We start from the raw sequence: 115,343 nt of genomic DNA, 5'->3' as shown, positions 1-115,343 counted from the left end.
AAGTTGACTTTTCCCATAGAAAAATGTACGATTAATTTCGGATGTCTTATATTGACAAGGTTTAAAATGGAGTTTATACTATTTCATATAATACATACCAAAAAAGTATGAAATATAGAAGGGACAAAAAATGGATTGGTTATTTATAGAACGAAATATACCTCTCTATATAGAGGCAATGAAACTAACGCTGGGAATCGGAGCCCTGGGCGTCGTGCTGTCAGTGGTGATCGGATTCTTATGTTCTATGGTCCGTTATTATAGAGTTCCTGTGCTGAACAGGATTGTAGGAATTTATATAGAGCTTTCCAGAAATACGCCTCTGCTGATCCAGCTGTTTTTTCTGTACTATGGACTGCCCAAGATCGGAATTAAATTAAATGCGTTTGTTATCGCTGTGATCGGACTGACGTTTCTCGGTGCCAGCTATATGTCAGAAGCTTTCCGCGGAGGGCTGGAGGCAGTCAATAAGATCCAGGAAGAATCCGGTCTGAGCATCGGGCTCACAAAGCCTCAGCTGATGCGTTATATTATACTGCCGCAGGCTTTGGCTATTGCCATGCCGTCGGTGGGGGCCAATGTGATCTTTCTTCTGAAGGAGACCTCGGTGTTCAGTGCGATTGCTCTTGCGGACCTGATGTTTGTAGCCAAAGACTTGATTGGCATGTATTATAAAACAAATGAAGCGCTGTTTATGCTCGTTGTGGCATATTTAATTATTTTGCTTCCAATTTCGGTTATTTTCAGTGTCTTAGAAAGGAAGGCTCGGTATGCTGGCTTCGGGAATTAATATTTTATTTGAAGGACAAAATATGGCACGGCTCATGTCCGGTTTGGCTGTGACCATTAAGATTGCCCTGGTGGCCGTCGTGCTTTCATTGATATTCGGGGTGATATTCGGGATCATCATGACCTCAAAGAATCTAATCGTCAAGGCGGTCTGCCGGCTTTATCTGGAGGCTATCCGCATTATTCCGATTCTGGTGTGGCTGTTCTTATTTTACTTCGGACTTACAAGGGCTATGGGCATCCATCTGGAAGGTGAGTTTATTTCTATTGTAGTGTTCACCATGTGGGGAACTGCGGAGATGGGAGACATTGTGCGGGGAGCCGTGACTTCCATGCCGAGGCATCAGACGGAGAGCGGCCTGTCCCTGGGACTCACGAAGCTGCAGATCTACCGCTACATTTTAGTTCCGCAGACTGTAAGAAGAGTCCTTCCCGGTGCGATTAATCTTGCCACAAGGATGGTAAAAACGACATCGCTTGTCGTGATCATCGGTGTGGTGGAGGTGCTGAAAGTCGGACAGCAGATTATTGAGGGAGGTATTTTAAATACTCCTGCGGCACCGCTCTGGGTCTATGGATTTATATTTTTCTTATACTTCATCCTCTGCTATCCGATTTCCATCGTGGCTAAGAGGCTGGAAGCAAAATGGCAAAGTTAGGAGTTAGCAAATGGGAAATGAGTTATTGAAGATCAGTCATCTGAAAAAAGCATTTGGGGAGACAGAGGTATTAAAAGATATCTCTTTTGATATAAATAAGGGAGAGGTAGTTGTTATTCTGGGGCCTTCCGGATGCGGAAAGAGTACACTGCTTCGCTGTATCAACGGACTGGAAGAATTTCAGGGCGGAGAGATCAGCCTGGACGGGCAGAGCCTTTCGGACGGGAAAGTGCCGTGGCATCTGATCCGCCAGAAGATCGGCATGGTATTTCAAAGTTATGATCTTTTTCCCCACATGACCATTCTGGACAATATCCTTCTCGGTCCTACGAAAGCACAGAAAAGAGACCCGAAAGAGGTAAAAGAGATGGCGGTTGCCCTGCTCAAGAGAGTCGGACTGGAAGAGAAGAAGGATGCCTACCCGAGACAGCTGTCCGGCGGGCAGAAGCAGAGAGTGGCAATCGTCAGATCTCTCTGTATGAATCCGGAGATCATGCTGTTTGACGAGGTGACAGCAGCGTTAGATCCGGAGATGGTAAGGGAAGTCCTCGACGTTATGCTGGAACTGGCAAAACAGGGGATGACCATGGCGATCGTGACCCATGAGATGCAGTTTGCGAAGGCTGTGGCTGACCGGGTGATCTTCATTGACGAGGGACGCATTGTGGAGGAAAATACTCCGAAAGAGTTCTTTGAACATCCGCAGACAGAACGGGCAAAGAAGTTTTTAAACATGTTTAATTTTGAGGAGATGAAAAAAGATGAAGAAATTTAGCAGAATCTTAGTAGTACTGGCAGTTCTCAGCATGGCTATAGGGCTGATGACGGGCTGCGGAAACAAAAAATCAGAAAAAAGTGATAATCAGTCTTCTGTAGAACAGATCAAGAAGAACGGTAAGATCAAGGTCGGTGTATTCAGTGATAAACCTCCGTTCGGATATGTAGATAAAAACGGAAAGAATCAGGGATACGATGTTGTACTTGCCCACCGTCTCGCAAAAGATCTGCTTGGAGATGAAAACAAGGTGGAATTTGTGCTGGTAGAAGCGGCGAGCCGCGTGGAATTCTTACAGAGCAATAAGGTAGATGTGATCCTTGCCAACTTTACGGTCACTGACGAGAGAAAGGAAGTCGTGGATTATGCACTTCCATATATGAAAGTTTCTCTCGGTGTGGTTTCTCCGAACGGAAAAGTTATTACCGATGTAAAACAGTTAAAAGGAAAGAAGCTGATCGTTAATAAGGGAACGACTGCTGAAACTTATTTCACACAGAAGTATCCGGATATTGAACTTTTAAAATATGATCAGAACACAGAAGCTTTCAATGCATTGAAGGACGGCAGAGGAGCTGCTCTGGCACATGACAATACACTGGTATATGCATGGGCAAGGGAGAACAAAGGGTTTACCACTGGGATCAAATCTCTCGGTGAGCATGACTTTATCGCACCGGCTGTCAAAAAGGGAAATGATGACCTGAAAGGCTGGATCGATGATGAGATCACCAAGCTTACAAAGGAAGGATTCTTTGAGAAGGATTATAAGAAGACTCTGCTTCCTGTATATGGAAAGACGGTTGAAGCCGATACGGTGATCATGAACGAAAAAGAATTAAAAGAATATAAGTAAGACAAAAACCGATCAGGGAACTCCAGGGAGTATACCGATCGGTTTTTTTGTATAGCAGCGACAGACTTGAATTGCAGATGTAAAATATTGACAAACAAGTGTTGGAAGGTTATAATAAAATAAAAAACAAGGAGGATGTCATGCTAAAGTTAGAGATCAAATTGGACGAATCCAAAATTAAGTCGGAACATAAATATGATGCAAACAGTATATATCGAACACTGGAGAAAAGTTTTTTAAAACATGATATACCCATGATTCAAGAGTGCGATGGTACACTAGTTTTTCGTGGCAAAGGCCATCCGAGCGACTATGGTGCTTTTGGAGGAATCATCCCTCAGCTGAAAGAAAAAGATTGGTTTATGGATTATGTAATAAAATGGATGTGGTATAACAGTGATGATGGTGCGGATGAAGAAGACTATTCGGTGGAGGATGTACTGTATTTTTATACAAAAAGGGATAGTGTTGCATAATGCCATCTGGAGAAAAGAAATATTATAAAGCAATTTATATTGACCTTAAAATGAAAGCTTTAGAGAAACATTTCTCCGCAAAAAATCCACAAAAAGCCTACCAAAAAATTCTGATGGAGGTATTTGCGGAAGAGGCGATGGAACTAAAGGTTACTCAATAAATTTCAAAAAACCAGTTGACGTTTTCGGCACCGTATGATATATTACTACAAGTATCACTGCCGAAGACAGCAGGCGCCGTATGGCGTAACGTAGAACGGCCTGCCGAGGATGATGATTAGTATTGAGCTAATTGTGCCCTTTGTCTTTGCGGACAAAGGGCTTTTCTTATTCTTATAGAAAATTCTGCGGAATTTGGATCCAAGCGGCGGTACACTAAAATAAATCAAGGAGGTGCACCATTCATTATGGCAAAAGTAGAATTAAAACAACCTATCGTTAACGAAATCAAAGAATTGCTTACAGATGCTCAGTCAGCAGTTTTAGTTTCTTACCGTGGTATCTCTGTAGAAGAAGATACAGCAATGCGTAAGGAATTAAGAGAAGCAGGTGTAGAGTACAAGGTATACAAAAATACAATGATTCGTTTTGCGGTAAAAGATACGGAATTTGAACCGTTGTCTGCTGACCTTACCGGACCGACTGCGATCGCTGTTTCCAAAACAGACGCAACTGCACCGGCAAGGATCTTAGCAAAATACGCAAAGAACATTGAAGTATTCAGCCTGAAATCTGCGGTTGTAGAAGGAACTTTCTACGACAAAGACGGCGTACAGGTTATCGCAAGCATTCCGTCAAGAGACGAATTACTTGCAAAATTCCTCGGAAGCATTCAATCTCCGATTACCAACTTTGCTCGTGTTATTAAACAGATCGCAGAGAAAGACGGAGAAGCTCCGGCGGAAGAAGCAACAGAAGCTGCTGAATAATCGGCGGTTTACATTAAATTAATTATTAGGAGGAAATAAAAATGACAACTCAGGAAATTATTGAAGTTATTAAAGGTTTATCAGTATTAGAATTAAATGATTTAGTAAAAGCATGCGAAGAAGAATTCGGTGTATCTGCAGCAGCAGGTGTTGTTGTAGCAGCAGGCGGAGCAGCAGACGGTGCAGCAGCTGAAGAAAAAGATGAGTTCGACGTAGAGCTTACAGAGATCGGCGGAGCTAAGGTTAAAGTTATCAAAGTCGTTCGTGAAGTAACTGGCTTAGGCTTAAAGGAAGCAAAAGAATTAGTTGACGGAGCTCCTAAAGTGATCAAAGAAGCTGCATCTAAAGCAGAAGCAGAAGACATCAAAGCTAAGTTAGAAGGCGAAGGAGCAAAAGTAACTTTAAAATAGTTCTTTGTTTCATATCTAATGTAAGAAAACTTCATGAAAGAATCGGCTGGCCATGCCAGTCCGATTCTTTTTGCGTCTATTGAAATTTGTGCTTGACACGGCATAGACACTGTGGTATTATTAGGCGATGCTTTAATATGGGATTGTATGCCCATAGCCGAGCCTTTTTTTCGTTATATAAATTGTGAGAGATTCGCACAATCAGAAGTAGTATATAAACCATGTAGAAATCAAGAGGTGAACACGTCCATGGAAAAAAACAGAATTCAACCAATGAAATCGGGTACGAGCATAAGGATGAGTTATGCGAGACAAGATGACGTCTTGGAAGTACCGAACCTTATTGAAATTCAAAAGGACTCTTACAACTGGTTCTTGGGGGAAGGACTCAAAGAGGTATTTGAGGATATTTCTCCAATTGGGGATTACAGCGATCAGCTTAGCCTGGAATTCATCGATTTTAAGCTGTGCAGGGATGATATCAAGTATTCCATCGAAGAGTGTAAGGAGAGGGATGCCACATATGCCGCTCCGATGAAGGTGAAAGTAAGACTTCATAATAAGGAAACGGATGAAATCAAACAGCACGACATTTTCATGGGCGACCTACCTTTGATGACAGATACGGGGACATTTGTGATCAACGGAGCGGAACGTGTTATTGTCAGTCAGCTGGTGCGTTCTCCTGGTATCTACTATGGAATTGCCCATGATAAAATTGGTAAAAAATTGTACTCTGCGACCGTGATCCCAAACCGCGGTGCATGGCTTGAGTACGAGACAGACTCCAATGACATTTTCAATGTGCGTGTGGACCGTACAAGGAAAGTGCCGATTACCGTATTGATCCGTGCTCTCGGAATCGGAACCAATGCGGAGATCAAAGAATTATTCGGAGAAGAGCCGAAGATTCTTGCAAGTATGGAGAAAGATCCGTCTGATAACTATGAGGACGGTTTATTAGAGTTATACAAAAAGATCCGTCCGGGTGAGCCTCTGTCCGTGGACAGCGCGGAGAGCCTGATCAACAGCATGTTCTTTGACCCGAGACGCTATGATCTGGCAAAAGTCGGACGCTACAAGTTCAATAAAAAGCTGGCATTCAGAAACCGCATTACCGGCCATATGCTTGCAGAGGACGTGATTGATACTTCCACGGGAGAGATCCTGGCGGAAGCAGGAACCGAAGTTACACTGGAACTGGCAGATAAGATCCAGAATGCTGCGGTTCAGAGTGTGCTGATCCAGACTGAATTCGGCAATACAAAAGTATTATCTAATATGACCGTAAACCTGGCCGAATATGTAGATTTTGATCCGGAAGAACTTGGCATCCATGAGAATGTATTTTACCCTGTGCTGGAAAAGATTCTGGCAGAAGGTTTAAGCGGTGATGAATTAAAAGCGGCAGTGAAAAAGAACATTCACGACCTGATTCCGAAACACATTACAAAGGAAGATATTTTAGCGTCTATTAACTATAATATGCATCTGGAATATAATATCGGAAACCATGATGATATTGACCATTTAGGTAACCGCCGTATCAGAGCGGTGGGAGAATTGTTACAGAATCAGTACCGGATTGGTCTTTCCAGACTGGAAAGAGTTGTCCGCGAGAGAATGACGACTCAGGATATCGAGACGATCACACCACAGTCTCTGATCAATATTAAGCCGGTGACCGCAGCAGTGAAGGAATTCTTCGGAAGTTCCCAGCTTTCTCAGTTCATGGATCACAACAATCCGCTGTCTGAGCTGACACACAAGCGCCGTCTGTCTGCATTGGGACCTGGAGGATTGTCCAGAGACCGTGCGGGATTCGAGGTGCGTGACGTACACTACTCTCATTATGGAAGAATGTGTCCGATCGAGACCCCGGAAGGTCCGAACATCGGTCTGATCAACTCTCTGGCGACTTATGCAAGGATCAACGAGTATGGATTCATCGAAGCTCCGTACCGTGTATTGGATAAGACAGATCCTGAAAATCCAGTTGTTACGGACAATGTTGTATATCTTACCGCAGATGAAGAAGATAATTTTGTCGTAGCACAGGCGAATGAGCCTTTGGATGAGGACGGACATTTTGTTCACGCCCATGTATCCGGCCGTTTCCGCGAAGATACTTCAGAGTTTGATAAGGCAAATCTGGATCTGATGGATGTATCTCCTAAGATGGTATTCTCAGTGGCTACGTCAATGATCCCGTTCCTTGAAAATGACGATGCGAACCGTGCACTGATGGGGTCCAACATGCAGCGTCAGGCCGTTCCGCTGCTTTCCACAGAGGCACCTGTGGTGGGAACCGGTATGGAATCCAAGGCAGCCTTTGACTCCGGTGTATGTATCGTTGCGAAAAACGACGGAGTGGTGGAGAAATCTACCAGCACAAAAATCGTTGTGCGCAGAGACTCTGACGGCGGCAAAGACATTTACAATGTAATTAAATTTGCAAGGAGCAACCAGGGGAACTGTATGAACCAGCGTCCGATTGTTTTCGAGGGGGACCGTGTGAAAAAGGATGATATCCTTGCAGACGGAGCTTCCACAAAGAGCGGAGAGATGGCACTTGGTAAAAATCCTCTGATCGGATTTATGACCTGGGAAGGTTATAATTACGAGGATGCTGTCCTGCTGAGCGAGCGTCTGGTACAGGAAGATGTGTACACCTCTGTTCACATCGAAGAGTACGAGGCAGAGGCCCGTGATACGAAACTTGGACAAGAAGAGATCACAAGGGACCTGGCAGGGTTAAGTGAAGACGTATTAAAAGACCTGGATGAAAACGGTATTATCCGTATCGGAGCAGAAGTCCGTGCGGGTGACATCTTGGTCGGAAAAGTAACACCGAAGGGAGAGACAGAGCTTACAGCGGAAGAACGCCTGCTCCGTGCTATTTTCGGTGAAAAAGCCAGAGAAGTCCGCGATACCTCATTGAGAGTTCCTCACGGAGCTTACGGTGTCGTTATGGATACGAAGATCTTTACAAGAGAGAACGGAGACGAACTGCCTCCTGGAGTAAATAAAACAGTCCGTGTCTACATCGCCCAGAAGAGAAAGATCTCTGTGGGAGATAAGATGGCCGGACGTCACGGTAACAAGGGTGTTATTTCCCGTATCCTTCCGGTGGAGGATATGCCGTACCTTCCGAATGGCCGTCCTCTGGACATCGTGCTGAACCCGCTGGGTGTGCCGTCACGTATGAATATCGGGCAGGTGCTGGAGATTCATCTGTCCCTTGCGGCAAAAGTATTAGGATTTAACGTGGCAACTCCGGTATTCAACGGAGCTGATGAGGACGATATCGCTGTGACACTGGAAATGGCCAATGATTTTGCCAACACCAGCTGGGAAGATTTTGAGGCGAAATGGAAAGACCGTGTTGACGGTAATGTAATTGAATTTTTGAGAGAAAATCAGGATCACAAAAAGGATTGGGAAGGCGTGCCGATCGACAGTACCGGAAAAGTAAGACTGAGAGACGGGCGAACCGGAGAAGAGTTTGACAGCCCGGTTACGATCGGATTCATGCATTACCTGAAACTGCACCATTTGGTTGATGATAAAATCCATGCACGTTCAACAGGACCATATTCTCTGGTTACCCAGCAGCCGCTGGGAGGTAAGGCGCAGTTCGGCGGACAGCGCTTCGGAGAGATGGAAGTTTGGGCCCTGGAAGCATATGGGGCATCCTATACACTGCAGGAAATTCTGACAGTGAAATCCGATGATGTTATCGGTCGTGTGAAAACATACGAGGCTATCATCAAAGGCGACAACATTCCTGAGCCGGGTATTCCGGAATCCTTCAAGGTACTGCTGAAAGAATTCCAGTCTCTGGCATTAGATGTTAAGGTACTCGATGAAAATGCGGAGGAAGTCGAGATCAAGGAAAATGTAGACCTGGCTGACACCAACCAGGACCTGAAACCGATGATCGAAGGCGACAGCGTATTTAATAATTATGAAGAAAACGAAAATTCCCTGGGAGCTTTAGGGTTTAAAGAGGGGAACTTTGAAGATGGCGAAGACACTACTATTTCATAGAAGTGCAGATAGAAGGAAGGAGCAACCTTAATGATAGGATCAAGCAACGAATATTCAAATCATAAAATTGCCTTTGATGCAATTAAGATCGGGTTGGCTTCCCCGGAAAAGATCCGAGAGTGGTCCAGGGGAGAAGTAAAAAAACCTGAAACCATCAATTATCGTACCTTGAAGCCTGAAAAAGACGGTCTTTTCTGTGAGAAGATATTCGGGCCAAGCAAAGACTGGGAGTGTCACTGCGGTAAATATAAAAAAATCAGATATAAAGGTGTTGTCTGTGACCGATGCGGAGTTGAGGTGACAAAAGCCAACGTCCGCCGTGAGCGTATGGGACACATCGAACTGGCAGCTCCGGTTTCCCATATCTGGTACTTCAAAGGGATTCCGAGCCGTATGGGACTGATCCTGGATATTTCTCCGAGAAGTCTCGAAAAAGTATTGTATTTCGCCTGCTATATTGTGCTGGACGCAGGAGAGACGGATCTGGCTTACAAACAAGTATTGACAGAAAAAGAATACAGAGATGCCTATGATAAATACGGCAGTTCTTTCCGCGTGGGAATGGGAGCCGAATCTATCAAGGAACTGCTGGAGGCCATCGACCTTCCGGCAGAGGCAAAATCTTTAAAAGACGAATTTAAGACGGCCACAGGACAGAAAAGGGCAAGAATCGTAAAACGCCTGGAAGTCGTAGAAGCCTTCTTAAACTCTGAAAATAATCCTGAGTGGATGATCCTTGATGTAGTACCGGTCATTCCTCCGGATATCCGTCCGATGGTACAGCTGGACGGAGGACGTTTTGCTACTTCTGACCTGAATGACCTTTACAGAAGGATCATCAACAGAAATAACCGTCTGAAACGTCTGCTGGAACTCGGGGCTCCGGATATCATTGTGAGAAATGAGAAACGTATGCTCCAGGAAGCGGTAGATGCTCTGATTGATAACGGCCGCCGCGGACGTCCGGTTACAGGACCGGGTAACCGTGCGCTGAAATCCCTTTCCGATATGCTGAAAGGTAAACAGGGACGTTTCCGCCAGAACCTGCTCGGAAAACGTGTTGACTACTCAGGACGTTCTGTTATTGTCGTAGGACCGGAACTGAAGATTTACCAGTGTGGTCTTCCGAAAGAGATGGCAATCGAGCTGTTTAAACCATTTGTTATGAAAGAACTGGTGGAAAGAAAACTTTCCCATAATATAAAATCTGCCAAGAAGATGGTAGAGAAGCTCCAGCCGGAAGTATGGGATGTGCTGGAAGATGTCATCAAAGAACATCCGGTTATGTTAAACCGTGCACCGACACTGCACAGACTTGGCATCCAGGCATTTGAGCCGATCCTCGTAGAAGGTAAAGCGATCAAGCTGCATCCGCTGGTATGTACTGCTTACAACGCCGATTTCGACGGTGACCAGATGGCTGTCCATCTGCCTCTGTCCGTGGAAGCCCAGGCTGAGTGCCGCTTCCTTCTGCTGTCACCGAACAACCTGCTGAAACCTTCCGATGGTGGTCCGGTAGCCGTTCCTTCACAGGATATGGTTCTCGGTATTTACTATCTGACTCTGGAAAAAGAGGGAGATAAGGGAGAAGGCAAGTACTTTAAGTCAGAAAATGAGGCGTTTCTTGCCTACGAAAATAAAGCGATCACCCTGCACGCAAGGATCAATGTAAGGCGTACAAAGATTGATAAAGACGGAAATAAGATTTCCAAGGTCGTACAGTGCACTCTCGGAAGAATTTTATTCAATGAGATCATTATGCAGGATCTGGGATTTGTAGACAGATCCAATCCGGAAAACGCACTGGACTTAGAGATTGATTTCCACGTAGGAAAGAAACAGTTAAAGCAGATCCTTGACAAATGTATCAATATCCACGGCGCTACAAAGACGGCCGAAGTACTTGATGATATCAAGGCACTGGGATACAAATATTCTACAAGAGGAGCCCTGACCGTTTCTATTTCAGATATGACAGTGCCGGAAGAGAAAAAGGAAATTCTTGCAGGAGCACAGGATCAGGCCGAGTTCATCAACAATCAGTTCAAACGCGGTCTCATGACAGAAGAAGAGCGCTACAAAGCCGTTGTCAAAACATGGTTTGACGCCGATGACGTTTTGACTGACAAACTGATCACAGGATTAGATAAATATAATAACATCTTTATGATGGCCGATTCCGGAGCCCGTGGTTCTAATCAGCAGATCAAACAGCTGGCAGGAATGCGTGGACTGATGGCCGATACGTCAGGACGTACCATTGAGCTGCCGATCAAGTCCAATTTCCGTGAAGGTCTGGACGTACTGGAGTACTTTATCTCTGCCCACGGTGCGAGAAAGGGACTTTCCGATACGGCCTTGAGAACTGCCGATTCAGGTTACCTGACAAGACGTCTTGTAGACGTTTCTCAGGATCTGATCATTCGGGAAGCAGACTGCGGACTGGATGCGGACGGACAGATTCCTGGCATGTATGTGGAAGCGTTCATGGACGGACAGGAAGTTATCGAAAGTCTTCAGGACCGTATCACAGGACGCTATGCTGCAGAAGAGATCAAACATCCTGAAACAGGAGAAGTTCTTGTAAAGTCAAACCACATGATCACTCCAAGAAGGGCTAAGACGGTCATCGATGCAGGCCTTACAAAGGTCAAGATCAGAACGATGCTGACCTGCCAGTCACAGGTGGGATGCTGTGCAAAATGCTACGGCTCCAACATGGCTACCGGTCAGGCAGTACAGGTGGGTGAGGCAGTCGGTATCATCGCGGCACAGTCCATCGGTGAGCCTGGTACTCAGCTGACCATGCGTACGTTCCATGCCGGAGGAGTTGCCGGTGACGATATCACACAGGGTCTTCCGCGTATCGAGGAGCTTTTTGAGGCGAGAAAGCCGAAAGGTCTTGCCATCATCTCTGAGTTTGCAGGAAAAGTGCAGATCAAAGATACGAAGAAGAAACGGGAAGTTGTCATCACCAATAAAGAAACCGGAGACATGAAGGCTTATCTGATTCCTTACGGTTCCAGGCTGAAAGTCATGGAAGGACAGGAAGTGGAAGCCGGAGACGAGCTGACCGAAGGTTCCGTCAATCCGCATGACATCTTAAAGATCAAAGGTATCCGCGCCGTTCAGGACTACATGATCCGCGAAGTGCAGAGAGTATACCGTCTTCAGGGTGTAGATATCAACGACAAGCACGTAGAGGTTATTGTCCGCCAGATGCTCAAGAAAGTCCGCATCGAAGAAGGCGGAGACAGCGATTACCTGCCTGGCGCCATGATCGACGTGCTGGAATTTGAAAAGACAAACAGAGAGCTGGAAGAAAGAAACTTAGAGACTGCCAAGGCAGAACAGATTATTCTCGGTATTACCAAGGCATCTCTTGCCACAGACTCTTTCTTGTCCGCAGCATCTTTCCAGGAGACGACAAAAGTTCTTACCGACGCGGCCATCAAAGGAAAGGTCGATCCGTTGGTTGGATTGAAGGAAAACGTTATCCTCGGAAAACTGATCCCGGCAGGAACCGGAATGAAACGGTACCGCAATGTAAAAATCAACACAGAGGAAGAAGAACTGACACTCGAAGACGAAATCGATTTCGAATAGAGTCAAGGTTTTAACAGGTCCCGTCCCTGCATCCGCAGGGGCGGGATCTTTCCTGATTTATTGGGAAATCCCCTTGACAAACGATTTTGCCGCATTTATAATTAAAAAATGCGCGTAGATATCTATGTGCAACAACTGATCATAAGTAACTACAGCAGAAAACATGCATGGAGGTGAAAATTAATGCCAACTTTTAACCAATTAGTTAGAAAAGGGAGAAAGACATCTACAAAGAAGTCTACCGCACCGGCTCTTCAGAAAAGTTTTAACTCTTTAAAGAAGAGATCAGTAAACGCAAGCTCTCCTCAGAAGAGAGGGGTTTGTACAGCTGTTAAGACTGCGACTCCTAAAAAGCCTAACTCTGCTCTTCGTAAGATCGCCAGAGTACGTCTTTCTAACGGTATCGAAGTAACAAGCTATATCCCGGGTGAGGGACATAACTTACAGGAACATAGTGTTGTTCTGATTCGTGGTGGTCGTGTTAAGGACTTACCAGGTACCCGTTACCATATCGTTCGTGGAACACTTGATACAGCAGGTGTTGCAAACAGAATGCAGGCTCGTTCCAAATACGGAGCTAAGAGACCGAAGAAATAATCAAACGAAACTAAATTGGTACAAAGCAGCGTAACATTACGCTACCTTGTATAGTTGTGCCGGAAATGAATGTTTTCCCTGTAGAACAGGAGATAGATATAAATTCTGGCACGATCAGGCATTGAGCGCTTGAAGGCCGGCGGAAAGCCGGTAGCTGCGCAAGGATGAATGAGTACCGATGAATTAAGGCCGGCGGCATGCCAGAAAAAGGTATAAAATTTCTGCCGTTGGCAATTATTAAGGAGGGAAGAAACGTGCCACGTAAAGGACATATTGCGAAAAGAGATGTTTTGGCGGATCCTATTTACAATAACAAAGTTGTGACAAAACTGATCAACAACATCATGTTAGACGGTAAAAAGGGAGTTGCCCAGAAGATCGTATACGGTGCATTCAACCGTATTGAAGAGAAAGCCGGAAAGCCTGCCCTCGAAGTATTCGAAGAGGCAATGAACAACATTATGCCTGTGCTGGAAGTAAAGGCCAGACGTATCGGCGGAGCTACCTATCAGGTACCAATCGATGTACGTCCGGACAGAAGACAGGCCCTTGCACTTCGCTGGTTGACTTTATACTCTCGCAAAAGAGGGGAAAAGACCATGGAAGAAAGGCTTGCAAATGAAATCTTTGATGCATCCAACAACACCGGAGCATCTGTAAAGAAAAAAGAAGACATGCACAAAATGGCAGAAGCAAACAAAGCATTCGCACACTACAGATTCTAATCTGGTGTGCGGGGCCTACCGCTTTATCCGAAAAACAATAGGAGGAAAAGATCTTGGCTGGAAGAGAATATCCATTAGAGAGAACCAGAAATATTGGAATCATGGCTCATATCGATGCTGGAAAAACCACTTTGACAGAGCGTATCCTCTATTATACTGGTGTAAATTATAAGATCGGTGATACTCATGAGGGAACTGCTACCATGGACTGGATGGAGCAGGAACAGGAAAGAGGAATCACGATCACTTCTGCAGCGACCACATGTCACTGGACTCTCCAGGAAAACTGCAAACCGAAAGACGGAGCATTAGAACACCGTATCAACATCATTGATACACCGGGACACGTTGACTTTACAGTAGAAGTAGAACGTTCCCTGCGTGTACTCGACGGTGCCATCGGTGTATTTGATGCAAAGGGCGGAGTAGAGCCGCAGTCTGAGAATGTATGGCGTCAGGCAGACACTTATGATGTACCGAGAATGGCATTCATCAACAAGATGGATATCTTAGGTGCAGACTTCTACGGTTCTGTAGAGCAGATCAAAGACCGTCTCGGTGCCAATGCAGTTATGATTCAGCTGCCAATCGGCAAAGAAGACGATTTCCAGGGAATCATCGACTTGTTTGAAATGAAAGCCTACATCTATAATGATGATAAGGGAGAAGACATTTCAATCACAGATATCCCTGATGATATGAAAGATGATGCAGAAATGTATCACACTCAGTTAGTAGAGCAGATCTGTGAGTTAGACGACGATCTGATGATGGAATACCTGGAAGGGGAAGAGCCATCAGTGGAAGCATTAAAAGCAGCACTGAGAAAAGGAACATGCGAATGTACAGCAGTTCCGATCTGCTGTGGTACTGCTTACCGCAACAAAGGTGTTCAGAAGTTACTGGACGCTGTTCTTGAGTTCATGCCGGCACCGACGGATATCGCTGCCATCAAGGGTGTGGATGAAGACGGAAACGAAATCGAAAGACATTCATCTGATGATGAACCTTTCGCAGCACTTGCATTTAAGATCATGACAGACCCATTCGTTGGAAAGCTTGCTTTCTTCCGTGTTTACTCCGGAACAATGAATTCAGGTTCCTATGTATTAAATGCTACAAAACAGAAAAAAGAGCGTGTTGGACGTATCCTTCAGATGCATGCCAACAAGCGTGAAGAGTTAGACAAAGTTTATGCAGGTGATATCGCAGCTGCCGTAGGTTTCAAGATCACAGCAACAGGTGATACGATCTGTGACGAGAAGAGTCCGGTAATCCTGGAATCCATGGAATTCCCAGAGCCGGTTATCGACGTAGCGATCGAGCCTAAGACAAAAGCAGGTCAGGGCAAGATGTCAGAAGCACTTGCAAAACTTGCAGAAGAAGATCCGACCTTCAAAGCTCATACTGATGAAGAGACAGGACAGACTATCATTTCCGGAATGGGTGAGCTTCACCTGGAAATCATCGTAGACCGTCTGCTTCGTGAGTTCAAAGTAGAAGCAAACGTAGGTGCTCCTCAGGTTGCTTACAAAGAGTCCTTCACAAAAGAAGTGGATGTGGACAGCAAGTATGCAAAACAGTCTGGTGGACGCGGTCAGTATGGACACTGTAAAGTACACTTTGAGCCAATGGATGCCAATGGTGAAGAACTGTTCAAGTTTGAATCCACTGTTGTCGGCGGTAACATTCCGAAGGAATATATCCCGGCAGTCGGAGCTGGTATCGAAGAAGCTGCTCAGTGCGGTATCCTTGGAGGATTCCCGGTACTTGGTGTAAAAGCTACTGTATACGATGGATCTTACCATGATGTCGATTCCTCAGAGATGGCCTTTAAGATCGCCGGTTCTATGGCATTCAAAGAAGCGATGCAGAAAGCCGGAGCTATCATCTTAGAGCCGATCATGAGAGTCGAAGTTACAACTCCTGAAGATTACATGGGAGATGTTATCGGTGATATCAACTCACGCCGCGGACGTATCGAAGGTATGGACGATGTCGGAGGCGGAAAGATCATCAGAGCTTTCGTTCCTCTTGCAGAAATGTTCGGATACTCAACCGACTTACGTTCCAGAACACAGGGTCGTGGAAACTACTCTATGTTCTTCAACAGCTACGAGCCGGTACCGAAGAGTGTACAGGAAAAAATCATCGCTGATAAAACAAAATAAGCAGGTTTTTTTGATAAAAAAATATGCTTGAATTCTTCAAAGAAATGAAATATAATCAAGGGTAGGACGGCCTTTGGTAAGGTGATTCGTCGACCCGGTAGTAAATAATAATTTATCTATTTGCCCAAAGGGCTAATAAGGAGGACATTTAAAATGGCTAAAGAAAAGTTTGAGAGAACCAAACCTCATTGCAACATTGGTACCATTGGTCACGTCGATCATGGTAAAACTACTTTAACAGCTGCTATCACAAAGACATTAAGTGCCAGAGTAGATGGAAACGCAGCCGTTGATTTCGAAAACATCGATAAAGCTCCGGAAGAAAGAGAACGTGGTATCACTATCTCCACAGCTCACGTAGAATATGAAACAGATAACCGTCACTACGCACACGTTGACTGCCCAGGCCATGCCGATTATGTAAAGAACATGATCACTGGTGCTGCTCAGATGGACGGAGCTATCCTTGTAGTAGCTGCAACTGACGGTGTTATGGCTCAGACAAAAGAGCACATCCTTCTTTCCCGTCAGGTAGGCGTACCTTACATCGTAGTATTCATGAACAAATGTGACATGGTAGACGATGAAGAGTTATTAGAATTAGTAGAAATGGAAATCCGTGAGTTATTAAGCGAGTACGAATTCCCAGGTGATGACACTCCAGTTATCCAGGGATCTGCTTTAAAAGCTCTTGAAGATCCTAACAGCGAGTGGGGAGATAAGATCATGGAACTTATGGCTGCAGTTGACAGCTGGATTCCAGACCCACAGCGCGATACAGACAAACCATTCCTTATGCCTGTAGAGGATGTATTCTCTATCACAGGACGTGGTACTGTTGCAACAGGTAGAGTTGAAAGTGGTGTGCTTCACGTATCTGAAGAAGTTGAAATCGTTGGTATCAAAGAAGAGACAAGAAAAGTTGTCGTAACTGGTATCGAAATGTTCCGTAAACTTCTTGATGAAGCTCAGGCTGGTGACAACATCGGTGCTCTTCTCCGTGGTGTTCAGAGAGAAGAAATCGAAAGAGGACAGGTTCTTTGTAAACCAGGTTCTATCACATGTCACACAAAATTTACAGCTCAGGTATACGTTTTAACAAAAGATGAAGGTGGACGTCATACTCCTTTCTTCAACAAATACCGTCCTCAGTTCTACTTCAGAACAACTGACGTAACAGGTGTTGTTGAATTACCAGAAGGTGTTGAAATGTGCATGCCTGGTGACAACGTAGAAATGACAATCGAACTGATTCACCCAATCGCTATGGCTCAGGGATTATCTTTCGCTATCCGTGAAGGTGGACGTACAGTTGGATCAGGACGTGTTGCTACAATTATTGAGTAATCAGTAATTTTTGTATTAGTACGAAATGTAAAACTGCAGTCTCTATAAAAGAGACTGCAGTTTTTTGTATAAAATATTAAAAATGTGTTTATTACTAAAAAATAGAAAAAAAGAATATAAATAGATAAAAATTACATTTGAATATTGAAAAGCAAATTGCAGAATGCTATAATTAATATTACAAACAAAAGCAATGAATAGTTGCACCGAGTAGAGAAAATGTTCAGAGAATTTAAAAGATTAAAAGATCTAATATATGGATATAATAGTGTGCCGGCTCAATATATGAATTATTGATACAGCCAGTTTTTAAAGATTGCGGAGAATAATTCAAACAAGTTATTCTTCGCTTTATTCGTCAGCTGCACATTATACGTTATTTATGTCATAAGATTGATACAGTTGATAAGAAATTGTTTCTTCGGAAGGCCAAAGAAAAAGATAGAGACACTTTCTTTTACCTATTTTACAAACCCGGTTTGGAAAATAAAAATGATCTTGATAGTCAAGAATTGTATAAAATTTCGGTTAAACTATCAATATATTGTTGGAGGTGTGTAAATGGAATTATTTCATGGAAGCAATGTAATTGTTCAACATCCAAAGATTTTGACCAACGGATTCTATAAGGATTTTGGTTATGGATATTATTGTACCAATATAGAAAAGCAAGCCAAACGATGGGCACTTACAAAAAAAAATCAACATATTGTCAATGTATATTCATATGAGCCAAAAGAGATTTTGAAGATAAAAAAATTTTCAGATTTGTCAGAAGAATGGCTTGATTTTATAGTAGACTGCCGCAGCGGTTTAGAACACAAATACGATATTGTAGAGGGGCCTATGGCAGATGATACAATATGGGATTACATCGAAGATTTTATAGAAGGAAATATTTCTCGTGAGGCTTTTTGGGTGTTGGTAAAGTTTAAATATCCAACGCATCAGGTAGTGTTCTGCACACAGGAAGCGTTAAGTACATTGACTTTTGAAAGGAGCTATATATTATGAAAAATATATTCTTTCCAGAGGAAGAAATAACGAAGAATGATCTATATTTTATTTGTTATATGGTAGAATGTGTGGCAAGAAAACTCCATCAAAGCAATTTATATGTAGTTAATCGTATAGGAAAGAAAGAACTAATGCGTTTGCTCAGTCTGGCCAATGTTCTACATTGTGAAAATCCGCTAAAAGTTGAAGAAGAATGGATTAAAGAATATCAGATGACGCAGGGAAGTGTAGATGTATTAGATGTGAATACAGAGTTAGACGTACAAATTCCAAGAGAAACCCAGATGGGGAAAGTATATACACGTTTGATTTTAGATACTATGCAGCCTGAGGAAGACTATGCGGAAGCAATCACAAGAGTATATAACAATCCGATATGTAAAGTGATTGATAACTATAATGCCAGTGCGTTTTATGAGCCTTCCTATGTAATTGCAAGGGCATATAATGAGGGTGGTTTTTAAAATATATGCTTCTATGGGATCAAATTTGCTTGCTATGACAGACTATTCCTTACCAAGAGTGGAAGAGGCCGCTTTGTCGTAATGGATAGATTCCAGGATATTGCGAGGATTTTTGACTAAAGTTCAAGCAATAAGAACCTATAATCATCAGCTGATTTATCAAATCCGGAAAATCAAAACTAAGATTTTCCGGATTTTTTTCATGGCTGACGGTTGATCCTGAGATTTTTTACAAAGCCGAGGATCATTTAACTCTCCCCGCTCCCCAAGGTACTCACCATCATATACCGATCGGCCCTATTAATCGTAATACAGTACTCCACAATTTTTTCTTCGTCATATGTAGTGGATTTAATGCAGAATCCAATCTCATTTTCTTCAGCATTCAGGTAATGACTTTCTTCATCAGTCAACGTAGTGATCGTGATCGTCTCGTCAATTCTCTTCAAGTTCAGCTTATATGTACGAATCAAAGTATCATATAAAGATTCAGCAGCAAAATTATATCGTTCCAGGCCGGGACAGTATTTTTCAGGGATAAAGGAAGTCTCCACTAGAAAAGGTTCATCCTCCAAATAGCGTACCCGCATCAAACAGTAAACCGGTTCACCCAGAGTGATTCCAAGATGGCTGCTGACAGACAAAGAAGCTTCCCGTTTATCAAAGGAAAGAACCCTGCTGGAAGTCTTAAACCCGTCTGCACCCCATCCGTCGGTAAAAGAACTGAATTTTTCCGTATCATCATCTATTTTTGGAGGTGCAATAAAATTGCCTTTTCCATGCCGTGTGAAAATATGATGTTCATAGCGCAGCCTTTTCAGTGCAGAGCGGACCGTCAGCCTGTTTACCTGAAATGCTTCCGCCAGTTTACGCTCGGAAGGCAGAGGATCATAAGGCTTCAGATCATTTTCAATGATATATGCTTCAATCTTATCTTTTACTTCTTCACTCAAAAGATTGATATATTTGCTCATATAGGTCTCCTTACGTTAAAGTGGATGTAAAGGTAATCGTCCGTTCACTGTAATAGGAGCGGGTATATTCAATGGTTTTACCGGAAGAATTGGTAACTGTGTTATGGAGCATGAACACGGCAGAGCCTTCTTCCACATTCAGCAGAGCCGCCTGCGGATTCATGACTCTTACGATTTCCAGTCTCTGAGTATCCTGCGTAAGTTTGATCCGATTCGTCTCAAGCAGGTCATAAAAAGAGCACTGTTCAAAATCATAGCTGTCCAAGTCCGGGACAATGTGATATGGAGTATATGTATATTCTAAGGCGAATGGTTTTCCGTTTGCCAGTCGCAGCCGGAACAGAAGGAAAATGTCATCTTCCGGATCTATGTCAAATATTTTAGAGTATTTTGCTCCTGCTTTTGCTTTTTTGGTAAGCAGAACTTTATTGGATGGCAGCAAACCTGAATCCTGAATGAACTTTCCCATAGACTGAATGCTGTCGAGAGGAGAATGGACAGCGGCCTGGCTGACATAGGTGCCTTTGCCATGCTGCCGGGTTAAAAGGCCTTTTTCAATTAATACTTCTATTGCTTTTCGGACGGTCATGCGGCTGATCCCAAAAGCGTCTATCAATTCTCTCTCGGAAGGAATTTTACTTCCCAATGGATATTCATTTTTATTTATTTTTCTTTCGATCAAATCAGCAAGCTGTAAATAAACGGGATATTTTTTCGGCATTTTGCACCTCCTGCCAATAAAGACTGGTATTCTCTCAGCCTCTTTCTAAAAAAAACAGAAAAATCAGTGGTATCTGAATCAGTGTTTCAAGACTGCCAAAAGACAGAGATTTTAATAACTGGTTTGCTCATCTGGTATATAGAAAGAATATACCAGTTAGGAAAAAAAGTCAAGTGGTATGGAATTAAACGAAAAAACCAAATCTGTAAAAAATCCAAAAAAAGCAGTAAAATTATATAAAGTGCACAAAAATACAAGATGCATAGCGATAATAAATGGGAGTATTGACATGTAGAAATTAAAATGGTATGCTAAAAGCACCAAGACGTATACGTGGTATATAACAAGAAGTGATGGAGTTGAAAGGAGATTATAAAATGACATACAAAAATTATGACAGAGAAACTTACTTAAATAGCTTTAAAGAGATCATGAAATTAAAACCCCAGGTTGAAAAATATATTGACGATGCATTTGAAAAAGGTGTGGATAATCTGGTTATGGCCGGAGTGGGAGGCAGTATTTCCATCATGATGCCGATGGAATATTTCGCAAAGAAAAGAACGGCGATGCCGGTTTATATGGAAAATGCGGCAGAATTAGTGTTGGGAATTAATAAAGCAATTACAGAAAAATCACTGGTTGTCCTTTACAGCGAATCCGGAACTACAAAAGAAGCCATTGCGGCGGCAGAGTACTGCAGAGAAAAAGGGATTCCGACCATTGGAGTCAGCGGAAATGAGGAAGCGCCGTTACAGAAACTGCTCACATATCCGATCGTCTGCGGTGCGGGAGATGAACTTTCCTGTGACGGAGACCATATGAAACTCTTTCTGATCGTCAGCGCAATTTTACATAAGAACGGCGACATGGATGACTACGATGAATTCATGGAGAACCTTGCAAAACTGCCGGAAGCTTTAGCTAATATAAAAGAAGAAGTAGACGAAGAGGCAAAGGCATATGCATATCAGATTAAAGATGAACCATATCACATGCTGGTGGGTTCCGGAAACTTGTGGGGATCAACTTACTGCTTTGCAATGTGCTATCTGGAAGAAATGCAGTGGATTCGCACAAAATCCATTGAATCACCGGAATTCTTCCATGGCACGCTGGAGCTTTTAGAAGAAGACACAAGCATCATGATCTTCAAGGGAGAAGATGAGACCAGAATGCTGACTGAGAGGGTAGAGAACTTTGCAAAGAAGATTTCCAAGAAAGTAAAAGTCATCGATACCAAAGAATATGAGGCAGAAGGAATCGCAGAAAAATACAGAGGAGATTTGTCACCGGCATTCTTAGAAGCTTATCTCGGACGGCTGACGGCACATTTGGAAGATGCAACCGGACATTCCCTTGACATCAGAAGATATTACAGAGTGATGGATTACTAAGAAATTTTCAGCAAACTTTTCTATGACAGAAAGGAGAACAGGCAGTGGGCAAACAGATGGAAGACTATATACAGGAGACATCCTCTGTGATGGTCCGAAACATTGAACAGAGAAAGGAACTGACAAAACCCCTGATTGGCTGGCTTTTAAAGGAAGGGATCAGACAGGGGAAGACACTCGTGATCGTGGCATCCGGATCTTCTTATCATGCGGCACAAAGTGCGCTTGCGTTTATGGAAACGTACATGAAAAGGCCGGTCCGCCTGATAACGCCGTTTGCTTTTACTTACTATGAAGAACTGAAAGAAAACAATCTTTATCTCTTTGTTTCCCAGAGCGGAAGCAGCACCAATGTGGTAGAAGCGATCGAGCGGTATCAGAGGGCAGGATACCACGCAATGGCAGTCCTTGGGAAACCGGGGTCTGCGATTGCAGAGCTTTCCGACTCCTACGTGGAATACGGCGCAGGGGAAGAACGTGTCGGATATGTTACAAAAGGAATGAGCACACTGACTTGTTTCTTCATGCTGGTATCTCTGGAGTTGTCCACAGAGGATATAGAGAAAGAAGTTTATGAAAAGGCAGTCAGGGAGCTGACATGTGCATGTGAAAACCACCATCGGGTTTATTTGCAGGCAAAAGAATTTTGTTTGGCAAACAAAGAGACATTATTGACGATGAAACATGCATTTTTCATCGGCTGCGGAGCAAATATGGGAACCGTGAAAGAAGGTTCCCTGAAGCTCTCCGAGTTAGTACACATACCAACGGCATCATTTGAAACAGAAGAGTTTATCCACGGACCGGACCTTCAGCTGACACCGGACTATACATTATTTTTCGTCAGTTCTGGAGACCCGGCAGGGAAACGGACAGAAGAGATCTGCGGCGCAGCCAGGGAGGTTACCGAGAATTCATTTTTAATAAAGGCAGATCTTAGAGAAGAAAACGGAACAGACGAGATTGTTTCACCATTATATCTGACTGCATTTTTTCAATATCTGGCTTACTGGACGGCAAAAAACAGGAACATAACGACGGAACATCCGCTGTACATAAAATTTGAAGAAAGAATACACTGCAAAACAAGCGACTATGAAGAAGATCTGCCATTTTAGGGAAAGGAGATGATACGGTGCGCCATATCATTTTGACGGGACATTCCCGCATATCAGAGGGGATTGCAACTGCCATTGAATTTGTTTTAGGAAATAAAATACCATACTTTAATGCTTATATGGAAGGAGAGGAGCTGTATTCCAAGAAACTTCGGGAGAAGATTTCGGAATACCCGCCGCAGGATGATATTATCATACTCACTGATATTCTGGGAGGGAGCGTCAACAATGATATGATGAAGTTCCTGGACCGGCCGAATCTCCATTTAGTGTGCGGGATGAATCTGCCGCTGGCAGTACATCTGATCTTATCAGAGGAAGAAAATACAGAACAGTTAATCAGGCAGGGCATTCAGGCGGCAAAAGACGGAATCCAGTATTGCAATGACATTCAGGTTTCAGCCAATATGGATGATCTGGGGGACTTTTAAATAGGAAAGGAGAAGATACAAATGATTAAAAAGGTGAGAGTTGATTATCGTCTGCTGCATGGACAAGTAGCATTTTCATGGACTTCCAAGCTGAGTGCCGACTGTATTCTGCTTGTCACAGACACGCTTCAGGATGATCCTGTGAGGGTTACTTCTGTGAAACTGGCAAAACCGCCGGGAGTCAAAGTTGTAGTAAAGACCATTGAGGAAAGCATCAAAGCGATCAAAAGCGGCATTACAGATAAATATCATTTATTTGTTGTGTGCGAGAACATCGAGGGTGCCTACCGCCTGGTCAAGGAGCTTGGGATCAAGGAACTGAACCTTGGAGGGACAACACCGGGAGATGATAAAAGGTCTCTGGCACCGGTTGTTTATGTAAATCAGAAAGAAGAAGAGATGTTAAAGGAACTGATAGAGGACGGAGTGCATGTCTACCAGCAGGGTGTGCCGGAAAAGGCAGAGCAGACGATACGTCTTTAGAATATGAAAAGGAGGAACAGCTATGAGTACAGGAGTACAGGCAGTTCTCCTGGGAATCTTAGGGTTTTGTACAAACTTTGAATGGTTTCTGGGGACTTGTATGATCCAAAGACCCATTGTCATAGGCCCTTTTGTCGGACTCATTATGGGAGACTTCCAGGCCGGAATTATCATGGGAGCAACGATGGAATTGGCATTTGCCGGCGCGGCATCGATCGGGGCATATGACCCGCCGGATATGGTCAGCGGAACGATTCTCGGCGTGGCGCTTGCCATCAAAGCAGGGGCAGGACCGGAGATGGCGCTGACCCTTGGGCTTCCGGTAGCGAGCATCGTACTGGCGATCAGCAACGTGACAGGATATCCGATTCTGAACTTTTTTGCCCATCTGATGGATAAGAATATTGCCGACGGCAATGACCGGGCATTTCAGAGAAACTTTATTTTAAGCGGCTTTGTGGCGTGGGGAGTGACAACGCCGATCGTGCCGATTGCGTTTTATCTTGGATCAGACAAAATTTCCGCACTGATGAAATTAATTCCGGAGTTTGTGCAGACAGGTATGGAGATTGCAGGAGGACTTCTGCCGGCGATGGGATTTGCCCTTCTGGCACAGATGATTATGAAAAAGAGCATCGCTCCGTTTTTCTTTATCGGCTATTTTATCGTCGCCTATTCAGGGGTATCAACAACCGGTGTTGCTTTATTTGCAATACTGATTCTGGCAGCACTGTTTGGAATCTCCAGCACCGGATTGTTCGGATCAGGCCGGGTGCCGGCTGTCGCTGATGAAACGGAAGGGGGAGATTTCGATGAGTTTTAACATACATGCCGACTATAATGGGAAGATTACAAAAAGTGATCTGAGGAAAGTGTGGCTCCGGTCGATCCCGATGGAGCATTCTTGGAACTATGAACGTATGATGCACTCCGGTTACTGCTTTGCCATACTGCCGATTCTAAAAAAACTGTATCCAAACAAAGAAGACTACATCAAGGCTTTGCAGCGGCATATGGAATTATACAATGTGACCATGTACATTTCTACGCTGCCGCTTGGAATCACAGCAGCCATGGAAGAAAAAAATGCGGAAGATCCAAATTTTGATACCACATCTATTTCTGCGGTAAAGACGGCTTTTATGGGGCCGCTGTCAGGAATCGGAGATGCGATGTATCACGGAACTCTCCGGATTATCGCAATGGGAATCGGTGTTTCTCTGGCTATGAAAGGCAACATACTGGGCCCGATCCTGTTTTGGCTGATTTTTAACATACCGAACTTCGGACTGCGCTATCCGCTGACATTTCTCGGATATAAACTGGGCGTGGAGGCCATGGATAAATTAGAGAAATCCGGAATCATGGATAAAGTCATGCAGGCAGCCAGTATCCTAGGACTCACTGTCGCCGGCGCCATGACCGCAGAAAATGTGTATCTGTCGATACCGATTAAGTTCGGAATAGGAAAGGATGCCACAACGGTGCAGTCAATCTTAGACGGAATTATGCCCGGAATTCTTCCATTGGCTTTGTTCGGTGTGATCTATTACATCTTTAAGAAGGATAAGTGCAACCCGATCGTGATGATGTTACTGCTCATGGTACTTGGTGTTGTAGGAGCATTTTTTGGATTCCTTGGGTAAGAAATCATGTATGAAGCAATCATATTTGATATGGACGGGGTTATCATAGACAGCGAGATCGTCTATTATAACTGGCTTAAAGAACTGTTAATTGAAAAGGAATGTATGATTCCGGAAAATGAACTGAAAAAGATTGTCGGTTTATCAAATTCCCAGAGCCGCCAGATGATGATGGAATGGTTCGGCAGGGAAAAGGGCAGCAGGCTTTGGGAAACTTATTGTGAGGAGGAAGAGGGATATGAGCTTTCTTACAGGGACATCATTAATCCTGGTACAGAAGAGATACTCATGCTTTTGAGAAGACATCATATCAAGACGGCACTTGCTTCCTCCAGCTCTATGGAAGAAATATCAGAGGTGCTGGATGAAATCGGGTTCAGAAAATATTTCCCGGTGATTTTAAGCGGAGAAATGTTTCAGGAGAGCAAGCCAAACCCGGAGATTTATACAGAGACGATGAAGTGCCTTCGTGTGGAACCGGAGAGGTGTATTGTTCTTGAGGATTCTGATTATGGCATCTGTGCGGCAAAAAGTGCAGGTGCCCATGTGATCGCTCACAGGGAGGACAGATTCGGGTTCACCCAGGAGATGGCAGATCATGTGGTCCGTGATATGTATCATGCAAAAGAGATGATCAGAACAAAATTTAATTTGTAAAGTCGGTGATAAAATTGTAAGCGATCGTTATAACAAAAAATATAATAGTAATGAGCCGGATATTAACTGGAAAAGTTTCTATAAAGGGGTCATGGCCCTCGTAATTCCGATGGCCTTGCAGAACCTGATCAATACAGGCGTCAGCGCCTGCGATGTGTTTATGCTGGGAAAGGTGGGAGAGACTGCGTTGTCTGCGTCCTCACTTGCCAGACAGGTGCAGTATATTATGTCCCTGTTCCTTTTTGGTTTAACCTCCGGGGCAACTGTACTTACTGCCCAGTACTGGGGGAAAGGTGATAAAAAAACCATCGAGAGGATACTCGCTATGGGAATGTGCATGGCAGTCGCAGTGACTGCCATATTCACGCTGGTATCCCTTCTGATGCCTGAAACGCTGATCAGGATTTTTACCAATGAATCCGAAGTGATCAGAGAAGGAGTCAAGTATCTGCGGATTTTGGCGTTTTCTTATATAGCCATCGGAATTACTGATGTGTATCTGTATATTATGCGGAGTGTGGAGCGCATTAAAGTTGCGACGGCAGTATACTTAAGCTCTTTGATCTGCAATGTAATCTTAAATGCGGTTTTTATTTTTGGAATGTTCGGCTGCCCTGCAATGGGGATAAGGGGAGCCGCCTTAGCAACGCTTCTGGCAAGAATTCTGGAACTGATCCTCGTAATCGGATATGCAAAAATCTATAACAGGGAAATTCTTTTTCGCATGAAATACTTTTTCCATATGGACTCCGGGCTGCTGAAAGATTTCCTTGTGTGTGCAGTCCCTGTGATCTTAAATGAAGTCTTGTGGGGAATTGCCAACTCTGCGAGTACAGCGATCCTTGGGCACATGGGGAGTGCGGCGGTAGCTGCAAATTCAGTGGCTCAGGTCACAAAAGAGATGTCTATGGTCGTGAGTTTCGGAATCTCTAATGCGGCAGCAATTTATCTGGGGAAAACCATCGGGGAGAAGAAGTATCAGCATGCCAGAGCCTATGCGGAGCGTTTTGTAAAACTCAGCATTCTTCTGGGAATCGGAAGCGCTGTGATCATTCTCTTATCCTCTCAGATGATCATAATGGTAATGGCTATGACGCCGTTAACCAAGGATTACCTGCGGTTTATGATGTGTGTAATGGCTTACTATGCGGTTGCCCAGACCCTGGATGAAACTGTGATCGTGGGGATTTTCCGTTCCGGCGGAGATACCAGATTCGGACTGATCATAGACCTGACGGCTATGTGGGGATGTTCTGTTTTGCTTGGAGCGGCAGCAGCTTTTGTATTCCACTGCAGTGTACCGGTTGTGTACGCACTCCTGATGAGCGATGAGCTGGTGAAAATTCCGATCATCTGGGGCAGATATAAAAACTGCAGCTGGATCAGAAATATCACGAGAGAAATAGAATAGGTTTTATCTTATCATTGCACGTTCTGTTTCTATCGGTAATTTTTTAGTGAATAGATGAATATAGTGTAAGAACAGAGTCAGACGTTCGGGAGGCAGCGGAATGGAAAAGAGGTTTATGCAGCCGGCAGCGCTGGGGCTGGCTGTAGTATTTGTTTCCACTGCTTTATACGCTTATTGGGGAAGGCCGGGACATATGCATGAACTGACCTTTCTCAGTAATTTTTCTGCCGGTATTTTTCTGTTCGGAACCCTTCTTTTAAGATTTGCAGGAAAGAATGTTCCGCAGATTCTGTATTTTGACTGCACGATGCTGTTATTTCTGGTCCTCATGGTGTGCACGGCATTTACCGGTCAATTTAAATTTAACGGCTTATTTATGTTCCTGCATTTTCTCAATCCTGTTTTCATGGTATTTTATTTTTTTCTCTTCTGCAATATGAACTTTGTACAAAAAAGCAGACAGATTTTCTCTGTTATGATCGCTCCGCTGCTCTATCTGTTATTTGCGGCGGCATATGGAAATGTAACGGGAGATTATATCTACTTTTTTCTGGATATAAAAGAACATGGTTATGTTTACTGTGTATCGTTTGTGCTGCTGCTTTCCGCTGCTGTGGTGATGATAGGCTGTGCCATGTTTTATCTGAACAAAATAATTTTCAAAAACAGGAAGAGTATTTAGAAATATTGTGCTGCTGCATGTAGAGATAAATGAAACTTAGAAGATGAGAGCAGAGAGGTATAAAAAATCACCACGGATTGTAAGGCAGAATACATAAGTAAACAGCTGTATATTCTAAAAGTTCAGGTCCAGAATAATTGATTCATGGATACCTATTTGAGTTTATTCAATGTAAAAAAAAGAATGGAATGTATAGATGAAAGATAGTTATACAGAAAGCCGGCTTACGCCGGCCTTTCTGTTATTTGGTTCCCGAAAAAAATCTCTCTTGTATAGAACTCCAAGACACTCTTTTTGTCTGTTCCGTGGACTGTAAATAAATATCCAGGCCGCAGGACTTCATTTCTGTCAGCATCCCGGCCTCTGCTTCACTGACGCAGACAGGTCCCACCAGATTAATTCTCCCAGGCCCTCCGCCAATACATCCAATTTGCAGTTCCTGATACCGAAATCCATTCATGAAGGCTGTATATGCTCTCTCCACATCTTTGAATAAAACAAGAGTGGACGTCTTGATACCAAGTTTGTCATCTTTCCATTTTTGTGCAGCTTCTTCGGCCGAGAGAATTTCCAGAGTAGTTCCCGGGGGCTTTGCCATGTCAAAAATCTGTTTCATAAACGAATCATTTTTAGTTGCGTCATCCACAATAATGATTCTCTTTACTCCATTTTTCTTCACCCAGCCTGTCACTACCTGACCGTGAATTAATTTATTATCAATTCTTACTAACGATGGATACATATTTGTCACCCCCTCTTTTTATACGTCTTGGCAGTCTACAGTTACACGGTAAGCATCAGGTGCGGATGCTGCTTCAAAAGCTTTCTGGATATCTTTTAATCCGATTGTTATCCCTTCCAGGCATCCGCTGACATCGATGGTCCCATTACTTAAAAGTTTTGCTGCCTCCTCAAAGTCGCCGATCCCTCCGCCCATGGTCCCGATGATTTGGATCTGGCGGTAATGAATGTCATTTGGACTTATGTGCAGTTCGGGTTCCGGATATCCTGCTGCAAATACAAGGAATTTTCCTCTGTGTTCTCTGAGCATTTGAAGACATTGGTCATACGCTTTTGTTGCTCCCACTGCACCGATCACAATGTCGGCGCCTTTTCCTTTTGTCAGATCAAATACTGCGTCAGCTGGTTCCGTCTCCTTTGCATGTATAGTTTCAAATCCCATAGATTCTGCACGTTTCAGTTTCTTTTCTGTCAATTCACTGACAATAACTCTTGCCCCATATGCTCTGGCGGTCAATGCATTAAGAAGACCCATGGTACCCGCCCCGACAACAACAACGTCTTCTTGTGGCTGGATGTGCAGCTTTTTAATTCCGTGGATTACGGTTCCCAATGGTTCTACGAAGCCGGCCTGGGCAGGTTCCAGTTGATTAGATACTTTGATTGTATATTTTGCATCTGCCAATTTATAAGTTGCGATTCCCATATCACCTTTATATCCGTCCGGTGATACGGCATCAAAATCAATATTTGTACACTCAAATGTATTTCCTGCCCGGCAGGCAGGGCAGTCTCCGCAGAAAATGTAACCGAAAGCCACCCTGTCTCCCACAACTATGTTTTTAACATCTTTCCCAGCAGCTGTAACAATTCCTGAATTTTCGTGGCCTCCGGCCATAGGGTAGCCCTGTTTTTCCCTAAGGCCCATCCACTGCTGATAATCAGTAGTGCAAAGATTGCATGTGTCCAATTTTACCAGAACTTGATGATCTCCGATCTCTCCCAGCTCCCTTTCATGTACTTCTGCCGTATGGTCTTTTATAAGGACTGCTGTTTTTGCTTTCATTATTTAAGAACACTCCTCTCCGTTCCTTCTTCCAAAGGGGCAATCTCTCTGTATTTTTTTGCCTTGCCGGCGGAGCCGAACAAATTTAAGTAATATTTTAACTTATCTTTGTAAGCAAAATAGGCAATGTCATCAATTTCAGGCAGATATTTTCCTTCAAAGCCTGCTTCTATCATGGCATCTTTTGCGGCATCGTGCAGATCAGTAAACACATTTATTTTACAAATATGTGTTTTGGCCGCTTTTCCAAGATTTTCGTCACCTCCGCCGGAACCTCCGTGGAGTACCAAAGGGATACTTACCTTTTCTTCGATAGCTCTCAGACGATCAAAATCAATCTTTGGCACAATTCCCTTATTATATTTTCCGTGAGCAGTCCCAATAGCCACAGCCAGACAGTCAACTCCAGTCCTATCCACATATTCTGCCGCTTGATCGGGATCTGTATAAAGAGCTGTATTTAGATTGTCCTCCTGATCTGCCTCTCCAACATGTCCCAGTTCACCCTCTACAGTAACTCCGCAGGCATGGGCTGCCTTTACAATCTCAGTTACCTGACGGATATTCTCCTCAAAGGGCAAGTCTGAACGGTCTGCCATAACAGAGGTGAAGCCTGCGTGAATACAATGCATTGCCTCTTCGAATGTGGCCCCGTGATCATGGTTAATGGCGACAGGTACACTAACCTTTTCTGCCCACCGTTTGGCATAATCCATAAATCTGTAAACATTAGGCATATAATTATAGTTCAAAATCAGAGGGCTTCCGCTTTCCTCTGCAGCATCTAAAGCAGCCTGAGTGGACCACTCATACCAAACATTTGAAGCGCATACTGCATAACCTTCTTCCATTGCATCTTTTAATAATTCTTTCATTGTCACTAACATTATGATTCCTCCTTTATGAAATTACTGCCAGTATACCAAGGCTCCCCAAAACCAGGCCCACAGCAAGTACCATGACGGCGGTTTTTAAAAAGCTTTTATATTTTCGTGTAAATAGATAGGTTCCAGTCAATATTGCCAGAGGAACCAATCCGGGTGCCAATCCGTCCAGAATTTTCTGTACTGCAAACTCTCCTGCTTTTGTTGTTACCGCAAATGGAATTTTAACACTGATAAAGCCTGCCGCCAGTGCACCCATCATAAAAAGCCCGAAAACACTGACTGTTGTGATCAGTTTTTTGAATCCGCCGCTGCCAAGCAGTTTGGTTGCAGATTTTGCTCCCAGATTGTATCCTGTCATCCATGTACGGTAAGAGACAACAATCTGAATAATGATAAAAATTGTCCAGGGTGCAAGCGCAGAAATTACAGAACCCTTTGCTGCTCCCGCCAGGAAGAGGCCGGTCAGCAGCGGCTGCATGGTTCCCCAGATAATCGAATCACCGATTCCTGCAAAGGGACCCATAAGGCCGGTTTTCACTCCCGTAATCATTTCTCCTTCCACAGGATTTCCCATGGCTTTTTGTTCTTCCATGGCCAGGGCAATTCCTGAAATTGTGGAACCAAGAGTAGCTTCTGTGTTATAAAATTCCAGATGCCTCTTTAATGCATCTTTCAGGCCTTCTGTGTTGTCTTTATACATTTTCTTCAGACAAGGAATAAAAGAGGCACAAAAAGACATACCCATCTGGCGTTCATAATTTTGGCTGGTTGCGGCAAAAATATTCCATAGTATAAAAGATTTTCTTACATCACGTTTTGTCAAAAGGCTGTGGGAAACAACCGGAATTTCTTCTTCTTGTTCTTCCGGTTCCTGTTTTACATATTTAACAGTAAACAGATAGAATAAAAACGCTATGAAACCACCGGCAATTGCGGCTCCGATTGTAGATACCCCCGTGTATTTGACAAGGAAAAAACCTATAACAAAAAATGGAAGAAGAATTGGCTGTCCAATTACAAAGGCTACAATTCCAAATCCAACTGCGGGCATAATGCTTCCAGCTACGGTAAGACCATTCATAATGAAGTCCGGAATTATTGTGAGTACATGTTTTACAAACGGGCTTCCCAGGTATACGGCCAGCGACAAAGGGATAAAGCGCAGTACAATCCGGACCAGCTGGGGATATAGAAAAGCACAGAGATAGATTTTTTTCGTGTCTCCTTTTTCTGCATACCGATCTGCCAGATGTGCTACTCCAGTCATGACAATCTGCTGAATATTCTGCAGCTGTCCCATGAGCACTCCCACAGGGATTGCCACTGCCACAGCAGACTGAATCGGCATTCCGGATTGTAGGATGATAGGAACGGCAATGAGTGTAGCTGCCGTCTCATCAGAGGCCACCTGCCCTCCCGCATAAATCATACCAAGGTAAATGAGCTGAATACTGGCTCCAATCATAACCCCGTGAGTTACATCTCCCATGACCAGTCCGGCCCATACTGCACAGGGAAGCGGTGAAAATGCAATAGAACCATATGGTGCAATACTTTGTGCGAGCCAGTAAAACAGTCCTATTAAAACTGCCTGCAATATTGTGATTTCCATGGCGTTCCTCCTTTCCTGCCTATTCGGCTGTTTCTTTAAAAACTTCTCTAAGTTCTTCTTTTGTAATTCCTACGGTATAACCTGGTGTTGCCTGCCACATATCAATATCTACAGATTCTGTTAGTTCATCTACATATTCTGCCGGATTCTTGATCCCCAGATCAGACATTTTAGATGGAAGGCCAATTTCTTTAAAAAAGGTTTGTGTTTTTAAGATCCCTTTCAGAGCTGTTTCCTCCGGATGATCAAGGTTTGGTTCGATTCCCCACACCTTTGATGCATATTGCACGTATCTTCCCAGGTTTTTCTTATACAGCTTTTTCATGATCGGCGGAATTACAAGAGCAATTGTAGCCCCATGTGTCTTATCAAATTTCCCTCCGATTGCCTGAGCAGCGGCATGAATTCCAGTGTCACTGATTCTTCCAAGGCCCATTGAGCCGTTATTGGCAAGACTGCTTGCCCACATAAGAGCTGCCCGTGCTTCATAGTTATCCGGCTCTCGCAGCGCGATGGGGGTATATTCAATGACGGTCTTTAAAAGGCCTTCAATGAGCCGGTCAATCATAAATGTCCCTTTTGAATTTGTAAAATAGTTTTCCATAATATGGCTCATCATATCACAGGCCCCGCAGGCCGTCTGAAATGCCGGCAGGGAATAAGTCAGCTCCGGATTCAGCACAGCAAACTTTGGCCGGATTGCTTCCCCTGCAATTCCAAGTTTTTCTCCAGTTTGATCGTCTGAGATCACAGAAAACATACTTCCTTCACTGCCTGTGGCAGCCAGGGTGAGAATTGCCCCTACCGGAAGTGATCTCTCTGCATAAGTCCCGGTGCATAAGTCCCATGCATCCCCATCATAAGCGGCTCCTGCGCCTATGGCCTTGGCTGTATCCAACACACTTCCTCCTCCAATACCGAGGACAAAGTCAGCCCGTTCTTGCTTTACCAAATCAATTCCGTGTTTTACAAGGGAAAATCTCGGGTTGGGTACGACCCCTGAAAGCTTGCACCAAGAAATTTTTTCTTCCTCAAGACTGTCTGTTACTGTTTTCAGGAGGCCGCACTCTGTGATTCTTTCGGTATCATAAACGATCAGTACTTTATTTTTATTAGTATATGGTTTTATGTAGCTTCCGGTTTCCCTCTCTCTGCCTTTGCCAAAAATATAGCTTGTTGGACTGCAGTACTCAAAATTCAGCATTTTTTACTCCTTTCATTCTCTCATGTTATATCCTACCGTTTCATACTTTACATTTTCATATTATCCTATTTCGTATTATCTGTCAAAGGATTTTATTTCCACTCGATTTATTTAGTGTATCGTTACAATATCATTCCTGATTTTTTGTGAATTTGACACAAAAAAAGGAGTACCAGATTTTCCGGTACTCCTGTGGTTATTCTATTATTTTATCTGTTTTCTGTCAGTCATCTCTTTTTCCAAACTTGATACATAACGGCTGAGCAGACTATTCAGTATCTTTTGTTCGTCTTCTGTTAGTCTTTTATATGCCCTGATTTCCCGCTCTCTCATGGCCGAAAGAGTCTCCTCAGCATACACTTTTCCCTCTTCAGACAGCTTAATAATTTTTTTCCTCCTGTCTGTGGCGTGCTGGCAGCGCACAACAAATCCAAGATTCTCAAGGCCATCCAGGATTCCTGTCATGGTCTGGCGCGGAATGAATAAATCATCTGCCAATTCTGACGGTGCGACTCCCCCCGATTCCCTTAAAAGCTTATCCAATACCTGATAGACAGAATAGGATCTTCCTGTTTTCTGACACCAAGTCTGGCATAGAAAGTCCCGTTTCCCCATCAGATAATTCAGGTCCAGTAGTCTTAAATTAATCTCTTTTCTATCTGCTTTTGCCATGTGTCCTTCTTTCTTACTGTGGCTGCAGATTCAGTGCAGTCTCCAGATCCACAACTGTTTCAGGAAACAGAGCCATTAAATGAGTTTTTAACGCGGCAAAATCCATAGATTCCCGCATTGTCAGTGCTTCCATCAGCAGTGAAAGATTAACTCCTGCGATACATCCAAACGGAAATCCTCCATAAGGCCATTTTTCCAAAAGCAGTTTTCCGGCAGTATTTCCGGGAGTTCCCCCAAATATATCCGCAAATATTAATGTTCCATCCACAGATGCTATACTCTCTGCTGTCTTATGAACGATACCTGTATATTCTTCCAAGCCCTGGCCAAATTTCAAGCCTAATACTTCAAAACATGGCTGTTCCCCTATAATCAAGTTGACTGCAGACTGAAATCCCTCTGCAAGTTCAGCGTGTGTCAATAATAAAATTTGTATCATATAAAACCTCCTCATACTAAAGTTCCACAAATGTATACGAAAAACAGGATATCCTGCAGTCATACCCTCCGGTATGTGCGGTTTATCCAAAATGGAATGTAAAGTATAGATTCGGCAGCTGTATTACTATTTAATATTATACTGATTCGTATTATATGTCAACAGAAATCAGGTTTTCTGCACTTCTTATAAGTCCCGCACAGGCTAAGATGTTTCAAAGATGATTGGTCCGGTGCAAGCCAGTATGTATTCCAGTACAGAACCTCTGACAGCAGCACTTTTTTCTGTATTTTTTCTAGGTCAGAACTTTAGAATGTCAGACATTTTAGGAATGGATTGTATTATAGCAGGGATTTCGATGCTTGGTTTTTTTGAGAAGAAATAAAATTAAGCCATAATAAAATACATTTAAAAACTCCAGGGGACTTAGTCTTCTGGAGTTTTACCTTTTTTACAGGCTGTTAGGATGAGGCAGACCTGCATTTCCTTTTGAATTTTCCGAAAACTGTTTGACTGCAGCCGGAAGTGCAGAACGAAAGATCACAGAAATATAAGTAATTAATTCTTCTTTGCTCTGCTGTTCCTGGTGGGTAATCCATTCTACTATTATACCAGCCGTTGCTTCTGTATAAAATGCAGCCAGAAAAGATTTAAAATGATGGGGCAGAATTATGTTCGTTTCTTTTTCCGCCCTTTTGATAAGAGATTCTATAATCCCGACAAAATCTGTGTAGAAAAACCGTTTCAGCTGGTCCCTACCTAAAGAGTCATAGATATTATTCAAAAACTTATTATTTTTCTCTATATAGTCTATGACAAATAAGATGACTTCCTCATAATCAACAATCAAATCAAATTTCTTTACCACATCGATTGCTTCCTGTTCCAATGTCCATTTCAGCAAATCATAAACATCTGTAAAATGATAATAAAAAGTTTTTCTATTTACCTTACATTCCCGAATAAGTTCACTCACTGTAACTTTAGAGAAGGATTTTTGGATAACAATGCTTTTCAGTGCTTGGGCAAATAGTTTTTTTGTATTTAAACTTGTAACTTCATATTTCATGTTTAAAGTCCCCCTGTAACTTTAATATACAGTTGACCATCAAATAGTTCAATGGCTATTTTTCTCTGTTTGACCATCAAATTGGATAGATTTGACCGTATTTTACTCAATCGTGGAAATATGACCGTACGATTCAGACAGGCAGTTCGCTATAATAACTTTCAGGAACAAGAAAGGAGATAAGAGATTATGGAGACATGTGCAAAGAAATATTTCTATGAAATAAATATGGTCACACCGGCGGGAATACGATATGGAAGTTTGCAGTTAAACGTAAATCAATATGATGTATCTGGTTATCTTGAAATTTTAAATCATCGAAACCCTGTATCAGGGAAAATATTGAAAAACGGACAATGCGAATTTGCCGGGATATTAGTTTCTCTCATGCGCAAATTACAATACACAGCAATAGGAAACTTTGATTCCCATTCGATTCAATTACTACTAAAAGGAGAAAAAAACAGTTACCAGCTATATGGAACCGCAAAGATCGGAGGAATGGATGATGGGATATATAGAAATGAAAAATAGTTACAAAACATATCAGATGGGGGATTCGGTTATATATGCGAATAAAGATGTGAATTTTTCAATTAAAAAAGGAGAACTTGCCATAATATTAGGCGCTTCCGGTGCCGGAAAATCTACAGTGCTTAATATTTTAGGCGGCATGGATACAAATGATAAAGGAAACGTCATGATAGACGGCAAAGATATATCGAACTATACACCCAGACAATTAACGGCTTATCGCAGAAATGATGTAGGTTTTGTATTCCAGTTTTACAACCTTGTACAAAATCTGACAGCAAAAGAAAATGTGGAATTAGCTTCTGAAATCGTAAAAAATGCACTGGATCCTGTTCAAGTTTTAGAAGATGTGGGGCTGGCAAATCGTATCAATAACTTTCCGGCACAACTTTCCGGCGGGGAGCAGCAGAGAGTTGCGATCGCCAGGGCTATTGCAAAAAATCCTAAAATTTTGCTGTGCGATGAGCCAACTGGTGCTTTGGATTATCAGACAGGGAAACAGGTGCTGCAAATACTGCAGGATATGTGTACGAAAAAAGGGGCAACGGTTGTCATTGTTACACATAATGCGGCAATCGCTCCAATCGCTGACCGTGTGATTTATATGCACGATGCCGGAGTCAAAGATATTAAAGTCAATGCTAATCCGAGAAATATAACAGAAATTGAATGGTAGGTGGCAGACATGAAAAAGAAGAAATTGTGGAAAGACATAAAAAAGTGTTTTTCCAATTCCAAAGGACGTTTCATATCCATATTCTCTCTTATGTTGTTAGGCTCCTTTGCTTTGGTTGGTCTTAAGGTGACCGGGCCAAATATAAGAAAAACAGGGATTCATTATTTTAAAGACCAGAATTTATCCGACATTACCGTGATTGGCGATTATGGAATCGACGAAGAGAATCAGAAAGTGATCAATCACTTATCCGGTACGGAAAAAATAGAGTACGGATATTTAAAAGACGTTGAAATAAAAGGCTCAACAGAGGGACTTCGCTTGTTTTCCAATCCAGAGACTATTTCAAACTATAATTTAACAGACGGCAGAAATGCCAGAAAGGATAATGAAATCGTTTTATCAGATACTTATGCAAATCAATATAAGATTGGAGACACAATTCAATTTATTGAAAAAGAAACGATTACAGGAGAAAAAGTTTTAAAGAGACACTCATTTTCTGTTGTAGGATTTGCGAAATCACCGGAATTTTTATCTTCTATTAACATGGGACAGTCCACTTCCGGATCAGGTGAGTTAAAGGGGTATGGTTTTGTCAATGATACAGTCTTTGATGCTGACTATTATATGTTGGCACGAATGACTTTCAAAGATACGAAAGGATTGAACCCGTACTCTGATAAATACACAGATGTTATTCAAAAGCATAAAAATAAATTGGATAAGCTGGTGAAAGATCAGCCCGGGCTGCGTCTGAAGAAAATCAAACAAGAGTATCAGCGTCAGATTGATGATGGACAGAGTCAAATTGATAAAGCAAAGCAAAAGTTATCAGATACCAAAGATGAGCTTGCAAATGCGGGCGAACAAATAGAAAAAGCCAAAACAAAAATTCATGCATCTGATACGCAATTAGAAAAAGCACAAAAGCAGTTAGCGTCCGGGCAAATACAGTTAAACAAAAAGTGGACTCAATTACAATTGGCGAAACAGGCATTGGACAGTGCAAAAGTGACATTACAGGAAACAGAGACACAGTTAAATACAGCACATCAGGCAATCAGAAAAGGCCGCGAAAGTATAAAGGCTGCAGACAGTGAGATTTCTGTAAAAGAAACTGAACTTGTCCGTGCAAAAAAAACGATTGCTGCCAGTGAGAAGCAATTAGAGGAAAAGACTTCTGAATTTCATAAGAAGCAGCAGGAATATAATACCGCATATACTGCATTTTCCAAAAAAAAACACGAATGTGAATCTGCCCTTTCTTCCTGCCGGCAAATGATTGATTCGCTTACCGGACAGCTAGCCGACCCATATATTTCTGATGAAGAAAAAGAAAAAATAAATCAGAAATTAACAGCTGCAAAGGCAGAGCTTGAGAAGCTGGAAGCAGCCAAAACTACACTTGCTGAAAAGGAGAAGGAATTAAATGATGCAAAGCAGGAATTGGATAATGCAAAGCAGGAATTAGAGGGGGCAGCCGCAAAATTGAATACTGCCAGACAAGAATTATCAAAGAATGAAGCACAGCTGATTCAGGCAAAACAGGCAATATCAAAGAAGAAGCAATTATTAAAACAGAAGGAAGCTCAATATAACAGCGGCTATTTGAAATATCAAAGGGGTATTTCATCGTATAATCAAAGTTTGAACAAATATTATACTGGTTTATCTGCATGGAAGGATTCCTTTGAAACCTTATCTTCTAAACAAACAGAATATAAGAAGGGTCTGAAAAAATTAGAAACCGTGAAACACGAACTTGAAGAAAAAGAGAAAGAATATAAAAGCGGATTAAAAAAGTTTAATGAAAAAAAAGACAGCGTGGAAAATGAAATAAGCAAAAATGAAGAAAAACTGGGTGACGCCCAAGAGAGTATGAACAATTTAACCTTACCGGTTTATTCCCTGAACACACGCAGGGAAGTTCCAGGATCTGAGGGGTACAGAATCTATGATACGATCTCTGTAATTATTGATTCTCTGGCAAATGTATTTCCGATTTTCTTATATCTTGTAGCTGCATTAGTGACCTTAACAACGATGACACGTTTTGTAGATGAAGAAAGAATGAACTCCGGAACATTAAAAGCATTAGGGTATACAGACACAGATGTCATGAAAAAGTTTACAGTTTACGGTTTGATTTCCGGCTTATCAGGTACTTTTGCAGGCATCGTTCTGGGGCATATATTAGTACCGCTAATTGTTTATAATGCTTATGGAGCGAGTTTTGATATTCCAAGTATAGAACTGCATATTTATCCTAAGGCAGCTATGACTGCACTGTTTCTGGCAGTGGTGAGTGCGGTGGTTCCGGCCTGTATGGCTGCTTACAGAGAATTAAAGGAAAAACCATCTGTTTTACTTCTGCCAAAACCGCCAGCTAAGGGTTCTAATATTTTTCTTGAGCATATTAAACCTGTTTGGAACAAAATGAATTTTACGCATAAAGTAACGGCCAGAAACATTTTCCGTTATAAAAAAAGAATGTTGATGACAATCTTCGGCGTATGTGGGGCGGTAACATTACTATTTGCCGGATTCAGTGTTCAGAATTCTATTTCCGGAATCAATGATAAACAGTTTGGTGAAATTATTAAGTATGATTTAATCGTTGCCCAAAATCAGAACCTAACCGAAGAAAAACAAAAGGAAATAGATTCATTATTAGACAGTGAAAGTGTAAAACAACAACTCCCGGTGTATTATGAATCTATTTCGAAAGTGGCAGGCAAAAATCAAGATAAGCAGGAAATCAAACTAATTGTCACAGATGATGAAGCAAAGTTTGATGATTATATCTCTCTGGAACATCGTAAGAGCCAGACAGCCATAGATTTACAGAGGAGTGGCGGAGCGGTTATTTCAGAGCGATTGGCAAAATTATTAAATGTTGATATCGGTGACAGCTTTACAATATCGAATACTAATGATCAAGAGCATACTGTAAAGGTTGCTGATATAACAGAAATGTATACCGGACATTTTATGTTCATGAATCATACTTGTTTTGAGAAATCATTTTCAAAAAAGTATAAGTCCAATGCGAATCTGGTCATTTTGAACGATCATTCCACAAAGAATGCCAGAGTACAGGCGGGAAAATTTATGGAATCGGACAGTGTAAAAGGGGTAGTCCAAAATATCACATTAACTAATCAAATTGATACGATTGTCCGTTCATTGAATAAAGTCATGACAGTGTTAATAATTGTAGCTATTCTGCTTGCTGTAGTTATTCTTTATAATCTTACAAACATTAATATTGCGGAGCGTATCAGAGAACTTTCAACAATAAAAGTACTTGGATTCTATGATAAAGAAGTAACCATGTATATTTATAGAGAAACAATCATTCTTTCTTTGTTTGGCATCTTAGCCGGATTCGGATTAGGAGATATTCTTTATCGATACATCCTTGCCGTTGTTCCGCCTGATGAAGTCATGTTTAATCCTGCATTAGGAGCAAAAGCATTTGTTGTTCCGGTGTTATTGATTGCATTAATTACTGTGATATTAGGTTATACCATGAATAGAAAACTGAAAAAATTAGATATGCTTAGTGCATTAAAATCTGTAGAGTAAAAACAGCGATATTTCCTAAAAGAGGATGCCTTAAAATTAGACGCATACGCACAAGGAAGTAACTTATATTTGCAGAGCAGCATAGACGAAAGGCTATGCCGCTCTGCTTTTTCTTTGCCGTTCAATGGTTTGTGCGTCCTCATTCTGCTCCAACTCCCCGAAAAAGTTCCAAATGATATGGATTTTCTGTCGGCGGTGTCCGCTTGACTTATGGGGGGCGTGGACGATTATCTTTTTCGCAAACTCATTGACGATGGTGGGCGTCAGTTCCTTTTGCTCCGTTTCATACTCGGCGGACAGCTTCAATGTTTCTTTCCGGATATAGTGCATGGTGCAGTCGCCTGTGTTGCTCTTATACCTTGCACAGCGGTAGCAATCCTGCTCTGGGGTTATGTTCTTTCCCGTTGCAAAATGCAACTTGCTCCCACAGTCGGCACAGTACAGCAGCCCGGAGAACAGCCCTTGCCGTTCCGCTTGCTTTGCGGGGCGGTTTTGACGAAGATCTGAGAAAGATTTTTCAAATTTCTTCTCTCATTTCATCCTACTACATTTTACCGTTCATCTTTCTCTTAAAATATGTGTACACACATCATAGTATTGATTGTAATAGAGCATAGATACACAGTTTAAGAAAAATAGTTTGTAACTATTTACATTACAAAGCTGTTGTTGTATAATGAGTTTGTAATAATTTATATTACAAACAAAAGGAGGATACACAAATGGAAACAGTTGTATTAGTTGGAGGTAACGGTTATATTGGTCGTGAGATCACGAGACAATGGTTAAAAAGAAATTCGGCGGTACAAATTTATGTAACCAGCCGGAGCGAACGGCAGGAAATTAAAGACAGCCGTGTTCATCACATTCAGATAGATGTAAATGACGCTGCCGCATTTGAAAAGTCTTTGCCTGAAAAAGTCGATTACATCGTAAATCTTACTTATGGAAGCATGGACGCACTGAAAACAATCCGTGATTTTGCTGAAAAACACGACTGCCGAGCCATTGGAAATCTTGGCTGTAATGCACGCGTTACTGGTTTTGAGGACTTTGTAAAAATGAAGGAAAATGAATTGCAATTTCTTCGGGAAGGAAAAGTACGCGTTGCAAATTACGACGTAACTATTGCTTATGGTGCTGATAGAAATGATGACCTTTTGAAAGCGGTTCAATCCGGTGCCTTTGATGAATTACCGCCGGTTCATGTTGAAATTGCAGCACGACTTTTGATTGACCGATTAGTTAAAGATTGGATTGCATATCTCAACTAAAAAAGTAGCAAACAAACAGAAGCATTGTTAAACATAAATTGACAGCTCTAACCATGGGGATTTCGCTTGTTTATTGTAATGCGAGTTGTTACAATAAGTGAGGAGGTGTCATTTATGAGAGTGAGCACACAATTTACGATTGCAGTTCATGCGCTTATTATGATTGCATATTTTCCAGATATCCGCGTCACCAGTGAAATGGTTGCGGAAAGTGTGGGAAATAATCCCGTCATTATCAGAAACATTTACGGGAAACTTAAAAAAGCTGGTATATTATCAATTCAACGGGGAACAGGTGCTACATCATTAACAAAAACAGCGAATGAGATTACTTTATGGGACGTTTATCAAGCAGTAGAAACAGATGCTGTTGATGAAATCTTTAAGTTTTCTGATACGTTATCGGGTGCCTGTCCAGTAGGTAGTTCCATTAAAGAATTATTATTTATTCACTTACAGGAAGCCGTCAACTCATTAAAAGACTCTTTGTCTAAAACAACGATAGAGGAACTTCGATTTGAAATCGAAAGACATTATAATCAAAAAGTTGATTTTGCTGTCATTGTGGATTGGTATAAAAAGAATGGTTTTGATACCAATTCATCGACAAACCACCAAAATCACGGTAAATAAAAAAACCGTCGTTTGTATAGTGAAAAAAAGATAAGCAGAGGCTGTAATAAAGTTGCGTTTTTAAGAACATGGCGGTATCAGGGAGGTATCGCTATGTCTTTTTATATTTGCTTTACGCCACATAACAGCATGGGTAAGGGTTTTATACTCGTACCCCTCTAAATGGCGTTCTACTGCGTAACAATTTTCTGTATGGAAGCGTATTAAGGGAAAAGAAAAGACGAGCAAAAAGCGTTATGCTTCTCGCTCGTCTTTCGCAGCAACCTGTTTGTCAGCCGTTAAGTTAATTGCTTCCAATGATTTCCTGTCGGCGGTTGCCCTTATGGAGGCATTCTCTTTTATAATAATATTGATTGACAGCGAGGATGAATTGTGCTAGAATTTGCCTATAAATAGGATAGTGATTGAAACGTAAGCTAAACCTATGTACAGAAATATTTATTTGAAAGCTGAGGCTTTCGGGTTTATTTGTGTACATAGGTTTTTTTGTTTCTAAGAATTGACAGGCAAATCCATTCTTTTGAATATAATCCTGCAGTGATACCGGAAAACCGGATAGGGAGGAAGGAAAATGAAGATCTTTAAAGCGCTGAACAACAATGTGGCAGTGGTTCTGGATGAAGACGGTCAGGAAAAGATCGTCATGGGAAGAGGCATCTGTTTTAAAAAGAGGGCAGGTGATGATTTAAACCCTGAGGCGATCGACAAGACATTTTTTCTTTCCGGAACCGAAGCCCACAATAAGTTCCAGGTACTGATCCAGGATGTCCCGATGGAGCATATTGCCATCGGGGAGGAGATCATCTCAGAGGCGAAAACGAGACTGGGGAAAAAACTGAATGATATGGTTTACATTTCCCTCATTGACCATGTACATACCTCGATCGTCCGGTTTTTGGACGGTGTGACGGTGAAAAATGTTCTGCTTTGGGATATCCGCAGATTCTATAAAGATGAATATCAGATCGGACTGTGGGCCCTAAACTTGGTCGAAGAAAAATGTAAGGTCCGGCTCCCGGAAGATGAGGCCGGGTTCATTGCATTACATCTGGCCAATGCCCAGATGGATGACGACACGATGCACAACATGTATGAAATCACCCGAATTATGCAGGAAGTAGTCAATATCGTAAAATACTTTTTCAAGATAGAGTTTGACGAGGACGACGTTTATTATTACCGTTTTGTGACGCACTTGAAGTTCTTTGCAAAGCGTCTGATCGAACACACGGCTTATGAGGAAGACAGCAGTGACGGCCTTTGGGAAGTGATCAGAGAAAAGTATCCGGAGGCTTTCCGGTGCACTGAAAAGATTACGCAGTTCATTGCAGGAAAATATGAATATGACCTGTCAAAAGAAGAGCAGCTTTACCTGACGATCCACATTGAGCGGGTTATGAACAAAACAAAAAAGCAATAAATTTCAATTATCATGTACGCCAGGATGGTGACATTTGGTTGGCCAAACCTTCATAAATATAATTTCAATTAAATGGAGGTAAGAAAATGGGTAAGTACGAAACACTGGCAAAAGAAATTGTCAAAAATGTAGGTGGAAAGGAAAACGTCAGCAGCCTTGTCCACTGCATCACAAGGCTCAGATTTAAACTGAAAGACGAGAGCAAAGCGAAGGATGATGTGCTGAAAAACATGGACGGCGTGGTCACAGTGATGAAAAGCGGCGGACAGTACCAGGTGGTCATTGGCAATCATGTGCCGGATGTCTTTGCGGAGGTGATGCCCCTGCTCGGACTGGCAGAAGAAGCAGGGCAGGAGGAAGACCCAGAAAAAGGAAGTCTGTTTAACAGGGCCATTGATACGATTTCCGGGATTTTTCAGCCGATCCTTGGGATCATGGCTGCCTGTGGTATGGTCAAGGGTTTGAATGCTCTGTTTGTAGCATTGGGTCTTTACTCAGATGCCTGCGGAGGTTATCTTATTTTAAATGCCATCGGAGATGGGCTGTTTAACTTTCTGCCCCTGTTCCTCGGCTACACGGCAGCAAAGAAATTCAGACTAAAGCCAATGCTCGGCCTGGTGATCGGAGCCATCATGTGTTATCCGACCATTCAGAACAGCGCTTTGTCAGCCGGAGGAAATGCTCTCTATACACTGTTTGGCGGAACAATGTTTGCATCTAAAGTTTATACGGATTTCTTTGGTATCCCATTAATCGGCATGGATTATACAGGGACCGTAATTCCAGTCATCTTTGTCGTCTATTTTGCTTCAAAATGCGAGAAGTTTTTTAACAAATTTATCCCCGATTTAGTAAAATTCTTTTTTGTCCCGATGCTCACACTGCTTGTGGCAATCCCGGCAGGACTGCTGGTGATCGGACCTTTAGCGACTTTTGGATCCACCATTATTGCAGAGGCAGTTATGACTGTCAGAAATTTCAGCCCGATGCTTGCAGGAGCCATTGTGGGGCTTACATGGCAGATTCTGGTGATTTTCGGCCTGCACTGGGGCTTCATTCCGGTGTACATCAATAATATTATGACAAATGGTTTCGATAACGTTATGATGCCGTTTTTTGCCTGCACTTTTGCCACATCGGCAGTCGTTCTGGGTGTTTTCTTTAAGACGAAAAATAAACAGATCAAAGAAATGGCAATCCCAAACTTTATTTCCGGTATCTTTGGAGTCACGGAGCCGGCCATTTACGGAATTCTGCTCCCTTTGAAAAAACCGTTTATCATCAGCTGTATCGTGGGAGGCATCGGAGGAGGATTCTACGGAGCCTTTAATTTCAGAAAGTTTATGATGGGAGGCATGGGTATCTTTGAATTCCCGGCAATGATCGAACCGGACGGGAGCATGGGGAACTTAATCGTAGCAGTCGTTGGTGTGATCATCAGCATGGTTTTGGGATTTGCCGCGACCATGATCTTTTATAAAGAAAAGCAACCAGCCGTTGTACAAGGGACAGAAGACCAGGACAAGGATCAGCTGGAACCAGAAGTTACGGGGCAGGAAAAAATCATGAAACAGCTGGAAATTGCAAGTCCTATCAAGGGCAGGATATTAAAACTGGAATCCGTCAAAGATGCGGCTTTCGCATCAGGAGTTCTTGGAAAAGGGGCGGCGGTTTTGCCAGAGGAAGGAAAAGTTTATGCCCCTGCATCCGGTGTCGTGTCAGCCTTATTCCCGACACTCCATGCCCTGGGAATTGAAACCGATGACGGAGTACAGATCTTGATTCATATTGGTCTGGATACCGTTCAGCTAAACGGAGAAGGCTTTGAGGCTATGATAAAACAGGGGGACCGGATTGAAAAAGGACAGCTGCTGATCACCTTTGATAAGGAGTTTATAGAAAGCAAAGGCTATTGCGTCGAGACACCTGTACTGGTTTCCAATTCTGATGACTTTCTGGATGTGGTGGAAACCCGCGAAGAATATGCAGATGCAGGTGACCTGTTATTGAATGTTCTGAAATAGGAGGATGAGCACATGGGATTTCCAAAGAATTTTTTATGGGGCGGAGCAACGGCGGCAAACCAGCTGGAAGGCGGTGTATTTGAAGGCGGAAGGGGTCTTGCAAATGTAGATGTTTGTCCGTCCGGAGCAGACCGGTCTTCGGTCATCGCAGGGCACCGAAAAATGCTTAAAATGGATGATAAACACGAGTATCCGGCAGCAGAGGCTGTGGACTTCTATCATCACTTTCGGGAAGATATCCGCCTGTTTGGGGAAATGGGATTCAAGGTTTACCGTCTGAGCATTGCCTGGACCAGAATCTTTCCGAATGGAGATGAACAGGAACCCAATGAGGAGGGACTGCGTTTTTACGAAGAAATTTTCAAAGAATGCAGGAAATATCACATCCAGCCATTGGTTACGATTTCTCACTTTGACTGCCCGGTCTATCTGATTGAGAAGTATGGGGGATGGAGAAACAGAGAAATGATTCGTTTCTATCTGCGTCTCTGTGAAGTGTTATTCACCCGATTTAAAGACGATGTCACCCACTGGCTGACATTTAATGAGATCAATATGATCCTTCATGCACCATTTATGGGAGCAGGCATTTACTTTAAAGACGGTGAAAATGAGGAACAAGTGAAATATCAGGCTGCCCACTATGAGCTGGTGGCAAGTGCGCTGGCGACAAGGATGGCCCATGAAATAAATCCTGAAAATAAGGTGGGATGTATGTTTGCGGCCGGCAGCGCTTATCCGTATACCTGCAGGCCGGAAGATGTCTGGGAGGCACTGCTTACTGACCAGGAAAATTATTTCTTTGTGGACGTACAGTCCAGAGGATATTATCCGTCTTATGCGGTGAAGAGGCTTCAAAAAAAAGGAGTTTTTCCAGTGATGGATGCAGGAGACGCAGAGATTTTGAGAGAGTATACCGTTGATTTTATTTCTTTTTCCTATTATAACAGCAGATGCATCGCGGCACCGGGAGGCGGACAGGAGGAAGCAGAAGGAAATCTGTTTAAGTCGGCAAAGAATCCTTATCTTTCTTACAGTGACTGGGGATGGCCGATCGATCCGCTGGGGCTGCGCATTACGTTAAACCAGGTGTATGACAGATACCAAAAGCCATTGTTTATTGTTGAAAATGGATTGGGAGCTTTCGATGAACCTGATGAGAACGGTTATGTGGTAGATGATTACCGGATTGAATACCTGAGGGAACATATCCGTGCCATGAAAGATGCTGTGGAGGAGGACGGAGTGGAACTGATGGGGTACACTTCCTGGGCTCCTATCGATTTAATCAGTGCCGGAAGCGGGGAGATGAAAAAACGGTACGGATTTATCTACGTGGACAAACAGGAAGACGGCAGCGGAACACTGGCCAGATCAAGGAAGAAATCTTTTTATTGGTATAAGAAAGTCATAGAGACGAACGGGGAAGAATTGTAATTAGCTTTCTATATGTTCTTCAAAGGTGTCAGGGAGCTCAAAACAAGAGGTTCCTGACACCTTTTTCTTTGTGTTAAAATTTCCTTTTCTGAAGGATAGATATTTTCACAAAGGTTAAGGCCAGACCGTAAATAAACAAAAGCAGTACAGCAGGAAATACTTTTATTCCTATAAAATAGGGTTCTTTGGCGAAGGAATCCGGAAGAAATGAAATCGGCGGTACGATCCAAAGAATAAATTTTGAGACGGGAAATGCCGCCGTCAGAGAAGTTTTGATCACTGATACTATGTCGACAAGTGTAATCATGAGTAAAGCAGATTTCCTGTCTTTTATGACTCTGGGATGAGACAGCTCACCCAGACTGCATCCCATAAATGCAGAAGAGGACAGCAGAAAAAATCCAAATATGATATCTTCAGGCAGCAGCTTTCGGTCAAACAGCATCTGGCTGTTGGACAGATTGATCAACACTGGGATCAGCAGGCAAAGCAGAGCAGTCAGCATGCTGAGGCTTAAAAGAAACAGGGCATGTCCCCAATCGTATTTATTCGTGCTGCGCAGTCTCAAGATCATAATCTGTTCCGACGCTGTATCTTCCAGGCTGCAGACAGAGGTACCGATCCATGATGAAATCAGAAAAACAAACAGACAGCAGCTGGCCAGGCTGGCCACCACACTCACCGGTTTTGTTGAATATAAAGTAAACAGCATCACAACGAAAGCGGCAAATGGCATAACAAATTTATTTGACTTCAAATACTGCAGGTATTGATATTTTATGAGACCGCTAATGATCCGCATCTTCCATCCTCCTTAAAAGCCATCCTTCCTGTATCATATATGCGATCACAGGATTGCTTTCCGATTCTTTTACTTCTATTCTATATTTACCGCAGCAGCTTTTGATTCGTCCTGTACACAGATCAGGAATTTCAGCCCCTTCTTTCTTATCAAACCATAGAATATAATGTTTTTCTGCCGCATTTTCCGGACTGTCTGCCAGGGATAAATGTTTCCTGTCAATTTGATACACTGTGTCACTGATACTGTCAATCAGATATTGTTCGTGGCAGGACATAAGAATAGTCATTCCTGTTCTGCGCAGTTCATTTATTTTTTGTATGAACACATCCTGAGAGTCTGTGTCCTGGCCGGACAGAGGCTCGTCTAATATTAAAACATCAGGAGTTTTTAACAGAGCCTGTATAACTGATACTTTCTGCAACGTTCCTTTTGATAAATGTTTTATCGGGATATCCAGCATATCAGATAAAAAGAATTCTTCACACAGCGCCTTATACCTTGTCTTTACATCCTCAGTACTCAGACCATCCAGATATCCCATATGCCGGAGGTATTGTCTGGCCGTGAGATTCATTTTAGGGAACCGCTCAGGAACATAGTGGAACAGAGGAGCACCGTAATATAGGACATTCCCATGTGTGGGACGTATTAGTCCTGCGAGCAGTTTTAATAATGTACTCTTTCCGCATCCGTTGTGGCCCGTAAAGGCGATGGATTGATTTTGGGATATGGAAAGGGTCAGATCCTGTAAGATGACCTGTTTGTTATATGATTGCGTGATGTTTTTTAGTTCTAATAGATGGTCCACAATTCTCCCCTTATCTCCGATATGGTATGATTCATATAAATTAACTTTGTAAATATTGTAACAGAGATTATGCTGGAAAGTAAAAAAATTCGATTTTTCAGGGAACATTTTTTTATGCTATGACATTATATAAGTGAAAGGGTTAAGATCCGAACAAGATTTTATAGCAGAATGGAGGCTTTTGTTATGACGACAGAAGAGATGGAAGTACTAGTGAATGAATATGGGACATCCTTGTATCGTTTCTGCTGCCATTTGACCGGTAATGTTCCTGAAGCCGAAGATCTGTATCAAGACACCTTTCTAAAAACTGTCGAGTTAAGCCACAAACTCGACAGATGTGGCGATGGTAAGAGCAAACGAAACTATCTGATTGGGATTTCCGTAAATCTCTGGAAGAATAAAAAGAGGAAGAGCTTATGGAGAAGAAACATTGTTTCAGAGACGGAATTCGATGATTTGAGAGCAGCCGACACCAGAAATTTAGGCGGGCTTGAAGAAGCAGTTGTCAAACAGGAACTGCTTGATGAAGTGAATAGGCTGATCGGCAGCCTTCCCGAAAAACAGAAAATTATTATGAATATGTATTATGCAGCTGAAATGAGTATCGAGGAAATATCAGACAACCTTAAAATTTCCAGGAAAACAGTCAGGAGCAGTATGAGCAAAGCGAGAACGAAGATCAGAAGCAGTTTGGAGGCGAGTGGTTATGAAATATGATTTGGAAGAATTAATAAATGAAACATATAAGAATAAACAGGAACCTCCTGAACAGCTGAATATCTCTGTTCTGAAAAAAATGGAGGAACATGTTATGAAGAAAAAACAAAAAACAAACAAAATGATGAAAATTGCAGCTGCGGCATGCGCTGTATTACTGCTGGCGATTCCGGCAGGAGTCATTGCAGCACCTAAAATTGTGAATTATTTTAAAAGTGAAGTTAAAAAAGATCAGTATGCTGTAGATATATCTGTAAACACGGAGCAGAATAAAAAATTGAAAAAGAAAATCCCTTATGTATCCCTTTCCTATCATTTGCCGGACAAATACCGTGAGGGAGGTTCAGGGTTAAAAGGATGGTATGAATTTAACCACAAGTCTGGGGCTCATGCCGGAAAAGATTTTTCATTCGAACTGGTACAAATGGATAAGTCCGTGGACAAAGATTATTATGTCGATGATGTAAAACAGGCGGATAACTTAAAGATTAGCGGACATAAAGCGATTTATATGAACCGATATTATATAAAAGACAGCAGATATATCAAAAATGACACTTATAATAAAAGCATGTTTGTATTTTATGAAGAATATGGCTATATGATTCGGTACTATGCGATGTCTGGTGTAAGTAAAAAAGATTTGTCAAATTTTGCGTCCCAGGTAAAACTTAAGAAATGCAAAAAATCTGAGGCTTCAGGCTACGTCCGACTCTCTGAGAAGACACAAAAGAATTTACAGGGACAGGAAAGAGGAAAAGATACAAAAATAAAAGGAATTTTCAAAAATGCTGGAGACAATGTAAAATATGATGATGCTGAGTATGAGATAGCTTCAGTGGGAATCAAAGACGATATCAGCGGATTATACGGAAAAGGTTTTTCAAGTACTGTTGATCTTCAAGAAATTTTAGATAAAAATGGTAAACTAAAATCATACAGAAGAGAAACTTTAAAAGATGGTGACGGACGCCATTCTGCATCAATATCAGTTGCAGATACAAAGACTGTAAAGCAGAAGATGGTTTATATTACAATGAAGATAAAAAATACAGGAAAAGAGGAAAAAATAATAAACGTGTGCAGGCCCCTCACTTATTTGAGAAAAACAAAAGACGGAAGCTGGCGTATCCTTGAGGAATACAACAGACCGGAGGCTTTTAGGAATTGTCAGTTAGACAAGTGTGCCCAATATTTTCAGGAGACAGACGGGGGATATCGTTTTTATCTTAAAACGTTGAAGCCAGGACAGGAAGAGATTTATCATATTGGATATTTTGTAGATGAGGATTTACTGGACAAGGCCTATATCCAAATAGATGGTGGGGGAGACAGTGGCAAAGATAACACAGGCTATATAAAAATAACAAAGTAAACTTATTAGATATAAAAAGAGATTACTGTCGTATAAATTGATACGGTGGTAATCTCTTTTATTATGGCCTTTTTTTGTGAGAGTGATATAATGGAAATAGAATGAGGAGTAACATAATTACATATTTAGGAGGGAGAGAGTTATGAAACAAATTCTAAAAAGATTTCTTTGTGTACTTTTGACTGCTGCAGTTATACTGACAGGAAATGTTTATCATACCCCTGAAGTAAGCGCAGCGGCAAATTTAACTTGGGGATTATCTGTTGGTGTTAAAAGACACAAGCAGCTGGAATTGTCTGTTTCCAATGTAGATGCAGCACAGACTGTTACGGCGCATATTACAGCTGGATCAGATGTTTTTACAAAAGAACTTGAGATAACAAGAAGATCCCAAGACTTTGAGATGGTTCTGGATAAAGGTTATAAGTCAGGTACAACTGTGAGTGTCTATCTTGAAACTGCAGATCATAAAAAGACCATGACAGCAACTCATGAGATAAAGCCTGATGATTTGTATCTGTCAGACACAGAGGCAAGGCCGAAAAGGTTTACTGCAAAGGCATATAGTAAGGGAATAGTTAATAAAGTTTCTGTTGAAGCTGGAATCGGGAATGTATATGAGGGACAAGTTGATGAGGATGGAATGATCCGAGTGGACTATCCTATACAAAATGTAGGAGACAAAATACAGGTTACTTGGGGAGACGGATATTGCCAGGAGACAAAAGAGTTTAAGATAGAAAACAGCGACCTGTATATTGCGAGTTTGAAGGCGACCAGAAGTGAGATTTCTGGATATACACTTCAAAATGATGTACGGTTACATGCAAAAATTAACGGGGTAGATTATTACTCCATGTATGGAAGAGATCATAAAAGCAGCCAGCCATTTATTAAATATCCGGTTCAACCCGTTGGACAAAAAATTGATTTGTGGTTGGAGGCAGAAGATGGAAGCATTAAACAATTGGAAACACTTATTATTGAAGCATGTAAGTTATCATGGAAAGATACATGGTTATGGGATAGCTATCCAAAGCGGACAATAGCTGAGGTTCCTGAGAATACTTCTTATGTAATTGCTAGAATCGGAAAAAATGAATATCGCAGTTCTGTTCAGAGACAAAGCTGTACTCTGAATTATCCTGCCCAAAAGGAAGGAACAGTCATAACTTTAACAGCATATGATGCTCATGGATGTTCCACAGAAGAAATAAAAAAAACAGTTGAAAACAGCAATGCAAGAAATAAAACAGAAGAATACTTTTCTCATGCGGGACCCAGCAGGGCACGCGGGAAATCACCATTTTATGACAGATTATGTGCCGAAATCAACGGAAAAATTTATTATGGTGATCTTCCAAAACATAGTTCTGAAATAGTGTACGTTTCATATCCGCCGCAGCCGGTTGGAACCAAAATTAAGTTTTGGTATGAGACAGCCAATGGAAGTTATACGAATACCATTACTAGAATGGTTGTGAAAAAGAAGAACGAAGTAACAATCAAAGATTTATCTGTAAATCGCATATCCGGAAGCTTATATATTGATCAAGATTATTATGCAGAACTAGCCGGTATTCGTGCCACAGTTAATGGAAAAACCTATAATGGAACAGTTAAGTATAATGAAGATATGGAACGTGTCTATACTATATCTTTTCCTCAGCAAAAAGTAGGATCAAAAGTTACAGTCACTTTGGAGGATAAAGACGGGTATAAAGTATATGCTTCCTCTACGATTAAAAATAAACCAATAAAATTTAATATAAACAGTGGTACGGAGTATGCAGACGGCTTAATGTGGGGTGAAACACTTCCTAAAACAAAGATAACTGTAAAAATAGGAAATCGCACATATAACACTACTGCAGACAGCGATGGAGATTTCTTTATTGTTATCCCTGTTTTCAGAACAGGTACGAAAGTTTATATAAAAGCAGTTGCTCCAAACGGATACTATAAAGTAATTAACACGTCTATTAAGAAGTCCTATTGCAAAGTAAAGGTTAAAAATACTCAGTTTACAAAAACAAAATATGCCAACATTCAATGTACAGGGGCTAATAAAGGGGAAAAGCTTAAGATTAAAGTCAGCGGAAAGACTATAACGAGAAAATTTAAGAGCAACAACTATAAGCAGTCATTTAAGATCAAACTCCCGAAGAAAAAAGCCGGAAAAAGTATAAAGGTTATTATTTATGACAAATATGGTGACCAAAGAGCAAGTACGACAAAAAGGATTTACATCGGCGGGACCATAAAAGTAGGAATGTCTGCCAAGAAGGCAGTCCTGACTACCTGGGGGAAACCTGTTTATAAAAGAAAAGCAAAGAAGGGCTACAAAGAATGGGGCTTCATTCGGGGAAATTATGGTCTGATTGCATTAATCAAGAAAGGCAAAGTTGCAAAGGTATATAAAGGCAGACTGAATTAAGGGATAAAGAAGATCATAGATTATAAAAGCGAAAAAACCTTCCACTGGCTGGAAGGTTTTTTTCGTGATTTTATTTATAAATTGTTTATATTTTATATGTTTTTTGTGAGTTTTTAACATGAAACACCGCAGGTTTGTTAAATATCAAACAAAAAAATCTATTTAATGAAAGGTATAACAATTATTTACTGGTAGCATTTGCCCAATTTTCTGAAATTCATTCTGAAAAAAATTAAAAACTCCCTCTTTACTTTCCACATCGTGTATCCGATACAATGAACTTAACAAATAACAGAAACGCAATAAGAAAGGAGCAACTATGAGTGTAATAATGGCCAACGCCATCGGTACCGGGATTTTCTGCTGTCTCTGGCAGGGAGTCGGCTCTGCCCTGGGGCTCGCCACATGGATCGGATTCGTCGGATGCACGTCATACTTTTCCGCCGGATGTGGGAAGACAGGGTTCATCAAGTCGATGTGCAGCAACTACACAGGTCTTCTGTGGGGCATGCTGATCATCCTGTCCGGCGGCATCAATAACACGATCATATTCGGAGCAGTCGTAACGGGATTCTTTTCCTGGCTGATCGTATTCCAGTCCCACATTGATGTTTTGTCTCTGGTACCCAATACGTTTATGGGAGGTTTTTCTGCATTCGCCAGCGGCGGAGATTGGAAAATGCTCTTAATCTGTCTTCTGTTAGGCAATATTCTCGGAGTGTCCTGCGACTATTCCGGAAGATTCCTTTTTAAGAAATTCGGAAAAGAATAGTGCCGGCTGAACGTCCCAGGCTCAGATGGAAAACCATGAAATTGATCATATAATAAGGAGTGTGAAACAACCATGAGTAAAATTACAAAAAAAGAGTATGGAGAAGAAATGGAAAAGGGCTTTAATTTAAGAACTGCAATGGAAGAAGCATCCAGATGTCTTCTCTGCCATGATTCACCCTGCAGCAAAGGATGCCCTGCAGGAACAGATCCCGGAAAGTTCATCCGTTCTCTCCGTTTCCGCAATATAAAAGGAGCTGCGGAGACAGTCCGCGAGAATAACCCGCTGGCAGGATGCTGCGCTCAGGTCTGTCCATACGGAAAAATGTGTGAGCAGGCGTGCAGCCGTACCGGCATTGATAAGCCGATCGAGATTGGAAAGATCCAGCGTTTCCTCGTAGAAGAAGAGAAAAACCAGGGAATGGAATTCTTAAAAGCGGCTGAGCCGAAGAAGGAAAAGATTGCCTGTGTAGGTGCTGGACCGGCCTCTCTTTCCTGTGCAAGACAGCTGGCGTTGGAAGGATATTCTGTGACGGTCTATGAAGCTCAGGACAAAGCAGGCGGTGTTCTTACATATGGAATTATTCCAACAAGGCTTCCTCAGGAAGTAGTGGATTTTGATATTCAGACCATTGAAAAACTCGGAGTAGAATTTAAATTTAATGAACCCATAGATGCGTCAAAACTTGAGGAGCTCAAAAATGATTACGATGCAGTATTCGTAGGAGCAGGTCTCTGGAAATCAAAGATGGTGGATATACCGGGCAAAGATCTGGAAGGTGTGGTAACTGCCATTGACTTCTTAAGGGAAGCTAAGACAAATACAGATCAGCTGGTACTTGGAGAAAATGTAATCGTGATCGGAGGCGGAGACGTTGCTATGGACTGTGTCACGACTGCAAAACAACTGGGAGCGAAAGCAACCATCGTTTACCGCAGAACCATTGAAGAAGCTCCGGCAGATATGGATGAAGTCAGCTTCGTACAGAGTATGGGTATTCCGATCGTACAGGAATTTGCACCGGCAGAAATCGTTGGAGAAAACGGACATGTTACCGCAATGAGATTTGAAGGACGTGACGGAGAATCCGGACTGACCATGAAGACCGATCAGGTTGTGCTGGCAATCGGCCAGGCAGTCGGAGACGACGTGGCAGACATTGCAGCCGGCGAAAATGTCTTCACAGGCGGAGACATGGTAAACGGCGGAAAAACTGTAGTAGAAGCTGTCGCAGAAGGCAAAGAAGCCGCAGAAAAGATTGCAGACTATTTTAACAAATAGAAAGGAGGCATTGAATATGTCCGTAAAGAAAGATTTATCCATCGATTTTTTAGGAGTCAAATGTGAAAACCCATTTTTCCTCTCATCCTCTCCGGTGGGAAGCAACTATGAAATGTGTGCCAAAGCGCTGGAGGCAGGATGGGCAGGAGTTTACTATAAGACCATCGGTATATTTATCCCGAACGAATGCTCCCCTCGATTCGATATCACATCAAAGGAAGGGACACCGTGGACTGGATTTAAAAACATGGAAATGATTTCAGATAAACCTCTGGAAGATAACCTGGAATACATGAGAAGACTGAAACAGGACTATCCGACAAAAGTTATCGTTGCCAGCATTATGGGAAGCAATGAAGAAGAATGGGAGATCCTCGCAAAGAAAGTAACAGAGGCCGGTGTCGATATGATCGAGTGTAACTTCTCCTGCCCTCAGATGACATCCTCTGCCATGGGGTCTGATGTAGGACAGAATCCGGATCTTGTGCGCAGATACTGCGAGGTTGTTTCCGGTGCCACTCATCTTCCGGTCATTGCAAAGATGACTCCGAATATCGGAAACATGGAGATTCCTGCAATCGCTGCCATGGAAGGCGGAGCCAAGGGAATCGCTGCCATCAATACAGTAAAAGCCATCACAAATATTGATGTGGAAAATATGACCGCCATGCCGGTAGTCAACGGTAAATCATCCATCTCCGGCTATTCAGGTGCGGCAGTAAAACCGATCGCGCTGCGTTTTATCACACAGATGAAACAGCATCCGGAATTAAAAGATGTCCCGATCACAGGAATCGGCGGTATTGAAACATGGAAAGACGCATTAGACTTTATCCTTGTAGGATCTTCAAACCTTCAGGTAACAACATCCGTTATGCAGTATGGATACCGTATTGTAGAAGATATGATCAGCGGTCTGTCCCATTTCATGGAAGACCATGGAATTGATAAATTATCTGATCTGGTAGGCGTGGCTCTGCCGAACATCGTGCCTGCTGATGACATTGACCGTACGTTCATCCTCTATCCGGATTTCAATAAGGATAAGTGTGTGGGATGCGGAAGATGCTATGTATCCTGCTTTGACGGCGGACATCAGGCCATTACATGGGATGAAGAAGAGCGGAAGCCGGTTCTCAATGAAGATAAATGTGTCGGATGCCATTTGTGCCTGAATGTCTGTCCGGTTATGGACTGTATTACCCCTGGAAAGGTTGAGATGAAGCCGGGAGTTGAAGACCATGAAGTGAAAATGAAAACCAAGTATGAGTAAAGCATAAGTCAGATTGGGGGACAATCATATGAAAAAATTCGACTTAGTGATCAAAAACGGTACTGTTGTGACAGCTTCTGATATGTTTTCTGCGGATTTAGGTGTGAAGGATGGAAAGATCGCAGCCATTGCAGAGAATATAGAAGCAGATGCAGAAGAAGTGTTTGATGCGGCTGGAAAGCTGGTTCTTCCAGGAGCACTGGACGTACATACTCACCTGGCAATGCCGTTCGGCGGTACAATTTCTTCCGACAGTTATCTCTCCGGAACAAGGGCAGCTGCCTGCGGAGGAGTCACAACGGTCTTTGACTATCCGGTTCAGCATACCGGCGAAACCATCCGCGGAGTCATTGCAGAGAAAAAGGCTGTTTTGGAAAAAGAAGCATGTGTTGATTTTGCATCCCACTGCTGTATCACGGATCTTTCTGACGGAGCGATCATTGAGGAGATGGAAGAGGCCGTAAAAGAGGGAATCACAAGCTTTAAATGCTTCCTGGTGTATAAAAAAGAGGGATGGATGGTAAGTGACGGAACTCTTGCGAAGCTGATGCTGCGTGCGAAGGAACTGGGTGCCATGATCAACGTCCACGCGGAAAATCCGGATCTGATTGATATGTATACGGAGCAGTTTTTAAAAGAAGGCAAGACGAGTGCCTGGTATCATTACATGAGCCGGCCGGAATTTGTGGAGGCTGAGGCAGACAAAAGAGCCGTACATTGGTCAAAACATTTAGATGCACCGCTGTATCTTGTACATATGGCAGACAAAGAAGGTTTGGAGGCCTGCATTCAGGCAAAAGAAGAAGGAGCGCCAGTTTTCGTGGAAACCTGCCCGCAGTATCTGGAATTTACCAGCGATGTTTATAAGAGAGAAGACGGACGCAACTTCGTATGCTCCCCTCCAATCAAAGGACAGGAGAGCCAGGACGCATTGTGGAAAGCAATTAAGAACGGATCTATTGATACGGTAGCAACTGACCACTGTCCGTTCCAGAGCTATGAGAAAGACTGGGGCAGGGATGATTTCACCAAGATTCCGAACGGATGCTCAGGAATCGAGAACTTATATCCATATATGCTGGATGCGGCAAACTCCGGGAAAATATCTTTTTCAAGGGCAGTAGAGCTGTGTTCCACAAATCCTGCCAAGATTTTCGGATGTGATCAGAAAGGTTCGATTGCAGTCGGTAAGGACGCAGATATTGTTATTTACGACAAAGACAAAGATTTCACGATCAGTGTTGATACAATGCATTCAGACTGTGATCACACGATTTGGGAAGGAAAGAAACTGCACGGATACCCTGTACGTACTTTCCTCCGCGGAAATGTCGTCTATGCAGACGGAGAATTTAAGGGAACTCCTGGCATGGGTCAGTTTGTAAAACGAACCCCAAAAAAATTACGATAAAAAAGAGAGGGTAACATGGGTAAGGCGGTTACTAAAAAGGATGCAGAACAGATGCTTGAAAATGCATTGGAGATCGGAGCCCGTATGCTGATCTCCGGAGCAGAGATCAGGCGCGTGGAAGATTCCATCTTTAGAATTTGTACGGCCTATGGATCTGAACGGACTGAGGTGTTTTCTATTACGTATACAATTGTTGCCACTATTTCCTCCAAGAATTTCGGTATCATAACCCAGTCCAGGAGAATCCATGGTTCGGCATTTAATCTTCAGGAACTGAAATATCTGAATAACCTGTCCCGGAAAATATGCCGGACTCTTCCGGATATGGATGAGGTCAAGAAAGATTTAGAAGAGATTCACGGTCTGCCCACGTACAGCAACCGGCAGGGGATGCTCATCTATGCATTGATTTCATCTGCCTTTACCCTGTTTTTCGGAGGTTCACTGCTGGATGCGGCGATCTCTGCGGTCATAGGAGTCATGATCAAGATCGTGGAGATCCCTTTGAAAAATATGAATATGAATCGGTTTCTCGTCTCCTGCCTTTGTTCCCTGGCAGCAGGGGCACTGGCAGTCATGGCGGCGCGTACAGGTATCGGCTGTTCTTCTGATAAGATCAGCATCGGAAATGTCATGATCCTGATTCCGGGACTTATGTTCACGAACTGTATCCGGGAGATGATATCCGATAATTTTTTATCCGGCCTGACCCGTTTCGGAGAAGCGGTCCTGCTAAGCCTTTCGATTGCCCTGGGCTTTGCAGTGGTCAGCTGGCTGTGAATTTGAGAGGAGATGAGAATGAGCGGATTAAATCAGATCATAGCAGCATTTTTCGGTGCCCTCGGTTTTGCTTTTTTATTCAATCTGCATGGGAAAGAGATATTTTATACTTCATTAGGAGGATGTCTTGCATGGTGCGTGTATCTTTCGGCAGGGCTCATCATCCCACAGTATGGGAAACAATATTTTGCAGCGGCATTATTTTTAGGGATTTATGCGGAGTTTTTTGCAGTCAGGACAAAGGTTCCCGCGACATTATATCTTGCGGTCGGCATGATCCCCCTGATCCCGGGGGCAGCATTATTTATGATGATGCAGAATGCATTTAAAGCCGACTGGGAACAGTTTGCGCAGTATCGGTTAGAAGCATTTATTACAGGAGCTTCCATAGCTTCCGGAACAATTGTGGCAGCCGTGTGCTGGAACATTTTTAAGAACTATTGGTTTAACAAAAAATAAGGAGGTTCATTTATGTATACATGTGATTTAGGCCGGATGGCGGACAAAATTACAACTATGAGTAAATATGGGGATGCCGGACACGGAGGTATCACAAGATATTCTCTTTCACCGGAAGCTTTACAGGCTCGCGGAGAATTCGTTAAAAGAATGAAAGCGATCGGAGCCGAGATTAAAACAGATGATATGGCAAATATCTATGCAACACTGAAAGGGTCTGAGCCTGATCTTCCAAACATCGTTATGGCTTCTCACTGTGATTCCGTAAAGAACGGCGGAAATTACGATGGTATCCTTGGTGTTATGGGAGCAATGGAAGTGCTGGAAAGCATTGCAGATCAGAAGATTCCTCATAAACATAATATTACGGCTATGATCTGGACAAATGAGGAAGGATCATTATATCCGCCGGCTATGATGTCTTCAGGGGTGATTTGTAATGATTATCTCCCGGATGATATCAAGAAAAACTTTATTCATGAAAATATGCTTGCCTCCAAATCTGTTTTAGATCCGGAAAAGACATTCGGTGAGGCGCTGGAAGCTTCAGGATATAAAGGAGCAAAAGAAAACCGCCTGAACAATAAAGATTATATGGCAATGTTTGAACTTCATATCGAACAGGGACCAATCCTGGAAGCAGCAAAGAAAGATATTGGTGTTGTAACATGTGTCCTTGGAATGATCAACTATAAGATCAAAGTTTACGGACAGTCCGATCATGCGGGAACAACTCCGATGCCTTACCGCCAGGACGCTTTATATGGAGCGGCAAAGGTTCTTCAGTATCTCCATGATGAGCTAGATAAACTGGATTCCGAATTAGTTTATACAACCGGAGAGATCTACTGTCATCCGAATGTACATACCGTTATTCCTGATTATGTAGAATTCTCTATTGATGCAAGACATGAGAAACCAGAAGTCATCGAACAAGTTGTAAATGTCATCAAGAATATGCCAAAAGAAGTTGTGAAATGCAAAGTAGATTATGAAGTGGCATGGACCAGAGACACGGTTTATTATGACAAAGAACTGGTTGGTTATGTACAGGAAGCAGTCGATGAACTTGGCTACTCCAATCAGAAGATCAATTCCGGAGCAGGACATGATGCTCAGTTTGCAGCATACATGATGCCGACTACAATGGTGTTTGTTCCTTCTAAGGACGGACATTCCCACTGTGAACCGGAATATACATCACCGGAACAGTGCACGCAGGGAGCTTCTGTACTCCTGAACGCAGTTCTCAAATGTGATGCCGATAAGTAGGTAACATTGTTTTCCTTTACGTTAAAATAAGCAGAAAGAACGCTGTGAATTTCAGCGTTCTTTTTGCCGCTCTATTCTGGTATAATAGCATTGGCATTTAAAATGTACTGAGGGAGGTGTTTCATATTTTTATCGACAAGCCTTATTACAGCATAGGGGAACTTTCGGCGATCTGCGATATTCCGCAGAAAACACTGAGATATTATGACGAGATCGGCCTGTTTACTCCGGACCGCAGAAACGAGGAGACCCATTACCGCCTTTATTCAAAGGGGCAGATCATTACGGTCGTTATCATTAAGAATTTGAAACAAATGGGGTTTTCACTGAAGGAGATCAAAGAGATCGTCTCTGAAAATGAAGCCAAGGCGTTAGAAAAGAATATGCTGAAAAAGCTGCAGTCTATGAAGCAGGAGATTGAAGACAGTATCAACCGATATACGGAATACTGCTATTTTCTGAAAAAAATACAGAGCGGAATTGATATATTGGAAGAACTGTCTGACAGCTGTTCTGACGAGATGAAGATTTCCGTAGAATTTATTCCGGAGATCAATCTGTTATATGACCGCCGTATCATGAAAGATTATGATTATTCTGAAATTTCCCTTGAACGGTGGCTTGGAATCACGGATAAAGCAAAGACCATGAACTGTAAAATTACAGGGCCGGTATATGTCACTTTTTATGACAGTAATATACTGAATAAATTTCTGTCCCAGGACTCTGAGATCGAATTTGCCGTCCAGGTAGAGGAATCAAAGCCCGCTGAACATATACGGCCTTTTGGAGGAATGCTGGCGGCCACAGTCATTCATATCGGAAACTATGAAGACATTTCAAGCACCTACATACAGCTCATCAAATGGATCAAAAAACATAATTATAGAACGGCAGGACCGGCCACTGAAGAGTTTATCCTTTCACCTCTGGATGTGAATGATGAAGCCAGAAGGGTCACCAAGATCATCATACCCGTAGAAAAAGACTCTTAAAAATTACTTTGTCACAGGAATGATGATTTTAGTAACATGTTCATTTTCATTTCGCAGGTCCACAGGGGAAATAATAAATTCTTCTGAAACCGGACCTGCAACCTTATAGTGATTCTGATTGATCCACTGAATAATTTTGATGTGGGTCCTGATTACATCGCTGTACGGGCCGACATGAAAAGCGGTAGCTGCCAGAAAGCCGCCGAACTTTCGGACATGTTTGGAATCGCTTTCTTCTACCTGGATGCCGAACTCAATATCACAGTCTTTAGAAAGAAACTGGTCCAGCAGATCCGTGTAATAGGTGACTGTTATCGGGCCGCATACCTTAAGGCCGTGTCTTGAGACTTCATCGTTGATCTCTACCCACCGCTCAAGGGAGACCTCGTCATTGTGATAAGACTGCATGATCCTGCGGGAGTGATAAAGATTTACTTCAGGCACTTCTTTGACCGTGATTGCATCCATCTCACCGGCCTGGATCTTTTTCAGATCATCATCATAGAGATGAAGGATCTGGGCACCTTCTTTTAATCTCTGTAAAAACTGCTCCCCCTCAAAGTATTTCTGATTCAGAGTTTCAATTTCCTTTTTTATACATACCAGTTTATCTTCAATTTTCTGTTCCAGGTTTCGGACCTGGTTTACAGAAACTATTTCTTTGATTTCCTTAATCGAAAAACCGAGCATGCGCAGTTTCCGGATGATAGAAATGGTTACCATTTGGTCTTTGCTGTAATAGCGGTATTTGCTGTCTTCCTTCCGGACCTCCGGAACTACCAGCTTAATCTCGTCATAGTAACGAAGCGTCTTAATAGAAGTGTTACAGGTAGCTGCCACTTCCCCGATAGAATAGTAATGATTCCTGTCCAAAATTTTGTCCCTCCACACATTTTATCCTTTAGAAATAGTATACCTTATCGCACGAAGTGCGTCCACCCGAAGGGCATAAAATACGGTGTGTTACATGGATTTGTAAAAAGTTGTACACTGATAAAGAAATATGGTATAATATGTATAAATAAATAAAAATAACCAAAAACTAAATGAATATAAAATTTATTACTTACAAAGTAATAAATATTGCTAAAATGGAGAAATTCGTCTATAATGAAAATATATTATGATAACAAAAATATACAAAAATTATGTAACGATTATAAATATGCTCAGAAAAAATTAGGAAAAAATGTCGCGTATAAATTACATAAGGCGTTACAATTCATTAATGCATCGGTATGTTTTATAGATATTAAATATATGATGACTCTTCGTTTGCATCCTCTAAAAGGGGACAGAAAAGGAACATATGCGATAGATCTAGGGAAAAAAACTGGATTTAGATTAATTTTAATACCAGTTGATCAGAATGGAAACAAGTGGACAAATGAAAATATTATTACTATTTACAACTCAACAGATACAGTAATCTTAATGGAGGTGAGCAAGCATTATGAATAGTTCTGAATATAAACAAAGCATTGCATTTCACCCGGGAGAGTATATCAGAGATCTTATCGAGGAGATGGAAGTTACACAAAGTGAATTTGCCAGACGTTTGAATGTCAGTGAAAAAGTTTTGAGTGAGTTTGTTAATTGCATAACGCCGATGAATAAAGATATTGCGGAAAAACTTGCAACAATGACTGGTACCTCGGTAACTGTTTGGTTGAATTTACAGCTAGCATATGACGCAGCTGTTTTGAAAAATAGAATTGATCAGGAAATGAAAGCTGACGAAGCAATTTTCAATGTACTTGATTATAGTTACTTTGTTAAGCTCGGGGTAGTGAGCAAATGTCAACAAAAAGAGGAAAAAATCAGAGAGCTAAGAAAGTATTTTACAGTATCATCACTTGGTATACTTGCTCAAAAGGATTTTCTTGTTAATTTCAGAGCAGTGACATCAAAAGAAAGTAACAAAAATATTATATGTGCAAATGCATGGGTTCAGACGGCCATTAATATGACCAAGAATATTAAAACGAAAAGCTATAATCCAAAGAAGCTGAGATCATTGCTGCCGGAACTTCGTAAGATGACATTATTTCAGAATGATAACTTTGTTTCAAAGATGCAGGAAGTATTAGCAGAATGTGGAGTGGCAGTAATTTTTCTGCCTCATCTAAAAAATTCAGACATTCATGGAGCAGTCAAATGGATCAATAATGAAAAAGTAATGTTGGCGATTAATACACATGATGTATATGCAGATATATTCTGGTTTTCATTTTTCCATGAACTGCGTCATATTTTCCAGCATAAAACATCGAAAACATTTATAGTGTCACATGATAATAATGAAATGGGAAATGTAGATATGAAGCTTGAGAAAGAAGCAGATTTGTTTGCGGCGAATTTATTGATTCCCCAAAATAATTTTAATGAATTTATAGGTGATTCCGAAATTACCAGAGAAAATATACTCGCTTTTGCTGATAAAATTGGAATTCATCCTGGGATTGTGGTGGGGAGATTACAGCATGATAGGTTTGTGGACTTTAGTTCGCTGAATGATTTAAGGATAAAATACAAGATTCAATAGTATAATCTTGTGTTTTGTAATGTTGTATAGTAAAGACAACTAAAATTTATAGAGTAGGACTTAGAGAAATGGATCATCAGAATATTGAACTACGGCATTCAATTTCACCGGAAATGTTTTGCAGATTACGCGAACAGGTGAATTTTCAAAAAGTATCACAGAGGCAGGCTAAAAAGATTTTAGAAAATACAAGTTACATCTGTGCGGTATTTTACAATAACGAACCTGTTGGAGTTACACGTCTGCTTTTTGATTATGGGACAGATGCCTACATTACAGACGTCATTGTAAATCCCGATTATCAGGGATGTGGAATTGGAAGATTATTAATAGAAAATGTCTTAAATTATATTCGGCAGAATGTAACAGATACAAAAGTGGTATGCAGTCTGTATGCAAATCAGGGAAAAGAAGATTTCTATCATCGCTTTGGTTTTGAAAAGTTACCAAATATAAAATATGGCTATGGAATGGTTCTTGATGTATAAAATCTTGATTTTATTAAAATCTTCAGGACAGCAGATATAAAAGACCCGGCAGACAGCCGGGCCTTTGACTTTTATTTCTCAGACTTAACGGAATAAACTTCCGCTGATGACAAGCTTCTGAATTTCATTGGTGCCTTCATAGATCTGTGTGATCTTTGCATCTCTCATCATGCGCTCTACATGATATTCTTTCATATAACCGTTGCCTCCGAGCATCTGTACAGCTTCCTGTGAAACCTGCATAGCTGCATCTGTACATACCATTTTTGCTTTGGCAGCAGAGATAGAGTAACTGCGTCCCTCCTGTTTATCCATGGCAGCCTTGTAAAGCATATATTGTGCCTGCTCAATCTGTACAGAGAGTTCTGCCATCTTAAACGCCAGGTACTGGTTTTTGCATAATGGTTTACCAAATTGCTGGCGGTCTTTTAAGTACTGGAGTGCGATGTCATAAGCACCTTTTGCAATTCCAAGTCCCTGAGCAGCAACACCGATTCTTCCGCCGTCCAAGTCTTTCATGGCAACAGCAAATCCTTTGCCTTCCTCGCCTACCATATTTTCTTTCGGAACTCTTACATTTTCAAAGATAATCTCTGAAACCTGAGCACTTCTGATTCCACATTTGTTTTCGATCGTGCCGACAGAAACTCCCGGCATAGCTTTTTCTACAACAAAGGCAGATAATCCTTTTGTTTTCTTTTCCGGATCTGTCAGGGCAAATACAAGGAAGTAGTCAGCCAGAGGTCCGTTTGTGATAAAGCATTTCAGACCGTTCAGCACATAAGCTTCGCCGTCCCAGAGAGCGGTTGTCTTACATCCGGCAGCGTCAGAACCTGCTTCCGGCTCAGTAAGACAGAAAGCGCCCATCTTTTTACCGGACAGAACATCCGGAAGATATTTCTTCTTGAGCTCTTCGCTGGCAGAATTGATCAGACCGCCGGAGAAGAGAGAAGTACATACAGAATAAGCAATTCCTACGGAAGAGTTTACTTTGGAGATTTCTTCTACGGCTAATACATAAGAGAGATAGTCGGCTCCCTGTCCGCCGTATTCTTTTGGAAATGGAAGACCGATCAGGCCCATCTGTCCCATTTTTGCATAAGCCTTTTCAGGGAATTTCCCTTCTTCATCATCTTTTAATACGGTTGGAAGCAGTTCTGTCTGAGCAAGCTGTCTTGTAATATTCTGAATGGATAATTGCTGGTCGGTTAATTGAAAATTCATATTGAAACCTCCTTCTGTGTGAGTTTGGCGATCATTGCCGGAATCACATCATTTAAATCTCCTACAATCCCATAATCACAGATGCCGAAGATCGGCGCTTCTGGGTCTTTATTGATTGCAACAATATATTTTGATTCATTCATTCCTGCCAGATGCTGGATTGCGCCTGAGATACCACAGGCGATATAAATATCCGGACGTACCGTGGTTCCTGTCTGCCCTACCTGATGGGAAGCATCGATCCATCCAGCCTCTACACAAGCTCTGGAAGATCCAACTTCCGCACCGAGGACATCAGCTAACTCTTGGATCAAATGGAAGCCTTCTGCAGATTTTAATCCCCGGCCTCCGGATACGATGATCCGTGCGTCTGTCAGATTTACTTGTTTCTTTTCTTCTTTAATAATTTCTACAAGCTTAGCTCTGATATCATTTTCTGAGAGATCCGGAATAAAGGTTTCCATTGTTCCGGCAGCCGTTTCCTGATGGATGGCTTTCTCCATGACTCCGGGTCTTACCGTAGACATCTGCGGACGGTTCTTTGGGCAGACGATGGTGGCCATAAGGTTCCCTCCGAATGCAGGCCTTGTCTGCAGAATTTTTCCGTCTTCTGCATCAATCTCAAGTTTTGTACAGTCTGCCGTAAGACCTGTTCCAAGCCGGGCAGCAATTCTCGGTCCGATATCCCGGCCGATGGACGTTGCGCCTACCAGAACAATTTCAGGTTTTTTCTTCTGGATCAGCTGTACAAAAGCGGAAGTATAGCCGTCGGTTGAAAAGCTTGAAAGCAGCGGATGTGACATATAGTAAACGATATCAGCGCCATAGTGAAGAAGCTTTTCAACTTCTGATTCAATTTTGTAACCTGGTATTACAACAGCGAGTTTTTTCTGAAGCTGATCGGCCAGCTTGCGGCCTTCTCCCATCAGCTCGATTGTAACGGGCTGTATTTTTCCTTCCCGTTGTTCTCCAAGGACCCAGACATCTTCATATGCACTCAGGTCGATTCCCTGGTTTACTTTTGCTCGTTCCATTTTCTGTCCTCCTTAAATCAAATTTGCCTGCAGAAGCTTCTCAATAAGGGTTTCCGCTTTTTCAGAATCCGTATTTCCCTCGATGATCTCACTTTGTTTCGATTTAACAGGGACAAAGGAACGGTAAACGTTAGTAGGAGAACCTTTTAGTCCGATCTGAGTCTGATCTACATTAAGATCAGAAAGACCCAACATATTGATTTCCACATCTCCGTCATAAGCTCTGAAAATTCCCTGTACGGTCGGGAATCTTGGCTCGTTCAGTTCCTTGATGGCAGTCAGGAGTACCGGAAGTTTGGTCCGAATCTTATAGTCTCCTGTCTCCGTAAATCTTGTTACATTCAGAGATTCCCCGTCGCATTCGATATGTTTTGCATAGGTGATCTGTGGAATGCCAAGAAATTCAGCAATTTCAGGTCCCACTTGTGCGGTATCCCCGTCAATAGCCTGTCTTCCACATAGGATCAGGTCATAATCTCCGATCTTTTCAATGGCTGCCGCAAGAATTGTGGCAGTAGCCCATGTGTCAGATCCTCCGAATGCCCGGTCGCTCACCAGATATGCATGGTCTGCTCCCATTGCAATCGCTTCTTTTAATGCATCTGTAGCCTGAGGAGGCCCCATACTTACGACGGAAACTTTGGCGCCTGTTTCATCTTTCAGGACAAGGGCAGCCTCCAATGCATTCTTATCATCCGGATTGATAATGCTTGGGACTCCTTCCCGGATCAGTGTCCCGGTCTCCTGGTTGATCCGGACTTCGTTGGTATCCGGAACCTGCTTTACGCATACAATGATCTTCATGCTTTCCCTCCCATTACTTTCCGTTAGAATTTAAAACGGCTCTTGAGATCACGACCTTGTGAATCTCAGAAGTACCTTCGTAGATTTCAGTGATTTTGGCGTCTCTGTACATACGCTCCAAAGGATAATCTTTCATATAGCCATAGCCGCCATGAATCTGAAGAGCAAGGTTCGTAACAAATCTTGCATTTTCAGAAGCATTTAATTTTGCGATGGCAGCTTCTTTTGTGTGAGGCTGACCAGTGCTTTTTAAATAAGCAGCATAGTAGATCATCCATTTTGCACACTCGGTTTTTGTAGCCATATCTGCAATATACCACTGAAGACCCTGGAGAGCTTTGATCGGTTTTCCGAACTGAACCCTCTCGTTCATATACTTGACACTCTCATCAAGAGCGCCTTCAGCGATCCCCAGTGCCTGTGCGGCAACACCGATTCTGGCACCGTCCAGAGCATTCATAGCCATCTTGAATCCGGCGCCTTCTTTGCCTACAAGATTTTCTTTTGGAACACGGCACTGGTCAAAGATTAATTCTGCAGTCTCTGAACCGTGGATTCCCATTTTGTTCTCGATCTTACCGACAGTGAATCCCGGTGTTCCTTTTTCTACTAAAATACAAGATAATCCTTTGACTCCTTTAGATGGATCGGTCAAAGCGAAAATAAGAAGATACTTTGCCTGACCTCCGCCGGAAATAAAGCATTTTGTACCATTTAAAACATATTCTCCGGTCTCCTCATCAAGGACAGCCGTTGTCCTTACCGCAGCGGCGTCAGAGCCGGCATTGGGTTCTGTCAGCGCAAAAGCTGCAAGATGTCCGCTGGATGTCACTTCCGGTAAATATTTTTTCTTTTGTTCCTCACTGCCGAACTTTAAAAGTACAGAAGCAAAGATGGTGTGAATAGACAGAATACCTGCCGTGGCTGCACATTTTTTTGCAAGTTCTGTGACAGTAATCACCTTATCAATGTCATTGCCTCCGCTTCCGCCGTATTCTTCCGGAGTCCCGATTCCAGTAAGACCGAGTTTTGCCATCTGCTCAAAGGTATCTCTCGGAAAGATTCCTGTCTGATCTACCTCTTCGGCTCTGGGACCTACCACTTTTTCAGCAAATTCACGGACTGTTTTTTTCAGCATTTCCTGTCCGTCTGTCAGTTTAAAATCCATTTTTACCTCCTGCTATCCTAATTACATTACGCCTTCGGCTTTTAGTGATTCCAGTTCCTCATCTGTGAGACCAAACACTTCTTTGTTATGCTGTCCCAACAGAGGAGCAGGAGTGTCTACACTGCCTGGAGTTTCCGTCAATTTGATCGGACAACCCTGGAAATACATTTCTCCGATGGTCGGATGATCCATGTGAACCATCATCTCTCTCGCCTGGAAATGCGGATGGTCAATGGCTTCCTGCATATCTAATACAGGACCGCAAGGAATACCGGCTTTATCAAACAGATCTTCGATCTCTTTTTTTCCTTTGGCAGCGGCCCACTCGCTTATTACCTGCTGCAGACCATCTTTATAGTTTTTGCATCTAAGATCATTTGTCTCATAACGCGGATCATCGAGAAGGTCTTCCCGTCCGATGGTTTCGCAGAAAGTTTTGAACAGACGGTCGTTGCCGACACCGATCGCAATATATCCGTCTTTGGCTTCATAGATATCGAAAGGAGCGATAGAAGGGTCGATATTTCCCTGACGCTGAGGGATCACACCATCCATCGTCGTCGTAACAATGCCGTTTTCCAAAAGACTGAAGATCGTGTCTGCCATAGCAACATCTACCTGTTGTCCCTGTCCAGTGCGTTCTCTGTTAAATAGTGCCATCAGGACACCTACACACAGATAGATTCCAGTCACATTGTCAGCGATAGAAGGCCCTACTTTGGTAGGAGGAGAGTCCGGGAATCCCGTCATGTTTACCATTCCTCCCATAGACTGGGCAACAATATCGTAACAAGGACGGTTGGACAGCGGTCCGTATTGTCCGAAGCCGGAACCAGAAGCATAAATGATGCTCGGATTGATCTTCTTTAATGTTTCATAATCCACTTTTAATTTCTTAGACACACCGACTCGGAAGTTTTCAACAACCACATCGGCATCCTTTACTAAGTCATAAAAGATTTCTCTCGCTTTCTCATTTTTAAGATTCAGGGTAACCCCTTTTTTATTTCGGTTTAAGAACGCATAAAATCCGCTCTCGCCGCTTTTTTCGTCGATCGGTCCCCAGCTTCTGCACTGGTCTCCCTGAACCGGCTCGAATTTAATGACATCTGCACCATTGTCCGCCAGCAGGGTCGTACAGAATGGTCCATTATATGCATGGGTCAGATCCAGAACCTTAACGCCTTCTAATGCTTTCATGTGAACCTCCTCTTATCTAAGCTTTTACTTTGTGTTCCGGTATTTCGTATACAAAAAATGCTTCTGTTGAAATTTCCGGATCCTCTAACATATCAATAGAACTTTCAAATTCCGGCTCCTCAGGAATCTGAGCCACTTTGAAAGAACGGCACTGAATGTAGACTTTATTTCCTTCAGTTTTTGTGACTCTTGCGATAAATTCCATATAATCCCCGGCAAAGACAGGGTTATATAAACGAATTTTTTCTACGAGGCAGCATCTTCCGACATTGCCGCACACTTTTGCCATTAAGCGGTCTGCAGTATCTCCCATATATGTAATGGAACGTGCGCCGTTTACTACACCACCACCGTAAAATTCATCTCTGCTTGACATCCTGTATCTCATTGTTACTGTCTGTTCACTCATATCAAAACCTCCTTGATTTGTCTGTACCTATCCTAATATGTAATATTAATCGATTGCTTTCCATGGATCTTTGACCGTTCCGTCCGGCTGTACTCCTCGCTGAAGTTCTTTTTTAACTACGAGGATAACGTTTCCTTCTGTGATCAGCTTAGGTTCATCAAAATAGTACATATCTCCATCCTCAGCGCCTTCGATTCCGAGTCTTTTTGCAGGAGTAGCCACTTTAAAAGTCTGGATCAGGCAGGTTCTTGATGTGTTGCCTACTTTGACCATAGTTGCCTTAAAGTCCAGCTGGTCTCCCACGTAAGCATCTTCCATGAATTTCACATCGTTATAACCGAGGCAGAGGGATTCGTCCCCATCATTTAAAATCATCAGTTCTGTCTCTACATCGCCGATGAAATCAAACTGTCTGCCAACCGGGATGACACCTTCCGGATTATTGGCATCTGCTGTAGTCATTTTGTAGCTTAAAAATGCTTCTGTTCTCATAATTTCTTACCTCCTGTGGCTGTTTGATTTTTGATCTTAGCTTTACTTTAATGCATCCGGCAAATGCACAGTCAATGGCTGTTTTGGAGATGGTTTGAGATTTTTTAAGAGAAAAGAAACCAACTGTCCTGCGGGGGGAGGGTTGAATTTAATAATAAATATCAGAAATCTTTTAAACGGTGAGATGATTTCGCTTATATGGTTCCGGTTTGCGTGTAGTTTGACATTCAGGAGATATAAAAATGGGGAAGAGTTTTATTTGAAGAAAATGATTAGATATAGGAAAAATCAACTTGGAAATGCTATAATGACAATAGATGTAAAAGAGATACACAAAGTTTGAGAGAGGGGGAAAGAAAATGAAAAAGTATATTATCAGTATTGGCTTGCTTCTTATTTTTTTTCTGTACGGAGAAACAGTGGATGAACCTTCAAATTTTTATAAAAAGGTCCAGCCCGATCTAAACATGCGGACAGAACAATATAAGACGGATGTTACATTAAAAACAGACGGGAGTTATTTGATAACTGAAAGAATTAAGGTGAATTTTTTGAAACCCAGGCATGGCATCTATCGGAATATACCAGTTCGTGGAAGGCAGTCCTATAAAGATAAAGAGAATAAGGAGCATAAATTTTTATATTATGCGGATGTAAAATTAAATTTGGATGATGTTAATACAAGTGCGTCATATGATAATAAAGATGGAAACTTTATATTAAAGCTGGGTGATGAAGAGGCAAAAGTAAACAGTGGAAATTATCAATTCAGCTATCAGCTGACACCGTATCATCAGGAAAAAGAATATCATTATGTATATTACAATGTATTTCCTGGACAGTGGAAAGATTCTATTCCGAAAGGAAGTCGGTTTACGATACATTTTCCGAAGAAGATAAGCCTCTCACAGGTTAAGTTTTATACTGGAGAACAGGGAAATACTGTGGATGCCAGCAGTGTGGCTGATATCAGGATAGATTCCGCAGGACGCAGGATCACGGGGACACTGACGAAAGATCTGCCGGTCGGATGGGGCATTACCTGTTTCGGAGATTTAGATAAGGGGTATTTTACTTCAGTAAAACGTCCAACACTGGGAAGAGAAATCTTGACGGCGGCAGGACTGATTTCCCTTGTCCTCATTATATTATTTTTGAAGTTTAAGAAGAAAGATGAAATTATTCCATCAATTCAATACCAGCCTCCGGAAGATATTGACAGTGCGGCAATAGGCTGTATCATTGACGGAAGTGCAGATACCAAAGATGTAATATCGCTGCTGCTTTACTGGGCGGATCAGGGTTATGTATTTCTGCAGCACAAAAAGAATGAAATGATTGCCTATAAACTAAAAGATCTTCCAGCATATGCACCTGAGTACCAGACATATTTGTTTGAAAAAATGTTTACGCAGGAGGAACCATTTCTTTCGACAATGGATGTTCCGGAGCGAATGACAGGAGCAGTAGAAGCAACAAAAGAAAAACTCAAGAATTATTATCAGGATATGATTTATACAGAAGGGTCCAGAACGGCAAGATTTATCAGCAGTATTTTAACGATGATACCAATAGCACTATTTATGATATTGAGTACACAGTATGGGATTTTAAGTGAAAAGGAACAGCACTATGAAATGTATATGTTTGCTGCAGTATGCATTGGCTTTTTCATTATATTGTATGCTGCAGATCACTGGTATTCTTTGTCTCTGGAAGACAGAAAGAGAGATCTGATCATTGCCGGCACATTATGCATTGGTGCGTTGGGGATATACAGTATTTTTTATATGGAAATGGTAAAAAAGCAAAAGATTTTTAATTTTGCAGGCGTAATGGTTTTGGTATGCATAATGACAGCCGCCGGCATCCTGCTGACTGCATGTATGAAAAAAAGAACAAAGCAGTGTGTTGAGTGGATGGGATATCTGGTCGGCCTTAGAGATTTCATAGAAAATGCGGAACTGGATCGAATGAAAGTTTTGGGTGAACAGTATCCAAATCTATTCTATCATATATTCCCCTATGCTTATGTATTCGGTCTGTCAGAAATCTACGCAGATAAGCTGGAGAAGCTGAATGTGGAAATGCCGGTTTGGTTTGGAAACGCCGAAGGAGATTATATATTCAGAGCACAGTATATGAAAGACTTTCACCAGGACTTTAATACATCAATCAGCATAGACAGTTCTTCAGGTTCCGGAGGCGGAAGCGATTCTTCAGGAGGCTTCTCAGGAGGCGGTTTCGGAGGCGGCGGAGGCGGAAGCTGGTGAGGGTGAAGTTTATATTGACTTTTCTCCTTTGCATTCGTATAATAATCTTACTTAATTCAGAAAGAGGTAGCAAACAATTATGGACGATGCTGATGACAGTGATTCGGCAAACAATTTAATTCAGATCATTTACAGGCGTAGTCTGCTGTTTCACACAATGGCGGACTGCGCCTTTTCGTATGTGCATATTCATATGAGAAGGTGACGGCAGATATTTGCAGATGAACCGGAAGTAAAGACGAGAATATAAAGGAGTATATTGAAATGAATAAAATAGGTGCGCAGTTATTATTACAGATCATTCTGATTTTTTTGAACGCTTTTTTCGCTATGACAGAAATCGCAGTCATTTCCCTGAATGGAGCAAAACTTAAAAAGATGTATGAGAACGGGGACAGGAAGGCGGGAAAGCTTTTAAAGCTTGTGGAAGAACCGGCAGGTTTTCTTTCTACCATCCAGATCGGGATCACGCTGGCTGGATTTTTGGGCAGTGCTTTTGCAGCAGATAATTTTTCCGGGTATCTTGTAACCTGGATTTATGATGATATAGGTTTTACAGCCATATCTGCGGCAGCTCTGGATACGATAGCAGTTATATTGATTACACTGATCTTATCTTATTTTACTTTGATCTTCGGAGAACTTGTTCCAAAACGGATCGCCATGCAAAAGCCTTTTGCTGTTGCAAAAATATCCTGCGGCGTTGTCTCTGGGGCGGCCCTCATTATGAAGCCCGTGGTATGGTTTTTGTCGGCATCTACCAACATTGTGCTGAAAATCCTGCATATGAAAACAGAAGCAGAAGAACAGACTGTGACAGAGGAAGAAATTCGTCTGATGATGGAACTGGGTGAGGAAAAAGGAACCATCGACAGTGAAGAAAAGGAATGGATCGAAAACGTTTTTGAATTCGGTGACACCACGGCAGGGGACCATATGACACACAGTTCTGAAGTGACGGCAGTTTCTCTTGCACAGTCCGCGGAAGAGATCCTGAACATCATCCGGGAAACCGGACTGTCCAGATTCCCGGTTTATGCAAAAGGGTTCAATGATATCCGGGGAATCCTAAATGCCAGAGACTTTCTGATGAATCTGAATGAGAACAGGGAAAAGACTTTAGAAGAAATGCTGAGACCTGCTTATTTTGTTCCGGAGACCATACCTTCCTCTGTGCTGTTCCAGGATATGCAGAAGAAAAAAATTCATCTTGCAGTTGTGATAGATGAGTACGGGGAGGTCAGTGGTATTGTCACGATGGAGGATCTTCTGGAGGAAATTGTGGGAAACATCTATGATGAATTTGATCCGTCCGAACCTCCCAAGATCAGCAAGGCTGCCGAGAATTTGTGGAAATGCTCAGGGGCAGTGAAGCTGAATACGATTGCGGAAGAGCTGGGTGTGGAGATTCCGGACCATCCGGACTATGATACTCTTGGAGGACTGGTTTTCAGCCGGCTTCATTCCATTCCAAAGGACGGCACAACCTTTGAGTTGGAGATTTGTGGCCTGCATATCCATGTGAAGAAGATGATGGGAAGAAAAATAGTGGAGGCAGAGATTCAGAAGAGAAAAAACCCCCGGGAAATGCTATAATAATTCATAGATGAGAGGGGGTATAATATGAAGAACTTTAGCCTGAAGAATTTGATTCCATTGCTGCTGCTGCTGGCTTTTTTTCTTATAACAGGCGGGTATTTCGACCGTTTTACGGAAGAACTTGATTCCGGGGTAAAAAAAGATTTATATATGAAGACGGAAACTTATGACGTAGATGTCACAGTGGATGGGGAAGGCTATTATCTGGTGACGGAGCAGATCAAAGTAAAGTTTTTAGAAGACAGGCATGGCATCTACCGGTACATTCCCAATAAAGGATTTGTGGCATATCAAAAGGATGGAGATATAAAAAAATTTCCATATCTCGCGAGAGTAGAGCTTGAACTTCCAAACAGCGATATAAAGGAATCTAAGCAGAACGGTGCGAAAGTATTTCGTTTTGGTTACAGTGATGAAACAGTCCGCAAAGGTGATTATGAATTTACTTACCGGCTGACACCTGAGCGGCAGGGCCAGCCTTTCCCGTATATCTATTATAATATCTATCCCTCAAAGTGGAAGAATGATATTCCAAAGGGAAGCCGTTTTACGATGCGCTTACCGGAAGGCACGGATTTAGAAAAACTCGAATTTTACTATGGAGCCTATGGATCGGCAGAAAGTGCATCCGACATCATAGATCTGAGAAAGAATCAAAAAGAGAATACAATAACCGGAATTCTTAAGGAAGATCTTCCTATGGGCAGTGGTATCACTTGTTTCTCAGGACAGGTACAGAAGGGATTTGCGGGGGTAAAAGGGAAACCCGGAATCTCATTATTTCTTTGGGTTCCGCCTGTGATTTTGCTGGCAGTACTGGCTGTCCTGTATCTGTGTTTTGGAAGGGATGAAAAAATCATTCCTTCTATAGAATTTGAACCTCCGCAGAATATGGACAGTGCAGCTGTGGGGTATGTTATTGACGGGATCGCGGAGGACAAAGATATTCTCTCTTTGATACTGTACTGGGCCGATAAGGGTAATCTGTGGATAGAGGAGGAAGAGGAATACCTGATGACGCTGCATAAGCTGAAGGAACTGCCCAAAGAGGCACCAAGCTATCAGCACACCGTATTCCGGCGGTTGTTTGAGAATGGAGACTCTGTCTATTTAAACGGCCTGAAAAATGACTTTGGTCTGACAATGAGCAGCGCAAAAACGCAGCTGATACAAGAGTTTGACGGGGAAAGCAAAGCGGGAATCTATACCAAACCATCGTGGAGACTGCAGAGGCTGGCGTTTCTATGTACGCTGCTGTCAGTTATCTGGGTTACAGTCCTCACAGGGCATTATTCTTACATGACTGCAGTCGGCGTTGTGATTCAGGCGCTGCTGTGTACCGGCATGGGGCTGGGAATGTATTTTTGCTGCAGGGGAATCGACGGCTGGTATTCTTTTTCCAGGGCAAAGAGGACTCTGATGACTGCAGGCGGTGCAAGTCTTTTTTACTTATCAGAAATACTGTACTTTGTTTTTTATACATATAAGGCATCCGGGAACGAAATTTTCGATTATACAATGGAAATAGGAATCGTCCTGGCTGCAGCGGCAGTTATGATGCCGCTGACCTGTTTCATGAAAAAAAGAACTCCAAAATGTATCCGATGGATGGGGCAGCTGTCAGGACTGCGCTCCTTTATCGAGACTGCCGAGCTGGATCGTATGAGAGTGCTGGCAAAAAATCGGCCTGAGATTTTTTATCATATTATGCCTTATGCTTATGTATTCGGTCTTTATGATAAGTTTGCAGAGAAACTGGAGGTGCTGGAAATTCCTGCTCCGGGCTGGTATCATGCCGGATACGAAATAAAAAGCTGGAATGCAGGAGTTATGCTGAATTGTATGGCAGGGAATCTTACATTTGCCGCAGTCTCTCTGAGTCAGCCGTCATCTGTGAACGCTTCCGGAGGATCATCGGGCGGCGGAAACAAAGGAGGTTTCTCAGGCGGAGGCTTCGGAGGAGGCGGAGGAGGCAGCTGGTGAGACCCAGTGCGCCAAAAGGAGTGTTTTTCCAAAAGAACTTGTAGAATCCTTAAACAGCGTGGTAATATAAAGGGAAATACAGGAGGATGAAAAAGTGGGAAACAAAAAAGTTCTTAGAATGGTGCAGATTGCTCTGTTCATAGCCATCATTTTTATTATGACATTTACACCGCTTGGATATTTACGGCTTGGGTTATTGGAAATATCGCTTCTTACGATCCCGGTAGGGGTGGGAGCCATGATCTTTTCACCGGCAGCCGGGGCAGTTCTTGGGCTGTCATTCGGACTCATTAGTTTTGCAAGATTTTTTGGGATGAATCCGTTTGGGGCAGTCCTGGTGGGGATCAATCCTTTTTATGCCTTTTTGGTGGCAGTGCCTACAAGGACGCTTATGGGATTTCTGACAGGGGTGATCTTCAGGGCACTGAGCAAGGGAGGAAGCGCGAAAACTGCCCGTTATTATATCGGAGGTTTCTGTGCACCATTCTTAAACACCGTATTTTTCATGGGAGTTATGGTGCTGTGCTACTGGAACACGGAATATTTTCAGAACCTCAATTCTACCATGGGCAATCTGAATCCACTGATGTTTATCTGTGCATTTGTGGGTGTCAATGCAGTGGTCGAGATTCTGGCGGGTTCTGTTGTCGGAGGTACAGTTGCGAAGATTCTTCATAAGGTACTGAAAAATACGTAGGCAGCACACAGAGTGAAAAGAAAGAACCGCAATACAAAAAACAGGTTCCGCTGGTTGGACGGAACCTGTTTTTATATTTAATGAAAAGAGAGGATTAAAATATATGAAAAACTATATTTAAAGTATATCAGAATCCCTGCCAGATACAATGTATAGAAAATAAACAATTATAAACGAAGTATAAACAAATCTTAGAAAAACCTTACGAGCGATATGTTTTATTTTCATATATTTGTACATATGTTATAATATAAATATTCAAATGTTATATAATACAGCAAGGAGGTTTTATGAAAAGCTCTGATATAATAAAAGAGATTCGTTCCCTTTTAAATATGAGTCAAAGTGAATTGGCTGATAAAATAGGCGTGAGCTTTGCAACAGTTAATCGCTGGGAAAAAGGACGATGCGAACCATCACAGATTGCAGTGAATGCAATTAAAAATTTATGTGCGGAAAGTAATATTGATTTTTCTCAGTTTGAAGGGAACCGTGTTATTACGACCGATGAAATCGTGACGCTTTATCATGGCTCAAAGTCTGGAATTCGCGGAGCGATTGCCCCGGTGAGCCGTGACCGATGTGATTTTGGAAAAGGATTTTATATGGGTACAGACCGCACACAGCCACTCACTTTGATTTGTAATTATCCCGATGCCAAAATATATACTTTGAGTGTTGATTTATCAGACCTTAAAATTCTTGATATAGAAGTAGGATTAGATTGGGCATTTTTAATAGCATATAATCGTGGTAAGATGGAGTCAGTAAAACATTCAAAAATATATGATCGATTTGCTGGCTTGAACAGAGAGTATGACATGATAATTGGCTACATTGCAAATGACAGAATGTTTGTAGTACTCGATCGTTTTTTTAATGGGGAGATTACTGATCTTGCATTAATCAACAGTCTTTCTGCGCTAAAGCTTGGTAAACAGTATGTGGCTTTAACAGAAAAGGCCTGCCGGAATATAAAAATTCTTGGGGAACAAAAACTTTCTGAAAGTGATCGGGAAAAACTAAAACGGGAAAGCGAAACAAAACGATCAAAAGGGATTGCATTGGCAGAGGAAATCTGCCGAAAATACCGCCGGGAAGGCCGGTTTTTTGATGAGATTCTAAAGGCAGGTGAGTAACATGGCAAGTCTTTCTCTTGAAAAACGTCAGCTTTGTGACATACAAGGCAGGCTGTTTCAGCTTGCGCTAAAGAATGGATATGATTGTCCGAGCTTTATAAAAGCATTTATGAACAGCCGAACGGCTGCAGCTCTTGACGATACCTATGACCGCTTACAGTGGGCCGGTGAGGAATATATTCTCGATGAGCTTAATGATGAGGTACATGGCTTAAAGACGGCTGGTACGATTTACACAAATGAAGTGATGTACTGGACGGGGTATACCTATCGCTATTGGCACTATTACACAGGCGAGAACAGTCGTGAAATCTATAGAACTGCTGATGAAAAAATAATGAAGGAATGCTGGCTCGGATTTCACACGTTAGATGTTGAAATGGCCATTGATGATTTGAAGGAGATTCATCGGCAGACATATCAGAACAAGGGTGTTTAAAACAGCTGGTCTTGGTCAGTTGTTTTAAAACACCCTTGTCCTATGTTTAATGAAAAGAGAGGATTAAAAATATATATATGAAAAACTATTATACCAGGCAGGGAATACATCCGGTAGTTATGTACCCTGCACGATTAAGGCATATTTAAAGTATATCAGAATACATCCTTGATTCAATGTATAGAAGATAAACATTTCTAAATGAAGTATAAATAAACCTTAGAGAAATCTTATGAAACGAAAGAAAAAAAGACTTACCTCTGCCGCTCCCGCAGCTTTATTACGATATAAAGTAAAGGTATTAAAAAATTTAAAAAAACCATTGACAGGGAAGAACGCAGATGATATTATAATCTCAACAAGAAAACAATAACAATTACTGTTATTAAAAATCTTGGATAGAAAATAAAGAAAACAAAACATAGAATCAAAAGCAAAGGAGATCATTATTATGAAGAAATGGGTTTGTACAGTATGCGGTTACGTTCACGAGGGAGATACAGCACCGGAGAAATGTCCGACATGCGGAGTTCCGGCAGAGAAGTTCAAAGAGCAGACAGGAGACAGAGAGTGGGCTGCTGAGCATGTAGTCGGAGTGGCACAGGGAGCCAGCGAAGACATCATGGCAGATTTAAGAGCAAACTTTGAAGGAGAATGCTCCGAAGTAGGTATGTATCTTGCGATGAGCCGTGTGGCACACAGAGAAGGATATCCGGAGATCGGATTATACTGGGAGAAAGCTGCACTGGAAGAAGCAGAGCATGCATCAAAATTTGCTGAACTGCTCGGAGAAGTCGTGACAGACAGCACAAAGAAAAACCTTGAGATGAGAGTAGAAGCAGAAAACGGGGCGACAGCAGGTAAGTTTGATCTTGCAAAGAGAGCGAAGGCAGCAAACTTAGACGCAATCCATGACACTGTACATGAGATGGCAAGGGATGAAGCCCGCCATGGGAAAGCTTTTGAAGGATTACTGAAGAGATACTTCGGATAAACCTTAAGTATTTCCCACAGCCAGACCAAAGGCTGTAAAAAAAGAAATTCATACACTTTTCTTGATCATACACCTCTATTTAATACGAGAAGCCGGGAGCGATCCCGGCTTCTTTTTGCACATAAATGAATCCCACTGCATAACTTATGAATATGCTGCGTTGTTTGCGCTGAAAGATGCGCGCTACACGCCGGGATGTTTCCCGGTTATTTAAGATGGGTATACTAAAGATAAAAATCAGAAACAGCTAAGTAAAACGAATTTCGAGGTGAAGATTGAGATGTTAAATGAAGAAAAGATTAGTTCAAGAATGGTAGAAATGGCAAACCGCTCAGACGGAAGGAAAGGGCTTTACTGTATTTGCAGCCATATGGGCTGGGCAGGCTTCCTTTCAGACGGCGGCAAAGTTGAAATTCCATTGGAAGGGATACCGGGACATATCAAAACAGACAGCATTAGGATTGATCGGAGAGTACCCGGGGAATGGCTGCAAAACTACCGGGTTTCACCTGAAAAAATTTGCTTTTCCAACTATATTCCAGGGGAGGTCATGCTGAAAACAGACGACCGGATGGGAAGAGAAAAGAATATTGTACTGCATGTGAAGATCCGCGGATAAAACCGATGAAAATGTCACAGTTTCCTGCAAGGATATTTAGTGGTATACTGGTATCAAACATAAAAGGAGGAAAAGAGAATGATAGCATTAATAGTTATAATAGCAATAATTGCAGTACTGGCCATCTGGCTGATCAGTTCGTATAACGGATTTATTACTCTGAGAAATAAGACAGAGGAAGCATACTCTGCGATGGATGTGTCCCTGAAAAAACGGTACGATTTAATCCCGAATTATGTGGAAACCGTTAAAGGGTATGCAAAACATGAGGCCGGGACACTGGAAAAGGTAGTGTCAGCCAGAAATATGGCCATGGGAGCTTCTGATCCGGAAGAAAGGCTTGCCAATGAAAACGTACTTACCGGGGCGCTGCGTTCTTTATTTGCGGTCGCGGAAGCCTATCCGGATCTGAAAGCAAATCAGAACTTCATACAGCTCCAGGATCAGCTTCAGAGGATCGAAGAAGAGATCGCAGGTTCCAGAAGATACTACAACGGAGTTGTCAACAAATACAATACCAAAGCAGAAATGTTCCCTGGAAATATTGTAGCAGGCATTTTTAAATTCACAAGAAAACCATTGTATGAGATCAGCGATGAGGCTGAGCGTGAGAATGTAAAGGTATCGTTCTAGTGCTCTGACGCAGGGAGGTCATTATGAAAAAATTATGGGCATCCGGCTTCATTGCGGTTACCCTGTTTCTCTTATGTATAGGGATAGGGGCTGCCGCAGAAAGCATATCAGGCCCTTCTCCGTCTCAGGTGCAGCAAGATCCCTATATGTATACGAAGCAGTTTCAGACAAAAGTTGTGGTGGGAAACGACGGTTCCTATGATATTACAGAAAAGATAAATGTGAGATTCCTGGAAGACCGTCATGGGATTTACCGCTATATTCCGAGCAAAGGGACCATAGCTTCTTATGATAAAAAAGGGGAGATTCAGAAAACACCGTTCTATGCTTCTGTAAAAATGCTCCGTGCCAATGAAACTGTGGATGAAAGCAGTGAAAACGGCAGCACTGTCTTTCGGTTTGGAGACGAAGACAAGACAGTGAGAGAAGGGATTTATAAGTTTGAATACCTTCTCACCCCGAAGTTTCAGCAGAAAAGTTATGATAACATCTACTATAACATTTTTCCGACACAGTGGCAGAACCAGATTCCGGCAGGGAGCAGGTTTACCATCCAATTTCCGAAAAAGTTTGATATGGACCGGCTGAAATTCTACTGCGGGGAATATGGTTCAACAAAAGATGCCGGGGATATTTTAACACTTGTCAAAGATGAAGAAAATCTTACCGTAACAGGCACATTAAAACAAAGTCTTCCGCTGGGAAGCGGACTTACCTGTTTTGCCGGGATGAAAGAGGGATATTTCAGCAAGAGCCAGCAAATTTCCGGTATTCCACGGATGATCCTGATACCATCGGTCATTATATTCGGAATTGTACTCTGCTTGTTTCTTTTGTTCGGACGGGATGAGAAGATCATTCCGTCAATCCAGTACCAGCCGCCGGAAGGGCTTGACAGTGCCGGGGTAGGCTATATTATTGACGGAAAAGTACATGAGAAAGAACTGCTTTCCCTGATCATTTACTGGGCAGACCGGGGATATCTTAAGATTGAAGAAAAGGAAGGGAAGCTCATCTTCCATAAAATATCAGACCTTGAGAAGACAGCACCAGGTTACCAGAGGATCATGTTTGATAACTTATTCGACGGCAAGGATCAGGTAAAGATTGAAGATCTGAAATATAAATATGCAGACACACTTAAAGTGGCAAAAAGCAAGCTGATCCGATATTTTGGAAGAGAAAAGCAGTTTAGTATTTATACATCAGGTTCAAAAGCAGCAAGGGAAATCTCAATGGGGCTCTCTGCGTTGCCGTTAGGACTGTTTATGGTGGTCACCAGTGTCTACTCTTATACCGGGATAACAAGGATCATCGTTCAGGCTGTCTTGTGGATGCTGTTACTCGGTGGAATGATCTTATTCACGGTTGCGGTGGACAGCTGGTACGCCAGAAGCAGGGACAGCAGGAGGCTGTGGGTATTCTGGGGTCTTGCTTTGAGCTTTCTGTCAGCGGCAGCTTACACAGGAAGTTATATTGTTAGAGTCATAAATGGAGAGATTTTTAGCTACATCTGGGTTCTGGCCGCAGTGCTTGTTATGACCGGCGGAATGATTCTTATGACAGGATTCATGAAAAAAAGGACCCATCAGTGTATTGAGTGGATGGGGTATCTGGCCGGACTCCGTGATTTTATTGAGACAGCGGAGCTGGACAGAATGAAGGTGCTGGCAGAGGACCAGCCTCAGATGTTTTATCACATCATGCCGTATGCCTACGTATTCGGTCTCTCCGATGTGTTTGCGGAGAAATTAAAAGACCTCGGGCTGTCTGCGCCTGACTGGTATGAAACAGACCGGCAGTTTACATTTTTTGATTATTATATCTTTAACCGGTGTTTAATGGGAAGTATGGACCAAGTGACGAGTACACTTTCCGTGCCCGAACCGCCGAAAACATCGTCTGGCAGCGGCAGCTTCGGAGGAGGCTCCTTTGGCGGAGGGGGATTCTCAGGAGGCGGTTTCGGCGGCGGAGGCGGCGGAAGCTGGTAGAAGATAATGAAAGGTGGAGGAACAAGTGTATAAAAACGTATCAAAGTTATTGATCTATGGTGATATGGAACCGGATTCTATTTTGATGCAGCTCAGTGATATATTCCGCTGCATGGATGAAGAAAGCCAGCCGAAGGAAGTTTTGACGACCAGAGTATTCAGACAGATCAAACGCATCCTTCAGGTGGCGACAGACTATGGATTCGATGAGAATCTCTGGCATAACTACCTGACATTTCTGCTGATTACCAATGAGAATCCATTCAGCATCACCTGTGAAAAGGTAGGGGCCAGGGACGGAAGCGTGAATTATTTTGCGGAAAATGATTTTCGGGCATTTAAGGAGCTGTTTGACTACGACTTTTCAAAGATTGAAGAATACCTGGGAGTGGACTGTTTCAGCCGTCTTTCAGACTATAAAGCGATCGGAAAGCCAGAGCTTATGTATAATAAAAATGTCAGCGAGAAGGTTCGGGCATTGAGCCGGAAACTGGAGCAGACACGGGATGAGCATGAGTTTTTCCAGGTGGTCACAGACTTCTATAAAGCTTACGGCGTGGGAATGTTCGGACTCAATAAGGCTTTCAGAATTGAGGAAAAAACCGGAGGCGGCATCACTTTCCGAGCGATCAACAATATGGATAAGGTCGCGCTTTCAGATCTGGTAGGATATGAGATCCAGAAGAAGAAGCTGATTGACAACACGGAAGCCTTTGTCCATGGGCGGAAAGCCAACAATGTCCTGCTGTTCGGAGACAGCGGTACCGGCAAATCTACCAGTATCAAGGCCATTGTCAACCAGTACTATGATCAGGGCCTGCGGATGATCGAGATCTACAAGCACCAGTTTAAGGATTTGTCCAACGTGATCGCACAGATCAAAAACCGGAATTACCGATTTATTATTTATATGGATGATTTGTCTTTTGAAGAGTTCGAGGTAGAGTATAAGTTTTTAAAGGCAGTCATCGAAGGGGGCGTTGAGACAAAGCCGGAAAATATTCTGATCTATGCCACATCCAACAGGAGGCACTTGATCAAGGAGACCTGGAGTGACCGGGACGACGTAAAGAATGAAAATGGTATGCACAAATCCGATACGATGGAAGAAAAGTTATCTCTGGTAAATAGGTTTGGTGTAACGATCAATTACTCTAAGCCAACCCAGAAGGAGTACTTTAACATTGTGATCCAGCTGGCAAGGAAAGAAGGTATTACCTTATCAGATGAAGAACTGCAAAAAGAGGCCAACAAATGGGAACTGTCCCATGGAGGTATATCCGGAAGGACGGCACAGCAGTTTGTAAATTATTTGATGGGGATGGAACAGAGAGGGAAATAACGGAGAAACAAAAAAGGAAGTCATGCGCTAATTTTGCTGCATGGCTTCTTTTTTGTATTTATTTTTAAAAAGATGATGCTTTTTATATTTTTCAAGTCGTTAGGATTGACTTGGGAATAAAAACATATGTTGTTTGCGTTGTATAAATGGTAGTATGCGAAAAAATGATTCATATTCTTGTAAGGTGAGGTAAACTGCAAACAGTGATTAACAAACAATGAATACTAAGGAAGGGATGATGGATATGAAGGTACAAAAGAGCAGAAAATATATTGCCAAAAAATTGGGAGTTTTAGCGATGGCGGCTGTTATAACTGGAGGGAGTTTTTGTCAGCCGGTATTTGCTGCAAAGACAATAACATCGGCAAAAACAGAAAATGCAGTCCAGAAACATAATAAAGTAGCAGCAGATCCAACACAAGGGGAATTACCTGACAAAGACGGTAAGCCAAGCGGGGTGAAATGGGCATTAGATACTGCAACAGGAGAACTTTCTATCACGGGGAGTGGTGTGCCGTATCTGGGATCCGTTATGGATAATCCGGCGGCATCTCCATTTTGGAAATCACATCGTGAGGAAATCAAAAAAGTAGTTATTGAAAAAACTGTACGACCAGTATCTATGGAAGGTTGGTTCAGCAGATGTAGCGTGCTAGAAAGTGTATCGAAATTGCCAGATAGTGTTGTGAATGCGCACCGTTTATTTGGAGATTGTATAAGATTGAAAAAAACTCCGGATTTTCCGGAAAATTTAGAAGTTGCATCCTGCATGTATGACGGGTGTAAAAATTTAACCACTGTTTCGGATTTGCCTGATCATTTGAAAGATGCAATGGATATGTTTAGCGGATGTGAAAAATTAGTCGATATACCAAAACTACCACAAAGATTAGAAAGTGGGTATAGAATGTTCGCGGGGGCTGGTATAGAAAATGTATTAGAATCTGATCTTCCAAGTGGTTTAAAAGACGGTTCCTATATGTTTCAAGGATGTAAAAAAATAGAAAAGGTCTATGGATTGCCGGATAGTCTAGAAAAGGGATACTATATGTTCTACGGATGCTCAAACTTAGATTATGTGAAGAAGTTGCCTAAAGGCTTGAAAGACGCACAAGGAATGTTTGGAGCTTGTTATAATTTAAAAAAATTTACAAAGGAATTTCAGATACCGGATAAGGCGGTGACAACAGTGATGTTTTGGGCAAGAGAAGGAGAGCTACATCCGACTTGGGTTCCTGCTGCCAATAAGTCTTTGGTAAACTATCCTAATTGGGGATCGGAAGGAAGAGGAATTATACTTTACTGTACAGTAAGCTTACGAGATTCAGAAAGAAAGCTTTTAAAAGAAGTGGATGTAAGATATGGTGATGAATTTAAAAAAGAACAATTACCTCAGGCCCCAAAGGGATATCATTGGATTTTGCCGGATTTGTCAGAGTTAAACCAAGTTGAAAAGGATTTAACAGTAACCTTACAAAAAGAAAAGGAAGAGTATACAGTAAAGTTCCAGGATTGGAACGGAAAACTGCTGAATGAGCAGAAAGTAGGATTTGAAGAAGCAGCAAAAGAGCCAAAAGCACCAGCAAGGACCGGATATACTTTTACAGGCTGGGATAAGAGTTTTGACAAGATTACCGGAGACAACGTTGTCAAAGCAGAGTATAAGAAGAATGAATACACAGTAAAGTTCCAGGACTGGGATGGAAAACTGCTGAATGAGCAGAAAGTAGAATTTGAAGAAGCAGCAAAAGAGCCAAAAGCACCAGCAAGGACCGGATATACTTTTACAGGCTGGGATAAGAGTTTTGACAAGATTACCGGAGACAACGTTGTCAAAGCAGAGTATAAGAAGAATGAATACACAGTAAAGTTCCAGGACTGGGATGGAAAACTGCTGAATGAGCAGAAAGTAGAATTTGAAGAAGCAGCAAAAGAGCCAAAAGCACCAGCAAGGGCAGGATATACCTTTACAGGCTGGGATAAGAGTTTCAATAAGATTACAGGAGAGATAACGGTTACTGCTAAATATAGCAGGAATCCAGCAAAGGCTGATTCAACCCCACATTATAATGCACAGAGCAAAAAGCCGGGTGTAGAGAGTCTAAATAGAAAACTGCCGTTAACAAAAGCTGTAAAATCAGGGCGCCAGATCAAAGTCAGATGGAAGAAGAAAAAAGGTGCAAAAGGTTATGTCATTTACTATAGTACTAAGAAAAAAGGGAAATATAAAAAGATTGCTGTAGTAGGGAACAGATCGAATACAAAAGTAATCCTTAAATCCGGGAAAAAATATTATTTTAAAGCCAGACCATATACGAAAATGAAAAATGGAAAAATCAAATATAAAAAATACATCAAAGCAAAGAAAAAAGAGTTAAATAAAGTAGTACAGGTAACCTACAAAAATGTTTCCGGTTACGGAAAATATGAAATCTGGATGAAAATAGGAAAGAAAAAATATAAGAAAGTTAAGAGTTTTTATCATGGAGGGACTTTGGTTTATGTGAAACAAAAAGCAAAGACTGGAAAGAAACATAGCTTTTTGTTAAAAGCGAGTGTCACAAAGAGTGGAAAAAGTGCCAGAGTAATAAAGTGACCCCAATACAGATTAGGGAATAGTCTAGAATCTTTTGCGTACCGTCGGTTCTTTTGTTGGCGATACTTTTACATAGCTGTTGTATTTGTGGGGAGAAAAGAATGAATTTAAGAACAACAAAATTCTGGAAACGATTTACAGTGTGCCTTATAGCAGCTATGCTGCTGGCAGGCAATCTGTCAGTTGCAATCAGAGTACAGGCGGGAGAAAAGACAGAAGTTCAGCTGCTTGAAAAGACTTTTAAAAATAATGTAGCAGTACAAGGAGATCTGTTAGACCAATCTGGAAAACCAAGCGGAGTTAAATGGGATTTTGATGCTGCCAGCGGAAAGCTTACGATATCAGGTAAAGGCGTACCGTGTGGTTTCAAGTCAGAATTTGATGGAGGGCCGGTTGCTCCCTGGTATACATATAAGGAAAATATTAAGAAGATTGAAATCAACAGTGGGGTTGAACCAGAATCCATGGCATATTGGTTCTATGGATGCAAGAATCTTGAAGAATCGCCGGAATTACCGGACAGCGTGAAAAACATGGAATGTACATTCTATGGATGTGAGAAATTAGAGAACGCACCGGAATTTCCTGTCCATTTAGAGAACGCAGACGGCATGTTCAGATTTTGTACTAACCTTAAGATCACACATAAAATTCCAGCAAGTGCAAAAAAATTATCGGCACTGTATTATAATTGTGAAAACCTGGAACTTCCAAAAGATTTTCAACTTCCAAAAGGGGTAGAAGATCTGCAATTAATGTTTACGGGCTGTTATAAGCTCAGACATCTTCCGGATGGATTTCGGATTCCGGATCATGTCAAATACTTAGATGGTATGTTTTGGAACTGTATAGGGCTGAAGTATGTACCGGATTTGCCTGGAGATGCTGCGAGTGCAGAGTGGATGTTTGCCGGATGTGCACTGGAGAATCTTCCGGATGACTTTCAGCTTCCAAAAGGGATTAAAAATGTGAATGGCCTGTTCATTGGAAATGATCTGCTGAAAAAACTGCCGAATACATTTACAATCCCGGATGGGGTAGAGGATGCTGCTGAAATGTTCAGCGGTTGTGACAGCCTTACGAAACTGCCCAAAGGCTTTCATATTCCGGCAAGCGTTAAAAAAACAGACAATATGTTTAAAGTTGCATCCGGCTCTCAGAAAATGCTCTTACCGTACAAGAATGAGTCTTTGAAAAAATATGCAGGATGGGGAGCAGACGGAAGAACAGTGATACAATATTGTACGGTAGAATTTAAAGATGTAAATGGAATAGAGATCGAATCTGTCGACGTAAATTGTGGAGAATCTATTCAAACTGTTCAAATACCCAAAGCGCCGAAAGGATGTCACTGGGAAATCCCCGATTCTTTAACAACCATATCAGGGGATATTTCCATAATGGCAAAAAAAGAAGAGTACACAGTAAAATTCCAGGATTGGGATGGGAGACGGATAGATGAGCAAAAAGTAAAATATGAGGAAGCGGCAAAGGAACCAAAAGCACCGGTAAGGCCAGGATATACATTTACAGGCTGGGATAAAAGTTTCGATAAGATCACACGGGATATAACCGTTACTGCCGTGTACAAAAAGAATCCGGAAAAGACTGATCCGATTCCACATGTTCCGGGGGTAAAAAGGCCAAAGAAAAAACTGCCGTTAACAAAAGCTGTAAAATCCGGGCGTCTGATCAAAGTCAGGTGGAAGAAGAAAAAAGGTGCGAAAGGTTATGTCATCTACTATAGTACTAAGAAAAAAGGAAAATACAAAAAGATTGCTGCTGTAGGCAAAGGATTGAATACAAAAGTAATCCTTAAATCCGGAAAAAAATATTATTTTAAAGCCAGACCATATACCAAAACAAAAAAAGGAAAAAAGAAATACAAGAAATATATCAAAGCAAGGAAAAAAGAATTAAATAAAGCAGTACAGGTAACCTACAAAAATGTTTCAGGTTACGAAAAATATGAAATCTGGATGAAAGTAGGAAAGAAAAAATATAAGAAAGTTAAGAGTTTTTATCATGGAGGAACGCTTATATACACAAAGCAAAAAGCAAAGACAGGAAAGAAATATAAATTCCTGCTAAAAGCGAGCGATATAAAAAATGGGAGTAATGCCAGAGTGATAAAATAATCCCGATATATCTTGTGGATACTTCATATGTGTACCGTCAGTTTTTTGCTGGCGGTACGTTTCATTTCAGGGATAAGGATTATATGAATACCTGGAATTAGCAGAGGTATTATGATGTCCTTTCCAGCAGAGATATTTAGTTTTATACTGAAATCAAATATAAGGAGGATTATGATTATGCCAAACGTAGATTATATTATTTTAGTGCTGATTGCACTTTCAGGAGTGTTTATGGTGGTTACAAATAATCTGTTATTTATCGGGACAGACAAGTATACAGAGGAATCTCTAAAGAGATATGCAAGACCGGCAGGGATTGCAACGATGTTTCTGGGTGATTCGGCTGGGCGATTCTCTATATGATGCGGCTTTTCTTTAAGGAAAAGATCAGCGGATGGATTGTTGTGAGCTTTTTAGCATTGACTGTTATAGCAACTATTGCAAATATTGTCATTACAAAAAAGACACTGGAGAAAAAATAGATGATTACGATTGATCATATTACAAAGAAATTTGGTCAGGACAAGGTGGCTGTAAAGGACGCCGTATGGACCATACCGGATGGGGCGATTACAGGATTTATAGGACCAAACGGAGCAGGGAAGACGACAACATTTAAAATGGTCACGAGTGTATTGAAACCGGATGCGGGAAAGATCCTTATCAACGGTATGGATATTGTGAAGCAGCCTGTGAAAGCCAAAGAGCAGTTTGGATTTGTATCTGACACACCAGATAATTTCCTGCGTCTGAAAGGGATTGAGTACCTGAATTTTATGGGGGATATCTATGAGGTTCCGGTCAGGGAAAGGACCCGGTTCATCACCACATATGCAAACCGCTTCGGTATCGAACAGGTTTTAGGTGATAAGATTCTCAGCTACTCCCATGGAATGAGACAGAAGAAGATGATCATGGTCGCCCTGATCCACAGTCCGTCGGTCTGGATTCTTGATGAGCCCATGACCGGTCTGGATCCTCAGGCTTCCTTTGAACTGAAGAAAATGATGAGAGAACACGCAGACAGTGGAAAATCAGTGTTGTTCTCCACTCATGTTTTGGAGGTTGCAGAGAAATTGTGTGATCAGGTTGTGATGATCTGTAAGGGTAAGATTCAATTCCAGGGAACCTTGGATCAGTTAGAATCAAAGTTTCCAGAAGACACGGATCTGGAAACGATTTTCATGGAGATGACCTGGCAATGAAAAAAAGATTAAACTGGCGTCTGTCCTCCTTCGGTGCGGCCTGGGAAGCGGGACGACAGACGACCGTAAAAAATCAACAAACCATATAATTTCAAGTCCCATTCTGCTTTTATGCCTGCTTCCGGTCATGTATTATTTGTACCGGGGAGGCATGATCTTGGCGGAACTTTTCGGCAGGGGAAAAACGATTGGAGCAGTTGTAAAATAGAGATGTTGAAGTTATTGAAAAAGGGAGTCTGATGATTCAGGCTTCTTTTTTAGCAGGGGAATCTAAGAATGAAAGAAAATAAAATTATTATTATAGGTGTATTAGCAGTCATGGCAGAAAGAGTGACTTATTTTGCACGTATCTATTTTGTATTTCCGGAGTATCTCAATGTTTTAAAATGGATCTTGTTGGGGATTATGATTGTTTGCATTATTTTATACTATAATATTTCCAAATGAGAAGCGCTGAGTATGATATGTATGTCGTTTGCGTCGAAAGATATGCAGAATACGAAAAAATTTAGAGGAGGGGATCAAAAGTAGTATTATTCAGATATCAAAAGAAAAGCATAGGAGAAAGGAAGGAAAGATCATATGAGGAGAAAAGGAGCAGTCAAAGCAGCGGCATGGTTGATGTCTGCGTGTATGTTGATAGGAAGCCTGCCAGCCATCCCGGGAATGAGCCGGAAGGTTTCAGCGGCAGAAACAAAAATAGAGGGATTTGCGACAAAGGAACAGCTGCTGACAGACTACAGTATGGACGGAGCAGCCCGCAAGAAGATTGGGAAAGTAACATTTGGACAGAATGAAGAGGGAACTGCCCAGAGTTGGTATATTGCCGGAAAGGATCCTGCTACAGAAGATGGGTTGGTGTTGTTTGCGGCATCTCCAATGAAGAAAAAGCAGGCGTTTCACAATCCTGAAACTGATCATCCGTATGATGCAGCCTGGGGATGTGAATATGGAAGTGCTCCAAGTCAGGTAAGTGCAAATCACTATGGAGGAAGTGACATAAGAAAAGTTTTAAAGAATATGTCGAGCGACCCAGCCTATTTTACAGCAGACGAACAGAAGGTAATGAGAGAAACAGCGGTCAAGACAGAGGATCAAAAGAATGGAAGCGTTTATACGACAAAGGATAAGATGTATTTAGCACATGGAGAAGGCGGAAGTAAGCTGATTAGTGTCGGAACAAACGAAGAAAAGGATGTTAATGCGGAGTTAAAAATCGACTTGGATCAGTATCAGAACGGAAGTAGTTGGTTTTGGCTGCGTTCCCCGAATTCTTCCTATGATTATTCAGCGCTGATGGCCCAACCGGCTGGTACTGTGACTACGTATGACAATGGTGTAACTGGAAGGTACTGCCTTGTGCCCGCCTTACAGATTAATCTGACATCGGTTATCTTTGCATCTGCTGCACCAGCAGCAACATCTGAGGGGAGCCAGGAAACGAAAGGAAAAGATATGACCCTGCGTTATGATGCAGGAGAGGATCTTGGATCTGTGGAAATCTTAAATCATAAGACGGCAGAGGTGAAAAAGACAGCAGAAGATCGATATCTGGTCGTGCAAAATGATCAGGGAGTATGGAGAAAGAAAGCAGAAAATGAAACTACCGTTTCAGCAAAAGAAGTTACAATAGATGGAAAAGCCCTAAATTCTTTTAAAGGATGTAAGGTTTGGTTAGAAAAAACCGATGCAACTAGGATTACAAAAGCAACAAGACCGGATCAAACAGGAGAAAAGCTTAGTGAGTACACTGTCACCTTCAAAGATTACGATGGAAAAGTACTGGAAACTCAGAAAGTAAAGTATGAGGAAGGAGCGAAAGCACCAACAGCACCAACAAGAGCCGGATACACGTTTACAGGATGGGATAAGGATTTCAGCAAGGTAACAGGAGAATTAGAAGTAACAGCGCAGTACAAAAAGAATGAATATAAAGTCACCTTCAAAGACTATGACGGGAAAGTACTGGAAACCCAGACGGTGAAGTATGAAGAAGCGGCAAAAACACCAAAGACTCCAACAAGAGCTGGATACACGTTTACAGGATGGGATAAGACTTTTAGTAAGATCACAGCAAATATCATCATAACGGCTCAGTACAAAAAGAACCCGGAACCTGCAAAGAGACCGACAGAGGTTCATCCGGGCATTAATCTCACAAAAAAAGAGATCTTGTCAGGAAAGAAGTTCCGACTGAGTGTAAGAAATCGAATCAAAGGTGCAAAAGTCAGCTATAAGACAAGCAATAAAAAGATTGCAACAGTAGATAAAAACGGAAATGTAAAAGGACTGAAAGCTGGAAGAGCAACAATTACTACAACGATAAGACAGGGAGGAAAAACCTATTACTTAAAGTCTAGCATTACGGTTAAAGGCTATGTGAAGCTGATCAAAGTAAAAAAGACGATTAAAAAAGGAAAGAGTTATAAATTTAAGGCAAAGGCCTATGGAATCAAAGGGAAACTGAAATGGTCTGTCTCCAAAAAGAAGATCGGAAAGATCTCAAAGAGTGGAAAGTTTAAGGCAAAGAAAAAAGGGAAGACTTACGTGACCGTGAAATGTGGAAAGTATAAAGCAAAAGTATGTGTGAGGGTGAAATAAAAAAAGAGAATTAGTTAAAAATCGGGACTCTTTAAAGAGGTCCCGATTTTTTAAATCGTGAAACCTGTTTGATTTGCTGTTTACGCTATTTTTTGGAGAGAATACGTAAGAAACAGCAGCAGATAATGAAATTAAGTAAAATATAAATATTACCAATAAAATAGATAGAGAGAAAGGACTATGAAAGGGAAATGTATGACATTATGTACTATTATGAAGCAAGTACAGTGGGAGAAGCAATTGCTTTTTTGAAAAAAAATCCTAAGGCCAGGATTGTAAGCAGAGAAAGTGATGTGTTTATAAAGAAACGCAATGGAGAGACAACAGGACGTGTTCTGCTCAGTATCGGCAGGATACCAGAACTTCAAAGAATATCTGTGAAGGAAAATGGGGATCTGGAGATTGGAACAGCCATTACCTTAAGTTCCTTACTAAGAGAAACATTGATCTGTGACAAAATTTCTTATCTTAAAAAAGTAGCAGGCCAAACTGGCAGGCCTAAGTGGAAGAAGACAGGATCGATTGGAAATGCTTTTTGTGCTGGGATAATTGGTACAGAAGTCGTCCGGGCTTGTGGTTCGTTGGGAGTAAAACTAAAGATTGCGGGTGAACATGGCACCAGAGTTTTACCAGTAAAAGATTTTTATTCTGTGTCCGTAAAACCAGTATTAAAGCCAGGAGAACTGCTGACCTATATCATTGTGCCTAAAAGGCAAAGTCCTTCTTTGTCTGTCATTAAATAGAACAATTAACAGGGTATCACTCAAAGAAAATGATGTGGTACCCTGTTTTTTCACAATGTTGCTACACTCCAGACTTTAAAAGCTTCTTTTGCATGCTTAGAATAACTTCTGCCTACAGGAAGAACGACCTCGTTTCGCAGGAGGCAGGAGGAAGAAGTAAGTTTTACGACTCTGCTTAAAGCTACCAGATAAGACTTGTGAATCCGGATAAAATTATGTTCGCAAAAACGCTTTTCCAGATTAGAAAGCGTTTCGTATATTTCAAATTGTTCCTGTTTATAATGGATATAAACTTTATGATTTTGAACCTCCAGATAAGAAATATCTTTTAGGGGAATGATGCAGTTTTTACTGCGGTATGTAAAAATCAACTGCTCATCCGCCTCTTGCTCGGCTTTTGTTACAGCCCGGACGATGATTTCTTCAAATTTTTCTTTTGATACAGCATCTTTTATGATGTAATGGTAAGCAAAAACGTCAAAGGCTTCAAGCATCTTGTCAGAAAGGCTGGTAAGAAAGATAATCTTGCTGTCAATTCCATTCTCCCGGAGTTGTTTTGCGGTTTGGATGCCGTCGATGCCAGGCATCATAATATCCAGTAAAATAATGTCGGAAGAAGTCAGATCTTCAGATAAAAATAAAAGCTGCTCTCCCTTGTTGCAAACTTCTATGGTGAAATCCAAATCATATTTTGTCTTAATATTTCTTAACATCCACGTATAGAGTTTGCAGCAAGTATCTTCGTCGTCACAAAGAATTATTCTCATGTTCAGACACCTCCAGATTATTAGTGAACAGCAGAAATCGTTACACAGATTTTGCAACTAAATGGACTGCTGCTCTTTTTTCTATTATAGTATATTGGCTTCAAGAGAAAAAGAGTGAAATGACGTCAACGCAGGAAATTATAGCGGGAATAACATATTAAAGACGGCTGTTAAGTTATACAATCGACAGGGGCAGCTGGATTTTGGGTGTTTGCGTCGGTAGAAGTGTAAAATCAGGAGAAAGGCTCAAAAGAACTTGTGGGAGAAGTATAATATAAACGTTAAAATGATAAGCATAAATGAAGGGAAGGAAAAAATAATGAGAAAAGAAGCAGTCAAAGCAGCTGCATGGCTGATGTCAGCATGTCTCTTAATGGGGAGCCTGCCGGCCAGTCCGGGGAGGACAAGAAAGGTTTCAGCGGCAGAGCCCGAAATAGAGGGATTTGCCACAAAGGAAGAGCTGCTGACAGACTATAGCCTTAGCGGAGCAGCAGACAAGAAAGTTCAAAAAGTAATGTTTGGACAAAATGGAAGAGGAGCTGCCCAGAGCTGGTATATCGCAGGAAAAGATCCTGCCGAAGAGAATGGATTGGTGTTGTTTGCAGCGACACCGCTGAAGGAACGACAGTGGTTTTACAGTCCCAGAGTTACTCATGCTTATGAAGCGAACTGGAGATGTGAGTACAAAAACAATCCAAGTCAGGTAAACGGCAATCACTATGGAGGAAGCGAAATAAGAAGTGTTTTAAAAGATATGTCCAGTGATCCATCCTATTTTTCCGGAGCAGAACAAAGGGTTATGAGAGAAACAGCGATCAGGACAGCGGATCAAGAAAACGGGAGCATTTATACAACAAAAGATAAGCTGTATTTAGCGCAGGGAGAGCTGGGAAGTAAGCAGATTAGTGTTGGAACAAATGAGGAATCGAATGTAAATAAGGGGCTGAAAATTAGCTTGAATCAGTATCAGGATGGAAGCGGTGATTGGTTTTGGCTGCGTTCACCGTGTTCTTGGTATGATCTTTGTGTGTTGGCGGCTCGGTCCGGCAGTGCTGTGGATTACCACAGTATCAGTATAAACAATGCACATCATGTTGCGCCCGCGTTGCAGATGAATTTGTCATCTGTCATTTTTGCATCTTCTGCACCAGCAGCATCATTTGAGGGGAACCAGAGAACGAAAGGAAGAGCTCTGACCATGCGTTATGACGCTGGAAGAAGCCTTGGGTCAGAAACAATTCTGAATCAGGAGAAAGTAGAGATTAGAGGAGTCGCAGGCAATCGTTATCTGGTAGTACAGAACAAGAATGGTGCATGGAGAAAAAAAGTGGAGAGAGAAACCACAGTTTCAGCAAAAGACGTTATGATAGATGGAGTAACTCTCAATTCTTTTAAAAATTGTAAAGTTTGGTTAGAAAAAACGGATGCAGACAGGATCACAAGAGCAACGAGGCCGAATCAAACGGAGACTCCATCTGCAAAACAGACCTTTGATTTTTATGGCATTGGGACTTCGGCAGGAAAAGATGTACATTTTGCACAGCTTGAGTATGCGGGGGGAGATCATGCAATACTGCATGGGCTGAATGAATATGGCAGTCAGATTCATCCATACTTTACGGGAAGATACGCTTATATCAAGGTAAGAAGCAAAGAAGGAAAGCTGTTGTTTTTTAAAGAATATAAAGGGACTGACTGGACACAAAAACACGACACAAAGATCCCAATGCCGGAAGATGCAAGAGTCAGCATTTATCACGCAGAACCAGATCGCTTGCAGACAAACAGTGATGACAGTTTAAAGAAAAATGCGTTTAAGAACACCTATATTTATGTGGTGAAAGATCACAAATTAGTGTCTCAAAAGCTTGAAAAGCAGCAGTTTGAATTTTTAGGTTTAGGGGACTGGGAATTTGCAAAGATGGACATAATCGGCGGAAGTGCATGGATTGATACAAACTATACGGACTATGGACCGCATTGTTACTTCCAGAACCAGGTATATGCTTCTATCATAATCAAAGATCAAAATGGAAAAGTGATCAAGAAAAAAGAATATATCGGCCAAAAGAATGAGCCGGTGGGAAGCGAAGACATTTTACTTGACGAAGGTTATACTGTGACCATTTACCACGCAGAACCAAACCGTCTGCGGACAAACAATGACCAGCAGCTAAAACAGCATATGAAAGAAAATACATTTAGCTATATTTATAAAAACCAGAAATTAGAAGAGATTAAAAGGTGAAGTATGACATTTTCCACATGATTTCCGTTCGGCTCTTAGAATGCCTCACTCCAATCATGTGGAAAATGGATGTAATGTCTGTTGGAGAAGGGCCTCTGTCAAAAAAGGTGCCACCTGTGATAGTGAGATAGCTAAGAATCGGGATCCTTTTAAGGGATCCCGATTTTTAAATGAAATCATGTTAAGATTTAAGATTGTCAGTGATTTTTAGAAACTGATTTACGATTTTAGGATCAAACTGGCGGCCGCTTTGTTTTTTTAATTCAGCGAGGGCTGTTTCCTGGCCCATTCCTTTTCGGTAACACCGGGTGCTTGTCATGGCGTCATAGGTATCAGCAACGCTGATGATCCGGGCAATCAAAGGAATCTCATCGCCTTTAAGACCGCTTGGATAACCAGATCCGTCAAAACGTTCATGGTGGTATAAAGTACCGTTTGATAACCCGTCCAGCATTTTGATATCCTTTAAGATGTCGGCGCCGATTGCCGGATGTTTTTTCATTAACTCATACTCTTTGTCTGTGAGACGGTTTTGTTTTTTTAAGACGGCATCCGGAATGCCGATTTTACCTATATCGTGGAGAAGCGCAACAAAATAAGCATTTTCAGAATCCTGTTCTGACCATCCAAGACTTTGGGCAATCTGTTTCGTATAGCCTGCAACACGCCTGGAATGACCGTTGGTGTCAGGATCTTTGGCATCGATTGTATGAGCTAAAGCAGCCATAGTCTGAAGATATGCCGTCTCAATCTGCCGGGTTTTTTCATCAAGTTTTTTCTGGAGTTCTTTTCGATATCCGGTCAGTTCCAGAGTTTTTTCCACGCGGCTTAGAAGAACTTCTGTTACAATTGGTTTTCCAATAAAATCATATGCCCCGATATTCAGGCACTCTGCCTCTGTTTTGTCTTCTGTGTCAGAAGTCAGAAAAATAACAGGGATATCAGACCACTTTTTTTCTTTGTGAATCTTTAGAAAGAATTCCTTTCCGTCCATCTCCGGCATCATCAGATCAAGCAAAATCAGATCAGGGGTCTGATGCTCCATGATTTTCAGTGCTAAACTGCCAGATAAAGCGGGAAATACATGATAATATTTTTTGAGCAGTATCATTATCTGGTTTAAAACTGTTTTACTATCATCTACGATTAAAATTTTGTGCATTTAAAATTCCTTTCATCAGTAAAATTTATTATTTATATAGAATAGATTAAGAAAAAAGAAAAGTGAGATTATACTTTTCACTGTGGTTGGCAATGTTAATGGAATCATTTTATTTCATTATAATACACTTTTCCAGATAAAGAAAACGTCGTTTGCATCGAAAAATAAGTTGGATGCGAAGATTAAAGCGGGAGGGAGGAGGAAAGTAATATAATGTAAAAGTCAACGAAATCGAGTCAAAGAAAGGAAAGAACTGATGAGAAGAAAAAGAGCAATCAAAGCAGCAGCATTACTGATGTCTGCCAGTCTCTTAATAGGGAGTCTGCCGACAATTTCAGGTCTGGGTATGGGCCGGAAAGTTTCGGCGGCAGAAGAAGAGATGAGTGGGTTTGCCACAAAGGAACAACTGTTGGCGGACTATAGCCTTAGCGGGGCCGCCGGTCAAAAGGTCCAAAAAGTAAGGTTTGGACTGAATGGAAAGGGAGATGTTCAGAGCTGGTATGTTGCCGGAAAAGATCCGGCCACAAAGGATGGATTGGTGTTGTTTGCAGCGACACCATTGAAAGAACAGCAGTTTCAGATTTTTCCAAGGCCGAAAGTGTATGAAGCGAAATGGGGATGCGAGTATGAAACTGATCCAAGCATGGTAAACGGTAACCACTATGGAGGAAGTGAGATTCGAGCTGCTTTAAAAGCTATGTCCAGTGATCCGTCATATTTTTCCGCATCAGAGCAGAAGCTTATGAGAGAAACAGCGGTCATGACAGGAGATCAAAGAAATGGAGGTCTTTATACAACAAAAGATAAATTGTATTTAGCACAGGGAGAACCCGATTCCGGAACGATTCAACTCGGAACAATTAAGAAATCGGATGTGAAACATGGGCTGCCGCTTAAATTAAAACTGTATAACACTGAAAATAATGATAAATGGTTTTGGCTGCGTACGCCATACGCTGTCCAAGGGTTATCTGAAAGTCTGCTGACCGCTCGCTCTGCTGGTGTCAGTGCTGCTGTTGCGGATACTGAAGGGACCGCAATTGTGCCCGCTCTACAGATTGATCTGTCATCTGTCATCTTTGCATCCACAGCGTCCTCAGAAAAGGGACAGGAAACGCAAAGGAAAGAGTTGACTCTGCGCTATGATGCGGGAAAGAGCCTTGGCTCGGCAACCGTCTTGAATCATGAAACGGTAAAAGTAAAGGGCTCAGCAGAGGATCGTTATCTGGTAGTGCAGAATAAGTATGGCACATGGAGGAAGAAAGCGACGAAAGAAACCACTGTCCCAGCCGAATATGTCACGATAAAAGGAGAAGAGCTCACCTCTTTTAAAGACTGTAAAGTATGGATAGAAAAAACCAGTGAAGATCGACTGACAAGAGCAACAGAAGCAGAAGAAAAGGCAGCGGTAACGTTTAAAGACTATAACGGAAAGGTGCTGGAAACTCAGGAAGTGAACTATGGTGAAAAAGCGAATGCACCAAAAACCCCAACAAGAGAGGGATACACTTTTACAGGCTGGGATAAGAATTTTAACAAGATTACAGGAAATGTGACTATAACAGCTCAGTATCGAAAGAATCCGGAGCCAACGCAGCCAAAGCAGCCAACGATTCGTCCAGGCATCAATCTTACAAAGAAAGAGATTTTGTCAGGGAAAAGTCTTAAATTGAGCGTAAAGAATCGAGATAAAGGTGCTGTTGTAAGCTATAAAACAAGCAACAAAAAGATCGCCGCTGTGAATCAGAATGGAACCATTAAGGGAGTTGCTGCGGGAAGAGCAACGATTACTACAATAGTGAGACAAGGAGGAAAAACTTATACGTTCAAAACCAGCGTGACTGTGAAAGGCTATCTGAAACTGACGAAAGTGAAGAAAACCATAAAAAAAGGAAAGAGTTATAAATTTAAAGCGAAAGCTTATGGGATTAAAGGTAAATTTCACTGGACCGTGTCTAATAAGAAGATTGGAAGCATTTCAAAAAGTGGTAAGTTTAAAGCAAAGAAAAAAGGAAAAGTTTATGTAATTGTGAAAAACGGAAAATATAAGGCAAAGTTCCGTGTACGAGTAAAATAAACAGAAACTACTTTGGGAGGATTTGCCGATGAAAAATGTTTTAATTACTGTCATTTTGATAGTCAGTGTTGCTATAACGGCAGCAATGGGAATCAGAAGCTTTCTTTATCAAAGAAAGCGGCAAGGAGTTGACTATTACACAAAGATAACGCCGCTCTCTGAACGTAAAGAAAAAAATGATTATTTTTATAAAGTCAAAGCATTTGATAAAAACGGGAATGCCATAAAATTGAACTTTTATGGCATGGACGGACATCCTATCAAGAAAGGCGCATATCTCAAGATTACATACGGAATCGTATCTGATGGAAGCAATGATGTGAAAAGATGGGAAGAGGTAAACAAAAGTTCAATTCCTGAGAAGGCTCTGGGAAAAATAGAGAAAGACTAGATGTACGATCTGTCTCTTAAAATAAGAGAGTATGAGATAGAGTGTGTTAGTTCAATAATATGGACTACACACTCTATTTATATTGACAATTACAGACAGTTATACATCAAAATAGAACACCGGTTTAAATCCCCATATTCAAAATTATCATAGGCGGTTTTGAGCCGGTCCAGGAGATTTTGCAGTTCTCCCGGATAAGTGTATCGGTCCAATTTTGCAATAGCATCGGAGACCTCTTGATAATCCATTTCATTGACGGCAATACAGAGACTTTTGATGATATCTTCGGGATAACCGGAAAGAGATTCTTTCGTTTCGTCTGCCGCCGGTACGGCTTTGATACAACAATCCAGTTCTTCTAATATAAGGTCTGTATAGTCCAGCAGTTCCTGATACTTCTGTGTGATGGATTTCCAGTTGTTTTGGTGGCCAAAATCCTCCATTGTTTTCGCCAAGTCCGAAAATTCTAGGGCGCCTACGGATTTTGAGGCAGATTTAATGGCATGGACGTGGATGGTAAACAATTTGATATCCTGGTTTTCATAGATTTTATCCAATTCATTTCGGCGTTCAAAGAGACCCTGCCGGAAGGTTTTCAGCATCTCCAAATAAAAATCAGCCGAGTGATCAAAATATTCCAGGGATGCATCAACGTCGAAATGTTTCAAAGATGTAAAACAGGCTTTGACTTCTTCTGAGATAAAAGCTTCGTCCAGCTTTTTTTCCACAATCTTTAAGACGGCTTTGTCCTGTAAATACTGAAGGAGGGTGTTGTGCAGTTCTTTGACATTGATCGGCTTTGCAAGGAAGTCAGAAAATCCCTGTTCTGTGAAATAGGTTTTCGCATCGGAGAAGACATTGGCTGTCAGGGCAACGACAGGAAGATCTTTTCTGATGCCGTCCATTTTTCTCAGCTTCTGTACCGTCTCGATTCCGTCCATTCCGGGCATCATATGGTCCAGGAAAATCAGATCATAGTCTTTTGCGGAAGCCATTGTGAGTGTATCAAAACCATTGGACGCCACATCAATATCCATTTCATAAGGTTCCATCAATCGTTTTGCAACGGAAGAATTGACATCATTGTCATCTACGATCAATATGTGGGCAGAAGGAAACGTTGTATCCTCGTAAACGTTTGTCTTTTTGGACGCGGTCTTGACCGGATGGCCGTTTAAGATATTTGCAGTCTGCATCATCAGGTTGTACGGATACAGCTGCTGATAGTTATAGTATTTGGATTCCGTAGTATCACTGTTTTTCATAAGAAGCAGCACATGATCCTGCAAAAATAAGGAATCGATCATTTCCTGGCAGGATGGGAAATCCGCCTGCTGCATGATCAGATAAGAATTCTTGTTTGATCTGTCCAGACTGATGGAGGAGACGGACGAAATCAAAGAAGGATGGATGCTAAGCTTGCGCAGTTCGCGTATGACATATTTTGTCAGTTCTTTATCCGATTCTGGAAGATAGACATAAACCTCGGCCTGTTCCATTTTGTCAGACGGCGGAATCATAGGAGCGGCTAAACAGATTTCCTGTGGAATGGTAACAATAAATGTACTGCCTTTTCCGTATTCACTTTCTACCGAGATACTGCCGCCCATCAGTTCTGTTAGTTTTTTTGAGATAGAAAGACCCAGTCCGGTTCCCATAATCGTTTGATTTTTTTTAGGATCGACTCTGCTGAATTGCCGGAACAAGTGTTTTTGATCTTCCTCTTTGATTCCTGATCCGGTGTCGGAAATAAAGAAGGAGAGCTCTGTTTTGGTCTTCGACAGATTCTTAGCGCGAAGCTTCAGTTCGATATTACCGGAAACTGTAAATTTTACAGCATTTGCAAGCAGATTGGTCAGGATTTCTCGGATCCGCATCTCATCTCCGATGAGCTGCCTTGGGATGGAGGGGTCCAAATCAGTGAAAAAATGCAGACTTTTTTTGCTTAGACGAGCGGAAATTATGCTGCATATGTCTGAACACATCGTTGCAGGAGAATATTTTCCTGTGGTCAGCTGTATATTTCCCGTGTCCAGTTTGGAGAAGGACAGCAGGCTGTTGATGATTCCTAAAAGTCCGTTGCCAATTTCATAGATCGTGGATATGTCCTGCTCCACATCCAGAGGGAGATTTTTTCGCAGCAGCAGTTCACTTAAATTCAGGATAGCGTTCATCGGAGTTCTGATCTCATGGCTCATATTGGCGAAAAACGCCATCTTTTCCTGGTGGATCTGCCGTTCCTTCTCTGCAAGCCTTGCCAAATGCTCTTCTTCCATTTTTTCGCTGTGGATGTCCTGTGTGCAGAAAATAATATTTGTTTTGTCGTCTTTTAAGTAGCTGTATTCCGCTCTTTTCCAGCGGTAAGATTCATGGGTCCTGATCCGGTATGTAAAACTGTAGGAGGTATCAGGTCTTTGGTTGAGATAACCGGTAATGCCGGAGAGCGTTGCATTCATCAAAAGTTCTTTCGCCTCTTCATCATAGGCCAGCTCCTTTGCTGCATGAAACGTGAGTTCGTCAAAATCTCCTTCCAGTTTTTTTTGGGAAAACCAGTCTCTGTCCTGTACGGCATAAATTTGATATTTGCCGTTCCCGGTGTTGATCAGCCCAAGCGTCTCATAGCTTTGGCTAACGATCAAAGTACACATTTCATTTAAAATCTGGATTTCTTTTTCTTTGGCATAATCGGAGTAAAGTTGTTTTTCTACGTTGGCCGTGTCATCAGAGAACACACAAATATAGGTTTGTGTAAGAGCGGAAGAAGAGAGAAGAGATGCTGTCCCGCTCAGCCACGATTTCTTTTCTCCTACATAAATCGGACGGGTAAAAGGAAAGTGGTCTCCGATATTTTTCAGACGACTTAATGCATCAATGAATTCATCGTATGCATTTCCCGGAAGTTTATCGATGAAAGAATGAAAATCAAATGAGTAGTCTGAAGAAGTTTCATAGCCCAAGATTTTGCAGCCAAAATCATTGATATGGAGAAGAGTCAGACGATCACCGTCTCTCTGAAACTGCATGACTCCGGTGGGAAGATTTTCATAAGTCGATTTTAAAAAAAGGAATTCCTGCTGCTGATCCAACAAATCATCTCCTGTCTGTTTTCTTTCTATTATATTATATCCAAATCAAAGGGGAAAGAGCAGCGGAGCATAAAATTTTGTTGTTTAGGACGCTGAAATGGTCGGATACGAATCATGTCTAAAAAATGGGTATAGAGAAGATAAAATAGATAAAAATATGCAAACAGAAAGGAAGGCCTATGAAAAAGATTATTTTTGCTGCGGTGGCTCTGATTTTTATTGCTGCTGCGGTGATAAGTGTGAAGGAAATTTTACATGGAAAAAAGGATACAGGAATCAGTTACTATGCAAAAATCATAGCAGGATCGGAGAAGAAGAAAAACTCAGAGTGTTTTTACCATATAAAAGGATTTGACGAAAATGGTAACGACAGGATGCTGACAGTATATGCAGATCAGGGTCAGCCTTATCCAAAAGGGAAATATTTGAAAATCACTTGTTCTGCGAAAGCTGACGGATCGAATGAAATGATGTGGAGTATGGTGAAACAGAGCAGCATTCCGAAAGAGGCAATATTAAAAATACGGAGATGGGAAAAACGAATTAGACAGCTGGCTGTTAAGAAGAGTTCTCAATTAGGGAATAACTTAAATGTACAGAGGAACATTGATAAAACAAAAAAACTGATTGCATTTTCTTTTGACGATGGGCCTGCCAGGGAGAATACAGACCGGGTGGTAAAAGCATTGGCAAAGAATCATGCAAGAGCAACTTTTTTTATGCTTGGACAGAACGCTTCCTATTATCCGCGGCTTGTAAAAGAAGTAAAAGATTCAGGGAATGAGGTGGCCGGACACTCCTGGAATCATCCGCAGCTGACCAAATTGGGTGCAGCAGGGGTATGCCGCCAGATGCAGAAAATGAATTATGCGATTTCAAAAGTGACCGGCTCGGATGTAGGTCTGCTGCGCCCGCCTTACGGAGCCATTGATCGGATGGTGAAAGCCAATATTAACGCGCCATTGATCTTGTGGAGCATTGATACATTAGACTGGAAGACTTTAAATACAGATGCCACAGTAAATACGATCCTTAAACAAGCGAAGGACGGAGACATCGTATTGATGCATGATATTCATAAACCCTCTGTGGCAGCGGCAGAAAAAGTCCTTCCACTGCTGAAAGACAGAGGATTTGAAGTCTGTACAGTTTCAGAGTTATTGAAGGCAAAGGGAATCACTGTGGATAAAGGCGATGTTGTCATTAGTGCCAATCAGATTTATAAGTATAAAAAGAATCAGAGATAGAAAAAGTGTTGTTTGCGTCGTATAAAGTGCAGTTTGTGGGTTTTAAGAAAAAAATAGGATGTAACCTGTTATAATTAATTTGTAATTAATCATCAGCTGAGGAAGGACAGCTGGAAACTTTTTTCCTCAAAAAAAGATAAACTCCTTTTGCAGAAGAGCCGTCCGGCAGACCGGGCGGCTCTTTTGAGATTTAAAAAGCTTGCGAATAGATTGCAAAAAGCAAGCAAAAAATATATAATAAAAGTAATAGAAAATAAAGGAGATGATAGATATGGCTAAGACATCAAATATTTTTACCCGTGTAGATCCTGAAATAAAAGAGCAGGCAGAGCAAGTGCTTGAGCGTTTGGGCATTCCGATGTCAAATGCAGTTGGGATGTTTTTAAGACAAGTTGTGATGCAGCGGGGACTGCCATTTGAAGTGAAGCTGCCCAAAGATATGCCGCTTGTATACGACTCCCTTACGAAAAAACAATTTGATGCGGAAATAGAAAAGGGCATGGATGATATAAGAAAGGGAAGGGTATATTCGGCAGAAGATGTCGAAGAGGAGATGAAGCGGGATTACGGGATATGAGTTGCAGGATTTTTTATACAAAAAAGGCAAAACAGGATTTGAGAGATATATATGAATATATAGCGTATGAACTGCTTGTGCCGGAAACAGCATCTGAACAAACTCGTAGAATTATGAAAGAAATCAAGACACTTGATGAAATGCCGAGACGTTATCGTTTATATGAGGAAGAGCCATGGCATAGTGAAGAAATCCGATTTTTTCCGGTGGATAATTACCTTGTGTTTTATCAACCTAATGAGTCCCAAAATACAGTGAGTATTGTTCGTATTATGTACGGTGGGAGAGACATCAAAAATCATTTGGATAGAACGACAATCGATTAATATTTTTCTGACGTGGCAGAAAGAGCCGTCCGGCAGACCGGGCGGCTCTTCTGGCAGCTTAAATTATTTCTTATACCGATAAACATCATTCGCACTTACCACGACATCTCCCGGATGCAGAGTAATATTTCTCGCCTCAAGGAGCTCCGATACCGTACATACTTGAAAGCCTTTCTTTTCAAGTTTCGGGAGTACCTTTTTCACAGCTTCCGCCGTGGGAGCATGGATGTCATGCATCAGGATGATATCTCCGTCTTTGGCCTGCTTTAAAATGGCATCAGCAGTCTTGTCTGCATTCAGTGTTTTCCAGTCCAAAGTATCAATGCTCCACAGGATCAGCGGATCTTTCACCGTATTTTTTACAGTTCGGTTAATGGAACCATAAGGCGGCCTTAAAAGTCCCACATCAGATCCGGTCACAGAAGCAATGGCTTCGTTCATCTGCGACATCTGTTTTTTCACACCTTTTTTACCGAGTTTTGTGAGCAGCGGATGGTTCCAAGAGTGGCCGGCGACTTCATTGCCTGATTCCTCAACTTTTTTTACAAGGTCAGGATAATATTTTGCATTCTGGCCAAGCATAAAAAAGGTAGCCCTCGCATTGTTTTTATCCAGGGCCTTTAGTATTTTCTCCGTATTTTTTCTGGAAGGTCCGTCATCGAATGAAAACGCGATGAGTTTTTTCTCGGGATCGACTCGTTTGGGAAGAAAGGGGAAATCGCCCAGTTTAAACTGTGTAATTTCGCGGACGATCTTCTGGTTCTTTTGAATCTCTCCGCTGGCAGCCGAGGATTCCTGAAGAGAACTTGTCTCTTTGCTGGTCCGGAACAGGTAAATGCCCTGAAAAGCGATGATTGACAGCATTAAGATCAGCACTGCGGTTTGTCCTTTGTTTAATCCTTTTTTCATTTGTGCCTCCTATCCATACATAGTATTTCCGTTTTCCAGCAATCCTTGACAAAAGAACATGGAAAGGCAGGGTGAAATTACAAGCTATAATTTATTGTATGTGGAGAGATCTGATTATATTAAGAAAAATCTGTTATAATGAAACATATCATATTTTATAAATTTTTGAATATCACTTATTTGACGGAGTATAAAGGATAGAGTTTATGGATATTAAAAGAATCGGAGAAGCCGGGCAGCTTAGATCCATGGATACGGTGAATGGATTTGATGTGCGTCCGGGGTTTTACCTTCAAAACGGTGCGACTGCTATTGAAGGCGGCGTGAGTTTCACCGTACATACGAAAAACGGAACTGCCTGTACATTAGTTTTATATGAAAGAAAGGCACAGGAACCTTTCGCTGAAATACCGTTTCCGGAAAATTACCGGATCGGAAATGTATACTCGATGATCGTTTTCGGCCTGGATATCCGGAAGATCGAATACAATTACAGAGTTGACGGGCCGAAGGATTTAAAAAAGGGACTTTTGTTTGACAAGGAGCGGTATCTTTTAGATCCCTATGCAAAAGCCGTCACCGGTCAGAGCAACTGGGGCGAGAAACCTGAGTACAGCAGGGACTGTTATCGGGCGAGAGTCGTCTCCAATGACTTTGACTGGGGAAGAGCCAGGCGAAAACCCACAGATATGCGGGACCTTATCATCTATGAACTTCACACCAGAGGATTTACAAAACACCATACATCAGATGTAAAACATCCGGGAACCTTTGACGGGATCCGGGAAAAGATTCCTTATCTGAAGGATCTGGGCATCAATGCCGTGGAACTGATGCCGATCTTTGAATTTGACGAGACGAGGGATACCAGGTATGTCAATGGTAAAAAACTTTTGGACTACTGGGGTTATAATCCGGTCAGCTTTTTTGCGCCGAATACAAGCTACAGCTCGGAAAAAGAATTTAACAGAGAGGGTTCAGAGCTTAAATACCTGATCCGGGAACTTCACGACAATGATATTGAAGTAATCCTTGATGTGGTGTTCAACCACACGGCGGAGGGAAATGAGAACGGTCCGTTCATATCTTTTAAAGGATTTGACAATAATATATATTATATGCTTACGCCGGACGGAAAATATTATAATTTCAGCGGCTGCGGCAATACACTGAACTGCAATCACCCGGTCGTTCAGAACATGATCCTGGACTGTTTAAGGTACTGGGTGACGGATTACCGGATCGACGGATTCCGGTTTGACCTGGCATCGATTCTCGGAAGAAGTGAGGACGGTTCACCATTAAGTAAGCCTCCGCTTTTGGAAAGGCTTGCATTTGACCCGATCCTGGGCCGTGTGAAATTAATTGCTGAGGCATGGGACGCTGCGGGTCTTTATCAGGTGGGCACGTTTCCGTCATGGAACCGGTGGTCTGAGTGGAACGGCAGATACCGGGACGATATGAGAAGATTCCTGAAAGGAGATCCGGGCCTTGTGAAAGCCGCTGCCCAGAGGATGAGCGGCTCCAGGGATATCTATGACAGGGAGAGCCGGGGCGATACGGCTTCAGTGAATTTTATCACCTGCCATGACGGATTCACGATGTGGGACCTTTATTCCTATAATGAAAAGCACAATCTGGATAACGGATGGAACAATACGGACGGAGACAACAATAACAACAGCTGGAACTGCGGTGAAGAAGGGTACACTGACCGGCAGGATGTCATAAAGCTCAGGAAAAAGCTTGTGAGAAATGCTTTTGCGGCGCTGATGACCAGCCAGGGTGTCCCGATGATGTATGCGGGGGACGAATTTTTGAATACCCAGTATGGCAATAACAATGCCTACTGTCAGGATAATGAAATTTCGTGGCTGAATTGGGATCTGCTTTTGGAAAATCATGAGACCACTCAGTTTGTCAAAGAGATGATCCGTTTCAGAAAAAAACACCCGGTGTTAAGATCCAGAGGGGAGGATGCGCTGTGCGGACTGCCTTCCGTCAGCTTTCACGGAGAAGAACCGTGGAAGTTAAAGGAGGATGACCAAAACCACCTTCTGGGTGTCCTGTTTGCCGGAAGAGAAAAAGATAGTGACACAGATGATATTGTTTATGTTATGATGAATATGCATTGGGAGCCGCATACTGTGAGGCTTCCCGAACTTCCGCTGGATTACTTCTGGGAGATTTTTTCAGATACGGCCGGCGAGCCGAAAAATAGCCGGCTGCCCGGAGGAGAGATCCGGATGGAAGAGCGGAGTATGATTATATTAGAAGGGAACCAGATGGGACGGAAGGGCGATGTCATCTGTCTCTAAAGATAAAGTTTAAGTAAAGGAAGAGAATGTAAGATGTGGATTGCAGATCAGTGGAACGATTATGAAGTTTTAGATACTTCTTGTGGTGAAAAATTAGAAAGATGGGGAGACTATTATTTAGTACGGCCGGACCCTCAGGTTTTATGGCAGACACCAAAGAAGTTAAAGCAGTGGAAGAAGCCAAACGGACATTATCACAGGAGCAGCAGAGGCGGCGGACAGTGGGAGTTCTTTGATCTCCCTAAGACCTGGGATATCAGGTACAGAGAACTTACATTTCATTTGCAGCCATTCAGCTTTAAACATACAGGAGTTTTTCCGGAGCAGGCAGTGAACTGGGATTGGTTTTCAGATAAGATCAAAAAGGCCGGGCGGCCTGTAAAGGTGCTGAACCTGTTTGCCTACACAGGGGGCGCCACATTAGCCGCAGCCGCAGCCGGGGCATCCGTGACTCACGTGGATGCCTCCAAAGGCATGGTGAACTGGGCAAAAGAGAATGCCCAGGCCTCCGGCCTGAAAGACAAACCGATCCGCTGGCTGGTGGACGACTGTGTGAAATTTGTAGAGAGGGAGATCCGCCGGGGGAACCACTACGATGGGATCATCATGGACCCTCCGTCCTACGGCAGGGGACCAAAAGGAGAGATCTGGAAGATTGAGGAAAAGATTTTTCCGCTTGTTCAGCTCTGTACAAAGATTTTGTCGAAAAACCCCTTATTTTTTCTGATCAATTCTTATACGACCGGACTCCAGCCGGCTGTGCTCTCCTATATGCTGGGAACGGAAGTCAAAGCAAAGTTCGGCGGGAAAGTGACGGCAGATGAGATCGGGCTTCCGGTTTCTTCAAATGGCCTGGTTCTGCCATGCGGAGCCTCAGGCAGGTGGGAATCAGTATAGATATTTCAGAAATCTTAATTTTTGCTGAATTTTGTTGGAATACGTAAAAAACAATTGAAATTTTTCTGACTTTGTTTATAATTAAAAAGAGCGTGTATACGAATAATTGACATTTAACATAATGATAATAATAGAAAATTCGAAAGGGGAATTTTGAAACATGGCAGGTTCAGATATCGGAATTGATTTAGGTACGGCCAGCGTCCTGGTTTACGCAAAGGGCAAAGGAGTCGTTTTAAAAGAGCCATCTGTAGTGGCATTTGACAGAGATACAAACAAGATCAAGGCAATCGGGGAAGAAGCCCGTCTGATGCTGGGAAGAACACCGGGGAATATCGTTGCAGTGCGTCCGCTGCGCCAGGGTGTGATTTCTGACTATACAGTGACAGAAAAGATGTTAAGCTACTTTATCAACCGCACCGTCGGAAAGTCTATTTTCGGACGGAAGCCGCGCATCAGCGTGTGTGTGCCGAGCGGTGCCACGGAAGTAGAGAAAAAGGCAGTTGAGGATGCGACCTACCAGGCAGGTGCAAGGGAAGTATCCATTATTGAAGAACCTGTTGCGGCAGCCATCGGCGCCGGAATCGATATCGCAAAGCCATGCGGAAATATGATCGTGGACATCGGAGGAGGAACAGCCGACATCGCTGTTATTTCTCTTGGAGGAGTCGTTGTCAGCACTTCCATCAAGGTTGCCGGAGATGATTTTGATGAGGCAATCGTGCGCTACATGCGCAAAAAACATAACTTACTGATCGGTGAGCGTACTGCTGAGGACATTAAGATCAACATCGGCACTGTCTACAAACGTCCGGAAAATGCGACGATGGATGTCCGCGGAAGAAACCTTGTGACAGGACTCCCAAAGACCGTGACTGTTACATCTGAAGAGACAGAAGAAGCTTTAAGAGAGCCTGCTTACCAGATCGTAGACGCTGTTCACAACGTACTGGAGAGAACTCCGCCTGAGCTTGCGGCCGATATCTCAGACCGCGGGATCGTTCTGACTGGAGGAGGATCTCTGATCCAGGGTCTGGAAGAACTGATCGAATCTAAGACAGGAATCAACACGATGACAGCAGAGGACCCTCTGACAGCAGTTGCCATCGGAACTGGAAAATACATTGAATTTTTATCCGGAGAAGACAAAAAGGGCGAGAAATAATCACTTAGTTTTTTCAGCGCTTTTTTAAGCCGGCAGAGGACAACCAGGGTATTTTATCCTGGTTGTTTTGTTACGCCGGGCGTTTGTGTAAAGGAGGGGAGAAGCATGGGACGGATTTCCGGATATGTTGACCATGTCCGTTTTCGGAATGAGGACAACGGATATACGGTGCTGAGTCTTGATATGGACGGCGATGAGGAGACTGTAGTCGGGGTATTCCAATTTCTGCACGAAGGCGAGTATATGGAACTGGAAGGGGAATATGTGGAACATCCGGTTCATGGCCCACAATTTCAGATGACTTCCTATGAAGTTACGATGCCGGATGACATTCAGAGCATGGAACGGTATCTGGGCTCCGGGGCAATCAAAGGGGTTGGCCCGGCGATCGCCAAGAGAATCGTCAAAAAGTTTAAGATGGACACGTTCCGCATTATCGAGGAGGAACCGGAGAGGCTTGCGGAGGTAAAGGGAGTCACCGAAAAGAGAGCACGCAGCATCGCGGTGGAGTTTTCCGAGAAGCAGGAAATGCGCCAGGCCATGATGTTTCTGTCCGGCTATGGGATTACCACTAATCTGGCGGTGAAGATTTTTAAGGAGTACGGCGATAAGCTGTACGGGGTGATCCAGAACAATCCATATCAGATGGCGGATGATATAGAAGGCGTAGGATTTAAGATTGCTGATGAAATCGCCAGGCAGGTTGGTATCGGCAGCAGTTCGGATTACCGGATCATATCGGGCATTTTTTATACTCTGATGCAGGGTCTTGCATCAGGGCATATTTATCTGCCCAAAGAAATCCTTTTAAGAAATACTTCAAGGATGCTTGAGGTGGAAGAGGAGATGATCGAGCCTCATCTTCTGGACATGATGATTGAGAAAAAGATTATTATAAAAGAAGAGGAGGACCAGACAAGAATTTATGGGGCGGCCCAGTATTATCTGGAACTTAACACGGCCAGGATGCTGTGCGATCTCAATATGACTTACGATGTGTCTGTTTCCGAGGTGAGGACTATGATCGCAAAGATTGAAGACGGTCTTCAGATTACCTTTGCGGAGAAACAGAAAGAAGCCATAGAAGCCGTCGCCGAAAATGGAGTCGTGATTCTGACCGGAGGCCCGGGAACGGGTAAGACGACGACCATCAACGGAATGATCCGCTACTTTGAGTCTGAAACTCTGGATATCAGACTCGTGGCCCCCACGGGGAGGGCGGCAAAACGGATGACAGAGGCTACCGGATATGAGGCGACCACGATCCACCGTCTGTTGGAATTGAATGGGGATTCCAGCAGCGGGGACAGCATGAAGTTTGAACGGAATGCCGCGAATCCTATTGAAACGGATGTGATCATCGTGGATGAGATGTCTATGGTGGATATTTTTCTGATGAATTCCCTTTTAAGCGCTGCGGTTCCGGGTACAAGGTTTGTGTTTGTGGGGGATGCCAACCAGCTTCCTTCCGTCGGCCCGGGAAATGTGCTGAAGGATATGATTGCTTCCGGATCTTTTAAGGTGGTGGAACTGAATCAGATTTTCCGGCAGGATGAAGCCAGCCACATTGTAAGCAATGCCCACAGGATCAATGAGGGGAAGTCTATTGAGCTCGATAATAAGAGCAGGGACTTTTTCTTTCTTGAGAGAGAGAGGCTCGGAGATATTTTAGGTGTTCTGGTATACCTGGTGAGAGATAAGCTGCCGGCTTATGTAAATGCCAAGCCGTATGACATTCAGGTGCTGACCCCTATGCGCAAGGGGGAACTGGGTGTCGATAAGCTCAACGAAGTTCTCCAGGAATACCTGAATCCTCCGGCGGAGGAAAAGCAGGAGAAACAGGCGGTTTCCTGTCTGTTCCGTGAAGGCGACAAGGTCATGCAGATCAAGAACAATTACCAGATGGAGTGGGAAGTAAAGAATGAGAAGGGATTTACCGTGGAAGAGGGCAAAGGCGTCTTCAACGGCGATATCGGACGGATCACAAGGATCAATGACTACACGGAGAAAGTCACCGTAGTCTTTGACGACATCAGAGTGGCGGAATACTCTTATTCCATGCTGGATGAGCTGGAACTGGCCTATGCGGTGACGATCCATAAGTCACAGGGAAGTGAGTATCCGGCAGTGGTCATGCCGCTGCTTACGGGACCGAGAGTTTTGTTTAACAGAAATCTTCTCTACACCGGAGTGACCCGGGCGAAGCAGTGTATTACGATGGTGGGCCGGAAGTCAACGGTACAGCAGATGATTCAGAATGTAAATGAACAGAAGAGATACTCGACGCTTTGTCAGAGGATCAATGAACAGGAAGAACTGATGCCTTAGGGGGATCGGTTCTTTTTTTTGTTTCATCGGAAAGTTCTGCAATAAAAATGTGATTTTATCACATCAAAATCGGTATAAAAATGTGATTGTATTTTTTTGGACTTCTGTATATAATAAAAATGTGATGAAAAACACTTAAATTAAAATAAAAATGTGGGAAGTGAGTCTATGGAAAGATTTATTTTAAAGAAGCTACTGGACTGGAAGAATTCTTCCTACCGTAAACCACTGATTATGAAGGGTGTGCGTCAGGTAGGTAAGACCTGGATTCTAAAAGAGTTCGGCAGATGCTATTATGAAAATACCGCTTATTTTAACTTTGATGAGAACGAGGAATATAAACAGTTCTTTGAAACAACAAAGGACGTCAATCGGATCTTGCAGAATCTGATGCTGGCCAGTGGTCAGAAGATTGTACCGGAAAAGACTCTCATCATCTTTGACGAAGTACAGGACTGTCCCAAGGTTATCAATTCTATGAAGTATTTCTGCGAGAATGCACCGCAGTATCATATTGCCTGCGCCGGTTCTCTGCTGGGCATTGCCTTGGCAAAGCCTTCTTCTTTCCCTGTGGGCAAGGTCAACTTCATGCAGATTGACCCTATGATTTTTACAGAGTTCCTGCTGGCTAATGGTGATGAGAACTTGGTAAAGTACTTGAAAACGGTGAACACAATTGAGCCGATCCCCGATGCTTTCTTTAACCCTCTGTATGAAAAACTCAAGATGTATTATGTAACCGGAGGTATGCCGGAATCTATTAAGATGTGGACAGAGGCACGAGATGTCGCTGCTATGCAGGAAGCCTTGTCCGGGATCATTGGCGCCTACGAGCGTGATTTTGCGAAGCATCCTAATATCAGCGAGTTCCCGAAGATTTCTATGATCTGGAAGTCCATACCGTCCCAGCTGGCAAGGGAGAACAAAAAGTTCATCTACAAGGTTGTCAAAGAGGGAGCAAGAGCGCGTGAATATGAGGATGCTTTGCAGTGGCTGGCAGATGCCCGTCTGGTGCATAAAATCTACCGCAGTTCCGCTCCTGGTCTGCCTGTAGCTGCCTATGATGACCTTTCGGCTTTTAAGATTTATCTGGTGGATGTAGGTCTGCTCCGCCGTCTGGCACAGCTGGCACCTACAGCTTTTGGGGAAGGCAACCGTCTATTCACGGAGTTTAAGGGTGCGCTGACAGAGAACTTTGTACTACAAACCTTGGTTACGCAGTTTGAAGTGGTTCCTCGTTACTGGACACAAAGGAATCCTCCCTATGAGGTAGATTTCCTAATCCAGCGTGAGAATGACATTTTCCCTGTCGAGGTCAAATCCGAGGCAAATACCGCCAGCAAGAGTCTAAAGAAATTCAAGGAACTGTTCCCAGACAAAGTCAAACTCCGTATCCGTTTCTCTCTCGATAATTTGAAACTGGATGATGAT

The 115,343-nt window shown here is 42.3% G+C and carries 103 protein-coding genes and 1 other annotated feature (1 of these 104 only partly in view); of the genes, 78 read left to right on the top strand and 25 right to left on the bottom strand.

Going from position 1 to position 115,343, the window contains the following annotated elements:
• Positions 1-130: 130 nt before the first annotated feature.
• From ANCC_RS17040 to ANCC_RS16965, 16 genes are all read left to right on the top strand, one after another.
• Positions 131-790: an amino acid ABC transporter permease gene (locus tag ANCC_RS17040; RefSeq protein WP_006568211.1), complete on the top strand. Its 660-nt coding sequence runs from the start codon at positions 131-133 to the stop codon at positions 788-790.
• Complete coding sequence (locus tag ANCC_RS17035) at positions 771-1,448, top strand: amino acid ABC transporter permease (RefSeq protein ID WP_006568212.1); 678 nt, start codon at positions 771-773, stop codon at positions 1,446-1,448. Before ANCC_RS17040 ends, ANCC_RS17035 begins: the two co-directional genes overlap by 20 nt.
• Before the next feature lie 10 nt (positions 1,449-1,458).
• Positions 1,459-2,223 (top strand): amino acid ABC transporter ATP-binding protein, encoded by a 765-nt coding sequence (locus ANCC_RS17030; protein WP_006568213.1) that lies wholly within the window; start codon positions 1,459-1,461, stop codon positions 2,221-2,223.
• Positions 2,210-3,079 carry a cysteine ABC transporter substrate-binding protein gene (locus ANCC_RS17025; protein ID WP_006568214.1) on the top strand — a complete coding sequence of 290 codons (870 nt, stop codon included), beginning with the start codon at positions 2,210-2,212 and terminating at the stop codon, positions 3,077-3,079. The genes ANCC_RS17030 and ANCC_RS17025 overlap by 14 nt, the downstream gene beginning before the upstream one ends.
• A gap of 140 nt (positions 3,080-3,219) precedes the next feature.
• Positions 3,220-3,555 carry a hypothetical protein gene (locus ANCC_RS17020; protein WP_039946920.1) on the top strand — a complete coding sequence of 112 codons (336 nt, stop codon included), beginning with the start codon at positions 3,220-3,222 and terminating at the stop codon, positions 3,553-3,555.
• A complete protein-coding gene (locus tag ANCC_RS17015) occupies positions 3,555-3,716 on the top strand; it encodes a hypothetical protein (RefSeq protein WP_006568216.1) in 162 nt (53 codons plus the stop codon). The genes ANCC_RS17020 and ANCC_RS17015 overlap by 1 nt, the downstream gene beginning before the upstream one ends.
• Positions 3,717-3,758: 42 nt before the next feature.
• Positions 3,759-3,892 (top strand) — a sequence feature (ribosomal protein L10 leader region).
• 70 nt (positions 3,893-3,962) lie between these two features.
• Positions 3,963-4,484: a 50S ribosomal protein L10 gene (gene rplJ, locus ANCC_RS17010; RefSeq protein ID WP_006568217.1), complete on the top strand. Its 522-nt coding sequence runs from the start codon at positions 3,963-3,965 to the stop codon at positions 4,482-4,484.
• A gap of 41 nt (positions 4,485-4,525) precedes the next feature.
• The gene (gene rplL, locus ANCC_RS17005) at positions 4,526-4,894 is read left to right on the top strand and encodes a 50S ribosomal protein L7/L12 (protein ID WP_006568218.1); all 369 of its coding nucleotides are present in this window, start codon (positions 4,526-4,528) and stop codon (positions 4,892-4,894) included.
• 249 nt (positions 4,895-5,143) lie between these two features.
• Positions 5,144-8,944: a DNA-directed RNA polymerase subunit beta gene (rpoB, locus tag ANCC_RS17000; protein ID WP_022261111.1), complete on the top strand. Its 3,801-nt coding sequence runs from the start codon at positions 5,144-5,146 to the stop codon at positions 8,942-8,944.
• 30 nt (positions 8,945-8,974) lie between these two features.
• Entirely contained in the window at positions 8,975-12,550 is a 3,576-nt protein-coding gene (rpoC, locus tag ANCC_RS16995; RefSeq protein WP_006568220.1) for a DNA-directed RNA polymerase subunit beta', read from the top strand.
• A 183-nt stretch (positions 12,551-12,733) separates the two neighbouring features.
• The gene (gene rpsL, locus ANCC_RS16990) at positions 12,734-13,147 is read left to right on the top strand and encodes a 30S ribosomal protein S12 (RefSeq protein ID WP_006568221.1); all 414 of its coding nucleotides are present in this window, start codon (positions 12,734-12,736) and stop codon (positions 13,145-13,147) included.
• A gap of 254 nt (positions 13,148-13,401) precedes the next feature.
• A complete protein-coding gene (gene rpsG / locus ANCC_RS16985) occupies positions 13,402-13,872 on the top strand; it encodes a 30S ribosomal protein S7 (protein WP_024729154.1) in 471 nt (156 codons plus the stop codon).
• A 53-nt stretch (positions 13,873-13,925) separates the two neighbouring features.
• Positions 13,926-16,043, top strand: coding sequence for an elongation factor G (fusA, locus tag ANCC_RS16980; RefSeq protein ID WP_083774656.1), 2,118 nt, complete (start codon positions 13,926-13,928; stop codon positions 16,041-16,043).
• Between the two features lie 153 nt (positions 16,044-16,196).
• Positions 16,197-17,390 carry an elongation factor Tu gene (gene tuf / locus ANCC_RS16975; protein WP_006568224.1) on the top strand — a complete coding sequence of 398 codons (1,194 nt, stop codon included), beginning with the start codon at positions 16,197-16,199 and terminating at the stop codon, positions 17,388-17,390.
• A 561-nt stretch (positions 17,391-17,951) separates the two neighbouring features.
• Complete coding sequence (locus tag ANCC_RS16970) at positions 17,952-18,404, top strand: DUF3990 domain-containing protein (RefSeq protein ID WP_006568226.1); 453 nt, start codon at positions 17,952-17,954, stop codon at positions 18,402-18,404.
• Positions 18,401-18,871, top strand: coding sequence for a hypothetical protein (locus tag ANCC_RS16965; protein ID WP_006568227.1), 471 nt, complete (start codon positions 18,401-18,403; stop codon positions 18,869-18,871). Before ANCC_RS16970 ends, ANCC_RS16965 begins: the two co-directional genes overlap by 4 nt.
• Before the next feature lie 248 nt (positions 18,872-19,119).
• On the opposite strand, the gene ANCC_RS16960 is transcribed toward ANCC_RS16965, so the two are convergent.
• Together ANCC_RS16960 and ANCC_RS16955 are read right to left on the bottom strand one after the other, a co-directional pair.
• Complete coding sequence (locus ANCC_RS16960; RefSeq protein ID WP_006568228.1) at positions 19,120-19,845, bottom strand: GntR family transcriptional regulator; 726 nt, start codon at positions 19,843-19,845, stop codon at positions 19,120-19,122.
• A gap of 10 nt (positions 19,846-19,855) precedes the next feature.
• On the bottom strand, positions 19,856-20,566 hold the full coding sequence (locus ANCC_RS16955) for a GntR family transcriptional regulator (protein ID WP_006568229.1): 711 nt from the start codon (positions 20,564-20,566) through the stop codon (positions 19,856-19,858).
• 377 nt (positions 20,567-20,943) lie between these two features.
• On the opposite strand from ANCC_RS16955, the gene ANCC_RS16950 reads away from it, so the two are divergent.
• The 9 genes from ANCC_RS16950 (at position 20,944) to ANCC_RS16910 (ending at position 28,391) form a co-directional block, all read left to right on the top strand.
• On the top strand, positions 20,944-21,963 hold the full coding sequence (locus ANCC_RS16950; RefSeq protein WP_009290152.1) for an SIS domain-containing protein: 1,020 nt from the start codon (positions 20,944-20,946) through the stop codon (positions 21,961-21,963).
• Between the two features lie 44 nt (positions 21,964-22,007).
• A complete protein-coding gene (locus ANCC_RS16945) occupies positions 22,008-23,081 on the top strand; it encodes an SIS domain-containing protein (protein WP_156340707.1) in 1,074 nt (357 codons plus the stop codon).
• Positions 23,082-23,098: 17 nt separating this feature from the next.
• The gene (locus tag ANCC_RS16940) at positions 23,099-23,512 is read left to right on the top strand and encodes a PTS sugar transporter subunit IIA (protein WP_006568233.1); all 414 of its coding nucleotides are present in this window, start codon (positions 23,099-23,101) and stop codon (positions 23,510-23,512) included.
• Positions 23,513-23,533: 21 nt separating this feature from the next.
• Entirely contained in the window at positions 23,534-23,995 is a 462-nt protein-coding gene (locus ANCC_RS16935) for a PTS sugar transporter subunit IIB (protein ID WP_006568234.1), read from the top strand.
• 22 nt (positions 23,996-24,017) lie between these two features.
• Positions 24,018-24,818 (top strand): PTS sugar transporter subunit IIC, encoded by an 801-nt coding sequence (locus ANCC_RS16930; RefSeq protein ID WP_006568235.1) that lies wholly within the window; start codon positions 24,018-24,020, stop codon positions 24,816-24,818.
• Positions 24,808-25,641 (top strand): PTS system mannose/fructose/sorbose family transporter subunit IID, encoded by an 834-nt coding sequence (locus ANCC_RS16925; protein ID WP_006568236.1) that lies wholly within the window; start codon positions 24,808-24,810, stop codon positions 25,639-25,641. Before ANCC_RS16930 ends, ANCC_RS16925 begins: the two co-directional genes overlap by 11 nt.
• Before the next feature lie 6 nt (positions 25,642-25,647).
• Positions 25,648-26,298, top strand: a complete 651-nt coding sequence (locus ANCC_RS16920) for an HAD family hydrolase (RefSeq protein WP_006568237.1) — start codon at positions 25,648-25,650, stop codon at positions 26,296-26,298.
• 91 nt (positions 26,299-26,389) lie between these two features.
• Positions 26,390-27,709 carry an MATE family efflux transporter gene (locus tag ANCC_RS16915; protein WP_006568238.1) on the top strand — a complete coding sequence of 440 codons (1,320 nt, stop codon included), beginning with the start codon at positions 26,390-26,392 and terminating at the stop codon, positions 27,707-27,709.
• A gap of 100 nt (positions 27,710-27,809) precedes the next feature.
• Complete coding sequence (locus tag ANCC_RS16910; protein ID WP_006568239.1) at positions 27,810-28,391, top strand: Pr6Pr family membrane protein; 582 nt, start codon at positions 27,810-27,812, stop codon at positions 28,389-28,391.
• Positions 28,392-28,632: 241 nt separating this feature from the next.
• Here ANCC_RS16910 and ANCC_RS16905 read toward each other — a convergent pair whose 3' ends face one another.
• The 7 genes from ANCC_RS16905 to ANCC_RS16875 all read right to left on the bottom strand — a co-directional run bounded on the left by ANCC_RS16905 (position 28,633) and on the right by ANCC_RS16875 (position 35,012).
• Complete coding sequence (locus ANCC_RS16905; protein WP_006568240.1) at positions 28,633-29,133, bottom strand: PTS sugar transporter subunit IIB; 501 nt, start codon at positions 29,131-29,133, stop codon at positions 28,633-28,635.
• Positions 29,134-29,151: 18 nt separating this feature from the next.
• Positions 29,152-30,198 (bottom strand): zinc-dependent alcohol dehydrogenase, encoded by a 1,047-nt coding sequence (locus ANCC_RS16900; protein WP_006568241.1) that lies wholly within the window; start codon positions 30,196-30,198, stop codon positions 29,152-29,154.
• On the bottom strand, positions 30,198-31,085 hold the full coding sequence (locus tag ANCC_RS16895) for a class II fructose-bisphosphate aldolase (protein WP_006568242.1): 888 nt from the start codon (positions 31,083-31,085) through the stop codon (positions 30,198-30,200). The genes ANCC_RS16900 and ANCC_RS16895 overlap by 1 nt, the downstream gene beginning before the upstream one ends.
• Positions 31,086-31,098: 13 nt before the next feature.
• Positions 31,099-32,697, bottom strand: coding sequence for a PTS system mannose/fructose/sorbose family transporter subunit IID (locus ANCC_RS16890; protein WP_006568243.1), 1,599 nt, complete (start codon positions 32,695-32,697; stop codon positions 31,099-31,101).
• Positions 32,698-32,716: 19 nt separating this feature from the next.
• A complete protein-coding gene (locus ANCC_RS16885; RefSeq protein WP_006568244.1) occupies positions 32,717-33,901 on the bottom strand; it encodes an iron-containing alcohol dehydrogenase in 1,185 nt (394 codons plus the stop codon).
• Between the two features lie 204 nt (positions 33,902-34,105).
• Complete coding sequence (locus tag ANCC_RS16880) at positions 34,106-34,573, bottom strand: MarR family winged helix-turn-helix transcriptional regulator (protein ID WP_006568245.1); 468 nt, start codon at positions 34,571-34,573, stop codon at positions 34,106-34,108.
• Positions 34,574-34,586: 13 nt separating this feature from the next.
• Positions 34,587-35,012 carry a PTS sugar transporter subunit IIA gene (locus ANCC_RS16875; protein WP_050754300.1) on the bottom strand — a complete coding sequence of 142 codons (426 nt, stop codon included), beginning with the start codon at positions 35,010-35,012 and terminating at the stop codon, positions 34,587-34,589.
• 220 nt (positions 35,013-35,232) lie between these two features.
• Between ANCC_RS16875 and ANCC_RS18090 the strand changes: the two genes are divergently transcribed.
• A complete protein-coding gene (locus ANCC_RS18090) occupies positions 35,233-35,397 on the top strand; it encodes an EamA family transporter (protein WP_006568247.1) in 165 nt (54 codons plus the stop codon).
• 66 nt (positions 35,398-35,463) lie between these two features.
• Here ANCC_RS18090 and ANCC_RS16865 read toward each other — a convergent pair whose 3' ends face one another.
• Positions 35,464-36,081, bottom strand: coding sequence for a TetR/AcrR family transcriptional regulator C-terminal domain-containing protein (locus tag ANCC_RS16865; protein ID WP_006568248.1), 618 nt, complete (start codon positions 36,079-36,081; stop codon positions 35,464-35,466).
• A gap of 189 nt (positions 36,082-36,270) precedes the next feature.
• Between ANCC_RS16865 and ANCC_RS16860 the strand changes: the two genes are divergently transcribed.
• Genes ANCC_RS16860 through ANCC_RS16850 form a run of 3 tightly spaced genes read left to right on the top strand, consistent with a single transcriptional unit; the run spans position 36,271 to position 40,882 of the window.
• Positions 36,271-36,615 (top strand): hypothetical protein, encoded by a 345-nt coding sequence (locus ANCC_RS16860; RefSeq protein ID WP_006568249.1) that lies wholly within the window; start codon positions 36,271-36,273, stop codon positions 36,613-36,615.
• Positions 36,587-37,291: an ABC transporter ATP-binding protein gene (locus ANCC_RS16855; protein WP_006568250.1), complete on the top strand. Its 705-nt coding sequence runs from the start codon at positions 36,587-36,589 to the stop codon at positions 37,289-37,291. Before ANCC_RS16860 ends, ANCC_RS16855 begins: the two co-directional genes overlap by 29 nt.
• Before the next feature lie 9 nt (positions 37,292-37,300).
• On the top strand, positions 37,301-40,882 hold the full coding sequence (locus ANCC_RS16850; RefSeq protein WP_039946922.1) for an ABC transporter permease: 3,582 nt from the start codon (positions 37,301-37,303) through the stop codon (positions 40,880-40,882).
• A 93-nt stretch (positions 40,883-40,975) separates the two neighbouring features.
• On the opposite strand, the gene ANCC_RS17745 is transcribed toward ANCC_RS16850, so the two are convergent.
• Positions 40,976-41,329 carry a DUF4368 domain-containing protein gene (locus ANCC_RS17745; protein ID WP_267904118.1) on the bottom strand — a complete coding sequence of 118 codons (354 nt, stop codon included), beginning with the start codon at positions 41,327-41,329 and terminating at the stop codon, positions 40,976-40,978.
• Positions 41,330-41,604: 275 nt separating this feature from the next.
• Between ANCC_RS17745 and ANCC_RS16840 the strand changes: the two genes are divergently transcribed.
• The 5 genes from ANCC_RS16840 (at position 41,605) to ANCC_RS16820 (ending at position 47,670) form a co-directional block, all read left to right on the top strand.
• Positions 41,605-42,156: an NAD-dependent epimerase/dehydratase family protein gene (locus ANCC_RS16840; protein ID WP_006568254.1), complete on the top strand. Its 552-nt coding sequence runs from the start codon at positions 41,605-41,607 to the stop codon at positions 42,154-42,156.
• Positions 42,157-42,270: 114 nt separating this feature from the next.
• Positions 42,271-42,789, top strand: coding sequence for an Rrf2 family transcriptional regulator (locus ANCC_RS16835; RefSeq protein ID WP_156340709.1), 519 nt, complete (start codon positions 42,271-42,273; stop codon positions 42,787-42,789).
• Between the two features lie 571 nt (positions 42,790-43,360).
• Positions 43,361-44,209, top strand: a complete 849-nt coding sequence (gene licT / locus ANCC_RS16830; protein WP_006568256.1) for a BglG family transcription antiterminator LicT — start codon at positions 43,361-43,363, stop codon at positions 44,207-44,209.
• Between the two features lie 86 nt (positions 44,210-44,295).
• Positions 44,296-46,233: a beta-glucoside-specific PTS transporter subunit IIABC gene (locus tag ANCC_RS16825; protein WP_006568257.1), complete on the top strand. Its 1,938-nt coding sequence runs from the start codon at positions 44,296-44,298 to the stop codon at positions 46,231-46,233.
• Positions 46,234-46,245: 12 nt separating this feature from the next.
• A complete protein-coding gene (locus ANCC_RS16820) occupies positions 46,246-47,670 on the top strand; it encodes a 6-phospho-beta-glucosidase (RefSeq protein WP_006568258.1) in 1,425 nt (474 codons plus the stop codon).
• Between the two features lie 73 nt (positions 47,671-47,743).
• Here the strand turns inward: ANCC_RS16820 and ANCC_RS16815 are convergent, their stop codons facing one another.
• On the bottom strand, positions 47,744-48,472 hold the full coding sequence (locus ANCC_RS16815; RefSeq protein ID WP_006568259.1) for a hypothetical protein: 729 nt from the start codon (positions 48,470-48,472) through the stop codon (positions 47,744-47,746).
• The gene (locus tag ANCC_RS16810) at positions 48,459-49,283 is read right to left on the bottom strand and encodes an ABC transporter ATP-binding protein (protein WP_039946985.1); all 825 of its coding nucleotides are present in this window, start codon (positions 49,281-49,283) and stop codon (positions 48,459-48,461) included. The genes ANCC_RS16815 and ANCC_RS16810 overlap by 14 nt, the downstream gene beginning before the upstream one ends.
• A 186-nt stretch (positions 49,284-49,469) precedes the next feature.
• Here ANCC_RS16810 and ANCC_RS16805 point away from each other — a divergent pair, with 186 nt between their 5' ends.
• The 11 genes from ANCC_RS16805 to ANCC_RS16755 all read left to right on the top strand — a co-directional run bounded on the left by ANCC_RS16805 (position 49,470) and on the right by ANCC_RS16755 (position 62,058).
• Entirely contained in the window at positions 49,470-50,003 is a 534-nt protein-coding gene (locus tag ANCC_RS16805) for an RNA polymerase sigma factor (RefSeq protein WP_156340710.1), read from the top strand.
• Positions 49,993-51,378 carry a hypothetical protein gene (locus ANCC_RS16800; protein ID WP_006568262.1) on the top strand — a complete coding sequence of 462 codons (1,386 nt, stop codon included), beginning with the start codon at positions 49,993-49,995 and terminating at the stop codon, positions 51,376-51,378. The genes ANCC_RS16805 and ANCC_RS16800 overlap by 11 nt, the downstream gene beginning before the upstream one ends.
• 142 nt (positions 51,379-51,520) lie before the next feature.
• Complete coding sequence (locus ANCC_RS16795) at positions 51,521-53,815, top strand: hypothetical protein (RefSeq protein WP_006568263.1); 2,295 nt, start codon at positions 51,521-51,523, stop codon at positions 53,813-53,815.
• A 319-nt stretch (positions 53,816-54,134) separates the two neighbouring features.
• On the top strand, positions 54,135-54,587 hold the full coding sequence (locus tag ANCC_RS16790; RefSeq protein ID WP_006568264.1) for a DUF1097 domain-containing protein: 453 nt from the start codon (positions 54,135-54,137) through the stop codon (positions 54,585-54,587).
• 72 nt (positions 54,588-54,659) lie between these two features.
• A complete protein-coding gene (locus ANCC_RS16785; protein ID WP_006568265.1) occupies positions 54,660-55,868 on the top strand; it encodes an FAD-dependent oxidoreductase in 1,209 nt (402 codons plus the stop codon).
• Between the two features lie 16 nt (positions 55,869-55,884).
• Positions 55,885-57,141, top strand: coding sequence for an NAD-dependent dihydropyrimidine dehydrogenase subunit PreA (preA, locus tag ANCC_RS16780; RefSeq protein WP_039946923.1), 1,257 nt, complete (start codon positions 55,885-55,887; stop codon positions 57,139-57,141).
• 28 nt (positions 57,142-57,169) lie between these two features.
• A complete protein-coding gene (gene hydA, locus ANCC_RS16775; RefSeq protein ID WP_006568267.1) occupies positions 57,170-58,552 on the top strand; it encodes a dihydropyrimidinase in 1,383 nt (460 codons plus the stop codon).
• 15 nt (positions 58,553-58,567) lie between these two features.
• Complete coding sequence (locus ANCC_RS16770) at positions 58,568-59,332, top strand: threonine/serine exporter family protein (RefSeq protein ID WP_006568268.1); 765 nt, start codon at positions 58,568-58,570, stop codon at positions 59,330-59,332.
• Between the two features lie 18 nt (positions 59,333-59,350).
• Positions 59,351-59,791 (top strand): threonine/serine exporter family protein, encoded by a 441-nt coding sequence (locus ANCC_RS16765; protein ID WP_006568269.1) that lies wholly within the window; start codon positions 59,351-59,353, stop codon positions 59,789-59,791.
• A 12-nt stretch (positions 59,792-59,803) separates the two neighbouring features.
• The gene (locus ANCC_RS16760) at positions 59,804-61,063 is read left to right on the top strand and encodes a Zn-dependent hydrolase (RefSeq protein ID WP_009290121.1); all 1,260 of its coding nucleotides are present in this window, start codon (positions 59,804-59,806) and stop codon (positions 61,061-61,063) included.
• A gap of 116 nt (positions 61,064-61,179) precedes the next feature.
• The gene (locus ANCC_RS16755) at positions 61,180-62,058 is read left to right on the top strand and encodes a MerR family transcriptional regulator (RefSeq protein ID WP_006568271.1); all 879 of its coding nucleotides are present in this window, start codon (positions 61,180-61,182) and stop codon (positions 62,056-62,058) included.
• Positions 62,059-62,061: 3 nt separating this feature from the next.
• Here ANCC_RS16755 and ANCC_RS16750 read toward each other — a convergent pair whose 3' ends face one another.
• A complete protein-coding gene (locus ANCC_RS16750; protein ID WP_039946925.1) occupies positions 62,062-62,931 on the bottom strand; it encodes a MerR family transcriptional regulator in 870 nt (289 codons plus the stop codon).
• 237 nt (positions 62,932-63,168) lie between these two features.
• Here ANCC_RS16750 and ANCC_RS16745 point away from each other — a divergent pair, with 237 nt between their 5' ends.
• The 3 genes from ANCC_RS16745 to ANCC_RS16735 all read left to right on the top strand — a co-directional run bounded on the left by ANCC_RS16745 (position 63,169) and on the right by ANCC_RS16735 (position 65,091).
• Positions 63,169-63,519: a type II toxin-antitoxin system RelE/ParE family toxin gene (locus ANCC_RS16745; RefSeq protein WP_006568273.1), complete on the top strand. Its 351-nt coding sequence runs from the start codon at positions 63,169-63,171 to the stop codon at positions 63,517-63,519.
• A complete protein-coding gene (locus ANCC_RS16740) occupies positions 63,512-64,603 on the top strand; it encodes a HigA family addiction module antitoxin (RefSeq protein ID WP_006568274.1) in 1,092 nt (363 codons plus the stop codon). The genes ANCC_RS16745 and ANCC_RS16740 overlap by 8 nt, the downstream gene beginning before the upstream one ends.
• 68 nt (positions 64,604-64,671) lie before the next feature.
• A complete protein-coding gene (locus ANCC_RS16735) occupies positions 64,672-65,091 on the top strand; it encodes a GNAT family N-acetyltransferase (RefSeq protein WP_006568275.1) in 420 nt (139 codons plus the stop codon).
• Positions 65,092-65,175: 84 nt separating this feature from the next.
• On the opposite strand, the gene ANCC_RS16730 is transcribed toward ANCC_RS16735, so the two are convergent.
• The 7 genes from ANCC_RS16730 to ANCC_RS16700 are packed head-to-tail and all read right to left on the bottom strand — an operon-like array spanning position 65,176 to position 71,422.
• Positions 65,176-66,315, bottom strand: a complete 1,140-nt coding sequence (locus tag ANCC_RS16730; RefSeq protein ID WP_006568276.1) for an acyl-CoA dehydrogenase family protein — start codon at positions 66,313-66,315, stop codon at positions 65,176-65,178.
• Entirely contained in the window at positions 66,312-67,349 is a 1,038-nt protein-coding gene (locus ANCC_RS16725; protein ID WP_006568277.1) for an electron transfer flavoprotein subunit alpha/FixB family protein, read from the bottom strand. The genes ANCC_RS16730 and ANCC_RS16725 overlap by 4 nt, the downstream gene beginning before the upstream one ends.
• A gap of 12 nt (positions 67,350-67,361) precedes the next feature.
• Positions 67,362-68,153, bottom strand: coding sequence for an electron transfer flavoprotein subunit beta/FixA family protein (locus ANCC_RS16720; protein ID WP_006568278.1), 792 nt, complete (start codon positions 68,151-68,153; stop codon positions 67,362-67,364).
• Between the two features lie 13 nt (positions 68,154-68,166).
• Positions 68,167-69,321, bottom strand: coding sequence for an acryloyl-CoA reductase (acrC, locus tag ANCC_RS16715; RefSeq protein WP_006568279.1), 1,155 nt, complete (start codon positions 69,319-69,321; stop codon positions 68,167-68,169).
• A gap of 21 nt (positions 69,322-69,342) precedes the next feature.
• Entirely contained in the window at positions 69,343-70,521 is a 1,179-nt protein-coding gene (locus ANCC_RS16710) for a CaiB/BaiF CoA transferase family protein (protein ID WP_006568280.1), read from the bottom strand.
• A 16-nt stretch (positions 70,522-70,537) separates the two neighbouring features.
• A complete protein-coding gene (locus tag ANCC_RS16705; protein WP_006568281.1) occupies positions 70,538-70,930 on the bottom strand; it encodes a hotdog fold domain-containing protein in 393 nt (130 codons plus the stop codon).
• 45 nt (positions 70,931-70,975) lie between these two features.
• Entirely contained in the window at positions 70,976-71,422 is a 447-nt protein-coding gene (locus ANCC_RS16700) for a hypothetical protein (protein ID WP_006568282.1), read from the bottom strand.
• Between the two features lie 94 nt (positions 71,423-71,516).
• On the opposite strand from ANCC_RS16700, the gene ANCC_RS16695 reads away from it, so the two are divergent.
• From ANCC_RS16695 to ANCC_RS16605, 19 genes are all read left to right on the top strand, one after another.
• On the top strand, positions 71,517-71,765 hold the full coding sequence (locus ANCC_RS16695) for a hypothetical protein (protein ID WP_006568283.1): 249 nt from the start codon (positions 71,517-71,519) through the stop codon (positions 71,763-71,765).
• A gap of 16 nt (positions 71,766-71,781) precedes the next feature.
• A complete protein-coding gene (locus ANCC_RS16690) occupies positions 71,782-73,695 on the top strand; it encodes a DUF2207 family protein (protein WP_006568284.1) in 1,914 nt (637 codons plus the stop codon).
• Positions 73,696-73,959: 264 nt separating this feature from the next.
• Positions 73,960-75,291 carry a hemolysin family protein gene (locus ANCC_RS16685; RefSeq protein WP_006568286.1) on the top strand — a complete coding sequence of 444 codons (1,332 nt, stop codon included), beginning with the start codon at positions 73,960-73,962 and terminating at the stop codon, positions 75,289-75,291.
• A 27-nt stretch (positions 75,292-75,318) separates the two neighbouring features.
• Positions 75,319-77,277: a DUF2207 family protein gene (locus ANCC_RS16680; protein WP_156340711.1), complete on the top strand. Its 1,959-nt coding sequence runs from the start codon at positions 75,319-75,321 to the stop codon at positions 77,275-77,277.
• A 94-nt stretch (positions 77,278-77,371) separates the two neighbouring features.
• A complete protein-coding gene (locus tag ANCC_RS16675) occupies positions 77,372-77,974 on the top strand; it encodes an ECF transporter S component (protein WP_156340712.1) in 603 nt (200 codons plus the stop codon).
• A gap of 290 nt (positions 77,975-78,264) precedes the next feature.
• A complete protein-coding gene (locus ANCC_RS16670) occupies positions 78,265-79,113 on the top strand; it encodes a DUF3990 domain-containing protein (RefSeq protein ID WP_006568290.1) in 849 nt (282 codons plus the stop codon).
• A gap of 1 nt (position 79,114) precedes the next feature.
• Complete coding sequence (locus tag ANCC_RS16665; RefSeq protein ID WP_006568291.1) at positions 79,115-79,552, top strand: hypothetical protein; 438 nt, start codon at positions 79,115-79,117, stop codon at positions 79,550-79,552.
• Positions 79,553-80,003: 451 nt separating this feature from the next.
• Positions 80,004-80,546 carry an NADH peroxidase gene (locus ANCC_RS16660; protein WP_006568293.1) on the top strand — a complete coding sequence of 181 codons (543 nt, stop codon included), beginning with the start codon at positions 80,004-80,006 and terminating at the stop codon, positions 80,544-80,546.
• 280 nt (positions 80,547-80,826) lie between these two features.
• Entirely contained in the window at positions 80,827-81,165 is a 339-nt protein-coding gene (locus tag ANCC_RS16655; protein ID WP_233458286.1) for a hypothetical protein, read from the top strand.
• A 78-nt stretch (positions 81,166-81,243) separates the two neighbouring features.
• Positions 81,244-81,798: a LemA family protein gene (locus ANCC_RS16650; RefSeq protein WP_006568295.1), complete on the top strand. Its 555-nt coding sequence runs from the start codon at positions 81,244-81,246 to the stop codon at positions 81,796-81,798.
• Positions 81,799-81,821: 23 nt separating this feature from the next.
• Complete coding sequence (locus ANCC_RS16645) at positions 81,822-83,789, top strand: DUF2207 domain-containing protein (protein ID WP_006568296.1); 1,968 nt, start codon at positions 81,822-81,824, stop codon at positions 83,787-83,789.
• Between the two features lie 25 nt (positions 83,790-83,814).
• A complete protein-coding gene (locus tag ANCC_RS16640; protein ID WP_039946929.1) occupies positions 83,815-85,131 on the top strand; it encodes an ATP-binding protein in 1,317 nt (438 codons plus the stop codon).
• A gap of 244 nt (positions 85,132-85,375) precedes the next feature.
• Positions 85,376-87,727, top strand: a complete 2,352-nt coding sequence (locus tag ANCC_RS16635; RefSeq protein ID WP_167319338.1) for an InlB B-repeat-containing protein — start codon at positions 85,376-85,378, stop codon at positions 87,725-87,727.
• A gap of 101 nt (positions 87,728-87,828) precedes the next feature.
• Positions 87,829-89,865, top strand: coding sequence for a leucine-rich repeat protein (locus ANCC_RS16630; protein WP_006568299.1), 2,037 nt, complete (start codon positions 87,829-87,831; stop codon positions 89,863-89,865).
• Positions 89,866-90,042: 177 nt separating this feature from the next.
• Positions 90,043-90,228, top strand: coding sequence for a hypothetical protein (locus tag ANCC_RS16625; RefSeq protein WP_039946931.1), 186 nt, complete (start codon positions 90,043-90,045; stop codon positions 90,226-90,228).
• Positions 90,229-90,347: 119 nt separating this feature from the next.
• Positions 90,348-91,070 (top strand): ABC transporter ATP-binding protein, encoded by a 723-nt coding sequence (locus ANCC_RS16620; protein ID WP_006568302.1) that lies wholly within the window; start codon positions 90,348-90,350, stop codon positions 91,068-91,070.
• Positions 91,071-91,346: 276 nt separating this feature from the next.
• Positions 91,347-91,517 carry a hypothetical protein gene (locus ANCC_RS16615; RefSeq protein ID WP_006568304.1) on the top strand — a complete coding sequence of 57 codons (171 nt, stop codon included), beginning with the start codon at positions 91,347-91,349 and terminating at the stop codon, positions 91,515-91,517.
• A gap of 135 nt (positions 91,518-91,652) precedes the next feature.
• Entirely contained in the window at positions 91,653-93,671 is a 2,019-nt protein-coding gene (locus ANCC_RS16610) for an InlB B-repeat-containing protein (RefSeq protein WP_006568305.1), read from the top strand.
• Positions 93,672-93,874: 203 nt separating this feature from the next.
• Positions 93,875-94,414: an FAD binding domain-containing protein gene (locus tag ANCC_RS16605; protein ID WP_167319339.1), complete on the top strand. Its 540-nt coding sequence runs from the start codon at positions 93,875-93,877 to the stop codon at positions 94,412-94,414.
• A gap of 50 nt (positions 94,415-94,464) precedes the next feature.
• Here the strand turns inward: ANCC_RS16605 and ANCC_RS16600 are convergent, their stop codons facing one another.
• Positions 94,465-95,181: a LytR/AlgR family response regulator transcription factor gene (locus ANCC_RS16600; protein WP_006568307.1), complete on the bottom strand. Its 717-nt coding sequence runs from the start codon at positions 95,179-95,181 to the stop codon at positions 94,465-94,467.
• A 319-nt stretch (positions 95,182-95,500) separates the two neighbouring features.
• Between ANCC_RS16600 and ANCC_RS16595 the strand changes: the two genes are divergently transcribed.
• On the top strand, positions 95,501-97,429 hold the full coding sequence (locus tag ANCC_RS16595; RefSeq protein ID WP_039946932.1) for a putative mucin/carbohydrate-binding domain-containing protein: 1,929 nt from the start codon (positions 95,501-95,503) through the stop codon (positions 97,427-97,429).
• A gap of 181 nt (positions 97,430-97,610) precedes the next feature.
• Here ANCC_RS16595 and ANCC_RS16590 read toward each other — a convergent pair whose 3' ends face one another.
• Positions 97,611-98,591, bottom strand: coding sequence for an HD domain-containing phosphohydrolase (locus ANCC_RS16590; RefSeq protein ID WP_006568311.1), 981 nt, complete (start codon positions 98,589-98,591; stop codon positions 97,611-97,613).
• 256 nt (positions 98,592-98,847) lie between these two features.
• Between ANCC_RS16590 and ANCC_RS16585 the strand changes: the two genes are divergently transcribed.
• Positions 98,848-100,668: an Ig-like domain-containing protein gene (locus ANCC_RS16585; RefSeq protein ID WP_006568312.1), complete on the top strand. Its 1,821-nt coding sequence runs from the start codon at positions 98,848-98,850 to the stop codon at positions 100,666-100,668.
• Positions 100,669-100,696: 28 nt separating this feature from the next.
• On the top strand, positions 100,697-101,059 hold the full coding sequence (locus ANCC_RS16580) for a YxeA family protein (protein WP_006568313.1): 363 nt from the start codon (positions 100,697-100,699) through the stop codon (positions 101,057-101,059).
• 89 nt (positions 101,060-101,148) lie between these two features.
• On the opposite strand, the gene ANCC_RS16575 is transcribed toward ANCC_RS16580, so the two are convergent.
• Complete coding sequence (locus tag ANCC_RS16575) at positions 101,149-104,145, bottom strand: ATP-binding protein (RefSeq protein WP_006568314.1); 2,997 nt, start codon at positions 104,143-104,145, stop codon at positions 101,149-101,151.
• Positions 104,146-104,324: 179 nt separating this feature from the next.
• On the opposite strand from ANCC_RS16575, the gene ANCC_RS16570 reads away from it, so the two are divergent.
• The 3 genes from ANCC_RS16570 (at position 104,325) to ANCC_RS16560 (ending at position 106,295) form a co-directional block, all read left to right on the top strand.
• Entirely contained in the window at positions 104,325-105,392 is a 1,068-nt protein-coding gene (locus ANCC_RS16570; RefSeq protein ID WP_006568315.1) for a polysaccharide deacetylase family protein, read from the top strand.
• Between the two features lie 271 nt (positions 105,393-105,663).
• On the top strand, positions 105,664-105,969 hold the full coding sequence (locus ANCC_RS16565) for a type II toxin-antitoxin system RelB/DinJ family antitoxin (protein WP_039946933.1): 306 nt from the start codon (positions 105,664-105,666) through the stop codon (positions 105,967-105,969).
• Positions 105,966-106,295: a type II toxin-antitoxin system RelE/ParE family toxin gene (locus tag ANCC_RS16560; RefSeq protein ID WP_006568318.1), complete on the top strand. Its 330-nt coding sequence runs from the start codon at positions 105,966-105,968 to the stop codon at positions 106,293-106,295. The genes ANCC_RS16565 and ANCC_RS16560 overlap by 4 nt, the downstream gene beginning before the upstream one ends.
• A 63-nt stretch (positions 106,296-106,358) precedes the next feature.
• Here the strand turns inward: ANCC_RS16560 and ANCC_RS16555 are convergent, their stop codons facing one another.
• Positions 106,359-107,204 (bottom strand): polysaccharide deacetylase family protein, encoded by an 846-nt coding sequence (locus tag ANCC_RS16555; RefSeq protein ID WP_006568319.1) that lies wholly within the window; start codon positions 107,202-107,204, stop codon positions 106,359-106,361.
• A gap of 206 nt (positions 107,205-107,410) precedes the next feature.
• Here ANCC_RS16555 and glgX point away from each other — a divergent pair, with 206 nt between their 5' ends.
• From glgX to ANCC_RS16530, 5 genes are all read left to right on the top strand, one after another.
• Complete coding sequence (gene glgX / locus ANCC_RS16550; protein WP_006568320.1) at positions 107,411-109,522, top strand: glycogen debranching protein GlgX; 2,112 nt, start codon at positions 107,411-107,413, stop codon at positions 109,520-109,522.
• A gap of 33 nt (positions 109,523-109,555) precedes the next feature.
• Positions 109,556-110,419, top strand: a complete 864-nt coding sequence (locus ANCC_RS16545) for a class I SAM-dependent methyltransferase (protein ID WP_006568321.1) — start codon at positions 109,556-109,558, stop codon at positions 110,417-110,419.
• Between the two features lie 160 nt (positions 110,420-110,579).
• Positions 110,580-111,584, top strand: a complete 1,005-nt coding sequence (gene mreB, locus ANCC_RS16540) for a rod shape-determining protein (RefSeq protein ID WP_006568322.1) — start codon at positions 110,580-110,582, stop codon at positions 111,582-111,584.
• Positions 111,585-111,689: 105 nt separating this feature from the next.
• Positions 111,690-113,912, top strand: coding sequence for an SF1B family DNA helicase RecD2 (gene recD2, locus ANCC_RS16535; RefSeq protein ID WP_006568323.1), 2,223 nt, complete (start codon positions 111,690-111,692; stop codon positions 113,910-113,912).
• A 168-nt stretch (positions 113,913-114,080) separates the two neighbouring features.
• Positions 114,081-115,343 carry the 5' portion of an ATP-binding protein gene (locus tag ANCC_RS16530; protein WP_006568324.1) on the top strand. The gene runs 72 nt beyond the window's last position, so 1,263 of the gene's 1,335 nt are visible here — the first part of the coding sequence; the start codon lies at positions 114,081-114,083; its stop codon lies beyond the right edge, outside the window.

Origin of the sequence: Anaerostipes caccae L1-92 (genome assembly GCF_014467075.1) — a bacterium.
GTDB lineage: Bacteria > Bacillota > Clostridia > Lachnospirales > Lachnospiraceae > Anaerostipes > Anaerostipes caccae.
The sequence above is the reverse complement of the archived record's forward strand: the minus strand, read 5'-3'. Positions and strand labels throughout refer to the sequence as shown.

Coding starts and splice junctions, on each gene's coding strand:
- ANCC_RS16720 (WP_006568278.1), bottom strand. CDS start 68,153: ATGAAGATCATTGTATGCGTAAAGCAGGTTCCGGATACCAACGAAGTC.
- ANCC_RS16590 (WP_006568311.1), bottom strand. CDS start 98,591: ATGCACAAAATTTTAATCGTAGATGATAGTAAAACAGTTTTAAACCAG.
- ANCC_RS16650 (WP_006568295.1), top strand. CDS start 81,244: ATGATAGCATTAATAGTTATAATAGCAATAATTGCAGTACTGGCCATC.
- ANCC_RS16620 (WP_006568302.1), top strand. CDS start 90,348: ATGATTACGATTGATCATATTACAAAGAAATTTGGTCAGGACAAGGTG.
- ANCC_RS16805 (WP_156340710.1), top strand. CDS start 49,470: ATGACGACAGAAGAGATGGAAGTACTAGTGAATGAATATGGGACATCC.
- ANCC_RS16670 (WP_006568290.1), top strand. CDS start 78,265: ATGAAAAGCTCTGATATAATAAAAGAGATTCGTTCCCTTTTAAATATG.
- ANCC_RS17015 (WP_006568216.1), top strand. CDS start 3,555: ATGCCATCTGGAGAAAAGAAATATTATAAAGCAATTTATATTGACCTT.
- ANCC_RS16605 (WP_167319339.1), top strand. CDS start 93,875: ATGTACTATTATGAAGCAAGTACAGTGGGAGAAGCAATTGCTTTTTTG.
- ANCC_RS16835 (WP_156340709.1), top strand. CDS start 42,271: ATGAGAGTGAGCACACAATTTACGATTGCAGTTCATGCGCTTATTATG.
- hydA (WP_006568267.1), top strand. CDS start 57,170: ATGAAAAAATTCGACTTAGTGATCAAAAACGGTACTGTTGTGACAGCT.
- ANCC_RS16760 (WP_009290121.1), top strand. CDS start 59,804: ATGTATACATGTGATTTAGGCCGGATGGCGGACAAAATTACAACTATG.
- ANCC_RS17030 (WP_006568213.1), top strand. CDS start 1,459: ATGGGAAATGAGTTATTGAAGATCAGTCATCTGAAAAAAGCATTTGGG.
- ANCC_RS16560 (WP_006568318.1), top strand. CDS start 105,966: ATGAGTTGCAGGATTTTTTATACAAAAAAGGCAAAACAGGATTTGAGA.
- ANCC_RS16910 (WP_006568239.1), top strand. CDS start 27,810: ATGGAAAAGAGGTTTATGCAGCCGGCAGCGCTGGGGCTGGCTGTAGTA.
- ANCC_RS16770 (WP_006568268.1), top strand. CDS start 58,568: ATGGGTAAGGCGGTTACTAAAAAGGATGCAGAACAGATGCTTGAAAAT.
- ANCC_RS16880 (WP_006568245.1), bottom strand. CDS start 34,573: ATGGCAAAAGCAGATAGAAAAGAGATTAATTTAAGACTACTGGACCTG.
- ANCC_RS16545 (WP_006568321.1), top strand. CDS start 109,556: ATGTGGATTGCAGATCAGTGGAACGATTATGAAGTTTTAGATACTTCT.
- ANCC_RS16950 (WP_009290152.1), top strand. CDS start 20,944: ATGACATACAAAAATTATGACAGAGAAACTTACTTAAATAGCTTTAAA.
- ANCC_RS17020 (WP_039946920.1), top strand. CDS start 3,220: ATGCTAAAGTTAGAGATCAAATTGGACGAATCCAAAATTAAGTCGGAA.
- ANCC_RS16815 (WP_006568259.1), bottom strand. CDS start 48,472: ATGCGGATCATTAGCGGTCTCATAAAATATCAATACCTGCAGTATTTG.
- rpsL (WP_006568221.1), top strand. CDS start 12,734: ATGCCAACTTTTAACCAATTAGTTAGAAAAGGGAGAAAGACATCTACA.
- ANCC_RS16840 (WP_006568254.1), top strand. CDS start 41,605: ATGGAAACAGTTGTATTAGTTGGAGGTAACGGTTATATTGGTCGTGAG.
- ANCC_RS16885 (WP_006568244.1), bottom strand. CDS start 33,901: ATGCTGAATTTTGAGTACTGCAGTCCAACAAGCTATATTTTTGGCAAA.
- rpoB (WP_022261111.1), top strand. CDS start 5,144: ATGGAAAAAAACAGAATTCAACCAATGAAATCGGGTACGAGCATAAGG.
- ANCC_RS16970 (WP_006568226.1), top strand. CDS start 17,952: ATGGAATTATTTCATGGAAGCAATGTAATTGTTCAACATCCAAAGATT.
- ANCC_RS16565 (WP_039946933.1), top strand. CDS start 105,664: ATGGCTAAGACATCAAATATTTTTACCCGTGTAGATCCTGAAATAAAA.
- ANCC_RS16875 (WP_050754300.1), bottom strand. CDS start 35,012: ATGATACAAATTTTATTATTGACACACGCTGAACTTGCAGAGGGATTT.
- ANCC_RS16860 (WP_006568249.1), top strand. CDS start 36,271: ATGGAGACATGTGCAAAGAAATATTTCTATGAAATAAATATGGTCACA.
- ANCC_RS16710 (WP_006568280.1), bottom strand. CDS start 70,521: ATGAAAGCATTAGAAGGCGTTAAGGTTCTGGATCTGACCCATGCATAT.
- ANCC_RS16630 (WP_006568299.1), top strand. CDS start 87,829: ATGAATTTAAGAACAACAAAATTCTGGAAACGATTTACAGTGTGCCTT.
- ANCC_RS16645 (WP_006568296.1), top strand. CDS start 81,822: ATGAAAAAATTATGGGCATCCGGCTTCATTGCGGTTACCCTGTTTCTC.
- ANCC_RS16730 (WP_006568276.1), bottom strand. CDS start 66,315: ATGAATTTTCAATTAACCGACCAGCAATTATCCATTCAGAATATTACA.
- ANCC_RS16855 (WP_006568250.1), top strand. CDS start 36,587: ATGATGGGATATATAGAAATGAAAAATAGTTACAAAACATATCAGATG.
- ANCC_RS16925 (WP_006568236.1), top strand. CDS start 24,808: ATGAGTTTTAACATACATGCCGACTATAATGGGAAGATTACAAAAAGT.
- ANCC_RS16900 (WP_006568241.1), bottom strand. CDS start 30,198: ATGAAAGCAAAAACAGCAGTCCTTATAAAAGACCATACGGCAGAAGTA.
- ANCC_RS16635 (WP_167319338.1), top strand. CDS start 85,376: ATGAAGGTACAAAAGAGCAGAAAATATATTGCCAAAAAATTGGGAGTT.
- ANCC_RS16665 (WP_006568291.1), top strand. CDS start 79,115: ATGGCAAGTCTTTCTCTTGAAAAACGTCAGCTTTGTGACATACAAGGC.
- preA (WP_039946923.1), top strand. CDS start 55,885: ATGTCCGTAAAGAAAGATTTATCCATCGATTTTTTAGGAGTCAAATGT.
- tuf (WP_006568224.1), top strand. CDS start 16,197: ATGGCTAAAGAAAAGTTTGAGAGAACCAAACCTCATTGCAACATTGGT.
- ANCC_RS16685 (WP_006568286.1), top strand. CDS start 73,960: ATGAATAAAATAGGTGCGCAGTTATTATTACAGATCATTCTGATTTTT.
- ANCC_RS16895 (WP_006568242.1), bottom strand. CDS start 31,085: ATGTTAGTGACAATGAAAGAATTATTAAAAGATGCAATGGAAGAAGGT.
- acrC (WP_006568279.1), bottom strand. CDS start 69,321: ATGGATTTTAAACTGACAGACGGACAGGAAATGCTGAAAAAAACAGTC.
- ANCC_RS16850 (WP_039946922.1), top strand. CDS start 37,301: ATGAAAAAGAAGAAATTGTGGAAAGACATAAAAAAGTGTTTTTCCAAT.
- ANCC_RS16745 (WP_006568273.1), top strand. CDS start 63,169: ATGAAAATATATTATGATAACAAAAATATACAAAAATTATGTAACGAT.
- ANCC_RS16580 (WP_006568313.1), top strand. CDS start 100,697: ATGAAAAATGTTTTAATTACTGTCATTTTGATAGTCAGTGTTGCTATA.
- rpoC (WP_006568220.1), top strand. CDS start 8,975: ATGATAGGATCAAGCAACGAATATTCAAATCATAAAATTGCCTTTGAT.
- licT (WP_006568256.1), top strand. CDS start 43,361: ATGAAGATCTTTAAAGCGCTGAACAACAATGTGGCAGTGGTTCTGGAT.
- ANCC_RS16735 (WP_006568275.1), top strand. CDS start 64,672: ATGGATCATCAGAATATTGAACTACGGCATTCAATTTCACCGGAAATG.
- ANCC_RS16610 (WP_006568305.1), top strand. CDS start 91,653: ATGAGGAGAAAAGGAGCAGTCAAAGCAGCGGCATGGTTGATGTCTGCG.
- ANCC_RS16930 (WP_006568235.1), top strand. CDS start 24,018: ATGAGTACAGGAGTACAGGCAGTTCTCCTGGGAATCTTAGGGTTTTGT.
- ANCC_RS16935 (WP_006568234.1), top strand. CDS start 23,534: ATGATTAAAAAGGTGAGAGTTGATTATCGTCTGCTGCATGGACAAGTA.
- ANCC_RS16920 (WP_006568237.1), top strand. CDS start 25,648: ATGTATGAAGCAATCATATTTGATATGGACGGGGTTATCATAGACAGC.
- ANCC_RS16660 (WP_006568293.1), top strand. CDS start 80,004: ATGAAGAAATGGGTTTGTACAGTATGCGGTTACGTTCACGAGGGAGAT.
- ANCC_RS16795 (WP_006568263.1), top strand. CDS start 51,521: ATGAAACAAATTCTAAAAAGATTTCTTTGTGTACTTTTGACTGCTGCA.
- ANCC_RS18090 (WP_006568247.1), top strand. CDS start 35,233: ATGATTGGTCCGGTGCAAGCCAGTATGTATTCCAGTACAGAACCTCTG.
- glgX (WP_006568320.1), top strand. CDS start 107,411: ATGGATATTAAAAGAATCGGAGAAGCCGGGCAGCTTAGATCCATGGAT.
- ANCC_RS16915 (WP_006568238.1), top strand. CDS start 26,390: ATGGCCCTCGTAATTCCGATGGCCTTGCAGAACCTGATCAATACAGGC.
- mreB (WP_006568322.1), top strand. CDS start 110,580: ATGGCAGGTTCAGATATCGGAATTGATTTAGGTACGGCCAGCGTCCTG.
- ANCC_RS16655 (WP_233458286.1), top strand. CDS start 80,827: ATGTTAAATGAAGAAAAGATTAGTTCAAGAATGGTAGAAATGGCAAAC.
- ANCC_RS16785 (WP_006568265.1), top strand. CDS start 54,660: ATGAGTAAAATTACAAAAAAAGAGTATGGAGAAGAAATGGAAAAGGGC.
- ANCC_RS16625 (WP_039946931.1), top strand. CDS start 90,043: ATGCCAAACGTAGATTATATTATTTTAGTGCTGATTGCACTTTCAGGA.
- recD2 (WP_006568323.1), top strand. CDS start 111,690: ATGGGACGGATTTCCGGATATGTTGACCATGTCCGTTTTCGGAATGAG.
- ANCC_RS16820 (WP_006568258.1), top strand. CDS start 46,246: ATGGGATTTCCAAAGAATTTTTTATGGGGCGGAGCAACGGCGGCAAAC.
- ANCC_RS17025 (WP_006568214.1), top strand. CDS start 2,210: ATGAAGAAATTTAGCAGAATCTTAGTAGTACTGGCAGTTCTCAGCATG.
- ANCC_RS16790 (WP_006568264.1), top strand. CDS start 54,135: ATGAGTGTAATAATGGCCAACGCCATCGGTACCGGGATTTTCTGCTGT.
- ANCC_RS16555 (WP_006568319.1), bottom strand. CDS start 107,204: ATGAAAAAAGGATTAAACAAAGGACAAACCGCAGTGCTGATCTTAATG.
- ANCC_RS16600 (WP_006568307.1), bottom strand. CDS start 95,181: ATGAGAATAATTCTTTGTGACGACGAAGATACTTGCTGCAAACTCTAT.
- ANCC_RS16825 (WP_006568257.1), top strand. CDS start 44,296: ATGGGTAAGTACGAAACACTGGCAAAAGAAATTGTCAAAAATGTAGGT.
- ANCC_RS16700 (WP_006568282.1), bottom strand. CDS start 71,422: ATGAGAACAGAAGCATTTTTAAGCTACAAAATGACTACAGCAGATGCC.
- rplL (WP_006568218.1), top strand. CDS start 4,526: ATGACAACTCAGGAAATTATTGAAGTTATTAAAGGTTTATCAGTATTA.
- ANCC_RS16705 (WP_006568281.1), bottom strand. CDS start 70,930: ATGAGTGAACAGACAGTAACAATGAGATACAGGATGTCAAGCAGAGAT.
- ANCC_RS16955 (WP_006568229.1), bottom strand. CDS start 20,566: ATGCCGAAAAAATATCCCGTTTATTTACAGCTTGCTGATTTGATCGAA.
- ANCC_RS16615 (WP_006568304.1), top strand. CDS start 91,347: ATGAAAGAAAATAAAATTATTATTATAGGTGTATTAGCAGTCATGGCA.
- ANCC_RS16965 (WP_006568227.1), top strand. CDS start 18,401: ATGAAAAATATATTCTTTCCAGAGGAAGAAATAACGAAGAATGATCTA.
- ANCC_RS17040 (WP_006568211.1), top strand. CDS start 131: ATGGATTGGTTATTTATAGAACGAAATATACCTCTCTATATAGAGGCA.
- ANCC_RS16690 (WP_006568284.1), top strand. CDS start 71,782: ATGAAAAAGTATATTATCAGTATTGGCTTGCTTCTTATTTTTTTTCTG.
- ANCC_RS16595 (WP_039946932.1), top strand. CDS start 95,501: ATGAGAAAAGAAGCAGTCAAAGCAGCTGCATGGCTGATGTCAGCATGT.
- ANCC_RS16890 (WP_006568243.1), bottom strand. CDS start 32,697: ATGGAAATCACAATATTGCAGGCAGTTTTAATAGGACTGTTTTACTGG.
- ANCC_RS16905 (WP_006568240.1), bottom strand. CDS start 29,133: ATGTATCCATCGTTAGTAAGAATTGATAATAAATTAATTCACGGTCAG.
- ANCC_RS16585 (WP_006568312.1), top strand. CDS start 98,848: ATGAGAAGAAAAAGAGCAATCAAAGCAGCAGCATTACTGATGTCTGCC.
- ANCC_RS16800 (WP_006568262.1), top strand. CDS start 49,993: ATGAAATATGATTTGGAAGAATTAATAAATGAAACATATAAGAATAAA.
- ANCC_RS16865 (WP_006568248.1), bottom strand. CDS start 36,081: ATGAAATATGAAGTTACAAGTTTAAATACAAAAAAACTATTTGCCCAA.
- ANCC_RS16960 (WP_006568228.1), bottom strand. CDS start 19,845: ATGAGCAAATATATCAATCTTTTGAGTGAAGAAGTAAAAGATAAGATT.
- ANCC_RS16740 (WP_006568274.1), top strand. CDS start 63,512: ATGAATAGTTCTGAATATAAACAAAGCATTGCATTTCACCCGGGAGAG.
- ANCC_RS16725 (WP_006568277.1), bottom strand. CDS start 67,349: ATGGAACGAGCAAAAGTAAACCAGGGAATCGACCTGAGTGCATATGAA.
- ANCC_RS17035 (WP_006568212.1), top strand. CDS start 771: ATGCTGGCTTCGGGAATTAATATTTTATTTGAAGGACAAAATATGGCA.
- ANCC_RS16570 (WP_006568315.1), top strand. CDS start 104,325: ATGAAAAAGATTATTTTTGCTGCGGTGGCTCTGATTTTTATTGCTGCT.
- rplJ (WP_006568217.1), top strand. CDS start 3,963: ATGGCAAAAGTAGAATTAAAACAACCTATCGTTAACGAAATCAAAGAA.
- ANCC_RS16680 (WP_156340711.1), top strand. CDS start 75,319: ATGAAGAACTTTAGCCTGAAGAATTTGATTCCATTGCTGCTGCTGCTG.
- ANCC_RS16765 (WP_006568269.1), top strand. CDS start 59,351: ATGAGCGGATTAAATCAGATCATAGCAGCATTTTTCGGTGCCCTCGGT.